Here is an 88,668-nt window from a genome sequence, read left to right on the forward strand (position 1 = left end):
CAAGGGTCTTGAGTAGCGAGGTGACCATCACCCCTTTGAGCCGGTCGAGTCGCCAGACGTCGCCGGCCAGCAGGTAGTACTGAACGATGCCCCGGTACTGTGCGCCGTACCGTCTGACGAGCTCGTAAGGTGTGAGTCCCGCCAGGTGGCGTAGGGGTGCGGGGTGTCCGCGTTTGAGAAACGGGGCTGCTTTGGCCTCGATCACCTTCCTGGGGACACGCAGGGCGATCTTCCCGTTGGTGTTGCGGGCCCCCGTGCGGGAGCGCCGGTCGCGGGTGATCTTCGTGTCTGCGTGCTGGACGGTGATCTCGTAGCCGAGGAACCGTGCCGCTTGTGTGCGGGCGTGGGTGATCAGGGTCTTGTCCTGGTTGAGTTCCAGCTTGAGTTCTTCATGCAGGAACTGGCTCAGACGGTGCTTGATCGTCTCGGCTTCGGCCTTCGGTCCGATGAACCCGAGGAGGTGGTCGTCCGCGTAGCGGACGTACCGCAGACGCCGGAATCCGGGATCGCGAGGGTCTCCGACCGGCAGACGTCGCAGCCGCTGGCGCAGCTCGCGGACGGCCGGGGTTTCGATTTTCTCCCCCCAGTATTTCTGCCGTTTTCGGAGGCGGTTGATCTCGTTCTCCAGGGTCCGGTACTCCGGGTTCTTGGCCCGGGTCTTTCCTCGGGTGTATTCCGGTATGAGAACTGTCTCGACAAAGCGGTCCAGCTTGTCCAGATAGATGTTGGACAGGAGTGGAGAGACGACCCCGCCCTGCGGGGTCCCCGACAGGGTCGGGTTCCACTCCCAGTCTTCCATGTACCCCGCCTGGAGCATCTGTCGGATGAGGCGGAGGAACCTGGCGTCATGGATTCTCTCGGCCAGGATCGACAGCAGGACGTCGTGGTCCAGCGAGCCGAAGCAATCCGAGATGTCCCCTTCGATGAACCAGGTCGTCCCTGTCCAGTTGATGACCACCTGGCTCAGGGCCGTGTGGCATCCCCGTTCGGGACGGAAACCGTGGGAGAGGTTGGAGAATCGGGGTTCGTAGTATGCCTCCAGAAGGAGGCGCACTGCTTCTCCCACGAGTTTGTCCGACCATGACGGCAATCCGAGCGGTCGCATCTTCCCGTTGTTCTTGGGGATGTGGATGCGGCGGACCGGGCGGAAGCGGTATCGCTCGTGGCGGAGGGCTTCCACCAGGTTTGCGATCTTTACCTCGGACATGCCGTCTGCGGTTTCCTCGCAGGCCCCGGGGGTCAACGCACCTTTGTTGGCGTAGATCCGCCCGTAGGCATGCAGGTACAGATCCGGGTTGAACAGCTGTCGGTACAGTTCGTTGCACGGCAGACCGTGCCTGCCGCGTTCGCGCAGGACATTCAGCACTGTTTCGGCGCTCTGCATTACGCATACCTCCCAGTGATCTTCATATCCGGGTCTCCTGGTCCCCTTCGCCCTGTGGGCGGTGTTACCGCCCGCCTTGGCAGGTCGTTACTCCTGCGACTACTACGGGACCTCCGTCGCCATGGGGATTTCTATCCCTTTAGGCGATCCCATGTTCGTCTCCGACATACGTGTCTAGCGTGATTTAGGCGCCCAACTCATCCCCTTGAATTCCCTCACTGGGAATCGTTCCGCAGTCCGGAGGTTGCAGAGAATACGCAGTGACTTCCCTGCAGGACGCGGCGCCGGTGTCAAATGCGGTTCCGGCGGATGTCATGCCATTGCATCTCTGGAGATTTGGGTTCAGGCAGTCTAGCTTTCGCCATGTCACGCGGGCCTCTCAGCGCACCGCCTCCGCACTTGAGCGCGGCCGCTGATTTTCTGGCATGCTACGGTCCCCTTCGCCTTTCGACTCCAGGTAAGCCATTGGGCCCAGGAACATCCCTCCAGTTCCTCCCGGTTGCACCGGGAATATAGTCAGAGCGCTTCATGGCGCACCGGCATTGGTCACCAACTCCGAGACCAGCAGCAGCCCGATGTCGGCGAAGCGTTCGCCATCGGGGACCTCGGCGAGCAGCTTTTCGAGCTGTCGGCGCGCCTCACCCGGCGATCGCCTGCTGCGCGGCAGCCAGCAACTGGCCACAAGAGCAGGGCGGCGGGGCAGGTCAGAGCTTTTGGACATGGCGTAGCCACCTTCCGGAAGCGGGGAGTCGAAGACGTCAGGAACCAACGGAGCACCGGGCGGCGACCGGAAACGGGCAAAACGATGCCCGACGACCAGACTTGATCACTCAATCGATCCGCTGGACTACTCACCGTCAGTGTGCGCTGTGCACTGGGTCACATGCAAGTGACACTGATGCAAATTTGCACTCGACACAGAGTCGGCCCCTGCTAGCTTCAACTCCGCCCTACAGGCAGACTGATGACTTCGAGTCGAGAGGTAGTGAGATGCCAGCTGGCGGGAAGCCAACCGTAAGAAGCCGTCGGCTTGGCGCGGCTCTGCGGAAGCACCGCTTGACAGCCGGGCTCGATCAATCCCACGCCGCGGACGCCCTGGTGTCGTCGGTGGCGAAGATCTCGCGCATGGAGTCGGGAAAGGTGACCTCCCGCCCCTTGGACGTCCGCCTGCTTCTCGACCTGTATCAAGTCCGTGATCAGGAAGAGCGAGGACGGCTCGAATCACTGGCCCGCGAGAGCAACCGTCGCGGCTGGTGGCTCGACTACAAGGGCGTAGGTGAGAACTACGCCGCCTACATCGAACTTGAAAGCGACGCTACGCACATAGCGACGTGGCAACTCGGAATCATTCCGGGCCTCCTGCAGACGTCGGCCTTTGCAGCAGAGATGCACAACGCCAACCCCACCGTGGTGCCGGCGGCAAACCGCGACGAGTTCATCAAGGTACGCCAGGCTCGCCAGAAGCGAATCGAGGATGGCAGCGTCAGGTTCACGGCCATCATGTGGGAGCCCGCCGTAGTTGCGCCCATGGGCACAAGAGAGGTTCACCGGGAGCAGCTCCGGCATCTCATCCGGGTAGCGAGACTTCCCAATGTGACACTTCAGATCCTGCCCCTGAACTCGGGGAACGCCGCCAGGGTCGCGGGTCCGTTCACCAGCATGTCATTCGGATCAGACCCCGCGCTGGAAGCCGTCTCGTTCGAAGGCTTCACGAACGTTGTCGTGGTGGAGTCTTCGGAGGAGCTGACCGGTTATGCCTATGCACTGGAAACCTTGAGATCTGCTGCATGGGCCCCGGACGCAAGCCTGGAGTTCGTCCGCCAGGTGCTTCGAGAACTCCCGTGCGAAGAAGGTAAGGAAGAGGAAGAGTGAGAAGGATCGAGCTGGCCACCCCGTTCAAGAAGTCGTCGTACTCCCAGCAGGGGGGTGAGTGTGTCGAGGTGGCGAGCCTCCAAGGTGGCGGCCGAGCAGTCCGCGACAGCAAGGACGTCGACGGTCCTACCCTCCAGTTCCGTCCCGAGGCATGGCAGGCGTTCATCAGCAGCCTTCACATCCGCGAATTCCCGATGGACTGAAAGCGGGACCACATGACCCACTACTCCGTCGCCTCCACCCTGCCGGTGACGTGGAGGAAGGCCACCGCCAGCAACCCGAACGAGAACTGCGTCGAGTTCGGCCAGCTGGACACCACCGCCGTCGTGGTCCGGGACAGCAAGGACGCCCACGGCCCCGCACTCGCCTTCGACGCCACCGCATGGCAGGCCTTCGTCGCCGGCATCCGCTCCGGGGACTTCCCCACCGACAACTGACCCGCCCGACACACCAACAACCCCGCGCCGAACCGGACGCTGTTGGTCGATACATGGGCCTGCATGACGTCGGCCTGTCCGACCCCGACGGGGTCGGACAGGCCGACGTCATGGTTGGGGAGCGTCGCAGGGCTCGCGAGGTGCTGGAGGAGAACGCGAGGCCGCCGGGCCGTCGGCAGGCGGAGCGGTCCGGGACCGGAGCGCCGATCGGATGACGGGCCTCGGCGTCCTGGTCGCGCCGCATCGCGGACCGCGTCGTAAACCATTGGCCGACCGCACCGTCCCGGAGGGAAGCTGTGCCCCATGACGACGACCTTAATCACCGGGGCCAACAAGGGCCTCGGCTACGAGACCGCCCGCCGCCTGATCGCCGCGGGCCACACCGTCTACCTGGGAGCGCGCAACGTCGAGCGGGGCGAGGCAGCAGCTGCCGAGCTCGGCGCCCGGTTCGTGCAACTCGACGTCACCGACGATGCGTCGGTCGCCGCCGCGGTGGCCACCGTTGAGGCCGACGGCGCCGCCCTGGACGTCCTGGTCAACAACGCCGGAATCGAGGTGCGGTCACCGGAGGGCGAGATCATCGGCGCCGCGGAGCTGACCGCCGACGTGATGCGGGAGGTGTTCGAGACCAACGTCTTCGGCCTGGTCCGGGTGACCCACGCCTTCCTGCCGCTGCTGGAACGCTCCGCCGTCCCGGTCGTGGTCAATGTCAGCAGCAGCCTGGCCTCCCTGGCCCACGCCGGCAAGGGGTACCCGGGGGCCGCCTACCCGGTCTCCAAGACCGCGGTCAACATGCTCACCGTGCAGTTCGCCAAGGCGTTCCCGCGGATGCGGATCAACGCCGTGGAGCCCGGCTACACCGCGACGGACCTGAACCGGCACGAGGGCGCGCAGACCGTCGAGCAGGGCGCCGAGATCATCGTTCGGATGGCACAGCTGGGGCCGGACGGTCCGACCGGCGGCTACGTCGACGCGGCAGGTCCTCTGCCCTGGTAGGCGACGAGGTTGACGGGCGCCGCGCCGGGACCGGCGCGGGGCCCGTCCCGCTGCTCAGCTGTCGAACCAGACGACGAGCCGCACGTTGTCGTCCCCGTGCGTCGAGGCCAGGGCCTCCATGACCGTCCAGACGGGCTTCCACTCGCCGTCCTCCGTCACCGCCTCCCTTCGGCGCATCGTCTCCGCGCGGTAGAGGATGCCGTCGATGAGCCATTCGCTACCCTCGGGCCACTCCTGCGGCTGCCCCATCGCCGACTCCGGCAGGCCGACGGCCTGCGCGAACCGCGGGCACCAGCCGGCCTTTCCCGTCAGCCGGAGTCCGTCCGCCGTCTGCCGGTACTGGTGCAGCCGGCCGTCGGGCCGCTCCGCGGGCTCGTTCCAGTCGACCGCCTTCAGTTCGGCCCAGGTGATCCAGGTGACTCCGTCGGCCGCCTCCCACGCAGTGAACCGGTCCACTTCGGAGCGGACGGCCTCGGGGGCGACGCCTCCGAGGCCGCACCCGTTCACGGGATCCGGCCCGCGAGCCCCTTGTCGACGCGTCGCCTGATCCGCTCGAACGACGCAGGGAGGTCGTCCGCCAACTCGGCATCGAGGCGGCGGCGTTCAGCCCGGAGGAGGCGCGCAGTGGGGGCCCGGGAGCAGCGCGCGAACCACGCCTGCGGGCGCGTGAGCGGCGGCAGCGCGACCCGCTCATCCGTCACTCCCGCCGTCCTCCCGCGGCACCCCTGTGTCGCGTCGCCCGGCACGGTGCCGGGCCGGGCTACCACTGTGTGGCAGGGCCGCCGTCTTCGTCTTTGGCACCGAGCGCAGACTTCTTTGGCACTGAGAGCACACGGATCCGTCCACCCGGTGAGTTGACCGGTATTGCGCTGGCTCGCGGGCCTGCCGATGCTCGACGATGGCGTGTATACGTCACGCGGGGGGTGCACGTGAAAGCATCGGTCTCCACCACGAGCGTCAGCGCACGCGACGGCTTCGAGTGGTGGACCCACATGGTCGGTGACCTGGTCATGCCGGTGTCGGTCACCAGCACTCATGCAGACCGCTTCCGCGGCACCGCCACATCCATCCCGCTGGGCGACACGGACATCTTCGGCTTCACCTTCTCCCCGATGTCAGCCCGCCGGGCTGTTGGCCACATCCGGCGCGGCGACCCGGAACAGTACTTCCTCTTCCTCGTCCACGGCAGTCCCATCGGTATCGACCAGCGTCGCAACACCTCCCTGCTCACCGCGGGGGACATCGCCCTCTTCGACTCTTCCCACCCCCTGAGCTGTGAGTTCCAGGACGAAGGACGCCTGCCACGCGTCACCCTGCTGCGGATACCACGGTCCGCCCTGCCACTGTCCCAGGACCGAACGGACCGACTACTCGGCACCGCACTGCCGGCACACACCGTTCCAGGGACGCTCCTTGCCTCGTACCTGACCGAGCTCCGGTCCCAGGCCGAGCGGTGCGAACCAGCCGAGCTGCGGCGCCTGGGCGGCATCGCGCTCGATCTCACCGCCGCCCTCCTGGCATCGGCATCCGACAGTACCCTCGCGCTGCCCGCTGAGACCCGCCGGGAAGTCCTGCTGGCGCAGATCGGCGCCTTCATCGACCGCAACCTCGCCGACCCCGACCTCGGGCCGGCCGGCATCGCCGCGCACCACCACATCTCGGTCCGCGCCCTGCACCAGCTGTTCCGTTCCCAACCGGAGACCGTGGCCGCGACGGTCCGGCGCCGCCGGCTCGAACGCTGCCGCGCCGACCTCGCCGATTCCCGCCTGCGCGACCGTCCGATCGGCCCCCTGGCCGCCCGGTGGGGCTTCCTCCTGCCCGCCGAGTTCAGCCGGGCGTTCCGGGCCGCGTACGGCGTCACGCCCACCGAGTTCCGGCACGGGGCAGCCGCACGCCCGCCGAGGTCTGCGCCGAGGCACAAGTGATCCGGCACGGAGCCACAAGAGACCCGGCCCGTGCCGGGTGACGCTGGAATGCCTCCGTCGGGAGGGCGTCACCCGAGAACAAGAGAGAAGAGGACCAACCGTGTTGGGTAGGAAGACACTGCTCGCCGCAGCCGCCGCCCTCGGCGTCCTGGCCTTCCCGCTGGCCGGCGCCGGCCCGGCCTCCGCGGCGGCCCCGAGCCCCGGCTACCAGGTCGGGTGCTGGAGCAACGAGTACTACTGGTGCGACCAGGTCGCCGCCAACGGCGTCGTCGCCGAACTGGACATCCACCGTGGCCCCGACACCAGCGGCCACGACCGGGCCACCGCCTGGCTGCACACGAGGACCTACGGTCAGAACCTGTGGGTCCTGACGTCCAACGGCAGCGGCGGGTGGGACTGGCTCGGCATACCGGCCACCTATGACATGGGCGGTGGGTGGTACGGCACGGACTTCAGCAAGTCGGACGCCGGCGTCCTGATCAAGGTCGCCGTCTACAACTACGACACCGGCTCCTACATGTACACCAACGCGCACTGAACCTCCGGAAAGGCCGCTGGCGGCATCCGTGCACGTCGTGCACGGATGCCGCCGGCGGCCCGGACCGCGCCGGGCCGGGCCGGGCCGATTCAGACGTCCCGGACCGGGCCCGCGAAGTCCGCGAACGGACCGGCCGCGACCCGCACGTCATCGCGGATCCGGATGTCCTCCGTTACCGGCGTGTCCGCCCCCTTCAGGTGCCGCGTCCGCCGGGCGACGCCGGCGGGATCGGACGTACGGCACACGTCACCGGGTTCGGGCTCACTCCTCGGCCGCTGTCTGACGACCGTGCTCGGCCGGGCCGCCCACACGGGCCCGGCCGTGGGACGCCGCCCAGGTCACCGGCGGAGCCGGGGCCTGAGCCTGGGCCGGCAGGGACGGCAGCAGGGACGACGTCGACGGCTCCGGGGCGTCGGCGAGGACCGGGCGCCGGCCCCGCTCCCGGGCGCTGTCGGCACGCGGCCCGGGCTCAGCGCGCAACTCCCCCGCCGTGGCGCGGAGCACGGCGATGAGCGCCAGCAGCATCAGCATGCCGTGGGCCGGCATGGACAGGTAGGGCGCCAGGTCGGGGGCGATGAACTTGAGGTAGCTGCCGAGGGAGGACAGCTGGACCAGGACCGGCAGGTACCAGAGCTTCCGCGGCAGCTGGAAGGCGACGATCACGCTGAGCACGTCGGCGACGTAGAAGTACCGCTCGTGCATCGACGGGAGCAGGAACGGCACGGCGATCGCGGAGGCGGTGGCCAGCAGCAGCACCCTGGTGTCCGTGAGCGCCGCCCGACCGGCGACTCCGCCCGTCCCGCCTCCCCGCCGTACGGCCCAGACGGCGAGCCCGACCAGCGCCAGCACCACGACGCCCGCGACGAGGACGCCGGCGCTCCGCACGGCGTCCTCGTCGGCCTGCGGCACCGAGACGAACTGGTAGACGGACGGCGCGTTGAGGGTGAGCTGCTTGTACGTGTCCGGCTGACGGGTGTAGACCGTCAGCAGCTGCCACGGGTCGGCGCCGAGCAGGAAGGCGGGGATGTCGAGGGCCACGTAAGCGGCCGGCAGGGCCAGCAGGCTCCGCCAGGGCACCCGCTTCACGATGACCAGGACGAGCAGCAGCGGGAAGAGGAACACCGCCTGGAGCTTGAACGCCAGCGCGATGCCGAAGAACGCGCACGCCCACCACGGCCGGTCGCGGAGCACGTGGTAGACGCCGCCGACCAGGAAGGTCGTGAAGATGGCGTCGGCCTGGCCCCACCAGCCGCTGTTGGTCACCACCGTGGGCAGGAGGAGGACGACCAGCGCGGCGTTGAAGGCGTGCCAGGTCCGGTCCGGCCACCGCAGGGAGACGATGCGGAACGTGTAGGAGGCGAGTGCCAGGTCGAACAGGATCGAGATCCACTTGATGCCCGCCAGCGCCGACACCGGCAGGTAGGTGAGCGCGGCCATCAGGTAGAGGTAGGGGACGTTGTAGTCCGAGAAGTCCGCGTTGCTGAGGGCACTGAACCCGCCATGGTCCGCCATGTACCGGTACCACGGGCCGAGGAAGTAGTAGTAGTCCGACGACTCGCTGTCCAGCATGAGCATCCTGACCGAGAGCGCCGCCGTCACGGCGGACATCACGGCCAGGGCCAGGACCATCGGGTCGGGCGCACCCCGGCGCGGTTCCTCGGCGGTGGTGTCGGACATCGGACTCCATTCAGGTCGGCGCGCCGCTCCCGGTGACGCGCGCTGCCGAGGGACGGGCCCGTCGTGGATCCGGCCGCCGGCTCGCGTAGGCCGCAGACGGTTCGCGCGGCCTTCCGGGGCCGACGCCCCGGCCCGGTTCGACTGCCGGCCTCAGCCACAGTTCAACCACCGGCCCCCGCCGCCCCCGTGGTCCGCCCCGACCGTGGCGTCCGGCGGACGGCGCGCGTGTGGCGGGCTTCCTCCGGCCGGCCCCGGGGCCCTTGTCTACCGGGACCGCGGTGTTCGCGGGAGGTCGGCAAGGGCGCGGAAGAGGGCAGACGTTCTCGCCCGATCGGGCAGGTTATTCCCATGATCGGACTGATGCTCCGATCGTACCCGTAGACTGATGCGCAGTTGACTCGAACCGGTCAGATTGGTCTGAACCTCTGCCGCCCGGCTACTGGTCGGCGAGCGCCGTGCGCCGCGCGAAGACCGCGGGGCGGGCGGTCTCCAACGCCGTCGCGACGGCGCCCAGGAGGACGGCCTCCTCCCCCAGTTCGCTCTGGGCGAGCTTCGGCCTGAGCGGGGTGAGCTGCTGGAGCGCGCGCTCCAGGGGGTCCAGCAGGAGGTCGGCGCTGCCGCCGATACCGCCGCCGAGGACGACCAGGTCCGGGTCGAGCAGGGCCGACAGGACGGCGACGGCGTAGGCGAGCTGCCCGGCCTCGCGGTGCACCGCCTCGATGGCGAGCGGGTCACCGGAGCGGGCTGCGTCGAAGACCTCCTTGGCCGTCAGCGGGCCGCCCATGCCGAGCTCCAGCGCCGTCCGGACCACCGCGTCCGCCGCGGCCGCCTCCTCGATCGTCCCGCCCGGCGTGCCGTCGGGCCGGGCGGGCAACGGGACGAGGCCGACCTCGCCGGCCGCGCCGTGGGCGCCGGAGAGGAGTTCACCGTCCTTGAGGACACCCACGCCCAGGCCGGTGCCGATCAGCAGGTAGGCGAACATGCGGCTGCCGCGGCCGGCACCGAGGGTGAACTCGCCGAGGGCGGCGAGGTTGGCGTCGTTGGCGACGGTGACGCCGGTCTCCAGACCCTCCCCGATCCGGTCGAACAGACCCGGTCTGCCCCAGCCCGGCAGGCTGGTGGCGTACCGGACGCCGCGCCGCTGCTCGTCCCACACACCGGGCGTGCCGATGACCGCGTGCACGATCTCCGCGGCGGCCAGGCCCGCCTCCGTGGTGGTCTCCCGGGCCGCGGCCACCACGGCGTCCGCCACCGCGTTGGCCGTGCGGCCCTTGTTCGGGATGTCCCGGCGGGCGACGATCCGCCCGGCGAGGTCGGCCACGGCGACGCGCAGCCGGGCCCGGCCGATGTCCACGCCGAGCACGTGGCCGGCGGTCGGGTCGGGCTCGTAGAGGACGGCCGTCCGGCCGCGCTCGGGCACGAAGCGGCCGGCCTCCCGGGCCAGTCCGGCCAGCTCCAGCGCGGCGAGGGCGGCGGAGACGGTGGGCTTGGAGAGGCCGGTGTCCCGGGCGAGCTGGGCCCGCGACGAGGGGCCACCGGTGCGCAGCAGTTCGAGCAGCAGCCACTCGTTGTTGCTGCGCAGCCGCTGCCGGTTCCACGGCTGCGCCGGCGACCCGCCCGGCGGAACGGTGCTCGGCAGGTGGCGGCTCATCGGGTCCTCCGGTCTCGGCGTGCTCCGCGGCCCCCGGTGGTCGGCGGCGCTCGGGCGGCACCCGCGACCGGGCACCGCCGCCCAAGTATGACCGGTACTCAGTGCACCCACCGGGCCGCGCACGGCACGCCCGGGTGCCGCCCGGGTGCCGCCCGGGTCGCGGCCGGCTCGCACCGGGTGCCACCTGGGGCGTGCACGGCTCGCACCGGGTGCCGCCCGGGTCGCGGCCGGCCCCGGGTGGCCGCGAGTCGTCGGCGGGAGCCGGTACGGTGTGGCCGGCCGGATCGTCCCGGCCGGTTCTCGCCGGGTGACCGGCCCGGCGGCCGTCAGCCGACCCAGGTGCCGGTGAGGGACTGCACCGCCGAGCCGTCCAGGTCGGCGAGCTTGGCGCCGACGAAGGCCCGCGCCCGGTCGGAGGTCTGCACCCGGAACGGCGGCTGCTCGGCGGTGAGGGCCTCGATGACCGGGGCGGCCGCCTCGGCCGGGGTCTGGGCCTGGGTGAAGGCGGCGCGGGTGCGCTCGACGTAGGCCTCCAGCGCCGGGGCGTACGGGCCGGCGGCGGTCAGCAGGGCGGGGAGGCCGACGCCACCCGGCGTGCCGCGCTCGCCGAGGCCTTCGACGACCGGCCGGACGACGCGGACATCGCCGCACTGGAAGCCGTGTGGGCCAAGCTGAAGGCGCCGCCCGCCACGCCCGAGGTCCGGACCCGACGCCTGGCCTCGAAGGCCGACCCCGAAGCCTGAGCCCGGGGCCTGAGCCAGAAGCCTGGGCCGCAGGAGCCCCACCGCCCCACCGGGCGCTTCCCTGCCACCGGCCCAGCCCGACCCGGCCCCGACCCGACCCCCGGTTACAACACCACTACCGGCGAGTCAAGGTTTCACCGGTCCATGGGCGTGCCGCGGCGCGACGAGTGATCATGGGCGTATGCGGTCCCGGTTCGGCAATGGAGGAGAGGGCGCCACCCCCGCGGGTCAGGACGACCGGTCACTGGCGGCGGCAGCGGCGGCCCTGACCGCGAGCGGCGGCTCCGTCACGGTGGGTGACAGTCCGGATCTCCTCCGCAAGGTGCTCGCCCTCGCGCCGGTCGGCGTCGCGCTGCTGGACGAGCGGCTGCGCTGGCAGTACCTCAACGCGGCCTTCACCACCGCCACCGGACTGCGCCGGGCCGACCTGCTCGGCCGGCCGGTCGCGGCCACCGCCTTCGCGGGCGCGGCCGGCACGCTGCGCCGTGTCCTCGCCGACGGCCGGGACCGCGAACACGCCACCGGCGGCCCGGACGGCGCGGGCGCCCCGGTACCGGCCGGCCTGCGGGTGCGCTACCGGCCACTGGAGGCCGGCGGGCACGTCACCGGCGTGGTGGTGGTCGTGCTGGACGACCCCGGTCCGGAGCAGGAGCTCCGGCGCGAACTGGCGCAGGCCCGGGCCCGGCTGGCACTGCTCGACGCCGCCACCGAGCGGATCGGCACCACGCTCGACGTCGACACCACCTGTGCCGAACTGGCCTCCTTCGCCGTGCCCCGGCTCGCCGAGCTGGTGACCGTCGACGTCCTGCCGCCCGACTCCCCCGCCCGGCCCGGCCGCACCCGCGGCCTGCGGCTCCACCGCGCCGCCGCCCACTGCACGGGGAGCCTGCGCACGGCGGTGACGGAGCCGGCCCGGCCCGGCGAGTCCGTGCGCTACCGGGACGGCTCGGCCGCCGCCCGGGCACTGGCCGCGGGTGTCGCGGTGCTCGCCGACGTCCCCACGGACGGGCAACTCGCCGACGCCGCCCCCGACCCGGCCAGCCTGGCCGCCTACCGGGCCGCCGGTCTGACCTCGCTGCTGGCGGTCCCGCTGGCCGCCCGCGGTCAGCTGGTCGGCCTGCTGACGCTGGCCCGGACGGCCGCCTCGCCCGGCTTCACCCCGGAGGAGGCCGCCCTGATCGGCGACCTCGCCGCCCGCGCCGCCACCAGCGTCGACAACGCCCGCCGCTACGCCCGCTCGCAGGGCATCGCCCTCGAACTCCAGCGGGCGCTGCTCAGCGAGCCCGGCAACCCTCACCAGAACATCGAGCTCTCCGCCCGCTACCTGCCCTCCGGCACCAGCTCGGTGGTCGGCGGCGACTGGTACGAGACGGTGCGGCTCCCGTTCGGCCGGACCCTGCTGGTGATGGGCGACGTCATGGGGCACGGCGTCGAGGCCGCCGTCGACATGAGCACCTACCGTTCGACCCTGCGGGACGTCGCGGGCATGGACCTGCCGCCGCACCGGATCCTGCGCCAGCTCGACACCGTCATCGCCGCCAACGACTCCGCCCGGCCGGCGACCTGCCTGCTCGCCCTCGCCGACCCGGGCCGCAACCGCTGGACCCTCTCCAGCGCCGGCCACCTCCCGCCCGCGCTGATCGCCCCCGGCCGCCCGACCGAACTGCTGCAGATCCCCACCGGCCCACCGCTCGGCACCGGCCTCGGCGGCTACGAGCAGGCCACCCGCGAACTGCTGCCCGGCGAAACGCTGCTGCTGTACACCGACGGCCTGGTGGAACGCCGCGACGAGGACATCGACGTCTCCCTCGCCCGTCTCGCCGCCCTGCGCCTGCCGGCCGCCGGCGAGCTGGACGACCTCCTCGACGCCGTCCTGCACGCGCTCGCCCCGACCGGGCCGACCGCGCCCGCCGCCGAGGACGACATCGCCGTCCTGGCGGCCCGGCCCCGCGCCCGGCAGGACGGCCCGGCGCCCGGGGCGACGGTGCTGCGCTGACGCTCCCGCCGTCGGGGGCGTCCGCCGCCGGATCCCCGGGGGCCGCGGGTTCGCGCCCCCGCGAGCGGCCCGGGTGCACCGCACACGCACGATTGCCGCCCCGGCGCCGAGCGGAGAGAGGTGCCCGCATACGCTGGGGCGGGCCCGAACGATCTCTTCGGCGGGCCGTGCAGGACACCGGGGGGGGGTGGGCCTGAAGCATGAAGTACGCAGGGGGAAGCAATGTCCGAGCACCAGGATCAGCACGGCCGCCACGGCATGCACGACGGGTACGGCGCGCATGACGAGCACGCGGAGTGCCAGGAGTACGCGGAGGCCGACGGGGCCGCCGGAGACGCCGGGGTGCCGGGGAGCCGGAGGCCGCGCTCGCTCACCCTGACCGGGACCGGCGCGGCGTTCGACCGTGCGGCTGTGCGGCTGTGCGGCTGTGCGGCTGTGCGGCTGTGCACTCTCGTGGCCTTGCGGTGTCGTGGCCTTGCGGGCTGCGGGCGGCGGGCTTGTGACCCGGTCTTGAACCCCGGTCTGCTGGCCCTGCGGCCCTGCACGTGGTGCCTTTCACTGTCGCAACCGGATCGCGGCCGACCCGCGACCACCACCTCTTCGGCGGAGCAACTAGAATCAGACACCGGTCGCGAGTGTTCCATACGCGCACGCACGAAGCGTGTGCACGGGGTGAGAGATGAGGTGTGCCGTGCCCGATGACTCCGGTGCGTCCACGCTCGCAGCAAAGCTGGACCGGTTGTTCGACGTCGTCCGCCGTCCCGACCGCGAGCAGTACAGCCACGAGGATGTGGCCCGGGCCTGTCGCGAGGCGACCGGGGAGAGCTTCTCGGCGACGTACCTCTGGCAGCTGCGGACCGGACGCCGGGACAATCCCACGAAGCGTCACCTCGAAGCGCTGGCGCAGTTCTTCCAGGTACCGCCCACGTACTTCTTCGACGACCGGCAAAGCGCCAGGATCGCCGAGGAGTTGGCGCTGCTCGGCGCGCTGCGCGACGCGGGCGTACGGGATGTGGCCCTGCGCGCGGTGACCCTCTCGCCCGAGGGACTCGGCACGATCAGTGACATGATCGAGGCGATCGCCCGCCGCGAGGCCGGTGGCAGGTAGCGGCCTACCGTACGAAGCGGATTCCCTCCGCGTTTCCGCGTTTGTAGTATCACCTCCCGGCGGGGGCGACCGAACGCCAGGGGGAGAAACGTGGGGTATCCGGGTGGGGTTGAACATGGGCTCTGGCAACGATGTCGGGGGGTCGCGGACTCGATACCGCTTCCGGAACCGTTCGGCATCCCGGCGCTGACCGAGTCGCTCGCCCGGCTGCGCGGCAGGCCCATCGAACTGGTGCCGCTCTCCGGCTCGGAGCACTCGCCCTGCGGCGTGCTGATCAGCACCGACCGCGCGGACTACATCGGATATCCGGTCGACACCACGGCGTTGCACCAACAGCACATCGTGCTGCACGAGATCGGCCATCTGCTCTGCGGGCACACCGGCGGCTCCGGCTCCACGGTGAGCACGGTGGTGTCACAGGCCCTGACGACCCAGCTGTCCGAGGAGCTGGTGCGCCGGGTGCTCGGCCGCTCGGTGTACACGGAGCGGCAGGAGCAGGAGGCGGAGCTCGTCGCCTCGCTGGCCCTGCAACGCGCCCTGCACCGGCCACGGCCGACGACGACCGGCCAACTCACCGACCAGATGGTGCGATTACGGCAGGTCTTCGGGTGGCCGCTGCGGCGCGGCGCGGCGCGCCGTGGGTGACCGACTGGCCAGTGCCGCCAGCTACTTCGCCGCCGCGGTCGCCCTGCTGAGCACGCTCTGGAAGATCCGGACGGACCGGGGGCGCCGGTCCGACCCCGCACTCCACTACGGCTACGCCTGCGGCGCGCTGCTCGGGGCGGGGATGGCGGTGAACGCCCCGGCCACGGCCTCGGCCCTGGCCGGCGTGCTGCCCCAACCCGCCCTTCTCACCCTGGTGGCCGACCAGTTGAAGGTGGCGTCGACCGGGGCGCTGGCCATGATGGCGTACGCCACCTGGGCGTCCGCGGCCGCGCGAGGCGCGGTGCGGCGGCAGACAGCCTTCACGGCCGCCACCGTCCTGCTGGGCGCCGTCGGCTTCCTCGCCGCCTCGCCCGTCAGTGACGGCACGACCGTCACCGTCGGCAGCGCGGACAGGCCTCTCCTGGCGGGGTACGTCGCGCTCTTCGCCGTCCACACCGCATGGTGCCTGGCGGTCTTCGGGTTCCTGATCGGGCGCTGCGCCTGGCACTCGCCACCCGGCATCCTCCGGCTGGGACTGCGCCTGATGGCCGGCAGCGCGCTGGCGGGGCTGCTGTGGACGGCCGACTGCCTGCAGGACATGACGGACATCCTCACCTCGGGCCGTGAGACCGGCGCGGACAGCGGGGTGTCCGCGCTGGCGGCCGTGGTCTGCATCGTGCTCGGCTTCGGCGGTGCGACCGCGTCCGCCTGGGCCGACTGGGTCAGACGCGTGCGGGCCTGGCAGGACCACCGCAGGCTCGACCCCCTGTGGTCGGCGGTGCGCTCCGTGCTCCCGGAGATCGAACTCGTGACCCCGGCGCGGCCGTTCGGCCCGGTCGCATCCCTCGGGCCGTTCGGGTCCTTCCGGCCGTTCGAATCCCTCGTGCCGTTCGGACCGTTCGGCCGCGGGGCCGGCCGGCGGCGCGACATCCACTTCGCGCTGTACCGGCGGATCATCGAGATCCGCGACGGTCAGCTCTCCCTCCGCCCCCATCTGCACCCCCGGGTGCCGCTCTGGGTCGGGGAGGTCATCGGACCCGCCGATGCGGAGGAGCTGGCGGCCGTGGTCGAGGCGGCGGCCCTCGCCGCCGCGCTGGAGGCGGCGAGGGCGGGGCACCGCTTCCCCATCGGCCCGGGCGAGGGATGCGTGCCCCATCCGGTGGTGGCCGACATCGGCGAGGAGGCGGCGTGGCTGGTCAAGGTGGCTGCCGCCTACACCGGTTCACCCGCCGTGGCCCACGTCCGCAGCCGGGTGCGCGGCGAGCTGGGCCGCGCCGCGGTCCGGCACTGACGCCCGAAAGCCGCCTCGTCGCTCCGCCGGCCCCGCGGGTGGCGGGGCCGGCGAGGCGGCGAGGCGGTTCCCCGGCGGGGCGACTGCCCGCGGGGCGGCTGCCCGCGGGGCCGGCGGGGCGGAGGCGACCGCTCAGGCGCGGGCCAGCTCCGGCATCAGCTCGTACACCTGCTCGGCGGACTCGGGATCGGCCTTCAGGCAGGCGAGGAGGTCGTCCCTGGCGCTGTCCGCCCGGTCGAGCCCGATCAGGCAACGGGCCCGCTGCAACCGGGCGTCCACGTCCTCGGTCGAGCCGAGCACCTCGTCGAGCAGTCGCAGCGCCTCACCGAAGCGGCCGGCGTCATGGTGGACCACGGCCAGGTTGAACTGGATGCCGGGCTCCGCCGAAAGCTCGACCGCGCGTGCCAGATCGGCGCCGGCCGCGTCCAGATCACCCTCCTGGTAGCGGAGTTCACCGCGCAGGGCCCACGCCTGGGCGCACTCGGGGTCGACGGCGAGTGCGGCCTCGTAGGCGTCGGACGCCGCCGCGAGGTCACCGTCGGCGACCAGCAACTGTCCCTTGATGCAGAGGAGCTGCAGACTCGCCGGAGTGTCCGCGAGCCCGGCCCGGACCTCGTTCCAGGCGAGCTCGTGCTCACCGGCTTCGAGGAGCAGTGCGGCCCGGTTGAGGCGGGCGTCGCCGAACTCCGGGTCGAGCTGGAGGACGTAGCCGAAGTCCGCCACCGCCGCCTCGGTGTCGCCGAGCTCGGCCAGGACGTCGGCCCGGTTGAAGTACGCCTCGGGGAACGGCGGCGAGAGCCGGATGGCGTGGTCGTAGTCGGCCAGCGCCTGCTCCGGCCGGCCCAGGTCGCGCCAGAGCATGCCCCGGTCGAAGTAGTACTCGGCGTAGTTGGGGTCGCACTCGATCACCGCCGTGTAGTCGGCGACGGCTTCGTCGTGGCGGCCCAGGCCCGCGTACACCTGTGCGCGGTTGTAGCGCAGCACGGAGCGGTGCAGTGCGTGCTCGTGGTCCTCCAGCGTCTCGTCGAGCCGGGCGATGCAGCCGTCCAGCAACTCCAACGCCGCCTCCAGACGGCCCTGGTGGACCTCGATCAGCGCGAGCCCGTTGCGGTTGAACACCACGCGCGCCTCCCGCTCCTTCGACTCGGGGTGCCAACGGGCGAAGGCGATCGCCTGGTTGACCCAGGCCCGGGCCAACTGGTGGTCGCGCCGGTCGGCGCCGAAGTGACGGGTGTGGAGCATGGCCGTGGCGTACGCGGCCTGCATGTGGACCTCGGGCGAGGTGCTGAGCGCACGGGCCTCGTCGTACAGCGGCAGCGCCTGCTCGGCGAGGCCGAGGGCGGCGAAGGAGGTGGTCATCTTGGTGGTGAAGGCCCACCAGTGGGTCGGGCTGCTCTCGTGGGTGACCAGCCGCCGGCCACGCTCCCCGAGGTCCAGGACGGCGTGGTAGAAGCCGAGGTCCATGCAGTGGTCGAGGGCGTGGCGCAGGGTGTCGGCCCCGGCCCCGGACGGATCGCTGCCGTGCTCCGCGTGCCAGGCGATGGCACCCAGTCGCAGGGAGGACTCCCCGGCCGTCTCCAGCTCCGCGCGCCGCAGGTCGTGCAGCCGGGCGCGTTCGGCGGGCGGCAGGCTCAGGTAGGCGGCGAGCTCGTCCGGGTCGTCGCCGATGCCGTCGCCGTCGATGTAGCCGCGGCCCGGCACGGCGCCGGCCGGCAGGCCCTCGGCTGCCGTGCCCGCGCCCGTCGCGCCCTCGCCCTGCGCGTCGAGCACCGTGCACCGGGCGGCGAGTGCGGTCGGCAGGTCCTCGCGGCCGGGACCGGCCGGACGCTCCAGCGGCTCGGTGCCGGTGGTGACCACCACGGTGAGCAGCTGCGGATCGACGCGTCGCAGCAGGACGGCGAGGAACTCCCCGTCGCTGGGGTCGGCCTGGTGGGCGTCGTCGACGACGAGCGAGCGCGGGCCGACCGCGCGCAGGTACGCCTCCAGGAACTCGACGAGGCCGTGGGCGATCCGCAGTGTGCGCAGCGCGGAGTAGAAGCGGGTGCGCTCCTTGGGCACCGCCAGGGAGGTCAGTGTCTCGCGGGTGGCCGGCACCAGGTCGCGCAGCTCCGGCGTGGTGGAGAGGATCTCGATGTCGTGCTCGGCGACGGCCTCGGGGCAGCAGGCGAGCGCGTCCGGGACGATCGCCCGCAGGATCGAGCCGACGGCGGTGTAGGGCCCGCGCAGACGGCGGTTGGCGTTCACCACGGCGAGCGCGGGCGGCAGGTCGAGCCGCTCGCGGGCTTCGACGCGGGCGCGGCGCCCGGTGGCGCGGACCCAGTGGTGGCGGTGCTCGGCCATGACTCAGCTGCCTTTCGCGCGGGGCGCAGGGGAGGAGGGTGGGTTCGGGGGGTCAGGCCGACTGGGCCGCGCGCCGCTCGCGGGCGGCGAGCACGACGACGGCGACGGTCTGCGCGAGGCTGAGCACCATCAGGGCGAGCGAGTCGAGCCGGCCGGCCAGCGAGGCCTGGCCGGTCAGGCGCAGCCACATGTCGTGCAGGAGGCGGTAGGCCGTCGGCACGACGACACCGGCGAACATCGTGAGGGTGAACACGTAGCCCACGAGCATCAGCCAGGCGTACCAGCGCGCGACCCTCCGGTCGACCGGGTGGTGGACGGACAGGTCCAGCGGCAGCCGCCCGACGGTGCGCCGAACCGCGTTGCGCAGCACGTCGGTTGCGGCGGCGTGGAGGTTCACGCAGCCCAGGACGGTGCCGAGCAGGACGTAGATGTCGGTCCGCAGGTAGAAGAACCCCTGCCAGGCGAGCCGCAGTGCCGTGGCGTAGGCCATCGCGAGACAGAGCGACGCGACGGTCACGTTGGTGCCGCGCGTCGCGTCGGCGATCAGGGTGAGCACGGCGATCGCCAGGGCATCGGCGATCATGCCCGCCATGATGGGCAGGTAGCGCTTCCGGCGCGGCACGCTGACCAGCCCGTCGAGGGAGGTCTCCAGCACCAGGTAGACCAGGCGGCGGCCGATGGAGAGCCGCGAGCGCAGGCCGAGCCGGCGACCGGCCAGGGCGTGGAAGGCCTCGTGCAGCGCGAGCAGCGGCACCTGGCCGACGAACAGCATCAGCACGACGAGGGTGTAGTACGAGCTGAAGAACAGGTTGTCGACGCGTGGGACCAGCTCGGGCACCCGGACCATCTCGGCCACCGCGAGGGCCGTCACGAGTGCGTAGCCGACGAGGGCCGGTCGGCTGAAGACCACCTGTCCCAGGCGCTGCCAGCGCACCGGCGCGGCCGGTCCCGCCGCTTCGCCGGCCGAACGGACGAGGTCGAGCTCCACGAGGGCCTCGACGAGGTCGGCGATGTCGACGGTCTCTCCGTGCACGGTCTGGTAGCGCTCGGCGGCCTCGCGGGGCGTGAGGCCCTCGGCGAGCATCCGGACCAACTCGGCGCCGTCGGCCGGGAAGACGGCGTAGGTGTCGGTCTCCGGGCTGCCGATGGTGACCTCGTCGGCCTCCGGCAGGTACACGAGCTGACGAAGCGGTACCGGCCGGTCCAGGTCGAGGCCCGGAGCGGTGGAACTGCTGTCCGTGGAGGAGTGCACGGATCCTCCTGCGGGAGGTAGACGGAGGGGCGAGGGGGTGGAGCGGTGCCGGCCGCCGCTGCTGCGTCCGGCCGGCACCGCGGTCCCCCTTGCCCGGGAGGATCGGTCAGTTCTGCACAGCGCAGGACCACGGCAGGTACAGCGCACGGGCCGCGCTGGTCAGGCGAACCGGGCCGGCCTTGCGGACGACGATCTTCTTCATGGCAACACACCTCCTTGGATGACTGGTCATCAACAGCGCCATCTGCTGGTATGAATGAGCCCCTTGGGGCCATCCACACCAGCTTGGCGATGTCGTAAGTGTGGGGAAGGTGTGGTGACCGTGTCAATGGATCGGATCATCAAACCTGGAGACCGCCAAACCGGTCGACTGCTGTCCCAGGTCAGAGGCTTTCTGGCGAAGTGTCGACGGCCGGCCCAACGCTCCCTCAGGGCGAAGCCACTCGGCGAAAGGGCCTGGAGTGGGTCGATCACAGCGGGTGAGCTATAAACTGATATGAATGCAGGGCCGATGCTTTTCCACACTGGCTTGGGACTGCCGGGCTCCGTGCGGCCAGGACACACCGCCGGGGCGCGGGGGTGGTCCTCGGACCGACCCCCGCGCCCCGGCGGCGGTTCGTTCAGAGCCTGGCGAGCCCCTGCTCCAGGTCCGCCCAGAGGTCCTCGGGGTGCTCGATGCCCACGGCGAGACGGACAGTGCCGGGGCCGATGCCGGCGGCGGCCAACTGCGCGTCGTCCAGCTGGCGGTGCGAGGTGCTGGCCGGATGGATGATCAGGGTGTGCACGCCGCCCAGGGAGGGGGCGAGGGAGGCGAGCCGGACCGACTCGGTGAGGCCGCGGGCCGCCTCACGGCCGCCGGCCAGGTCGAAGGCCAGGACCCCGCCGTGTCCCCCGGGCAGCAGGCGCCGGGCCAGCTCGTGGTCGGGGTGGGCGGCCAGACCCGGGTAGTGCACGGCGGTGACGGCCGGGTGCGCGGCCAGCCGGCCGGCCAGGTCGAGCGCCGTCTCGCAGTGACGGCGCATCCGCAGGGCCAGCGTCTGCATCCCGCGCAGCGTCAGCCAGGCCGCGTACGGGTCGGCCGAGGCGCCCAGCTCGGTGGCGTAGTGCCAGACGGTGCGGTGCAGTTCGGCGTCGGCGAAGACGGCGACGCCTGCCAGCACGTCACCGTGGCCGCCGAGGTACTTGGTGGCGGAGTGGACCACGATGTCGGCGCCGTGCTCGATGGGCCGGCAGAGCAACGGAGTGGCGAAGGTGTTGTCGACCACGCCCACCACCCCGGCCTCCCGGGCCACGGCGAGCAGGGCGGGCAGGTCGGTGACCCGGGTGGTCGGGTTGGAGATGGTCTCCAGGTGCAGCAGCCGGGTGTTGGGGCGCAGCGCGGCCCGCACCTCGGCGGGGTCGTCGCCACGGACGTGGGTGACCTCGACGCCCCAGCGCCGGGCCAGGTCCGCGAGCATCGCGAAGGTGCCGCCGTAGAGGCTCTGCTGGGCGATCACGTGGTCGCCGGAGCGCAGCAGGGCGAGCAGGACGGTGTTGATCGCACCCATGCCGGAGGCGGTGGCGATCGCACCGGCGCCGCCCTCCAGGCCGGCCACCGCACTCTCCAGCGAACGGACCGTCGGGTTGCCGAACCGGTTGTAGAAGAACGCCTGGTCCGGGGCGCCGAAGGCCTGGACCAGCGAGTCGGAGTCCTCGAAGGCGAACAGGTGGCCCTGGTGAAGCGGCACCCCCAGCGGGCGGCTTCCGGTCACCTCCTGGACGGGCGGGTGGACGGTCCGGCTCTCGGGGCGCAGCGCGCCGGGGAAGTCGCTCATGCCCCCATCGTCGGCGGGCCCGGGCCACGACTGCCAGGGCCAATCCCGGGCAGGTGGACCGGACGGCGGGACGCGAGCGGGGCGAGCCGGCCCGGCCCCTGCCCCTGCCCCTGCCCCTGCCCCTGCCCCTGCCCCTGGGACACGATGTGATCGTCCACGACCGGTATCGGCTCTCGTCCTCCCGGCCCGGACATGCGGGTTGCACAAACCCCTGTGGCCGGGGTGCGGCCTGTGGGAGGCTCTGGCCGACCGAAGTCGTCCAGCAAGGAGTCACTCCACCATGCGTCGCCGCTTTCCCACGGTCGTGGTCACGTCCGCTGCCACCCTGGCCGTGCTCACCGGCTGCTCCGGCACGGGCGGGTCCTCGCCGGCCGCCGCGCCGGATGCCTTCGACCCGGCGCAGGCCGCGGCGAAGGCGGGCAAGGATCCGTACGCGGTCTCGGTGACGGTGACGGGCGGGCCCGGCGGGACGAGCCTCACGGCGCGCCAGAACCTCAACACGGTGTACACCGGCCACAGGGAGCAGAAGGCCCCTGACGGCAGCACCCTGGAGTTCGTCGACACCGCCGACGCCGAGTACGTCCGCGGCCACGACGCCACCGGCAAGTGGCTGAGGACTCCGAGGTCCGCCGGCCCCGCGCAGATCGACTTCACGGGCTTCACCCCGCTGCTGCTCGCCCAGGGGTCCGCCGCCCGCAAGGGGATGGAGCACCGGGACGGCGTCCCGGTCTACCACCTCTCGGGACACCTGGACCTGGAACAGGGCGCCGGGGTCCTGCCCGCGCTCTACCAGACGCTGAAGTCCAAGGGTGTCCCGGGATTCGACCTCGATCAGTGGATCGACGCCCAGGGCCGCACCCGCTACGTCGAACAGGGCGTGGTCCTGGACGGCGCGAGGACGGTCGTCAAGTACGTCTTCAGTGACTTCGGTCCGGCCGAGACCTTCGCCGCCCCGGACACGAACGTCGCCTGACCGTCCCGGCGCCCGCCGGAGGGCCGCACGTCGGAGGGGCCGCACGTCCGGGGCCGCACGTCGGCGGGCCCGGCGGGCCAGGGGGCTCAGTGGTCGGCCCGGCTGCCCCCGGGCTCTCGCCGGCGGCGCCGGTGCGCACGAAGGCGGCCGACCGTCACCGGGCGCTGGACACCGCGCGCCGGACCCTGGACGCCGGGCGCCGGAGCCGGTGGTGACGAGCGCTCAGCGGCGTCGGGCGAAGATGCGCTTGGCGGCGTAGACGATCCCGACGATCAGCAGGACGACGAAGAGGATGATCAGGATCACCACGACCAGCAGGAACTTGCCCAGCTTGGCGAAGAATCCTTTCTTCTTCTTCTCGGCGGCCTGCTTCCGGACCACGCCCTCCGCCGCCAGGTCAACCACCGGGGCCTGTGCAGCGGTGGCCTGGACGGTGGTGGCCTGAACGGTGGTGACAGACGCTCCGGCGACCGATGCCCCGGCGACCGGCGCGGTGCCGACCGATACTCCGGCGGCCGCCACCACGGCCGGCCGAGGCGCGGCCACCGCCGCCGTGGCGCCCAGGCCCACCATGGCGGGCAGGGCGATCAGGGCCACCAGGGCAGCCGCCAGGAAACGTGCGATCCGGTGCGACATCGTGCTCCTCGTTCCGGGTGCGGGCGGCGTGCGCGACCGGACCGCCGCCTCCCGGCGCCCGGCCGAGGGATGGCGGTCCGTCAACGGCAAGCGGCCTCCCCCACCGAAGTTCTACAGACGCGTAGAACTTTAGCCGGTGCAGGCCGGCGGCCCGTTCGCACCCCCGGGCTCAGAGCCCGCCGGCCGGCAGCAGCACCACCCGGGCCGGGTCGAACGGCTCCCAGCGGGCCGGGGATCCGCTCCGCGCCACCCGCAAGCGGCACCAGCGCGCCCCGGCCGCGTCCTGCCACCAGCCGCTGACCCGGCCGAGCGCCCATCTGCCGTCGCCGTAGTGCACCTCGACCGGCTGACTGACCCACTCGACGTCCGCCTCCGCGACCGCCGGGCCTTCACCGCGCTCGCCGCCCCGCACCGGACTGCGCAGACTCTCCACCACGGTTCCGCCTCCCGTTCCGGACCAGGCCGCCGGCTCCCGCAACGGGACAGCCGCGCGACCGGACGTACAGCTCACCCGCCCGACTCTACAGTCGTGTAGAGCCCAGCGGACCGGAACCCGGCACGACCGACCCCGCCCCCGCCCCCCCCGTCCGGCCCGCCGCACCCGTCCGGCCCCGACCGTTCCCGGTTGGCGGAAGCCAGCCGCTGAACCCCGGCCTCCGGCCTCCGGCCGACACGGGGCCGACTCCCCGTTCCCGGTGCACCCGGCCCGCGCCGGACCTAACGTCGGTGCCGTACCGAACAGGCGGTCGCACCGGCGCCGCCCTCACCAGCCCCTCTCGCGGACAGGGAGTACCGTGCCCACCATCAAGACCAACGACGGCACCCGGATCTTCTACAAGGACTGGGGCAGCGGCCGCCCGGTCGTCTTCAGCCACGGCTGGCCGCTCAACGCCGACGCCTGGGACGAGCAGATGCGGCTGGTCGCCGAGAACGGCTACCGCGCCGTCGCGCACGACCGGCGCGGACACGGCCGTTCCGACCAGCCCTGGCGCGGCAACGACATGGCCACCTACGCCAACGACCTGGCCCAGCTGATCGAGCAGCTCGACCTGCGTGACGCCGTCCTGGTCGGCCACTCCACCGGCGGCGGCGAGGTCGTCCGCTACCTCGGCCGGCACGGCACCGCCCGGGTGGCCAAGGCGGTACTGCTGGGCGCCGTCCCGCCCGTGATGCTCCAGGGCCCGGGCAACCCGGAAGGCACCCCGCTGGAGGTGTTCGACGGCATCCGCGCCGGAGTGGACGGCAACCGCTCGCAGTTCTACTGGGATCTCAGCGAGAGCTTCTACGGCTTCAACCGCCCCGGCGCCGACCTCTCCGGCGCCGAGGGCCTCCGCCGGGCGTTCTGGCTCTGGAGCATGCAGGTCGGCGCGCGCGGCGCGTACGAGTGCGTCCGGCAGTTCTCCGAGACCGACTTCACCGAGGACCTCAAGCGGATCGACGTCCCCGTGCTGATCGCCCACGGCGACGACGACCAGATCGTGCCGATCGCGGCCGCCGCCCTGAAGACGGCCCGGCTGGTCCCGGACAACGTGCTCAAGGTCTATCCCGGTGCGCCGCACGGGCTGTACGGCGAGTTCCGGGCCGCGTTCGAGGCGGACCTGCTGGACTTCCTCAAGGCCTGAGCCGGCCCCGGACCGCCCACCCCGGACCGTCCACCCCGCCCCCTGTCCCCCGTGTGCTCCCGCCCCGCCCCTCCTGCGGGGGAACCCGCCCCGCCGGCCCCCGGCCGGCGGGGACTCAGAACGGCGCACCGCCCGGCTCCGGGGGCATCCGCCGCCCGGACGGCCTACCCCCGCGCGGCCGTCGTCCCGTCGTCCCGCCGGGCGCCGCGGCGGCGCTGCCAGAGGACCGGCGGGACGACGGCGGCGAGCGCGGCCGCCTCCGGGGCCGGCAACTCCTCCAGCGGGTCGGCCCCGCCCGCCCCGGCCGGGCCGGCCTGCGCCTGGCGGCTGTCGAACGCCCCCTGGTCGTCGAGGGCCTTCCGGTCGAAGGTGCCGGGGACCGGCAGGGTGTCCCAGCGGCTCACCGGCCAGGCGACGACGAAGGCACGACCGATCACGTTGTCCACCGGGACGAAGCCGCCGCCGGGCTCGTTCACGTGGTAGCGGGAGTCGCGGGAGTTGTTGCGGTGGTCGCCCATCACCCAGATCCGGTCCTTGGGGACCTTCACCGTTCCCACCGGCGAATCGCCGCACGGGGTCGCCCCCGGGTAGACGTACGGCTCGTCCAGCGCCACGCCGTTCACCTTCACCGGGCTGCCGGCGTTGCACTCGACGGTGTCCCCACCGACCGCGATCACCCGCTTGATCAGGTCCTTCTCGTCCTGCGAGGGCATCAGGCCGACCAGGCCGAGCGCCTTCCTGACACCCCGTACGACGGAGTTGCCGGACTCCTCCGGCGCCGTCTCCAGCCAGCCGCCCGGGTCACGGAAGACCACCACCTCGCCGCGCTCGGGCCTGGCGCCGAACCACGGGGTCAGTTTGTCGACCAGCACCCGGTCGTTCTTCTCCAGGGTGTGCTGCATCGAGCCCGAGGGGATCGAGAAGGCCTGCACGAAGAAGGTCTTGATACCCAGTGAGAGCACCAGGGCGACCAGCACCAGGATCGGCAGCTCCTGCCAGAAGGGTCGCTTCCTGCGTTGCTTCCCCTCCCCCGACTCCGTGCCGGCCCCCGGCTCGGCACCGTCCCCCGGTTCCGCACCGGCCTCCGGCCCAGCCCCGCCGCCCTGCGAAACCGCCCCGCCCGCGGGAGCCGCCCCGTCCGCGGTCGCCGCCGCGCCCGCTCCGCCGGTCTCCGCAGTGTTCTCGCCACTCATCCCCTGGGCCCCTCCCAACGGCCTGTCGGGGCCCGTACGGAACCCCGCTGTCAGCTAACGATCGGAGGTTCCCGGCCGCGCCCGGACGTGCATGCGCTCGCCCTGGGCCCCGAACAGGCTGAGGAACTCGACCGCGTTCGGCCCGGCGTTGCCGAAGGCGTGCGGGATCCGGGTGTCGAACTCGGCCGCCTCGCCGGCCGTGAGGACCAGGTCCTGCGAGCCGAGCAGCAGGCGCAGCCGGCCCGCCAGCACGTAGACCCACTCGTGGCCCTCGTGCACCTTGCGTTCCAGCTCGGGGCCGGCCCGGAAGCCCGGGGGCATGATCTGCTTGTAAGCGTGCAGCCCGCCGAGGTGGCGGGTCAGCGGGACGAAGGTCTGGCCGCCGCGGGTGAACGGGCGGGCGTGCACCCGCGGGTCACCGGTGGCCGGGGCGCCGACCAGCTCGTCCAGCGGAACGCGGTACTCCCGGGCCAGTGGCAGCAGCAGTTCCAGGGTGGGCTTGCGCTGGCCGGACTCCAGCCGGGAGAGGGTGCTGAGGGAGATGCCGGTGGCCTCGCTCAGCACGGCCAGTGTGGTGCCCCGTTCGCGCCGCAGCGCCCGCAGCCGGGGGCCCACCGCGTCCAGGACGGTGGAGAGCTCCTCGGTGGCGGAGGCGTCGGCGCTTACGTTGACGTTGGCGTTGGCGGCGGCGTCGGCTGCTGCGGCGGCGGCGGCGGCGGCACGGTCGCCGCTGTGGTGGGGGTGGGCCATGCCTTCCATCTGCCGCTCCGGCAAGCCGGTTTGTCAAACGGGCAGCACCCGGGCGGGGGCCGCCCGCTCCCGGGCAGGGCCCTCCTCAGTGCTCGCCGCCCAGCATGATCCGGGCGATCGGCTCGCGGCGGCCGACCACGCCCGCCTTGGCGAACACCGACTTCAGATGGTCCTGCACGGTGTACGGCCTCATCGCCGGCTGCCGGGAGACGTCCCGCGTGTCGCAACCGCGGACCAGCAGCAGCGCCACCTCCTGCTCCCGCGCGCGTCGGCCCGTACGCGGAGAGGTAGAGCGGAATCGCGTCGGCCGGTGTGGCCGGAGCCGCCACCACCGTCACCTCCCCCGCCGCCACGCCGTGCAGCAACGAGGCGTGCAGCACGTACCAGCGGCCGTCCCGCGACTGCACCCGGCCGGTGGCAGGAGCGCAGCGCGTTGCCGAGGTGCCGGGCCGCGGTCTCGGCGAGTTCGAGCTGCCGGCCGGGGAAGGGCCCGCGGTCCGACGCGCGCATGAACGCGGCGCAGCCCCACATCCCGCCGTGAGCGTCGAAGACCGCGCGCAGCTCGTCGCCGAATCCCGCCGGGGCGATCTGCTCGCGGTAGCGGACGCTGTGCTCGGGCCTGCCCCGGGTCACCCGGCTGAGCGTCTCGGCCCGGGCGCCGCTGTGGCGGATCTTCGGGAAGGTGGCGAGGTCGTCGGCCCAGACCTCCAGCCGGACGGCCTCCTCGAAGCGGTCGAGGCCGAGGTCGTCGCTGGGCACCGAATTGACCAGTCCCGTCGCCGGATCGGCGGTGTGCCAGCAGACGGCGTCGAACTCCATGGCCCCGCGCAGGAGTTGGTCCGCCGTCCGGAATACCTCCGCCGACCCGAGGCCGGCCCCGCCAGCTCCCGCAACCCCTCGATCGCCCGTTGCGCCGCCGCCCCGCGAACCCCACGTGATCCCATGGCCCGGAAGCCAACACGCCCACCGTGCACGCACCATGCCCCGATCGGCAGCGCTCCCCGCGCCTCCGGCCGGGCTGCGGGGAGCCAGAAGTGCGCCATCCTGCCGGGCACACATCACTCGGCATCCGCATGGACGCATACCCAATTCACTCAGCAGTCTGGACAGTCTCCGCCTCGGCGAGGAGCGCCCCAGCGGCCAACGACCAGGGCACCTGTGCGCTCAGGGTCGTGCGAACCTCCGCCGCCAGACGGAAGGCACTGGGCAGATCCGCCAGCACCTTGTCGATTTCGCGTGCCCAGGTGTCGGCGTCCTCGTCATCGTCACCAGACATCGGGACGAGGAGGCGGCCCGCCATTTCACGGCCGAGCCGGTCATGGAGCAGATCCGCCAGCCCGCTCTCCCTGCTGATCAGGACCGGGACGCCACTGGTAATCGCCTCCACCCCAACCAGGCCGAAGCCCTCCTTGCGTGACGGCATGATCACCAGGCTCGCCCGGCCCATGTCACCGGCGAGGCGTTCCTGGTCCGGCGAGTACGGCCGGACCACGACTTCGAGGCGGGGATCGCCCGCCCAGGCGCGGATCTGATCACGTTGCTCGTCCGCCCGCTCCGCCGGAGCGCCCCTGACCAGCAGGCTGATCCGGTCGCGTCCGGCTTTCTCCCGCCATTTGGTCACCTGTCCACAGGCCCGGGCCGCCAAGTCCAGGCCTTTCAGGTCCCAGTCCTCGGTCCTTCCGACCATCAGGACCCTCACCAACCCGCCTGGCGGAGTACGAGGCGAATCGTCATCAACATCGAAGCCTGGAACAATCAGCAGCGGCTCCGGCACGCCAGCGCCCAGCTCGTTCACGAATCGATAGTGGAGGCGCTTCCCTACGGTGACAACCCGATGCGCCGAGACGCCGAGCCGACGCTCGACATCGGTCCGCTCCTCCGCCACCAACGCACGGTCACTTGTCCGGTCCGGCTTGTGCCACTCGATCTCGTCGGGGGCCATGTGGATAAAGTGAAGCCGCCGGGCCCTCTTGTAGAAGCCGGCGACGATCGCCTCGGCGGCATCACCAGTGATCCGCCCATGCCCGATGACCAGGTCCGGGGTGACGCCCTCGGGCAGTTCCGGCCGCCGGCTGAGCCGGGCCTCTTCTGAGCGCCCGGGCACGTTCTCGGCCGGCAGCAGCTCAACCCCGGCAGCCTTGGCGCGCGCCATCTCGCCTTGGTCGGCATGAAGTACCGTGCAGTAGACCTTCGCGCCGGCGGCGGCCAGGGCCCGGCACATTCGCCGATTGAACGTGCTCAGGCCACCGTGTGCCGAGGACCACTCGGTGGCCACCGCCAACACGGTCGGGACATGGTGCTCAGCCTGGGGCTCGGCAGGAGGTTCCTCCACAACCAGTACCTCACTACCCCGGCGGTACCCGGTCAGCGCGAGCGGAGCATCGAAGGCGTCAGCAAGATTCAGGCCGACCTGCTCGCGGAGCGTGACACCCGCGCCATCCGCCGTCGGAACCAGTAGGTAGAGCGTTTCGAACCCGCCGATAGTCGGCCCGATGTCGGCGGCTCCCGCCAGCAGCCACACCTGCGCGGACTCCAGATCACCCTGCACGAGATAGGCCATCGCCCCGTTGTAACGCGCAAGGGCTCGCGTCATGCGCTCCTCGGCTCCGTCTACAGCTTTCTGCGCCCACTCCGCTGCGACTGCGGCCTCGCCCTCCAGCAGCGACAAGTAACAAAGGTTGTTTGCGATCTTACTGGTCGGCTTCAGCTCGTAGGCGGCCACCAGGAGTTCCCATGCACTACTACGGTCACCCTGCCCATAGTGCAAGTAGAACGCGTGAAAATAGTTGTCGGCGAGATCCGCACGAGTATGCCCAACGGACAGTCGCAACCACTCAGCAATGTCCGACCAGGAGCGCAACGGCCACCGCGTCAGTTCGGCACTGAGCTCTCCGCCCAGCCCCGCCACCCGCTCTACGGCGGCCTGGAAGCCGGTGGCCCCTTCCAGGTCGAAAGCGCTGTCGCCGGCCGAACAGAGCCAGCGCACGACGGCCGTGCCCCGGTAGGAGCATGTGACAGTCGTGATATCCAATGTGGAAGGCCGCCCGCTTGCGAGAATCGCCCTGTGAAGGAACTGCACCCCGTGTGGCACCGGCTCCGGCCCATCGGCGCTCAGTACCTCAAGAGCCCTCTTTGCGCGGTCGACAGTCGCCTGTGGCATCCCCGGACAGCATGTGGGAAGCCTGTGAGCCGGCTCCGCCGCGAACTGAGCGAGAAGGCATTCCAAGCGCCACGTGAGCAGCGTAGGGTAGCCGTCGGCACTCATGATCTGTGGGAGCTCGTGCTGGCCGAGCCGATTGAGCGTCCACAGGCGTACGTAGATCAGATCGAAGAGCTCTGCGTCTTCGGACAGCGCGACCCTTTCAGCGTCCCGGAGCACCCCTGTGTCGACCAACTCCCGATGGTGGGCGTCAAATGCCTCTCTGGTGATCGTGGGCCGCCCAAGCAGCTCCCGCGCAAACCAGACTTCGTCCGCGGTTGCCTGGCCAAGCGCCGAGCAGAGCACGTTGAAGACTTCAAGCCGCTCAAGGCTCATGCCCCGAACGAGCCGGACGAGGGGACGGTCAAGGACATTCTTGCCCTGTTCCATCCGGGACCGCACGTCTTCAAGCATCTCGGTGGTGAGTTCCATCGTGGTGGCGGAGCCTGTCTGCCAACGCGCGAACATCTCATGACAGTAGAGCTGAATGCCGTAGGGGTTCCCGTCAGTCAGCCGCCGCAGTTCTGAGACTGTTGCCTGGAAGTGCTCAAAGCACCGCGCATCCAAACCAACGCTGCGCAAGGGTCGAAGAATACAGTCCCGAATTTCCTCGAATTCAAGGAAGCGCTTAACCTCAATGTGGGCAAACTGGCGACTGAGTGGCGAAAACACTTCATTGATCTGGTCGACCAGGCCCGACGTTCCGGCGAGTAGCACGACATAGCCCGCAATCCGAGTACCGAGCGATCGCAGAGAGGAGAGGACGTCCCCGTTCTCGGCGATGAGTTGAGCCTCGTCAATGAGAAGAGCGATCGGCCTGCCCAGGGTACGGACGAAGTACCCGAGATCGGCGCGGAGTGCGGCCTCCGACGGCGCGCCACCTGTCCCGGCGAGGGCGAGCGCCTCGGGAAACTCCAGTGGGAAGTCATCGGGCGGGGTGGCGCCGGCGAAGACACGCCGGACGGCAACTGGCGTGACGAGCCCGTCCCTGTCGAACACACCCTCCAATGCGAGGGCCGTGACGAGCTCCTCGTAAACCTTGCGGTAGAAGGAGGCCAAAGTGGCATCACCCGGGAGGAGCTCCACCCTGACGGGGAGAACCCCTCTCTCACGGGCAAGCAGCTCGGTGATGTTCAGCAGGCTGGTCTTGCCGGCGCCCCGCATCCCGTAGACAGCGACGTAGCCGATCGGCCGGTCCACCCTTGCCTGTCCAAGCTCATAGTCAATGCGTCCGAGTTCCGCGGCCCGCCCGGCGAACAGCTCCTCACTTCGTACCGGGCTCCGATAGTCATACGGATTCTGCAACTGCTGCACGCCCACGCGGCTCCCCTCACGTCAGGGGAAGCGTATCGGGGTGCCGATCGAACTCCGCGCAGGAAGTCGGCGGATCGACTCTGCTGGCGAAGTCGCTCGGGTGGGTGTGGGACAGTAAGTGCCTGCCGGTTGAGGTGAGTTGGCTGTCTGTAGGGGTGGTTGTACTTAGGCCTGTAGGGGCGTACGGGATTCCGGCGGAGACTGCGGCGTTGGCTCGTAGGGTTCATCCGGGCGGGACCGATGAGATGCGGGTACGGGACGCGCTGGGACCGTTGTTCAGCGACGAGGACTTCACCGTGGGTGAGTTCGAGGAGATGTACGCGGACCTGGGGCGGCCCGGTATCTCGCCGGCGCTGCTGGCGATGGTCACGGTCCTGCAGTTCCTGCACAACCTCTCCGACCGGGACGCCGCGGTCGCGGTGGCCGATCGGATCTCCTGGAAGTACGCGCTGGGGCTGGAGCTGGAGTACACCGGTTTCGACGCCAGCGCGTTGTGCGAGTTCCGCGCCCGTCTGGCGTCCGGCGATCGGGCAGATGCCCTGCTGTCGCTGATGCTGGAACGTCTGAAGGCCGCCGGCCTGGTGCGCTCGGGCGGGCGGCAGCGGAAGATTTCAAGTCCAGTGAGACGGTCGTGACGCTATGAGGTTTGTGGTGCGGGTTCCCTGCGTTTGGCGGGGTCGTTGATCCACGCCGCCTTCGGGATCTCGGGTGGTCTGGGGCGGCGGCCGAAGCGTTCGGGGTGCCGTGCGTATGCCTCGGCGAGGGTGACGGCCCGCTGGTCGCGGATCTCCTCCGCGGTGCCGAAGTGGACGCTGGCGGGCGCGTGGAGTCCGATGCCCGAGTGCCTGTGCTCGTGGTTGTAGTACGAGATGAAGGCGTCGAACCATTCGCGGGCGTGGGCCAGGGAGTCGAACCGCTCGGGATAGTCGGCCATGTACTTGGTGGTCTTGAACTGGGCCTCGCTGTAGGGGTTGTCGTTGGAAACCTTCGGACGCGAGTGGCTCCTGGTGACGCCGAGGTCGATCAGCAGCTGGGAGACCTTCTTGCTGGTCATGGAGGTGCCGCGGTCGGCGTGCACGGTCTCGGGGACGATGCCGTTGCGCGTGATGGCCTCGCGGATCAACTCCTCAGCCCGTTCCGCTGATTCGGCCAGTTCGACGGTGTGACCGACGATGTAGCGGCTGAAGATGTCGATGATGACGTAGGCGTGGTACCAGATGCCCTTCCTGGGGCCGGCCGCTTTGGTGATGTCCCAGGTGAACACCTGCGAGGGGCCGTCGGCGACCAGTTCGGGCACCGTCGTGGCCGGGTGGGTGGCCTGGCGGCGGCGCTCACCCGACTGGCCCCGCTCACGCAGGATCCGGTACATCGTGGAGACCGAGCAGTGGTAGCGCCCGGTATCCAGCTCACGGGCCCAGATCTGCGCGGGCGCCAGCTCGGCGTACTCGGGGCTGTTCATCAACTCCAGTACCGCGTCACGCTCTTCGGAGGTCAGGGCCGACGGCTGGACCTGCGGGGACCTGGGCCCGCGCACGGGCGGCGGCTTCAGCCTGCGGTAGTGGGTGGCCCGGGAGCGGCCGGTCAGCCGGCACGCGGCGGTGATGCCCAGCTCGTGTTCGACGCCGGTGAACGCCTCGTCCACGACGGGATCGGCGGCGTGGGTCAGTCCGCGCTCTCGGAGATCATTTCCAAGAGCGCCGACGCTTTTCCCAGGACCTCCAGCGCGGCCTTGTTCCGGGCGAGCTCCTTCTCCAGCCGTTCCACCTGCCGGCGCAGCTTCTCGTTCTCGACCTCGGCGGCGGACCTCTTCGGGCGGGCCGGGCTCGTGCGCTGGTCGACCAGGTTCTCCAGGGCCCCGGCATCACGCGCGGCCCGCCATTCGGTGACGTGGGAGTGGTACAGGCGCTCACGGCGCAGGACCGCACCCTTCTCGTTCTTGGGCGCGGCGTCGTACTCGGCGACGATCCGCAGCTTGTACTCGGGACTGAACGTGCGGCGCTTCGGCTTGGGAGCCGGGTCTGCTGCGGACGGATTGGTGCTGGTCATCAGGGGTGGAACTCCTACTCGGGCCCTCTCAGGCTAACCCGACAAAGCGGGACGTCTCACCCAAGGCTGACAGAGAGGGCAGCGCACCGACTCGACTCACGTCCTGGCGTGCGTGCGCAGGCTGAACCGCATCGAATGCCTGGGCGAGGCCCTGCGCGCGGCCTTGGAGGAGATCGCCCGTACCAGCCCCGGCCTGATCGTGCCACTGCTCGGGCCCGGCTGGGACGAGCGCTACGGCCGCAAGGTCGAGACCAGCAGGCTCCTGCGCCGCAAGAACGCCTCGGCCACCAGGCTCGCCGAGCAGATCGGCGCCGACGGCCAGAGCCTGATCGCCGCCATCGACGCGGATGCCACCGCGGGGTGGATGCACAACCTCCCGCAGGTCAAAACCATGCGCGAGCTGTGGGGCCAGCACTTCGAGGCCACCGGCACCGGCCGACTGCGCTACCGGGACACCAGGGAACTGCCGCCTTCGGCCCAGCGCATCCGCTCACCCCACGACATCGACGCCCGCTACAGCACCAAGGGCACGCCCGGCGCGGACAGCGTGGAGTGGACCGGCTCCAAGGGCCACCTGACCGAGTCCTGCGACGAGGACTTACCCCACCTGGTCACCGACGTCCACACCACCTGCGCCACCGAGCCCGACGTCAGCGCCACCACCCCCATCCAGGACAAACTCATCGACCGGGACCTGAAGCCCGGTGAGCACCTGACCGACTCCGGCTACCCCAGCGGGGCGAACATCGGCGCGTCCCTGGAACGCGGCATCACCCTCATCGCGCCCGTCACCGTTCAGACCGGCCGAGGCGCCCACCACGGCACGTTCACCCCCAAGGACTTCCACGTCGACTGGCAGACAGGCGTCACCCGCTGTCCCGCCGGGGCCACCAGCATCTCCATGCGGCCGAAGAAGAACGGCCTGATCCGCGTTGCTTTCTCCCGCGCGGACTGCAGGCCCTGCCCCATCCGCGGTCAGTGCACCTCCTCCGCACCCCACCTCGGCCGGAGCCTGGAGATCCATCCCGAACCGATCCACACGGCCCGGATGCGGATGCAGACCGAACAGGACAGCCCCGAATGGCGCGAGACCCACCGGGCCCGCGCCGGGATCGAAGGCCCCGTCTCACAAGCAGTCCGAGGCCCCGGCCTCCGGCGATCCCGCTACCGAGGCCTCGACAAGACACACCTGCAAAACATCCTCATCGGCATCGCGATCAACATCCGCCGACTCGGCGCCCACTACGACACCACCACCGAGCCAGAACGCCGCCCCACCCGCATCCACACGCTATGCACCCAATACGGCATCGCAACGGCGGCCTGACCTAGATCAAATACTTCGCCAGCAGAGTCGTGGGACCGACTTCCTGCGTCGGAAGTTGCGGACCCGGGTCATCGTGGTGGATCGGGAGCCGACGAGGCCCGATGTCCCCTGCGCTGAGCGACTGTTGGACCTCCGAAGGATTCGTGGCGGGTACAGCCAGGGGTCAGGCCCGTGGCTCACCCGATGACCGCTTGACCAGCTTCGGCCGGCCTTCATCGACAGCCACGTAGGAGCGGCCAAGGGACCGGACCACTTCGTCCTGCAGCGGCCCTTCGGTCAGGGGGACCCCGTGGATCACCCTGCCGTCCGACACGCGGACTCTGCCGGCCGTGGGGCGTCCGCGCTCACCTCCCCAGGCTCGGGGCCGGCGGCCGCCGCGATGATGTTCCCCTGCTCGTCCACGAGGAGGCACAGTCCGACCGGAGCGCCATTCCGGCCTGTCATGTCACGCCGCCCATCCAGGTTGAACCAGACTCCGATGGTCGACGGGTTCCAGGTCCCCACGTGTCCTGCGCGCCGTTGAACACCATGTGGTTCTCGATGCCGTGCCACTGGACGGCGAGGTCGCACGGATCAGCGGCGGCACTGTTGTCGAGCTTCGCCTCGATGCACTGGGTCCCCTTGGTACGTACCGCCGAAGGTGCACCAGAACTGCGCGACCTGTCTCTGGGCCAGAACCACCGGGTTGCTCCGGGCGGCGGGAATCGCCGAGCCCTGACATGGCCTCCAGCATCGGCTACCGCCTCGCGCGGGGGGCTGGACCGGCGGCAACCCCAGAGGCCGAGGTGACCGCGATTCGTCATCCCGGCCACCGCACATGGTCATCGGGACCGGACCCGGTGCGTGGATTCACCTCGCCCGGCAATCTCCCTGAAGGCATCGGGTCGAATAGAAGATGATTCGCCCACCTCCAATCAACCGCCCGGGAGGGAAGGGCGTACCCCCTCACCGGCGATTTCAACCCCGAATCGACTGAGGGTTCGGCATCCTTCGCGTGTGCCGCTGACGGCGTTTCAGTCGGGACGACCCCGCCGGCCATCCACCTAGGATGCCCGCATGAGAGTCCGACTGACCAGGGACAGCGTCGCGATGGGCGACGACACGTACGCGCCGCACGCCGGGACGCAGGACGTCCCGGACGGCACCTCCGTCCGGGACGTCCTCGACGGGATCCTGACCTCCGGCTACCTCGCCACCATCGCCGGCGGGCGGGCCACCTGGATCGCAACGGCCGGTGACGCCTGGGCCGGTGACGCCTGGGCCGGTGATGCCACGGCCGGTGACGCCACTGTGCTGGCCGTCCTCGCGCAACAGTGGGCGGCGGCTCGGCTGCTCCCGGCCGGTACGGCCCCACTTGCCGCCCTCGCCGGCCCGGACGGCACCGTCCGGTTGCACTTCATCTACCGGACGCAACGCGATCCCGAGGCCGAGTACGCCCGCCTGGCCGGCGAGGCGGCCGGGTAGCCCGGCCGCCTCAGGGCTGCCGCCGGCAGCCACCGCCCCAGAAGAGGATGCAGTGGTCGTGGGCAAACTCGGCGATCGGGTCGAACCAGTCCGTGAACAGGTAGACGAAGAGACTGACCGCCCCGCCGAGCAGCCCGCCGATCGCCGCGGCCGCGGTGACCATCCCCAGCAGCAGCCGCCACCGCCCGGCGCCGTCCCGGGCCCGCCCCTCGTGCTCCCCCACGGCCGCCCCCTCGCCACCCCGGTCCACCGAGCATCCCGGCCCGGGGGCGCAGGCGCCAGCCAACGGGCGGACAACGAAGCCGAGTTGTGACCAGGGACGGGCCGGCAGCCGTACCCGCTACCGCTGCTCGGGCGGGTAAAGGGCGAGCAGGCCCGGGACCGTCGATGTCAGTCAGGGTGGCGGCCGCGTCCCCGGCCCGCAGGCGGCCACCCTCGACCTCGGCGATGAGGGCGTGCACGAGGGCGTAGCTGCCGGTGGTGAGCCCGGGGCACGGGAGGTCGCGACGGAAGCCCGGCCGGCCGCCCTACCGGTACTCCCGCAGCCGCGGGCGGACGCCGAGCGCCGTCAGGGCGAGCGCCATCGCCAGGGCGAGCGCGCCCAGGGTGGCCGTGGTGGTGTCGAGGTCCGAGTCGGTCGCCGCGACGGCGTCGTCCATCGCCCGGGTGTTGACGTCGATGGTGTCGCCGATCGCGCGCCCCAGCCGCTCGAAGTCGTAGTTGGACTGCCCGGGCGCCAGGCCGGTGTTGAGCGTGACCGCCTCCTTCAGCCGCCCGGCGTCGCGCAGTTCGCGGATCCGCCGGTCGTCCAGCTGGTACGCCTGGAACGCCGCGAGCACCCGCTCGGCGGCCTCCTGCTCGCCGGGGAAGGTGATGTTGCGAAGTTCCGTGCCGAGCAAGCCGCCGAACGGGACGGCCGCGTGGTCGGCGCGGTGGCGGCCGGCGGCGGTGGCCAGCCGGGCGTTGTAGTCGTCGAGCGTGGCGCCGTCGACCCGTGCGACGGCCTGGGTCTTGTCCAGGAAGCTCTGCTGGTAGGCGGCGGCCCGGGCCGGGTCGGTGAGGTAGCGGCTCTCGTCCGCGTTCAGGTCGTACGCGACGGCACGGGCCCGGCTGAGCGCGATCACCGAGTCGTAGGCGTTGCTCTTGGCGACCACCAGGTGGTCGTCGGCCCGGGTCACCAGGTGGAGGCCGACGGCCAGGGCGACGGCGGTCAGCAGGGTGACGGCGGCGAGCGGCGGATTCACCAGGCGGCGGTAACGGACGGTGAGCAGGCGCTGGAGTCCGGCGAGGGCGGCCAGCGCGAGCAGGCCGGTGCCGAGCAGCCACCACCACCCGGTGGCGAGGCCGTCGCGGCCCCCGGCGTAGACGCGGTCCACGGTGGCACCGCTCGCCGCGCCGACCTCGTCGGCGGCGGGCAGCAGGCGCTGCCGCAGCAGGTCGGTGGCCTGGCGGTAGGCGTCCAGCGCGGCCGCGGAGGGCTGGCCGGCCGGGGCTCCGGCCTGTTCCTCCAGCAGTTCGGCGCGGGCCACCAGGGCCTCGTAGCCTCCGAGTTGGCCGAGCACGGTCTGTACGGCACGCTGTCCGGCCGGGTCGCCGGCGGCCGCCTCGGCGGCCTGCTGGAGGTCGGCGTCGGCCTGGGCTCGACGCTGCTCGTAGCTGTCGAGCGTCTGGCGGCGCAGCGACGAGAAGTCCGGGTCGGCGCCGAGCAGCAGGAGGTTGGCGGCCTGGGCGTCCAGGTCACTGAGCGCGAAGTAGAGGTCGGCCGCGCGGGCCGCCTGCCGGGCGTCCCGGTGGCCGATGGCATCGGTGTCGGCGCGGGCGCCGGTCAGCACACCGGCGGCCGCCGTTCCCGCGGCGAGGAAGGCGGCCAGGCACAGCGCGGTGAGGGCGCGGACCAGGCGCGGGGTGCTCCAGCGCGTCGGCCGGCCGGTGAGCAGCGGGAGGACGCGCGCCAAGGCCCCGGCCCGCGGTGCGGGAGCCGGTCCGGGCCCCACCTCCCCCGGTGAGCCTGTCTTGCCCGAACCGGCTGCCGTATCCGCACTCGCTGTACCCGAACCCGCCGTGGCCATGGCCGCGCGTCCCCCTCCCCCGTAGAACGGTCCCGCCGTCACTCCCCCACGAAGCGGAAGCGGAATCGTTTCCTCAGCGCCGACGCTATGCCCCGGCGTCGGGGGGTGAGGCCGCCCCTGACGCGTTCTTGACGCGGCCGGCCAGCGGTCTTGACGCCTTCTTGACGCGCGTCAGCCCGGCGGCGGCCGATCCCCGTCAGGATGCCGACGGCGAGGGGTCGGGGGCAGGAGCAGGGTCGGGAGCAGGGCACAGCGGGCCGCGCGCCCGGCGGCGACCCCGGGTCAGAGCCAGTTGCGGCGCTTGAACACCAGGTACAGCCCCGTGCAGACCAGCGCCATCATGGCGATCGCGAACGGGTACCCGAAGGCCCACTTCAGCTCCGGCATGGTGTCGAAGTTCATGCCGTACACGGTGCCGATGAGGGTCGGCGCGAAGAGGATGGCCGCCCAGGAGGAGATCTTCTTGATCTCGTCGTTCTGTACGTGCCCGGCCTCGGCCAGCTGCTTCATCTCCTCGTTCTGCCGCTGCGAGACCAGGGTCGCGTTGACGGTGAGGATGTTCTGCAGCATCTGGCGGAAGCCGTCCACCCGCTCGGCCGCGTACGTGGCGTGGTCGGCCACGTCGCGCAGGTAGCGCTGGAGCTCGTCGTCGGTGCCGTACTTTCCGAAGCCGGCCTCCAGGCTCTTCATGATCTCCAGCAGCGGCCGGGTGGCCCGCTGGAGCTCGATGACCTCGCGGGAGAGCTCGTAGATGCGCCGGGAGACCTGCGGGTCGCCGCCGAACACCTCGGTCTCGATCTCGTCGATGTCGTGCTGGAGCCCCGCGATCACCGGCGCGTAGCCGTCGACCACGGCGTCCAGCACCGCGTACAGCACCGCCTCGGGGCCGAGCGCGAGCAACTCCGGGTCGGCCTCCAGCCGGCGGCGTACGGCGGACAGGTCGGGCGCCTGCGAGTGGCGCACGGTGAGGACGAAGTCGGGGCCGACGAAGAGGTGGATCTCACCGAAGTCGACCTCCTCCACGTCGTCCAGGTACCGGGCGGCGCGCAGCACGACGAAGAGGGTGTCGCCGTAACGCTCCAGCTTGGGGCGCTGATGGGCGACGATGGCGTCCTCGACGGCCAGTTCGTGCAGGCCGAACCGCTCGGCGGCCTCCAGCAGCTGCGCCTCCGCCGGCCGGAACAGCCCGATCCAGGCCATCGTGCCGGGCTTTCCGGGCAGCTGGCGGTAGATGTCGGCCAGTCCGGCGGGCTCCCCGACCCGGTGGCCGTCGTGGTAGACCGCCGCGTCGACGACGGAACGTTCCAGCGTCACCGGCTCGATGGGCTGCTCGTGCCGGGGGTCCATCGAGTGCTCGGGCGCCGGCTGGACGTCACCGCCGCGGGCCATGGCCAGGGTGGGACGGGAGAACGGACGCTTGCTCGCGCGCACGGCGCGCACACGCCAGTCGGACATGGCGGATACCTCCACGGTTCGGTGTCCACCGCTCCCGGGACCGGGGTCTCCGGGGCGGGGCAGGCAGGGAGGCGCCCGGTCGTCCTCCACCGCGCACGGCGCCCGGCCGCCCGGCGGCGCCCGCCGGTGTCAGCGGCGGGCGGTACGGCGGCGGAAGGCGGGAGCGGAACGGGAGGAGGGGTGCCGGGTGCCGGAGGACGAGGGGAACGTCCTGGGGCGGGGCCGACTTCGACCCGGACTACTGCACTCCACAGTTCTCACCTCCTCGCCGTCGGGCACCCGCACACCGGGTCGCCGTCACCTGGCCACCGGCGAGGGACCAGCCCGGGGGGCATGGCACGGCCGGCTGTCGCACGGGCCTCCCGCGGCCGAGCCGTTCCAGGGGTTGGCGGCCGGAGCGCGTCACTCGCGCCCCGCCCTCCCGCCCTCCCGAACGGTGTCGGGCCGTGTCAGGCCCTGTCGGGCGGTGTCCTGGAAGGCGTCGAGGCCCGCACCAGCACCCTACCCCAGGCCCGGTACCCGGCCGCCGCCCGTTCCGGCGCGGTTCCCTCCCGCCGCCTCCCCCTCCTTCTCCCGCTGCGCGTTCTCCCTCGGCGTGTTCTCCCGCTGCGCGCGAAGCTCAGCGAGCGGTCCGGAGCGCCGCCGCCCTGGAGGCCGTTCCCGCCCGTCCGCCGCCGCCTCCCGTCCGCGCCGCCCGCCGTCGCGGCGGCAACTCCGGGGCCTGTCCGAGGCCCTGATCACGTGACGGAACACAGGAGCTCGCGCAGAGCGGCGTGTTGCGGACAGGGTCGGGGGGTTCGCTCAGACAGCCGGAGCAGCCGCCGAGGCGCGGGTCGTGGCGGAGATGAGAGCTTCGCGGGGTACTCGCGCTGCGGCGGCCAGGGCGCGCCCCACCGGATAGGCGTGCGCGCCTGTCGGGAGGTGGCCGGGGCGACCGCTGAGTACCACGTCGATGGAGCCCAGGACGCCGTCTGCTTCCCGGGTTCGGTTCAGTCGTCGCAGTGCCTGGTGGGCGACTGCTTCCGCGCTGTCGTACAGGGTGGTTCCAGCGGGCAGGCTCCGCAGAATCTCCGGGGCCACCAGGGGGTAGTGCGTGCATCCCAGCACCACGGCGTCGCAGTCCCGGGGGGTTCGCTCGGTCGCGTCGGCGATCGCCTCCGCTGCGGCAGCCGTGTCACCGTGGTCGATCGCTTCGGCCAGGCCGGGACACGCGATCCGCGCGACCGGTGTGCCGTTCGCGAACTCCGCGATCAGACGATCCTGGTAGTCGCTTTCGGTGGTACGGACGGTCGCCCACACGGCGAGGTTCTGGCCGATTGCCGCGGCCGGCTTCACCGCGGGGACGGTTCCGATCACGGGAACGCGAGGCTCGAACCTCTCGCGCAGGGCGTCGATCGCGGTGACGGTGGCGGTGTTGCACGGGACCACGATGGCCTCCGCGCCGCGCTCTGTGGCCAGGTGGGCGGCGGTGAGCAGACGATCCGTGACGAAGGAGGCGGTCTTCGGACCCCAGGGGGCGCCCTCGGGATCCAGGAGCAGAAGCAGATCGAGTTCCGGGGCGAGGTGCCGAAGCCAGCCGGCCGTGGAGAGGAGGCCGAATCCCGAGTCGATCAATGCCACTGTCATGGGGGCAACGTACCAGTCGGATCTTGCCGCAGGCCGTGCCGAGCACCTGCGCGGCTCCCCCACGCCAACGCGGGCAGGCACCAGGAGTGGCCGAGGTCCGAGGGTTCGAGGCCGACGGTGCGGCCCGGCTCCTCGCACGGCAGCTCGGCCGGGCGCTCACCCCGCAGACCTGCCATGACCGGTGGCGGCGTCCGACCCTCCGACCCTCCGACCCTCCCGTCCTCCGGCCGGGCACCGCTACCGCGGGGCGAGGTGGGCGGCGGCGTACGGGACGGCGACCGTCTCCAGGCCGTCGACGGTGCCGAACACCGGGTGGACGTTGACCTCGAAGACCACCCCGCCGTTCTCCGCCGCGAGGTCCACCCCGGCCAGCGGGAGACCCAGGGATTTGGTGGCGGACACCGCCAACTCGGCCAGCCCGGCCGGGAGTCCGCCCTCCGTCAGCAGGGTGGAGACGGCGCCCTGGCACTCGTTGCACGGCGCGTCCGGGTCCGGCTGGACGTGTTCCACCGCGCGGACGACCCGCCCGGCGAGCACCACCACCCGGTACTGGTGACGTCGGCCGTCGGCGGTGAAGTTCCCGGCGTCGCGGGCGAGCAGCCAGTCGGCGCCCGCCCCGGCGTAGTGGTCCGCGGCTGCGGCGAGTTGGGTGCGGGTGGTGAGGTGGAAGACGTCGTTGCCGCCCATGCCGACGGTCGGCCGGGCCCAGACGTCGCCGCCGAGCCGGTCGAAGGCCTCGACGGCGGCCGCGGGGCTCGGCCGGGAGAGCGCGATCGTGGGCATCTGCGGGATGCCGTCGCGCGCGAACCGTTCGACGGTACGGTCCTTCTCGGTGGCCGCCCGCCATGCCTCGGCGTCGGTTCCGAGCGAGCGGACCCCGTGTGCGCGGAGCTGCCGCTGGCACGGCTCGAAGTCGCGGCGCCGGTGCGGCGGGATCTCGTAGACGAGCACCGCCTCCGCCGTCACCGCGACGCCCTCGGCGGGCACCTCCAGGCGGACCGCGCCACCCGGCCCCGCGCTGCTGATCCGCCCGGTGCCGCCGGTCATGAAGTGCCGCGCGTCGAGCTGGACGGGCACCCGGCCGGTGAGCAGCCTCACGGCGGTGGAGAGGGTCTCCCGGCTGCCCTCGGTCGAGCTGTGGTCGGTCATCAGGACGAGCTCGTGGGGACCCATGCGGCCATGGAACCGCCGCGCCTCCCGCACCGGCAAGAACGCGTTATCCGCCGCTCCGGCGGCAAGTGGCCGGAACCCGACCGGTCCGACCGCCGGGACCCGCACGCGCCCGACCGTCAGAACCCGCGCACACCCGGCTGCCGGCACCCGCCCGGGCTCATGCCGGCTTGCGCGCCTCGATCAGGAAGCGGGCGGAGTACGCGACGAACGGCCCCTCGGCCCGGATCAGCGCGTCCAGTTCGCGCTGCCGGTCACGGTAGGCGTCCACGGTGAAACCGGGCACCATCCAGATCACCTTCCGCAGGATATAGCGGAAATGACGTTTCCGCCCAGCTCAGGGGCATGATCGACCATCCGGAGTCAGCAAACGGTCAGCAAGACCCCCGGAGGTTCCGACCACCATGGCGACCACAGGCCTCACCCGCGGCATGGGCAGGTTCTTCGAGGAGTGCGAGCACCCCGAGTCCCGCTGGAGCAAGTGCCCGCACGAGTACAAGATCCGGTACCGCAACGCGGCAGGACGTCAGACGGAGGTAGGCAGCGGTCTGCTTGACGGTCATGAACTGCTCGGGCACGAGGAGCTCCTCCCTGGGTGGCGGTCTGGCCCGTCGGACAACGGGCGACCGATCCCCGCCCCGGTGGAGCAGTTGATCGCGGACGGCCTCGTCGTCGCCGACACCAGCACCTCCTCGTACCGGCCTGGGCACCTGCTCTCCCTGACGCCGCAGGGCGAGGCCGCTCGAAGCCGTCGAATCCTCGCGTACCGCCGATCCTCGCCTGTCCGCCGCTCTCTATCGCAGCGCCGCAACCGATCGAAGCACCACGCCCGCGGCCCGACCGGCCGAGGGCCTGTTCGTGGATGCGGCAGAAGCTGCTGTGGTGCGCGACGGCGATGCTGCGCAAGCCGCCGGGCTGTGCTCTTTGCCCGGGTGGATGCGCCACGCGGCGGTTCGGCCCGGGCGAGGCTCGGAGCCCGCACTGCGGGCTCCGAGCCGGTCGGTGGACAGCCGAAGGCCACCGGGTCTACCAGTAGTGGCGGCGGCCGGCGACCTCGTGGCCGAGCGAGCCCATGATCAGCAGGGTGAGGCCGATGAGGGCCAGGACGATGCCGACCGTCCACAGGAAAGAGACTCCCGTGACGAGTCCGATGGCGAGGAGGATGACTCCGAGGAGGATCATGACGTACTCCGTTCGTTCCCCCCGGTGCAGTGTTCCGCGGTGCGGAGGAAGGTGCGTGCACCAGCTCCTCTCAAGCACTTCGGTCGGGTGTCCGTTCGGATCGCGGTCCTTGCCGGCTTCCGCGGGCCGGGCAAAGTGGCGACGGGTGGAGTGCTGACGGGTGCGGTGCTGGTGCAGAACCGGCCGCCCGCGCTTGATCGGCGACCTGGCATGACCACGCGCGCCGAATACGCGGGCGGCTGGCCCTCCCCAGGGACTGCTAGGGCTTCAGGGCGTCCTTCGCCTTCTGTCCGGCCTGGGCAGCGTTGCCCTTGACCTGCTCGGCCTTACCCTTCACGACAAGGGACTCGTTGCCAACGGCCTTTCCCGTGACCTCCTTGACCTTGCCCTTGGCCGTCTCCGCGGTGTGCTTGGCCTTCTTCCCCGCGCTCATCCTGTCCTCGTTCCTCTGGGGGTCGATCACTAGCTTCGCGCTTGCCCCATTTGTTTCTATTCACACCTCTTTGTGGCGGGCCCAGTGCTCTGACCACATAGGTTCGCCGGGTTGAGGGGTTGTAGCGGTTGGATGTGCGGTGACGTCTGATCCGACTGCCGGGGGTGTGGTGGCTGAGCCTGTCCGTGTCCGCAGGTTGACCGATCAGGAGGGGCAGAAGCTGCAGCAGATCGTGCGGCGGGGCAACACCAGTTCGGTGCGGTACCGGCGGGCGATGATGCTGCTGGCCTCAGCCGGTGGGAACCGGGTCCCGGTGATCGCGAAGCTGGTGCAGGCCGACGAGGACACCGTGCGCGACGTGCTCCACCGGTTCAACGAGATCGGCCTGGCCTGTCTGGACCCTCGGTGGGCGGGAGGCCGTCCCCGCCTGCTCGGTCCTGATGACGAGGACTTCGTCGTCCGGGCGGCCACCACCCGCCCGACCAAGCTCGGCCAGCCCTTCACCCGCTGGTCCATCCGCAAACTCGCCGCCTACCTACGGAAAGCGCACGGGCGCGTGATCCGGATCGGCCGCGAGGCCCTGCACTGCCTTCTCCTACGACGGGGCGTCACCTTCCAGCGCACCAAGACCTGGAAGGAATCCACCGATCCGGAGCGGGACGCCAAGCTCGACCGGATCGAGCATGTCCTGAAGCGCTTTCCCGACCGGACGTTCGCGTTCGATGAGTTCGGGCCGCTGGGCATCCGTCCGACCGGCGGTAGCTGCTGGACCAAGCAGGGACGGCCCGACCGGTTGCCGGCGGCCTACCACCGAACCCACGGCTTCACCTACTTCCACGGCTGCTGCTCCATCGGCGACGACACACTGTGGGGTGTCAACCGCCGGCGCAAGGGGACCGTGAACACCCTGGCCGCACTGCGGTCGATCCGGGCCGCCCGCCCGGACGGCGCCCCGGTCTACGTGATCCTGGACAACCTCTCCGCCCACAACGGCAACAAGGTCCGCCAATGGGCCCGCAACCACAACGTCCATCTCTGCTTCACCCCGACGTCCTGGCCGCCCAACGTCGCGAACGCTCCCGCATCCGCCGCGAGAAAGGCACCCGCTGGGGCGGACGGCCGCCTGACGTCGCAGCCTGACCCGCCCCGGCGTCGCGTTCACCAGGACACGGGAACATCCTGGGCGATCCCGACCAGGTTCCCGTCGGCTGCTTCGAGCACCGCCAACCGGCGTCCGGGAACGTCGACGATCCCGGATGCCGGAGTCCCCCCGCCGGAGTGCAGCACGCCCTCGGCGTCCTGCACCAAAGCCGTCGCACCTGACGCAACCAGCGCTCCGTGGGCCTTCTCGACGTCGTCGACCTTGAAGAACACCAGCGGGTGGTCGACCCACGGCAGCCGCGACAACCCGATCTCGACCCCGCCATCGGCGAACGTGGCGTAATCGGCGTTCTGGAACACCGGCCCCCGGCCCAGCATGGCGGTCCAGGCCTCGATACCCGCCCCCAGATCCCTCGCCGGGTAAACCACCAAGTGCACTCCGTCCAGCTCGCCCATCCCGCAGCCCCTCTCCTCGGTCGATCACTCGAAGACAGACGCTACCGCCCGGCACCGACAAGAAATTGATCACCGCCGCCGCGACAGGACCCGGTGAACCTGTGCGGTCAGAGCACTAGGGCGAGTATCGGGTCGTGATCAATCTGCGGGATTCGCCCTCACAGCGAGGCCTAATCCGGTAGATCATGTCGCGTGACGCGAGTGCAACTGACGGATGCAGAGTGGGAGTTCATCGGGCCGTACCTGCCGATCGGCGAGTACGGCCCGTACCCCGAGCGGCTGCGGCAGCAGTTCGAGGGCGTGATCTGGCGCTTCAAGACGGGCGGGCAGTGGCGGGAGATGCCGGCGGAGTTCGGTGCCTGGTCGACCGTCTCCAACCGTTTCCGGCAGTGGAGGGATGCCGGTGTCTTCGAAGCCCTGCTGGAGGGCGCGATCGCGGAGGCCGCGAAGCGGGGCGAGGTGGACTTGTCGCTGGTCAGCGTGGATTCCACCACCGTTCGGGCCCACCACGACGCCGCCGGGATGCACCTGGGCCCCGAGGCCGTGACGGCCCTGGAAAAGGCCGCCGACGAGGCGGAGAAGGCCCGACAAAAAGGGGCGGCCCGGAGGAACAAGACGGACAGGACACTGCAGTCGATCCGGAACGCGAAGAACGACGACGCGCCCGGCGGCGGCGCAAGCTGCGACTGAAGGCCGCCCTGCTCGGACGCTCCAGGGGCGGGCAGACGAGCAAGATCCATGTCGCCGGCGACCGGAAGTGCCGTCCGCTGGTGTTCGTGCTGACCGAGGGGCAGGCTGCCGACAGCCCGCAGTTCATCCCCGTGCTCAAGAAGTTACGGGTCCGCGGGCCGGTCGGCCGTCCCCGCACCCGACCCGACGCGGTCGCCGGGGACAAGGCCTACTCGTCCCGCGGCAACCGCGCCCACCTGCGCGGTCGCCGCATCAAGGCGGTCATCCCGGAGAAGAAGGACCAGGCCGCCAACCGGAAGAAGAAGGGCAGCCGGGGCGGCCGACCCGTCAGCCACGACGCCGACCTGTACAAGGAGCGGAACACCGTCGAGCGCCTGATCAACAAGCTGAAGGCCTGGCGAGGCATCGCGACCCGGTACGACAAGACCCCCGCCAGCTACCTCGCCGGCCTCCGCCTTCGGGGCGCGATGATCTGGATCAAAGACCTCACCATGGTCACCCCTTGATCACGACCGAATACGCGCCCTAGCGGAAGCCGGAGGGGCCGAAGGGCCAGTGCGGGCAGCACTCCTCCGACGGGCCTTGAGCGCGGCTGGGTGGGGAGCGCACCGGCTCGGACATCACGACACACTCACTCCTCGTCTTCCTCCTCGTAGCGTGCTTCGTCGTCCTCGTAGTCCCCGTCGTCGGCCTCCACCTCGTCCTCGTATTCGTCCTCGGCTCCCTGGTCGTACTCCCCGTCCTCGGGTTCCTCTTCGTCGTACTGCTCCTCGGGCTCGCCCTCGTCCTCGTACTCCTCCGGTTCCTGGTCGTTCTCGGCGGCTTCCTCCTCCATGGCCTCCTCGTGGGTTCGCACCACCTCGCCGTCGCGAATTTCGCCACGCCAGCCCTCGGCCTCGTCGTTGGTGAGGGAAACGTGCCGCTGGAAGTTCTTGAAGTCCAGGCGCAGACGGCGGCCCTGGGCACGCCAGATGTTCCCGGTCTTCTCGAAGAACCCGGCGGGGATGTACTCGACCACCAACACGATGCGCGTCAGGTTCGGAGTGATCTCGTGGAAGCTGACGGCCCCGCGGGTGCTGCCCTTGGCGCCCTGTGAGGTCCACACGATGCGCTCGTCGGGGATCTGCTCCTGGACGGTCGCCTTGTAGCTGCGTTTCGACGGCCCGACCTTGACCTTCCAATCGGTGGTCACCTCGTCGCCCTGTGAGACGTCCTGAACGCCCTTGGCGAAGCCCGCGAAGTCCTCGTACTGGGTCCAGTGGTCGTAGACCGTCCGCACGGGCACGCCGACATCGAGTGTCTCGACGATGTTCATGACCTTCTTGCCGGCCTTCCGGCCGGCCTTGCCGCTGCCGAAGGCTCCCTTGACCTTCTCGACGACGTTGTCCTTCATGCTCTTCGCCTTCTCGGCGAGGAACGCCTTCACCGGTGAGTCGCCCTGCAGGACGCGTGCGCCCGTCTTGGGCAGCACGCCGCCGTTCTGGGCCACTTCCCCCAGCTGGCCCGTGACATCGGCGACCTTGTCGCCGGCCTTCTCAACCAGGTTCTCCAGCTGGGCCTGGAGGTAGTGGCCGAGTTCCTCCTTCAGCCGGTCGACGCCCGACATCCCAGGAGCCTCCTGTTCCGTCCTGGCCATGACCTACCTCCGCCGGGTGGACCGCGTGGACGTCTTGGCGGCGGCCTTCTTCGTTGCGGTCTTCTTCGCTGCGGTCTTCTTCGCGGGCGCGGCCGTCTTCTTCCCCGGGGCCTTGGCGGCGGCCGTCTTGGACGGAGTCGAGCGGGTGGACGTGCGCTTGGCGGGCGGAGCCGACTTCGCGGGGGCCTTCTTCGCCGCCGGGGCCTTCTTCGCTGCAGGGGCCTTCTTCCTCGCCGGGGCAGCGGCCTTCTTGGCGGGCTTGTGCGCGGGGGCGGACTTCGACGCCGGTTTCGGGGCCGTCCGCGAGGTACGCGAGCGCGGCCGCTGCTCTTCGGCCTCGGCAGCGGCTCCCCGGGACCGCGATGCACGCCCGCGGCGTGGCGGTGCCTTCTCGGCTTCGCCCTCGTCCTCGAGCTCCTCCTCGAGCTCCTCCGGTTCCTCTTCTTCAGGTTCCTGCTCCTCCTCCGGCTCTTCCTCCTCGTCGTACGGCTCCTCCTCCGGCTCCTCCTCGTCGTACGCCTCCTCCTCCGGCTCCTCCTCGTCGTACGGCTCCTCCTCCGCCTCCGCTTCCTTCGGCTTGCCCACGTTCAGCGTGCGCTCCCGCAGGGAGTCCGCGAGTTCCCCGATGCGACGGTTGGCCGCCGCTGCCACCGCTTGCTTGCCGACGTCGAGCAGTTCACCCCGGACCTGCTCGTTCAGCTGGGCGACCTGCGGCACTTCGCCCAGGCGCCGCAGCCCCTCGGTGGCGAGCTCACGCGGATCGAGCCCGAACCGCCTGCCTGCGATGTACGTCGCGACGGCGAATGCGAGCCGCCCCTTCTTCGCGCGGCCGAGCACGTACCCGCCGGCGACCGCCGCCGCAAGAGCGACTTTGGTGGTGTCCTTCATGGGGTCGTCCTTTCCGGCACTCGCTCGCTCCGTGGACCGGTGCGACGCGAGCGACCTGCGCCCTGCGCCTCGTCCTGCCCGGGGGTGCTGGACGGGCCGTGCACCGACGGGACCGCGCGCAAGGGTGGGGCGGGTCAGGTCGGCGGCGCCGATGGGCACGTGCTCGGCACCCGCCCGGGTCGTGCGGCACCAGGCGGCCGAGAATGCGGCCCTGTGCCCTTGCCAGCGCTCCGTACTTCCAGTCTGGCCAGAGCAGCAGGCATGCGCCATGTGGGCAGTGGCCGTTTCCGTCAAGGACACCGGCCTGCGTCAGCCGACCAGACCGTCGCGGTTCTCGCCCACAACTGCGTACGGGGCCGGGGTTGCGGACCACCGCCGCCGCAGGCCGGGCGGGAACGGCTGTCACCGGAATCCATGAGGAATGCCGTCTATCATGGAATAGCTGCCGGCGGCCCCACACCGGCACCTCGCAGCGCGTCGCCTCCGATCCCGGAGAAGGAAATGGCCCCAGACAAGAGGGAGGACGGCGTCAGGCCCAGAAGGCCTGCCCGCACGGCTCCGACCTCTGCGCGCCCCAGCGGTGCCGGGACCCGGCGGGCGGCGAGCGAGGATCAGGACACGGGACGCCGCCCTCGGCGCCGGGTCTCCGCGGCGCAGGCGATGCGCGCCGCCGCCGAGCAACTCGCGGAGCTCCTGGGGCGTGTACCCGAGTCCGTTTCGGCGCTCAAGCCCTCCGAGGACGGATGGCGGGCCGACGTGGAGGTGGTGGAACTGGAACGCATCCCGGAGACGACCAGCGTGATGGCCAGCTACCGAGTGTCGCTCGACGAGGAGGGCGAACTGCTGGCGTACGAGCGGATCCGCCGGTACACCCGCGGACAGATCGACCGCCGTACCTGAGAGCCCGCCACCCGCGACGGAGCGGAATCGTCCGCTCCCACCGCGACGGCGGGCCGGCGAAGGGAGGCACCGTGACTGTGGTGCCACAAAGCTCAGCCGGTGTTTCCCGCAGCGGGAGCACCGGGAACCTCTACGACATCCTCGAACTGATCCTCGACCGCGGACTGGTCATCGACGTCTTCGTCCGGGTCTCCCTGGTCGGCATCGAGATCCTCAAGATCGATATCCGGATCGTCGTCGCCAGCGTGGACACCTACCTCCGGTTCGCCGAGGCGTGCAACCGCCTGGATCTGGAATCCGGGCGCAAGGCGCCGGCACAGCTCACCGACCTCGTCGGGGAAGTGACCGAGGGCGGAGCGCACGGCAAGAGCAAGGGGGCGATCAGCGGCGCCGTCGAAGCCATCACCGACTCCCTCCACCTGGGGCGCGACAAGGACGAGGAGGAAGAGGAAGAGGAACCCGAACCGAAGCGCGCGAGGCCCACCCGCCGGCCCACCAGGCGACGGGAGGAATGACGTGACCCTCTACGTCTACTCCATCACCGCCGCCACGCACCCCCACAACCTGGACGGCCTGACGGGAGTTGGCGAAGCGCCGGCCGAACTACGGACCGTGTGCGCGGACACACTCTGTGCCGTCGTGAGTGAAGCCCCCGAGGGCCTGCGGCCCAAGCGACGCGACCTGATGGCACACCAGGCCGTCCAGGAGCGCCTGATGACCACCGGCACCGTGCTGCCCTTGCGTTTCGGCTTCACCGCCCCCGACGACGCCGCCGTACACCGCGTCCTTGAGGAGCGCCAGGAGGAGTTCACCCAGCGCCTGTCGGCGTTGGAAGGCTGCGCCGAGTACCACCTGAAGGCGGCCATCGAGGAGGACGTGCTGCTGCGTCAGATCCTCCAGGAGTCGCCCGAGGCCAGGCGACTGAACGACGACATCAAGGCCGGCGACGCCGGCCCGGACCTCCCGCTGGCGCTCGGCGAACTCGTCGCCCAGGAAGTCCTCGCCCGCCACCAGGCGCTTGCCTCCGGAATCATCGAGGCGCTGCGCCCCCACACCCGCCAGGAGAGGATCTCCGAGCCCACCGGGGACGACTTCCTCAACATCTCCTTCCTGGTGGACAAGGAACACCAGGAGCTGTTCCTCGCAGCGGAGAAGGGGCTCACCCACGAACTGGGCCAGGACTTCGACTTCCGGCTGTACGGCCCGCTGCCCGCCTACAGTTTCGTCTAGCGGAGGCACTCCGTGGGCCTGTTCACCCAGATCCTGACACTCCCGCTCGCACCGGTGCGCGGCACCGTCTGGGTGCTGGAACGCGTTGTCGAGGCCGCGGAGGACGAGTACTACGACCCTGCGCCTGTCGAACGGGAACTCGCTGCACTCGAGAGGGCTCTCCTGGCGGGAGACATCGACGAGGAGACCTTCGACCGCCGCGAGGACGAACTCCTCGACCGCTTGGACGAGATCAGGGCCCGCAGACAGCCCGACGACGACACGTGACCCCACCCGCACGCACCCGGCAGCGAAACGAGGTCGAGCCGTGACAGACCCCATCGCCAACCGCCTCGGCTCCCTCCCCTCCAGGTCCGCTCCGCCCTACGGGCAGTCCTCCGCCAGCCTCGCCGACATCCTGGAACGCGTCCTGGACAAGGGCATCGTCATTGCGGGCGACATCCAGATCAACCTCCTCGACATCGAACTTCTCACCATCAAGTTGCGCCTGCTGATCGCCTCGGTGGACAAGGCCAAGGAGATGGGCATCGACTGGTGGGAGCACGACCCCTCGCTGTCCTCCCGGGCTGCCAGCGGCCCCTCCCTGGAAGAGGAGAACCGGTTCCTGCGCGAGCAGATCGAGGAGAACAGGCGTCTGCGCGAGCAGGTCAACGCCCTGCGCGCCGACCCTGCCGCCCTGTCACCCGCCGAGGAGCAGACCGAGAGCCGCGACAGAAGCACGCCCGTTGCCCGCCCCAAGCGAGCCGCGCCCAGAACCCGCAACACCACCCGAGGTGAGCCATGACCCCCGAGCGGCTCGCCTACACCTACGCTGTCGCACGGTCTGCCGCCGGCCTGCAGCGGACCGTGGAAGGCCTGGTCGGCGTCGTGGGCGCTCCGGTCCACCTGGTGTCCGGCACTCGCGGCGGGGACATCGTGGCAGCCGTGAGCCCCGTGCCCAGTGAGAACTTCGACGAGACCGCCCTGCCCCGTCACCTCGAGAACCTCGAGTGGCTGGAGGCCCTTGCCCGTTCCCACCACGGCGTCGTCGAGGCGGTCTCGGCGTGCACCACTGTCGTTCCGCTGCGCCTGGCGACGGTGTATCTCGACGACGACCGGGTGCGGAACATGCTCGACGACGGGCTGGAGGTCTTCGTGGACCGGTTGTCCCGCCTGGCCGGGTACGTGGAATGGGGCGTGAAGCTGTACATCGACGCCCCACCTGACCCGCCACCAGCACCCTCGCCCGGGTCCGGTCTCGGCCCCGGGCGTGCCTACCTGCGCCGGCGCCGGGCCGACCGGGACGCACAACAGGACGCCCTACGCGTAGCCGGGCGTGGGGCCGAGCTGATCGAGGAAGCAGCCCTGTCCCACGCCGTGGACCGTGTCCGGCACCGGCCGCAGGAGGGCGAGCTGGCCATCGAACCAGGCGTGAACGTCCTCAACGACGCCTACCTCGTACCACTGGACCACGGCAAGGCGTTCCGGGCCGACGTGCTGCGCTCGGCCGCCGCCCTGCCCGGGGTCCGCGTAGTCGTCACCGGGCCGTGGGCCCCTTATTCCTTCGCCGCCCCCGGCCTCCCGGAAGAGGCCACGCCATGAACGACCCTTGCGGCACGGCCCCCGGCCCGCGGCCGGCGGCCGTGCCGCAACGCCAGGCAGCCCTGATCGACCTGCTGGACCGGCTGCTCAGCGGAGGCGTGGTCCTCACGGGCGATGTCATCCTGTCCATCGCGGACATCGACCTCGTCCGGATCTCCCTGCGGGCGCTCATCCTGTCCGTCAGCGAACAGAACCCCGCCCCCCGCATGATCGGCCGCGCCCGCGGCGGGAACAGCCATGACCGGTGACGCGCGTCGGCCTCGCGGCCGGTTCGACGAGGTGGCCGAAGCTGCCGCCCGCGCCTTCCGTCTCCTGCCCGCGACATCCCACGACAGTCCGCCGCCGGCCCCCGGCACACCGCCGGGCCGGCCACGCAGGATCTCCACCGACCCGGAAAGGGTCGAACGGGACCTGATGAAACTCGTCCTCACCATCGTCGAACTCCTACGCCAGCTCATGGAGCGTCAGGCCATCCACCGTGTCGAGACCGGCGACCTCAGCGAGGAACAGGAGGAGACACTTGGAGCTACCCTCATGGCCCTCCACGACCGCATGGGCGAGCTCTGCGCCCGGTACGGCCTGACGATGGAGGACCTCAATTTGGACCTTGGCCCGCTGGGCACGCTGCTGCCGCCCTCCGACTACGGCGTGTCCGATAATTGATGATCTTGCGGGTTCGCGGAGCCAGCGGACCAGGGATACCAGGACGAGTCCGGCTCGGACGCGTCCTCGGCCTCGCCGGACTGGCCGCAGGAGCCGAACCGTCCTCAACGATGCCGCAGTGGACCAGTCCTGCGCGGATGCGGGGCGAGGCGCCCGGGCAAGGTAAGCCGCAACGGGATCCGGAAGCGGCGCGCGTGGCCGACGGCGGCTGCCTGGACGCCGGCCCCTGGTCAGCGGAAGACCGCATCAGCGACCTTCTTGAGGGCGCCTGGCTGTTCAGGCCGGCGGGGCGCTGTGGCGCGAGCCTCCAGCATGCGGGCCCCGATCGCCTGGAGCTCTGTGCGGCCTGCCTCGCACGAGCCCGCTACTGGTTTTGGTCCGAACCCGGTCTTGACGGGTCAGCGGGCGAGGGAGACGGCGAAGGGCTTGAAGCCGTGTCGGCGCAGGATGTGGGGAACCACGAGGATCATGGCCTCGGTGGCGCGGGCTGTGGTGATGCCGCCGAGGTCCTCGATCCATCCGGGCTGCCAGCCCAGGTCGCCGAGCAGGCGGGTGACGATCTCCTTCGCGTTCTGGTCATCGCCCGAGAGATAGGCGGTCGGCGGGACGGCCAGGGTTTCGGGAGCGGTCATGACCATGAACAACATGGTGTTGAGGGTCTTGACCACATGGGTGTCGGGGAGTGCGCCCTGGAGCTTCTCGGCGAGGCTGCTGCCGGGATAGCACAGGTCGCCGGGCAGGCCGTCATCGGCGTCGCGGGTGGCGTTGGAGACATCGACGAGCAGTTTTCCGGAGAGCTCGGTGCGCAGGCCGGCCAGGCGGTCCAGGGAGCTGTCGCCGGGCGTCGCGTTGATCACGATGTCCGCGGTGCGGGCGGTAGTGCGCTGGTCGGCGAAGGCAATCTGCGGGGCGATGCCGGGGGTAAGGCCTGCGGTGTCTTCCGGGTTCCGGACACCGAGGGTGACACGGTGTCCGGCCGCGGAGAGCTTGCCGGCGAGGTTGGCGCCGACGCGGCCGGCGCCCAGGATGCCGATGCTGGTCATGAGGTGATGCTCCTTGCGGTGTCGGGTGGGTAGAGCGGAGGTGCCCGATCAGGCGATGGTCGACAGGACCTTGAGGGCGGCGGTGTGGATGCCGGGGGCGGCGGCCAGGAAGTCGCGGCTGCCCGTGTTCCAGGGCTCGCCCGCCAGGTCGGTGACGGTGCCTCCGGCCTCGGAGACCAGCAGGGCGCCGGCGACCAGGCCGGAGCGGACGTCGGAGAACTGCCAGAAGGCGTCCGTGCGTCCGGCGGCGACGTGGATGAGCTGCATCGTGGCGGGAACGGACACGCGCACGACCAGGCTGTTGATGAGCATGGCGGTGACCGAGCCGCCGATCCGCCGGAAGGTGCGCTCGTCCTCGCCGGGCCTGGCCTGGCCGGTGCCGACGAGTGCGGCGCCCAGATCGGTCTTGGCGGACACCTTCAGGGGCCGGTCGTTGAGGCGGGCACCGCCGCCGGCGACGGCGGTGTAGGTGTCGCCGGTCAGCGGCAGGTGGACGACGGTGAGCGCCGGCTGGTTGTCGCGGACCAGGGTGGCGGTGACGGCCCAGTCCTCCATGCCGTGGACGTGGTTGATGTTGCCCTCGGCGGGGTCGACGACCCACCACTCCCCCGACGGGAGCGCACCGCCGGCCAGCTCGTCCTCGGCCCACTGCGATCCGGGCCGGGCCCGCAGCAGCGGCTCCCGCAGCACGTCCAGCACCGCGTCGTCATTGGCATGGATCTCAGCGACGACCTCGTCCAGACTCACGCCCCGGGCGTGCGAGGTGTGGCGGTCGCGCAGCGTGAGGCCTGCGGTCTTCACCGCGGCGGTCACCTCGGACAGGAGCGTCGTGTCGGCGGCGAAAGGCATGGCTGTGCTCATGGCGGGCTCCCTGGGTTCGATGTGTGCGGGCGGCTTGTCTCTCGCCTGCACTTCGAAGGTAGGGCCCCCGACCATTAACAACAAGTGCATGCTATTCACTTGTAGAGTTACTGCCATGCAACTGGATCTGAACCTGCTCACGGCCCTGGACGCACTGCTGGAAGAGGGCAGTGTCGCCGGCGCCGCAGCACGCCTCCACGTCACCGCACCAGCGATGAGCCGCTCCCTGGGCCGCATCCGCAAGGCCACCGGCGACCAGATCCTGGTCCGCACCGGCCGCAGCATGGTCCCCACCACCCGCGCGCTCGCCATGCGCGCCCAGGTCCACGCCCTCGTCCAGCAGGCCCACCAACTTCTCTCCGCACAACAAGAACTCGCCCTGACAGCTCTGGACCGGGTATTCACCGTGCGCTGGCACGACGCCCTGACCGCCGCCTGCGGCACCGCCCTGATCACCGCCGTCCACCACCAGGCCCCCGGCGTCCGGCTGCGCCTGTCCGCCGAACCCGGGACGGACGACGCCGAGCTGCGCCGGGGTGAGGTCGACCTCGAATCGAGCTCCAGCGCTCCGACGCTCCCGGACATCCGCCACCGCCTCGTCGGCAGGGACCGGCTGGTCGTCGCCGTCCGACCAGGCCACCCCCTCACCGAAGGTCCGCTGAGCATCGAGCGCTACGCAGCCGCCGAACACCTCACCGTTTCGCGACGCGGAAGCCTGCGCGACCCGATCGACGACGCCCTGACCACCCGCGGCCTCGAACGACGCGTCGTCGCCGCCGGGCCCACCGCCGCCTTCGCACTGCAACTCGCCCTCGACACCGACCTGGTCGTCACCCTCCCCCACGCGGTCACCCGCGCAGCCCGGGAACACCTCGGCCTGGCCACACTGCCGCCGCCACTCCCGCTGCCCGACGTCCCCCTGTACCTGCTGTGGCACCAGCGCTACGACGACGACCGCGCCCACACCTGGCTGCGAGACCTGGCCACCGAAACCGTCCAGACACTGTTCGCACCACCGACCGCCCCTCGACAGCCCCTCACCAACCGGACCGGGCAGTAACGGATACACCCGGGGAAAGGCCTGCGGCAGCTGACTCCTGCTCTCGTGAACATCACCTATTCGTGCGAGCGTGCGACTCCCCGTCTCACGTCGAAACGACGTCGTAAATCCGCGCGTACAAAGCCAGGCCCCGCTTTCCTGCCGTGGGCCGGGCGGCTTGCTGTCGGGTCGGGATCTGCGGCGCCGGCTCAGCTTGCGGTGGCGGGAAAGCTGTCCCACACGCGGTGGAGCGCGAGCAGGTCCCAGCCGCCGAGCATCCCCCGGCCCGTGTTGTTCCGCCGAACCCGGGAAGGCGCTCGATGAAACAGCCAGACCATTCCGCTTCCGTGACCGGCACGGGGTCGCTGCGCTCATCCACTCGGCGACCCCGGTGACCGGCCGCTCCGGGAGGAGCCGCGATGTCTCCCCACACATTGGCCGAGCCCCTGCACATCTACCTGAACGACCACCTGACCGGCGCGTTCGGCGGCGCCGCGCTCGCCGCCCGCATGGCCCGCACCCACCCGGGCAGCCACCACGCGGCGGACCTGAAGCGCCTGGCCCACGACATCGGACAGGACCGCGACGACCTCGTCCGGATCATGAACCGACTCGGCGTGCCCGTGCGGCACTACCGGACATGGCTCGGCCTCGCCGGTGAACGCCTCAGCCGCCTCAAGCCCAACGGCACCGTCATACGCCGTTCCCCGCTCAGCGACCTGATCGAACTGGAAACGCTGCGCACCGGTGTCGAAGGAAAGACCGCGTTGTGGCGGGCGTTGCGCGCGATCGCCGACACCGATCCGCGCCTGGACCAGGTGGAGCTGGACCGCCTTGCCGAACGGGCTGCCGAACAGGCCCGCATGCTGAACGGCTGGCACTACACAGTCAGCACTGCCGTCCTCAGGCACAGTACGGATCAGACCGACACCGGCAGGCGCAGCACCGCCCCGTGAGCACCGCGGTGCCACCGGAGTACGCCTCGATCAAGCTCACAACTCGCCTGCTGAACGCGGGAATCGAGCCGAGCATGGGAAGCGTGGGCGACTCGGTCGACGACGCCCTGGCAGATGTGGCGTCCCTGCTCGACGGGGTGCTCTGCGCCGGCACCGGCGCAGAGCACCGGCGGGCCGCGTACGGGCGGCGGCTGACCCATGTCGTCGACCGGCTGACCGACCGTCCTCGCCCGCTGAGCGAAGCCGAGGAGAACCGGGGACGCCGGCCCGGTCAGCGAGCGTCTGCACCGCCGCCTCGGCCCGGTCACGCAGCTGGCCCTCCGCAACAGGCTTGTGACATGGCGTGCCTGTTCGGCGCCAGGGGATCTTGAGTTCACCGATGCGCCCGGCCGACCGCCGCCGAGGCCGACGGCTCTGGGGCGTCTGTCCGTCCGGGCGCGGGCAACCAGAACGAGGAGGCCGTCGGCCGCGCCTTCAGGAGCAACGGCATCCCCCGCCAGCTGTTCATCACCACCGAGCTCTGGGTCCAGGACACCCCCGCCCAAGCGGTACAGCCCAGCCGGAACAGTGCCTGGCCAGCGACCCTGCCGGGGTGGGCGGCACCGCGAGCGCATGGCTGCGGCACACACAGTGGCGTCCCGTGCAAGGACGACCGCAAGCCGCTGGAGCCAGCGCCGATGCGGGCATGAGCCTCCTCGCGCCGACGGGCGCCCCGGCACGTGGCCGGGGCGCCGCGCTCGCCGTCGGCAACCAGCGCGCATTCCCCGTCGGGGTTCCGGGGGGCGTGCTCAGCCCGGGGAGATCCGACCTCGCCAGGCACCGCTCGAACCGCCGCGCTCCTCGATGTACCCCTTGAAGCGGCCGAGGTCGGCCTTGACCCGCCGGTCGACCATGCCGAGTGTGTCGGCCGCCGACTCGGCCAGACCCTCCGGCTCGAACTGCATCGCCAGACTGACCCGGGTGTGGTCGTCGTCGATCTTCCGGAAGGTCACCGTGCCCATCTGGTGCACGTCCCCGCCGACGGTCCGCCAGGAGACCCGCTCGTCAGGCAGCTGGTCGACGATCTCGGCGTCGAACTCGCGCTGGACACCCGCGATACTGGTCTTCCAGTGGGTGTGCCGGTCGTCGAGCTGCCGAACCTCCTCCACTCCGTCCATGAAGTTCGGGAACTCCTCGAACTGCGTCCACTGGTTGTACGCGGTGTGCAGCGGCACACCCACGTCGATCGACTCACGCACCATGCTCATGAGTGCTCCTCCTCGTGATCCTCCGTCAGTGCTTGGCGGCGTCCTTGACCTTCTCGCCGGCCTGCTTCAGGTCGCTCTTCACCTGGGTCGCCTTGCCCTCGACCTCCAGAGCCGGGTCGTCGATCGCCCGGCCGGCGGTCTCCTTCGCCTTTCCCTTCGCCTTCTCAGCGACGTTCTTCACCTTGTCTCCGGTGCCCATGGCATTCGCTCCTCCGCTCTCGGCCCGACCACTGCGGCGGGCGTCTCCGGGCGTCTGCTCGGACAGGAGGACCCGAAACCGTTCTGCTGGCGCGGGCTTGTTCCCGCCTGGCGCGGGTAGCCGCAGGAGGCCGTACTGTCCCTCTCCCCCCGCTCGGCACCGCAGCGCGCAGAAGGGAGAGGGACAGTACGGCCACTGCGCCTCGGTGTGGAGGAGGAGTACCTCCTTGTGGACGTCCGGACCCGTGCCACGGTGCCACGGGCGGCCGCCGTCCTGCGGGACGCGTCGCGGGTGCTCGGCCCCCGGGCGCAGGCAGAGTTCTACGCCACCCAGGTCGAGGGGTGGTCTGAGCAGCGACATACCGCGCGCCTGCCCCGGATCCGCCCAACCAATCGGCAGGAGCCTGCGACGGTCGGGTGGTACCGCTGGTGAGGGGCCGGCCCCGGGGACCCCTTCCCCGGGGCCGGCATCCACTGCGCCAGCGTCTCAGCGGATGCCTCGGCGGCGCGGAACCGCCCGCAGCGACAACAGCGCCCGGCCCGCGATCGCACCCCCGTACACCGAGAACCCCACCCCGATCAGCCACGACTGGACCACCAGGACCGTGCCGACCGGACCGTACGCGACCACGTTGGAGACGATCAGCGGCGCGAACACCAGCCGCGAGAACGCCCGCAGGCCGACCAGCGCGACGACGGTCGCGCCAGCCCCCGGAAGCAACCTGCGCCAGGCGACCCGCGTACCGAGCAGCAGCCGCTGCAGCCACCAGAACAGCAGCACCCCGCCACACACCGTGGCAACCACCTGCAGGGCCGGCTGCGCCGCCGTGTGTTCCCCGGGAACCCGGCTCCACGCGGCGACCAGGATGTAGCCGATCAGCCCGACCAGGGCCGCCACCTGCCGCCATGCGCTGAGCCAGGCGCCGGGCGGCAGCTGCCAGATCCGCTCGTAGGCGTTCTGCACCGCGGTCATCAGGCTGACCCCGAACAAGGCGAGGGCGGCAAGGCTGAGGCCGGTGGTGGTGCTGAGGACCTCGCGGCGCGAGGCGAAGAGCTGGCCCACAGCCGCCGAGGAACGGCCGGACAGGCCCAAACCGTCGGCGATCCAGTCGGCGATGCCGCTGCCGCGCGTCGGCGACGCGGCGGCGATCACCACGAGCAGCGGCACGAGGGTCACGAAGCACAGCGCCGCGAATGCCATTGCCCGGTGAAGCAACTCCACCTCACGCCCGCGGCGCCACGCCACCACGGCCACCCGCCGGGCATACCCGGTCATGGCACCGGGACGGCATGCAGGCACTGCATCGAGCGACCTCCAGGGGGATCGGCGAGCGGCTCGGCCACACCGGCGCTCACGTACACCCGGAAGGTGCCGGACTCGTCGGCATACACCGGCCGTCCGTCCGCCCCGGTCGTGTGCGTGAAATGCACCACGACAACCCGCGGCGGCGCATGGGCGCCAGGAGTGCCCGGGATCGTGACGGCGTATCGCTCGATGGGTGCCATAGCGGCCTCTGTATAGGCTTCCGCCCCCTTCGGTTGTGCAGCGCGCCTGCCCCGCCCCCAATCCGGCAAACAACCGGCCGAGGTCGACGCCCGGGAGGGGAGGGCCGCAGGTGGTGCCCCTCGCTCTACCATCTGCCGGCCGCGCGGGCCCCGGGTACCTCGATCCGACCCTGCCGTCCTCTTCGCTCGTGGGTTCCGCGACGTCCCGCCTCGGCACCGCGCCAATCCGTCCGACGTGCGGGACACTTGATGGGAGGAGCCGCCCGGCACCTACTGCATTCCCCCGCGGAGGGGCCGGCGCGGCCGGAGGAGGCGATGACATGGCCACTCCGGACGATCCGGAGCAAGCGGGCGAAGAGGCGCGGAGCCGGTCCGCAGAGGAACGAGCCATCGTGGCTCCAACCCCGGTAGCTGTCCGAGCCACAGCTGACGGCGACACGGCACAACCCGACGAGGAGACCCAGCGCGGGTCCGCGGAGGAAGGACGGATCGTGACTCCTACTCCGGCGGACGTCCGCACCGGAGAAGACGACGAGCATTCGGAACCGCCGCTGGGGGATTCCCAGGCACCATAAGGCTGCCGGGACGGGCTGAGCCCGTGCCGCTCTCTTTGGCGTCCCGCTGCTTGCAGCCGGCCACGCGCGCCCCTGCTCACGCGCCCCGGTCGAGACCGGCCAGCTCGCCGGGAGAGCAGCGTGCAGCACTTCGCGCTCGGCCTTCCGAACCGGGGCTCCGTCCAAGTCGACGTCGAGCGAGGGCACACAGCGCACGACCTCACCTCGACTCTCCTCAGGTTCGGTCCACACCTGGCTCCTACCCTGGGGCGGCCGCCACAACCGGCACCCGTCTGTGCGCACCGGCCGGCCGGGCCGCCACCGGGTCGGCTCACAGTGCACCCTTGCAAGCAGTGAAAGCACTGATAGGAGGCGGGCCACCTGTTCTCGCGTCGATGTCGGTCGGAATGGGCAGGCGCGTCCTGCCCATTCCGACCACCAGGACACAGCCGATGAGTACAGCTGTGCGACAGGACACGGAGGGAGACGACAGATGGGTGGGTTCGAATCGTTCGTCGCGTTGCTGGACACCCAGCCGGTCTACGTCGTCACCGCTGCAACCGACGCCGGGCAGCGCGCAGGCTGCCTGGTCGGCTTCGCGGGCCAGTGCTCCATCCGGCCTCCCCGGTTCACGGTGTGGATCTCCAAGGTGAACCACACCTACGCCGTCGCGATGCACTCTCCTGTCCTCGCAGTCCATCTGCTGCCGCAGCGTCACGACCTCGCGGAACTGTTCGGCGGCTGCAGCGGTGATGCGGTCGACAAGTTCGCGGCTGTTGGCTGGCGGCCCGGCCCGTCCGGAGTCCCGGTGCTCACCGACGCATTGACCTGGTTCGTGGGGCGGGTCCTCGACCGGGTCGACTGGGGTGATCACGTGGGATTCCTCCTGGACCCCATCGTCACCGGGACCACGACAGGGCGCTGTCCGCTCTGCCTTGGCGATGTCGCGGACATCGACGCCGGACATCCGGCTTGACCCCGGGGCTCGCCGACCGGCCCGGCAAGGAGGCACCGACGCGCCCGTGCCTGGCCGCGCTCGAAACACCTCAGCAACGGCGGACCGCCCGTGGAACGAAATGCTCCAAGAGGTCCGCGTGTGCCAGACCGGCGCGCAGATCCACTTCGGGTTCCTCCTCGGCATGGCCTTCACTCAGCGCTTGCCTCCCTGCCCCACTTTGACAACCGCTCACCAGCGGTACCACCGCCGGCGCGACCCTCCGGCGGAGCCACCGGCAAAGACGAACCCCAGCACCCAGATCACGAGGATGGCGAGCGCCACCCACCACAGCACGTGCACGGCGAATCCGGCGCCGCCCAGGATCAGGACGAGAAGCAGGACGATGATCAGTAGAGCCATGTTCTCCGCACCTCCGGCCCACCCGTCTGCCCGGCTGCCGCGAATCCACGCCTGCCGATCGTCGCGGAGTTCGGCTCGTGCAGGGCCGCCAGGGCGTGCTCGACGGCGCGGTGGAAAGTCGGATAGGCCAGGATCATCTGCTGCAGCCGGTCCACGGGTACCTCGGCGTGGACAGCGACTGCCAGGCCGTACAGCACTTCGCCGCCCGTCGGAGCGACGGCTGTCGCGCCGACCAGCACGCCACGGTCGGCGTCCTCGACGAGTTTGACGACTCCCGCGTTGCCCGGCCCGTGGATCCAGCCGCGGGCCGCCTTCGGAATGTCGGCCGAGCCGGTGCGCACCCGGAGGCCCCGCTCGCGGGCCGCGGCCTCGGTCAGCCCGACGGACGCGACCTCTGGGTCGGTGAAGGTGACGCGGGGCAGCGCCCGGTAGTCCGCGGGCGGCCCCGGTCGGCCGAGGACGGCGCGTGCGGCGAGCTCGGCCTGGTAGAGCGCCACGTGCGTGAACGGACCGCGCCCGGTCAGGTCGCCCACCGCCCACAGCCCCGGGGCGGCGAGCATCTGCCCGTCCACCGTGACCCGCTGAGCCTTCGGGTCGAGGCCGACCGTGTCCAGGCCGAGCCGGGAGAGGTCGGGTCGACGGCCCGTGGCGACCAGCAGCCGCTGCGCCGTGAGCTCCTCGCCGTCCTCCAGGGACAGGACGGAAGCGCCCGACCGGTACGCCGCCGAGACCGCCCGACGCCCGACGCGGATGCGCAGGCCGTCGCTGCGCAGCACGCCGGCGAGCACCGTGCCGGCCTCGGGTTCCTCCCCGGGCAGCAGCCGCTGCGCCGCCTCGACGACGGTGACCTCAGTGCCGAATCGGGCGAGGACCTGGGCCAGTTCGAGGCCGATCGCACCGCCGCCGAGCACGAGCAGCGAGTCGGGCCGGTGCTCCGCCCGGATGGCCTCGCGGTGCGTCCAGTACGGCACGTCCGCGAGCCCGGGCACCGGCGGGAGCTGCGGTACCGCGCCAGTGGCGAGGACGACTCCCCTGCGCGCGGCGAGGACGAGATCGTCCACCTGGACCGTCCGAGGGCCGGCCAGCCGGCCGTGGCCGCGGACCAGCTCGCCGCCCTTGTCGGTGAAGCGCTGGACCGCGGCCGTGTCGTCCCAGTCGTCGGTCGCCTCCTCGCGTATCCGCGTCGCCACCGGCTTCCAGTCGGCTTTCACCTCTGCCTGCCCGGCCGTTCCCGGAATCCGGCGGGCCTCGGCGAGCAGGTTCGCCGCCCGGATCATCATCTTGCTCGGAACGCACCCCCAGTACGGGCACTCGCCGCCGACGAGTTCCGCCTCCACCCCGACCACGTCGAGCCCGGCCGCGGCGAGCCTGTTCGCGGCGTGCTCGCCGCCGGGCCCCATCCCGAGCACCACCACATCGACCTCACGCCGCATGACCTGGCCTCCTTCGTGCGACAGGCGACTCCTGACCTGGCGGCTACCCGGCCGGCACTCCCGTACGCCACGCCGTCCAGCCGTGCGCGGGCCCCGCCCGACTGTCCGGGGGGGGATCCGGAGCAGGCCGTGCGGCAGTACTCGGCCTGCGCCCAGGGCCGAGCACGTGCGACCTTGTCCCGCAGCAGCCGCCCGTGGCACGGGTCCGGACGCCCACGAGGGAGGTACTCCTCCTCCGCGCCGTGTCGCAGCGGACCCACTGTCTCCCTCCCTTCCTGTCCCTCTCCCTTCTGCGCGCTGCGGTGCCGAGCCGGCGGCCGGGTCACCGCAGCCTCCTGCGGCTACCGCGCCGGGCGGGAACAAGCCCGTGCCGGCGAGACGGTTCGGGTTCGTATGCCCGACGAGCGGGTCTCCTGGCGGACCGTCGGCGGGGACGTGCACCAGATGGGCACGGTGGCCTTCCGGAAGATCGACGACGACTGACCTCGCCGGCAGCCGACGCTCGCTGACCGGACCGGCATCGGCGGCGGGCCTCGGCGGCGCTCAGCAGGCCGGCGGCCCGTCGGTGCGCGCCGACCACGACCTGGTGCGAGATCACCGTGCGAGCTGGCGGCCGGCCTTCGCGGCTTCGGACAGCCGGCGGTCCTCGTCGCGTCGCTGGCGGGTGTGGAGCACGCCCAGCGCGAAGGCGATGCCGGGTGGGGCCTGGATGGAGAGCTCGCGGATGGTTCTCTCGCCGACCACGCCGTCCTGGTGGGCACCGAGCGCCTTCTGGATGCGTTTCGCGCGCTTGGCCAGCCGACGGGCTTGCTTCCCGAGGAGCGGCTCGGTGCATTCGGCGGCGTAGCGGGCGCGTTTGGCGGCCTTCCGTGCCCGGTGCAGGGCGGCGTCGCGGTCCTGTCCCGGCGGCATGGCGAGCGCGGCACTCAGGCGCCGTCCGGTCCGCTTCCGTTGCCGGGTCAGGACCTTCCGGGCTTCCTTGCGGCCGTGCCGGGCGCGGAGGCGCAGCGGTGGTTCGGCGGCCAGATCCTCCAACACGCCGAGCAGCGCGAAGTAGCGGGGCCGGCTCATCGCCTGCACGGCTGCGCGCCAGGCGGTCTGGTACCGGTCCCGGAAAACGGCCTCCAGCAGTCGGCAAGTCGCCTGCGGCTGGAGGTCGGGAGGCAGGTCGGCGGCGTCGGCGGTGAGCTGCTCGCCCAGTACCTCGGCGTCTCGGGCGCGCCCGAGGATCCGGCCCAGTCGGCGTAGTTCGTCGTCGACGTGGTCCACCGCCCCTTTGCGGAGGAGCCGCCGGTGGGCGGCGAGCGCGCTGCGCAGGCGTCGGACGTGGACCCGCATCTGGTGCACCGCGTCGGGTTCGTTCAGTCGGACGGCGGCGTCCAGTGATTCCAGAGCGGCGACGTGGGTCCGCAGACAGGCGGTGAGGCAGTCGCCAACGGAGTGCGGGGCGTTCGGAGCGGTCGGCAGAGCGGTGCGGGATCCGTCCGGAAGCTCTTCGAGCCGGTCATGCAGGGCGCGGCCGAGTTTCGTCGCGCTGGCGGACGGCCGCAGGCCGCCCGCCAGCAGCCGCTCCTCGACCGCGTCGAGGAGCTCGGGCCCCGCATCCGCCAGCTCCACCTCGGTCTCGATCCAGTCGACGCGTCCGAGCGTCGCGCCGACCGGGCCGATCAGCTCCGCGGACACCGTGTCCTGGTCGATCTCCGCGAGGGTCCCCCCGTGCTCGTCCAGCAGCATCGTGGGCTCCCGCCGCGTCCGCAGGTGCGCCACGGCGCCGAGCCGGCCGCCGCGCGCGTGGACCGCTGCCCGGGCGGTCAGCTCCGCGGGCGGCCGGTCCCTGCCATCGGCGTCGGCAGGGAGGCGGGTCTCGGCACGGCTGCCGTCCGGCTCGGGAGTCTTGAGGTGCCACCCCGCGTCGTGGCCCCCGCTGCGTCGGCGCAGGGTCACGCCCCGGCGCAGGAGTCGGAGGTCCGGAGTGTCGAAGTAGACGGCGTCCAGCCGCACGGTGGCACCGGCGCGCACGGAGGCCACCCCGGACAGGCCGTCCGCAGTGATCGGCTTGCGCAGCGCGCCACCGTACGACCGTTCGATCTCCAGATGTCGTTTCGCCATACTGTCCGTCTGTCCGACAGGGCGCATCCGAATCACCGGCACCCGAGACAGGATTTCGCTTCGACAGCGTGCCGGGCGGTGCAGCAGGTCGGCAGGGTGGAGGCCCTTCCCGTGATGACCGTCAACAGAGTCGGGAACCTGTTCGAAGGTGCCGGGCCTCTCCCGCACGTCACGTAGAGAACTTGCGCGCCCTGGCGGCACTTCTTCCTGCGCGCCCTCAGCCCCGTCGGCCTCCCGGGAGTCGCCGTGATGCCGGGGTCGACGCTCCTGTCGCGCTGTTCCCCTACCGCCTCACGCGCTCGTTCCGCGTTCGCCGCGCCGAACATCCGTGGCGGGAGAAACCTCAGGGCTCGACGCCCGCGGTCTGTGCGCCGACAGCCGGTCGGATCCCGTGGTGTCCGGGCGAGTTTCGAAGCCGGCGAAGGCTACCGGGCCGCTGTTGTTGGCGGAGGCACGGGAACGGGAGACGCGAATGGGAAGACCGCCCTGGATCCAGTGAGTCAGGGAGGCGGTGGCGTGGGCGGGGCGCAGCAGGCAAGAGGCGGCCACCGCGCGTGCAGCTGCTTCTCCCAGGAGGGCGGTGACCTCCTGGCGGCCGTCGGCGAGTCTGACCAGGAGGCGCTCGGGTCGTTCGGCGGGTCCGAGGAGGCCGACCAGCACGGCGGGTTCGGTGAAGCTCATGTCGGTGCATCCCCTCTCCGGTCAGGGGCTGGTTCGATGGCGAACAGGGTGGTGGTCTCGGTGAGGTCGAGGATCCGGGACAGGAAGCGGCCCGGGCGCAGCGACAGGGTCTTGCCGGTTTGCCGGGCGCGCACGCGCAGCAGGATGTTCAGGCCGGTGCTGTCGGTGAAGCTGACGCCCGTCATGTCGATGGTCAGGACACCTGGACTCGCGTCCAGGGCGTGGATCAGCGCTCGCCCGAGACCTGCGGCGCAGTCCTGGTCGATCTCGCCGCAGACGGCTGCGACCGGGTGCTGCGAGGTGCCCGCGAGCCGTACGCCGACGGACTTGTTCCCGGCGGCGATCACGTCGGGGCTGCAGTGCTGTCCCGGCGGCGGTGGCGCCGTTCCCCGGGAGGTGCGCCGCCGCCGTGTTGAGGACTCCCACCTGGACATGGCGAGCTCCTTGGCCACTGACGACTTTCACTGAAATCCTGCGTCGCCCAGTCCATGTACGTCAAGCAAAACCGGAGTCGAAATGCACCTTTTGTGATGCTGGAAGGGCGAGACCTACGATGGGGTCATGGACCGGCACACGGCACCCCCGAGGACGAATTGGACGTTCCTCACCAACCACGCACGTGTCCTGGCGGCCATCGCCCGCGACCCCGGAACGCGGCTGCGTGACATCGCCTCCCACTGCGATCTGACCGAGCGCGCCGCCCAAGCCATCGTCACGGACCTGGAGAAAGCCGGCTACCTCGCCCACACCCGCGCCGGCCGCCGCAACAGATACGAGATCACCCCCGACACCCGCCTGCGCCACCCCGCCGACGATCACCTCCCCGTTGCAGCCCTTCTCGACCTCATGACCTCGGGGACAGAGCGCTCACACGCCACCCCCGCACCAGCTCCGCGCCAGCGGACACAGACCACGGGCCCGCAACCGACCACCCTCTCCACCTGAGCTGCGCCTGGCGGGGATGGCCCGCCCACGGGGTCCACGGTGACGCCGGCCGGTCCGCGTTCAGGTAGGCCGGACACGACAGGGCGGCAACGCATGGCAGGGGCAGTCGGGCGCACGGGTCCTACTCGCCGTGGATCGGCGCCCCGCAGGTGCAGGCGGGTGCGCGACGTCGACGTGGCAGCCCGCATCCCCCGCGATGCCGGGGGCATCCGGCCCGCCCGGGCGCCTCGCGCGTGGCAGAGGGCGCGGCCGGAAGCGTTGGTGGTAGGGAGAGGGCATGACCCTCTCACACCCGGCCGATCGCAGCGACGGCGGGCGCGGCCAGTTCGAGCGGCTCGCCGAAGTCGCCTCCAATTTCACCAGCTCGCCGACGTTCGCGTTGTTCTGCGTGATGCTGGTGGCGGCCTTCATCGTGGTCCACGCGGCCGGTCTGTCCGCGGAGTGGCAGATCCTGGTGGGGGACACGATGACGGCCATCACGCTCCTTCTGTTGGCGCTGCTCAAGAATGCTGAGCGTCGCGCCGAGCATGCCGTCCAACGCAAGCTGGACGCGATCGCCGCCGCTCTCCTCGAAACGCACGAGGGGCACGAGGGCAAGGCGCAAAGCGAGCTCAGGAAGGCGATCCGCATGGAGGAACGGTTCTGAGGATCGGCGACCCACGACCCGTCGGCGGATCACGCCCAAGCCAGCGGATCGGAGGGTGCAGTCACCGGTACAGTCCCGTCTCCGGCGCACGTCGCGCCGAACCATGCCACCCGGCGCCGAGCGGATGCCCCGTGAACGGGCCGGTCATCCGGGTTGAGCAGGCGACCGATGGCGACGTTGACGTCCAGAAGGCCGGCAGGCGGATAGCGGCCGGATCACCGGGTATCCGCTCAATATGCTCACACTCGGCGTGGAGGAGGAGTACCTCCTGCTCGACCTCGGCACGGGCCTGCCACGGGCCCGCGCGGAACAGGTGTGCCGAACGGCCGGCCTGCAGCCCGCCCTCGCCGAGGCCGAGATACAGCGTGAACTCCTGCAGGTCCAGCTGGAGGTCGCCACGCCCGTCTGCCGGGAGCTGGAGGAAGTCGGGGGGCACCTCCTGCGGCTGCGCCACGCTCTGGGGGCAGCCGCCGTCACGGACGGCTGTCGTCTCGCCGCATCCGCCGCAGCCCCCTTCGCCGACCGCCTCACCGTCCCGATCACCGACACCGCCCGCTACCGCGCCATGCGCACCGACGCGCCACAACTGACCGATGAGCAACTGATCACCGGCATGCACGTCCACCTCGGTATCCCCGACCGCGCGACCGGCGTCCTCGTGATGAACAGGCTGCGCCCGTGGCTTCCGCTGCTCGTGGCGCTGGCCGCCAACTCGCCCCTGTGGCAGGGCACCGACACCGGTTTCGCCAGCTGGCGCACCATCGTCTTCAGTCGCTGGCCCGTCAGCGGACCGCCCCCACGCTTCGAGAACGCGGCCGACTACGACCGACGCACCCGCGCGCTGGTGGCACGCCGGCTGATCCACGACCGAGGGCAGATCTACTGGCACATCAGGCTGTCCGACCACTACCCCACCGTCGAGGTCCGCGCCATGGACGTCCAGCTGCGTCCGGACGAGGCGGTACTGCTCGCCGGCATCGTCCGTGTCCTGGCCGACCAGGCCATCAGCGACGATAGAGCGGGGCGCCCCGGCTCCGCCGTCGAGCCGGAGGCCTTGGCCGCAGCCGTGTGGCACGGTGCGCGCCACGGCTCCACGAGCGAGGTGTTCGACCCTGTCCACGGCCGACTCGTCGCGGTCGGCGACGCTGCGGCCACCATGCTCGACTCCGTGGACCCGGCGCTCACCCGGAGCGGCGACCGCAGACACATCGTCCCCGTACTCGAGCGGTTGCTGCGCGAGGGCAACGGCGCCACCCGCCAGCGCCGGGTACTGCGAGAACACGGCCGGGAAGGCCTGATCGCCATGATCAGTGACCAGACCACCGGAACCTGACCGCGTCCCGAACCCACGTGCCTGGTCGATGGCGGCTTGTCGCCGATACGACCCCGGCACCCACCGCGCCGACACCGGCTACCGCGACACTGAGCTGCTGCCTGCGTGCCGTGTCCGTCCTCCTGCCTGGTCGGCCTGCAACCCTTCATCCGGACTGAGACCGCCGACGAGATCCTCGGCAAGGTCGATGCCTACCGCCGGCAATCTCCGTCTCGGGTCACCGGCTCCTCCCGTCCGCTCCTTCGGACGGCACTGCGCCGGCATCGGTACGCTGATCCACCCGCCGTCCGAGGAGGTCCCGGCCGACGAGGATCTCGCGCGAGCGGCGACGTAGCCGGTGACGTGGCTGAGCACGGTATCGGCGGCGGTGCCGCAGTGCTCGGGGGGCACCCGGCCTCGGCGAGGGTGGCGAGCAGCCTGGCGGAGGCGCTCGCCCTGGCCCTGGACGGCGGCTCACCGCCCGGCGACCACCCGGAGACGGCGGTCGCGCGCCCGCAGCCTGGTCCGGCGCCGGCCCGCCTGTTGGCCTCAGGCCTGGTCGGCGCTGTGACGGCGCTGGCCGCGGGTGCTGTGCGCGCCGTCCGCCACCGCCATCAGATCCGGAAGGCTTCGACCCGATGATGCCTCTGCACGAGCGGCTGCGCCGCGAGGCCCACGCCTGCAAGGGCGACGACGACCGCCCGCTGGCCGGCTGCACCGGCCTCATGGGGTATCCGAACGGCTCCTGGGCAGACGCCTCCCTGAGCATCCAACTGTGTCGACGGCAGGAGGCCTGACATGAATCCGGCCGAACACCTGATCCGAGCCGTGGACCGCGCCCAGCAGCGCCGCACCGCCTTGGCGGTGGGGGTCGGCGTGGTCAAGAAATACGGCGACGACCGCGGCGGCCTGCTGGCCGCACTGATCACCTACTACGCGTTCGTCGCACTCATCCCGCTGCTGCTCCTGCTGTCCACCGTGCTCGGTTTCGTCCTGCACGGACACCCTGGCGCGCAGCGGGCCGTGGTCGACTCCGCGCTCGCCGACTTCCCGATCATCGGGGACCAGCTGCGGCAGAACGTCCACACCATCCAGGGCAGCGGCCTGGCGCTGGTCGTCGGCATCCTGGGGCTGCTGTACGGCGCGCTCGGGATCGCGCAGGTCCTGCAACACACCATGGCCGAGGTGTGGAACGTGCCCGGGGTGAAGCGCCCGGGTTACTGGCCGCGCCTGGCCCGCAGCCTCGTCCTGTTCGCCGTCCTGGGGACAGGACTGATCGTGGCCACGGCGGCAGCGAGCCTGGTCACGATCGCGCTGGCGGGCTCTGGCGCCCGCATCGGCGCCCTGGTGCTTTCCGCACTCGTCAATGCCGCCTTGTGTCTGGCATGCTTCCGGATCCTCACTCCCCAGCAGATCGCGCTCCGCGCCCTGCTGCCTGGCTGTGCGATCGCCGGGCCGCTGTTCACGCTCCTGCAGGCCTTCGGCGCGGTCCTGGTCGCCCACGAGCTGCGCCACGCCACCGAGGTCTACGGGTTCTTCGCCACCGTGATCGGTCTGCTGTCCTGGCTCTACCTCGTGGCGCAGGTGACCCTCTACGCGGCGGAGACGAACGTGGTCCTCGCCCGACGGCTGTGGCCGCGCAGCCTCGTCCAGCCCCCGCTGACCGAAAGCGACCAGAGGGTTCTGGAGTCCGTCACCCTCCAGGAGGAACGCCGCCCCGAGCAGCACATCGACGTCGCCTTCGAGGACCCCGCCCACAGCCCGGCGGAAGAGGAGGACGGCTCCAAGGGAAACCGGTAGTCGAGCGGTGCACCAACCGCCTGAAACAGTGGAGAGGCATCGCCACCCGCTACAAGAAGACCACCGCCATCTAGCTGACCGGGCTTCACATCGCAGGCAAGTTCCTCTGGTCCGCCCGTTGATCCAAACGAAACTGCCTGGCGGCACCCCGGGTCAGGTCTCACCGGTGGGGCCAGCCAGGTGTGGACGCCCTGGTAGAAGGAGAAGCAGCCGCCGGTCACGAAGATGCCGACCGCGGCGAGCAGCGACCAGAAGAACCGCTCCTTGCCGTAGCCGAACGGATGGCGTGAGCCGGCCCGGCGGCGGCTGCGACTCAGGGAGGCGAGCAGGAACACCTGGTTGATGCTGTCGGCGATCGAGTGCGCGGCCTCGGCGAGCAGCGCGGGCGACGGCGCCAGCACCCCGGCGACTGCCTTGGCGACGGCGATCACCAGGTCGGCCACCAGGGCCATCACCACGGTCACCCGGGTCGCCCGGTCGGCCGGGGCGCGGCTGGTCCCCGTCGGGGGCCAGGGGCTCGGATCGCGGTCCATGGTGATCGGAACGGCGGAGTACGGCTGTTCCGGAGACCCGGTCAGGGTTTCGTGGATTCCGTGGCGGGTGCGATCTCCGTCATCGTGCACATGACTCCTCCGGGTGGAGTACCGGCCGCAGGTGCGTCTGCCCCCGGGGAAGCGGGGTCAACCTGGCAGGTCTCTGTCGATCCACCGTGGCGCCACCTCGGGCCGTTTTGACAGTCTCCGGCCGATCGATGGTTTCCCACCCGGAGTGGGCGGACTCGCGACGGAGAGGGTGGCGCGGGGGCGTCACGGCGGGATCTCGGCGGGTGGGCCCGGACCAGGTTCGCGCCGCGGCATCGGCCGCCCTGAGGTCCGCTATGGAGTGATTTGTTTGGTTTGGCTGCCGGGTCGGACGGGCAGCCGCCCGGCGGCGGGTGCTGCACCGGCCGGCCTCCGCCTCTGCGATCGCTGCTGGAAGGAGCACGCGGCATGACCGTCAATCCCGGACCCCCTGAAGGCCGTCCCGAGCCGCGCCTGGTCGCCAAGACCCCCAATCCGGGCCCTCCGACCCGCGGCGAGCGCGACGCCAAGGACACCGCTCTCGATGCCGCCCGGGCCGTGGATCCGGACGGGCCGCTCACCACCGACCAGGGCGTGCGCGTCGACGACACCGACAACTCGCTCGCCGCGGGAGAGCGCGGTCCCACGCTGCTGGAGGACTTCCAGCTGCGCGAGAAGCTCACCCACTTCGATCACGAGCGCATCCCCGAGAGGGTGGTACACGCCCGCGGCACCGGCGCCTACGGCTTCTTCGAGCCCTACGGGTCGCTGGCCGAGTTCACCTGCGCGGACTTCCTGCAGGAGGGCGGGAGCCGCACCCCCGTATTCGTGCGATTCTCGACCGTGCAGGGCCCGCGCGGATCCGCCGACACCGTGCGCGACGTGCGCGGCTTCGCCGTCAAGTTCTACACCCGGCACGGCAACTACGACCTGGTCGGCAACAACATGCCGGTGTTCTTCATCCAGGACGCGATCAAATTCCCCGACTTCGTGCACGCGGTGAAGATGGAGCCGCACAACGAGATCCCCACCGGAGGCTCCGCGCACGACACGTTCTGGGACTTCTGCTCGCTGCAGCCGGAGTCCACCCACATGCTGATGTGGGTGATGTCCGACCGGGGAATCCCGCGCAGCTACCGGATGATGCAGGGCTTCGGCGTGCACACCTTCCGCCTGGTGAACACCGAGGGCCGGGGCACGTTCGTCAAGTTCCACTGGAAGCCGAGGCTCGGCACCTACTCCCAGGTCTGGGACGAGGCCCAGATCACCGCCGGGCGCGACCCTGATTTTCACCGCCGTGACCTGTGGGAGGCCATCGAGGCCGGCGACTTCCCCGAATGGGAACTGGGCGTCCAGCTGATCCCCGAGCAGGACGAGTTCGCCTACCCGTTCGACCTGCTGGACCCGACGAAAATCGTTCCGGAGGAGCTGGTGCCGGTGCGACCGGTGGGCCGGATGGTGCTGGACCGCACCCCGGAGAACTTCTTCGCCGAGACCGAGCAGGTCGCCTTCCACACCGCCAACATCGTGCCGGGCATCGACTTCACCAACGATCCGCTGCTGCAGGGCCGCAACTTCTCCTACCTGGACACCCAGCTGATCCGCCTCGGCGGCCCGAACTTCTCCCAGTTGCCGGTCAACCGCCCGCTCGCCGAGGTGCGTACCAACCACCGCGACGGCTACGGCCAACACACCGTGCACTCGGGTACCAGTTACGCGCCGAACTCGGTGGGTGGCGGCTGCCCGTTCACCCTGGGCGGAGCCCGCCTGCCGGAGGGGGTGTTCGAGCACTATCAGGAGCGCGTCGACGGCGCGGCGATCCGCCGGCGCAGTCCCAGCTTCGCGGACCACTACAGCCAGGCCGCGCTGTTCTGGCGCAGCATGGCCGACTGGGAGCAGGAGCACATCACCGCTGCGTTCTCCTTCGAGCTCGGCAAGGTCGCAGAGCAGGCCGTGCGGCGCCGCATGGTCGCCAACCTGGCCCGGGTTGACGGCGCGCTGGCCGTGGAGGTGGCCCGCCGTATCGGGGAGCCCGAGCCGTCCGCCATGGCCGACGAGGCCGGAACGGAAGAGCTGCAGGTCTCGCCCGCACTGAGCCTGGAGAACCAGCGCGGCACGGGCATCCACACCCGCAAGATCGCCGTCCTGGTCGCGGACGGTGTGGACGCCGCTCAGGTGCGCGCCGCACAGGCCCGGTTGCGGGCCGAGAGCGCCACGGCGGAGACCCTCGCCCTCCACGGCGGGAGCGTGGTCGGCCGCGAGGCGCAGGACGTGGCAGTCGCCCGGGCGCTGCCAACCACAGCATCGGTGCTGTACGACGCCGTGGTGGTACCCGACGGCACCGACGCGCTCGCCGCTGATCCGGATGCCGTACGGTTCGTCAGCGAAGCCCTGCGGCACGGCAAACCCGTCGCCGTCCTCGGGTCCGGAATCGCCCTGTGCGAGGCCGGCGGCGGTGGAGGAGGCCTCCAGGACGTGACCGGGGTCGCGGTCTGCGGCAGTGGGCGACAGGCCGACGCCGCGTTCTGGGACGAGTTCGTCGCCCTGGCCGGACAGCACCGATTTCCCAGCCGTTGACACGCCCGCTGCACGTGGCTCTCAGAACAGTTCGTACGGGCAGTACGCGGCAGCGGCGTGCGGCGCACTGCGGTAGCGCGGTCTGCGGCAGCTCTCCGTGCCTCGAAGAGGTACGCGCCGCGCGGAGGGCCCCCTGTCCGCATCGACCACTGTCGGGAGTGCGAAAGCACCATCCGACGTGAGTGCGGCCGTCCGCCGGTCTGTCAGTCACCCGTTCGCGGGGACACGCGCTGCCAGCGCGGGCCTGGCCACCGCTGCACTCAGCGTGGAAAAGGAGCAGATCCAATGACCGAGTACGGGTACTTCCTGTCATGTGAGGAGTTCACCCCGGCGGAGCTGATCGACCAGGCCCGGGGGGCGCAGCAGGCCGGGTTCACGCGGCTGGCGATCTCCGATCATTTCCATCCGTGGAACGACGCGCAGGGTAACAGCGCGTTCGTCTGGTCGATGATCGGGGCTCTGTCGCAGGCCACGGCGCTGCCCGTCACCACGCTGGTGACCTGTCCGACAGTGCGGCTGCACCCTGCGGTGACCGCGCAGGCCGCCGCAACGTCCAGCGTCCTGCTGGGCGGGCGTTTCGCTCTCGGCGTCGGCAGCGGGGAGGCGTTGAACGAGCATGTCCACGGTGATGCGTGGCCGTCCTTCGATGTCAGGGCCGAGATGCTGGAGGAGGCTGTCGAGGTGATGCGCGAGCTGTTCACCGGCGAGCAGGTCAGCCACCGCGGCCGGCACTACACCGTGGACAACGCCCGGCTCTACACCACCCCGGACGGTCCGCTGCCGGTCTACGTGTCCGGGTTCGGTCCCAGGGCCGCCGAGTTGGCCGGCCGGATCGGGGACGGCTTCGTCACGATGACCCCGGACGCCGACCTCGTGGGCGCCTTCCGCCACGGCGGAGGCCAGGGCAAGAAGGTGGTGGGCGGCGTGAAGGTGTGCTGGAGCAGCAACCGGGACATGGCCGTCGATGTCGTGCACCGGCTGTGGCCCACCGAACTCCTGCCCGGCGAGTTGGCCCAGATCCTCCCGACTCCCGCACACTTCGAACAGGCCAGCCAGCTCGTCACCCGCGACATGGTCGCCGAAGCTGTGACCTGCGGCGACGACGTGGAGGAGCATGTGGAGACGGTGCTCGCCTACGCGCGCGCCGGGTTCGACGAGGTCTACGTCGGGCAGATCGGCCCCGACCAGGAGGTCTTCTTCGACGCCTACCGCGAGCTGGTCGTTCCCACCCTCAATCGCTGACCCCGGCTCGTCGATCTCCCGACGCCACCTGAGAACCGAGTCCGCGCGATCGGGCCGTTGAGCGGCGTGCGAAGCACCGCCTGCTCCCGTTCAACGCGGGTAGCTGAAGACCGTGCGCAGGAGTCCGCGGTGGGTAGTTGGGTGATGTCTGTGCTGTGCTGGTCCGGTCCCACCCGCACCGGACCGTGCCGTCCGACCGCTTCGTACCCGGTGGCGGGGTCCAGGCCGGTGATGAGTTGGAGGGGGCGGCCAGGTCGGCTGCCGCCAGGGGGTCGGGGTGCACGGTGACGCGGGCGCGCTGATCTGCGCCCAGCTGCGCCAAGCGGGACAGCAGGGCGGCACGCATGGCCGGGGCCGCCTTTCGGCACTACGTCCCCCGCATCCGGCGCTGCACGGCACAAGGCCCGTTTGCCGTGCCGCTTTGGGGAAAGCCGCAGAAGCATGGAAGCTCTGGAGCCTGTATGCCGCACCGTCGTGGTCACCGGCGCCAGCGCGGGCATGAAACGCGCCTGTGCGGTGGCGTTCGCGGCCCGTGGCGACCGCCTGGCGCTGATCGCGCGCGGCCGGCCCGGTCTGGAGGGGGCGGTGCGCGAGGCCGAGGAGGCGAGGGCTGCCAAGGTCGTCGCCATCGAGGCGGACGTCGCCGATCCGCAGGCGGTGGAGGCCGCCACCGCAAGGGTGGAGGCGGAGCTCGGGCTGATCGAGGTGTGGGTCAATGACGCGTTCGCGTCCGTGTTCGCCCCGTTCGCCGAGATCACCCCGAAGGAGTTCCTGCGTATCACCGAGGCCACCTACCTCGGCTCCGTGTACGCCACCCGCGCCGCCCTGGAACGGATGCTGCCGCGCAACCGAGGGGTGATCGTGCAGGTCGGCTCGGCGGACAGCTCAGGGGGCTTCGGGGCGCACGGCCGCTTCGACGAGCGGGCCCGCACGCACAGCCGCCAGCAGCAGACGGCACACGCGCTCGGCACCCTCGCCGACGCGGTGCGGCGTGCGTCCGGCCGGGTGTCGGCGGGTTTGCCCGGCCCCGGTGACGGGTTCTTCTCACGGATGCGGGGTGCACGCGCCCCGCAGTCATCGGACAGAAGGGTGTGACCACCATGCCTCGCGGATCGAGCCCCAAGCGGGAGCGGCAGTACGAACACATCAAGGACAGCGCGCTGGAGCGCGGTGAGAGCCAGAAGCGGGCCGAGGAGATCGCCGCCCGCACCGTCAACAAGGAACGCGCCCGGCACGGGGAGTCGAAGACCGCCAGCCGCAGCTCGGTGAAGGACATGTCCTCCTCCCGGCGCGGCGGCCTGCACTCCCACAGCGGCTCGAAGGGCCCGACCAAGGAGCAGCTGTACAACGAGGCGAAGAAGCGCAACATCCATGGCCGCTCGAAGATGAACAAGCAGGAACTCGAACACGCACTCGGCCGATAGGAGCACCGCCTCATGGGCACCGTCCCCGTGCCGCCCGACCCCGACACCACCCCCGTGCCGCCGGGCGAACCGCCGCCCAGGCCGCCGGACCCGCCACAGCCCGTCGAGCCTCCCGGCCCACCGCAGCCCGTCGAGCCGCCGGTGCCACCGGATCCTCCGGCCCCGCCCAGCTCTCCCGTTCCGCCCAGCGAACCACCCGGTCCGCCCCGTCCGGCAGGCCCCGGCCCCGGCCCCGGCCCCGGCCCCGGCCGCGAGCCTGCCCCGCCGGAGCCCGGGCAGCCTCGCCCTGCGGAGCCCCCCGACTGAATGCGCGGACGCCGAGTGCTGGGCCGGCCGGGTGACACCTGCACGCGTCGGGCGCCGCGCCCGCCTGGCGGTGGAGACCATGCTCACGGGCAACGGGAGGTCGGGTGTGCGCGCTCTGGTCGAGATCGTGGTGTGGTGGGCGGTGGTGACGGTGGTGACGGTGGTGCTCATCAGCTCCGTGTCGCCAGTGGAACTGCTGGTGGCCGTCCTCTCTGCTCTGGGAGCCGCGTTCGCAGCCCGCAGGATGCGCCTGGCCGCGGGCGGCCACTTTTACGGAGGTCAGGGTGCGCCGGGTGCGCTCCTTGCGTTGCCGGGCTCGGTCCTGCGCGGTCTGGCCGTGCTGGTGACCGCCACGGCCGCCCGTCCGGCGGACGCGACCGTGCGACACCTGCGGCTGCGACCCGGGGCCGGCTGGGCCGACACGCTGCTCGCCGCATCCCCGGACACCTGCGTGATCGACGTCCCCGCCGACGACGAGGTCGTCGTGCACGCCCTGCGCCCGCGGGCGGGGGTGGTGGAAGAGGTCGTGACACACAGCGGCGGTCGACGGTGAACGCGTGGACGGCCGCGGCCCTGGTCCTGCTGGCCGCCCCGGCGCCGGCGTGCCTGTGGGTGGCGGCCCGCGGAACCGCGGTGCGCCGCCTCATCGGGGCATCGCTGCTGTCCAGCGTGGTCGGTGCGGTCTTCCTGCTTCTGCCGCAGGCCTACGACCGGTCCTCCTACCAGGACCTCGCGCTGATGCTGGCCGTCCTGGCCCCGGCCGGCACCTCGTCTTCACCCGCTTCGCCACCGGCCGCCACCACGACACCCGCCCGCACGAGTCCACGCCCGAGCCCTGAGCACACCACCCTTTCGGCGACGAAGGAGCCCGCATTGCCCCCGCATCACGCGGTCGTCCTGGTGCTGCTGTGGGCCGGCGTGGCGTGCATGCTCCTGTCCGCGGCTGCCCTCGTGCGGCTGCGCGGCACCCTGATGCGGCTGCACGCCCTGGCCCCGGCATCGGTGGCCGGGGTGCCGCTGATCGCCGCAGCCGTAGCCGTGGACCAAGGCGCGGGCCGGGCGGCCGCCAAGACCCTGTTCATCGGGCTGCTGTTCGCCGCCGGCGGGACGGCCACCGCGATCGCCGGCTGGACAGAGCGTGACGTCGACGGCGTGGACGGTCGGGTGGCTTCGGTGGAGGGCATGGTCGTCCTCGGCACTCGGCCCGGGCGGCCGCGTGCCCGCTCTCGCCCGAGGTCACTCCGGCCGGACACAGCCCTATGGCCGGGCAGCCAGTCTTCACGGTGGGCTGCCCGTTGCGGCCGCGGCACACACCTGATGGATCATCAGTGACGGTCAGCAAAAGGTCAGCACAGGTACGAGCAGACCCTGTCCAACAAGCACGGACGTGAGACTCGATCGCTCTCAGCACCCCCACCCGGGGAGGCCCCCAGCTGGAGGCCCATGAGTCCGATCATGCCGGCTACAGCCGGCCGCCCAGCACCTGCGGAGGAGCTCTCGACGCGGGACCACGCGGGACATCCCTGCAGTTCAGAGCACTTTTCGAGCCGTCTCCCGGACAGACGGTGCTCCCACTGACAGGTGCGGCCAGCCAGCCCTTCCAGACTTTCCTCAATTCTTCCAAATCAGCACAATACAGACACCGGATCAGTCGATCTACTTGCGCGCCTCGATCAGGAAGCGCGCCGAGTGGGCCACAAACGGGCCCTCGGCGCGGATCCGGGCATCCAGCTCGCGCAGCCGGTCCCGATAGGCGTCGACGGTGAAGCCCGGCACCATCCAGATCACCTTCCGCAGGAAGTAGACCACCGCCCCGATGTCGGAGAACTCCACCCTCAGCCGCTCGGACCGCAGGTCCACCACCTCCAGCCCGGCCGCCCGCGCGTCGGCGCTCTCCCGGTCGGGGTGACGGCCCTCCCGCGCCTCGGGCTGCGGCCCGAGGAAGTACTCGACCAGCTCGAACACCGAGGCAGGCCCGACGTGCTGCGCGAAGTACGTGCCGCCGGGCTTCAGCACGCGGGCGATCTCCGCCCACCAGACGGTCGCCGGGTGACGGCTGGTCACCAGGTCGAACGCCTCGTCCGCGAAGGGCAGCGGCGGCTCGTCCGGATCCGCGACCACGACCGCGCCGAGCGGGTGCAGCAGCCGGGTCGCCTTGGCGATGTTCGGCGGCCACGACTCGGTGGCGACCATGGCCGGCGGGAATCCCCCGGACCTGGCCCCGGCCAGCACCTCACCGCCGCCGGTCTGGATGTCCAACGCCGCCGAGGCCGACGCCAGCCGCTCTCCCAGCAGCCGCTGGTACCCCCAGGACGGCCGCTCCTCGGTGGCGCGCCCGTCCAGCCAGGAGAAGTCCCAGCCGTCGACGGACACCGTCCCGGCCTCGGCGATCAAGTCTTCGAACGTACGCGACATAACCGCATCATCCCGGCCACCCGCCACCCCGGCCAACCGGTTTTCCGCGGGGTGCCTGGTCACACCCTGTGCGGCGCCGCGGCGCCCGGGGTGAGCCCTCGTCAACTGCCGACGATCCGGGGCGACACGCAGTTCACACCATTCGGATGACATTCCCCCGAGGACCACGCCGAGGGTCCCTAGTGTGCAAGGGCAAGTTGGTCTACGAAGGGATTTATGCCATGTACCGCACCGCCCGCACGCTCGCCGTCCTCCTCGCCGCCGTCGGCGCCGCGACGGCCGTCCCGGCCCAGGCCTTCGCCGACGGCCCGACCGTGACCACCACGACCATCACCGTGATCGGCACCGGCAATCAGCTGGCCGGCGGCGACATCTTCAACGTCGGCGGCGACAACGTGGTCGGCTCCTTCAACAGCAACCAGATCTCCTGACCACTTCCCGGCCCCACCCACCGCCCGCGCCCCCTCCGGCGCGGGCGGTGCCGCATGCGCGCGCAACGCATCGACAGGCCGGCAACCCGCGTACCGGCGTGCCGACGCATCGAGGAACCGGCGGCCCGCGAGTGGGCCCGACCCGAGAAGAAGTCGCCCGCACCGTCCTCGCCCGCCGGACCCTCAGGCCCCGTGCTGCGGCGGGCACTCAGACCCGTGTCGCGCGCCTCCCGGCCGACCCCGCCGCCACGGCAACGCGCCCGGTATGTACCCCGCCGCCGAATTGTCCGACCCGGCTGGTAGACAGTTGTTCGGTCCACCCACCGAAGGAGCAGCGCATGACCGTCGGCAAGCACGTCGAACAGTTCCACGGCCTCCCCGTCCTCGCCTTCGTCCCGGCCGTCGAGGGGGGTGCCGCACTGCCCGATGCGGCGGCGGTCGCCTGGAAGATCGGCATCGAGTACGACTCCCCGCGGAGCTTCGTGGAGCAGTGGCAGCGCTTCCTCGACACGGTCGACACCGAGCGTGTCACCGCCGTCGTCGTCGGCGAGTGGTCGGTGGACGGGCCGGACAGCTTCGCCCGGCCGCTGGCGGCCATCCTCGCCGCCGCCGGGCGGCTGCCGGCCCTGCGCGCGCTCTTCATCGGGGACATCACGTACGAGGAGTCCGAGATCTCCTGGATCGACATGGTGGACGTCACTCCGGTGCTGACGACCTTCCCGCAGCTGGAGGAACTGGTGGTGCGCGGCGCCTCGGGGGAGACGGTCGAGGGCGAGGGCGTCTCGCTCAAGCCGCTGCGCCACGACCGGCTGCGGGCACTGCGGTTCGAGTCGGGCGGTCTGCCGGCCGCGGTGCTCCGGGCGGTCGCGGAGAGTGAGTTCCCCGTGCTGGAGCGGCTGGAGTTCTGGCTGGGCGTGGAGATGTACGGCGGCGACTCCACGCCGGCCGACTACGCGCCCTTCCTCGACGGCTCCCGGTTCCCCGCACTGCGCCACCTCGGCCTCCAGGACAGCGAGGCGCAGGACGACATCGCCGCCGCGGTCGCACACGCCCCGGTGGTGGCCCGGCTGGAGTCGCTCAACCTCTCCATGGGCGTGCTCACCGACAAGGGTGCCGACGCCCTCCTGGAGGGGCAGCCGCTCACCCACCTCAAGGCGCTGGACCTGCACCACCACTACCTGACGGAGGCGGCGCAGCAGCGCCTGCGCCAGGCGCTGCCCGGTGTCGCGCTCGACCTCTCCGAGCCCGGCGATCCGGACGACCAGTGGCGGTACGTGGCCGTCGCCGAGTAGACGGGTCGAGGTCCCGATGGCCGTGCGGCAGGCGACCACGGAGCACATCACCGCGGAGCGCACCGCCACCGAACACGCCACCACGGAACACGCCACCACGAAGCACACCACTGCTGGACACCTCGCCACGGACCACATGACGACACAGCCCCTGACCAGACAACCCGTGAGCACGCGGCGCACCGCCGCCCGGCCAGGGAGCGGACAGCCGGCGCCCCGACCACTCACGGTGCTCGGCAACCCGGGACACCGGCGGGTCACGCTGTTCGCCGCGGCGGCCCGGGCGGCCGGGCTGCCCGAGCCGTCCGTGCTGCCGTGGATCGACGTGCTGCGCGGTGCGTACCACCTGCCCGAGGAGAGCGTGGTCCGCATCGAGTCGCCCGGCGAGGACGCGGCCGTGGACGAGCTGCTGCGCGGACGGGCACTCGGCTCCTCCTACGCGCCGACCAGGGTGGAGGGCGGCGCGGCCTGGTACGACGGGCTGATGAACGCCCTGCGCGCGCTGGCCCGGGTGCCGGGCGTCCGGCTGCTCGGCGATCCGGAGGAGATCGCCGTGATGTTCGACAAGCGCCGGGCGCACACGCTGCTGGCGGCCGCCGGGGTGCCGGTGCCGCGGGCGCTCGCCGGTGCGCCCGTCGGCGGCTGGGACGACCTGCGGGAGCGGCTGCGCGCCGCCGGGCTGCGCCGGGTGTTCGTCAAGCCCTCGCACGGCTCCTCGGCCTCGGGCGTGGTAGCGCTGGAGTTCGGCCCCCGCGGGCAGGTCCTGGCCACGACCCCGGTCGAGTTGGCGGGCGGACAGCTGCACAACTCGCTGCGGGTCCGGCGCTACCGGGACGAGCGGCAGGTGGCCGAGCTGGTCGACCGGCTCGCGCCGGACGGCCTGCACGTCGAGCAGTGGATCCCGAAGGCCTCCCAGTCGGGCCGCTCGGCGGACCTCCGCGTCGTGGTGATCGCCGGGCGGGCCACCCACGCGGTGGTGCGCACCAGCGCCGCTCAGCCGATGACCAACCTCCACCTCGGCGGCGCCCGCGGCAGCCTCGCACTCGCCCGGGAGGCCGCCGGTACGGCCTGGCCCGTCCTGTTGGAGACGGCGGAGCGGGCGGCCGCGTGCTTCCCGAACGCCCGCATGGTCGGCGTCGACGTGCTGCCCGCCGCCGGCTGGCGCCGCGCGCTGGTCGGCGAGGTGAACGCCTTCGGCGACCTGCTGCCCAACCTGACCGGTCTGCCCGGCGGCCCGGCCGAGGGCCTCGACACCTACGCCGCCCAGCTCGCCGTCCTCCACCCCGACGCCCTCCCCTTCCCCCGCCCCCACCATCTCAACGGCCGCCCCGAGCCGGCGAACCACGCACCCCTGGAACCGATCCGATGAACCACCAGAACCCCGGACCCACGCCCCCGGCGACGGCACCCGACATGAACGCCGTCGTGGGCAGCCACGACCTACTGCTCGTCACGCTCGACACGCTCCGCTTCGACGTCGCGGAGGAGCTGGCCGCGGCCGGGCGGCTCCCCAACCTCGCCGCCTTCCTCCCCGGCGGCCGCTGGGAGCGCCGGCACTCGCCCGGCAGCTTCACGTACGCCGCGCACCAGGCCATCCTGGCCGGCTTCCTGCCCACGCCGGCGTCCCCGGAGGGGCCGCACCCGCGCCTGTTCGCCGCCCGGTTCGCCGGTTCGGAGACGACCGCGTCGCGGACCTGGGTCTTCGACGCGCCCGACCTGCCGGGCGCGCTCGCCGCGGCCGGGTACCGGACGGTCTGCATCGGCGGCGTCGGCTTCTTCAACAAGCAGGGCCCGCTCGGGTCGGTGCTGCCCGGACTGTTCCAGGAGAGCCACTGGGACCCCGACATGGGCGTGCCGTCCCCGGTCTCCTTCGAGGCGCAGGTGGCCCGGGCCGAGCAGGTCGCCGCCGGGCAGCCGGCCGGGCAGCCCCTCTTCCTGTTCGTCAACGTCTCGGCGCTGCACCAGCCGAACTGGTTCCACCTGCCGGGCGCCACCCGCGAACACGGGGACTCCCGCGAGAGCCACGCGGCCGCCCTGGAGTACGTGGACGCGCACGTCGGCCGGCTCTTCGCGGCCATGAGCGCCCGCCGGCCGTGCTTCGCGATCGTCTGCTCCGACCATGGCACGGCGTACGGGGAGGACGGCTACACCGGCCACCGGATCGGCCACGAGGTGGTCTGGACGGTCCCGTACGCGCACTTCACCATCCCCGCCGGCACCGCACCAGCCCGCACTGCACCTGCCGGCAGCACACCTTCCGGCACCGCACCTGCCGCCGCCGCAGAGGAGGAGACTGCATGACCACGGCAGCCGCCCGGCGGGCCGAGTCGCCCTACCGGTCGTACGTCTACGCCTACCCGCACAAGACCGCCTACCGGCGGCTGCCGGAGCGCCCGGCACTGCGCGAGCTGTGGGCCGGTGAACCGCAGCACGCGCTCTCGCTCTACCTGCACATCCCGTTCTGCGAGGTCCGCTGCGGGTTCTGCAACCTGTTCACCCGCATCGGCAGCCCCGAGGGCCTGACCACCGCCTACCTGGACGCGCTCGACCGGCAGGGTGCCGCCCTCCGCGAATCGCTGGACGGCGACGCCCGGTTCGCGCTCGCCGCGTTCGGCGGCGGCACACCCACCTATCTGACCGCCCGCGAGCTGGAGCGGCTCTGCGACATCGTCGAGCAGCGGATGGGCGCCGACCTGCGGGCGATACCGCTCTCCGTGGAGGCGTCCCCGGCCACCGCCACCGCCGACCGGCTGGAGGTGCTGGCCGCCCGGGGCGCCACGCGGCTGAGCCTGGGTGTGCAGTCCTTCGACGACGCGGAGGCCCGCTCCGCCGTCCGCCCGCAGAAGCGTGCCGAGGTCGAGGCCGCCCTCGGCCGGATCCGCGCCGCCGGCTTCCCCGTCCTCAACATCGACCTGATCTACGGCATCGACGGGCAGACCGAGGCCGGCTGGCTCCGCTCGTTGGACGCCGCCCTGGCCTGGCAGCCCGAGGAGCTCTACCTCTACCCGCTGTACGTCCGCCCGTTGACCGGCCTCGCGCGGCGCGGCGAGCAGGAGAGCCCGGCCGACTGGGACGCCCGGCGGCTCGCCCTCTACCGAGCCGGCCGGGACCACCTGCTCGCGCAGGGCTATCAGCAGGTGTCGATGCGGATGTTCCGCCGCGCCGCCTCCCCGCAGGCCGGCGGCGGCGAGTACGCCTGCCAGACCGACGGCATGGTCGGCCTCGGGTGCGGGGCCCGTTCGTACACCTCCCGGCTGCACTACTCCTTCGACTACGCGGTCAACGCCACCGAGGTGCGCGGCATCATCGACGACTACGTGGCCACCGAGGACTTCCACCACGCGGAGGTCGGCCGGTACACGACGCCCGAGGAGGCGCGGCGGCGGCACCTCGTCCAGTCCCTCCTCCAGGCCGAGGGCATGCCGGTGGCGGAGTACCGGGCCCGGTTCGGCTCCACGCCCGCCGAGGACTTCCCGGCCGAGCTGGCCGAGTTCGAGGCCCGCGGCTGGCTGGCGGCCGACCCGCTGCGGCTGGTGCTCTCCCCCGAGGGCCTGGCGCACTCGGACCTCGCCGGCCCGATGCTGTTCTCGCCCGAGGTGCACCGCCTGATGGCCGAATACGAGGTGAAATGACCTTCCTCGGCATGCCCGCAACCGGCCCCGGTCCGGCCCCCATCCCGACCCCGGCTCCTCCTCCGACCCCGACCGCGGCCCCGACCCCGCGTCCGACCCCGACCGCGGCCCCGACCCCGCGTCCCGTACCGGACGGCGGGCTCGATCTGACCCTGCTCTACCGGGGCCCGCTCTCCTCCTGCGACTACGACTGCCCGTACTGCCCGTTCGCCAAGCGGCGCGACACCCCCGAGCAGCTGCGGGCCGACCGCGCGGCGCTCGAACGGTTCACCCGCTGGACCGCCGGCCGGGGCGGCACCGGCGACACCCTGTCGCTGCTGTTCACGCCCTGGGGCGAGGGGCTGGTGCGCTCCTGGTACCGGCGGGCGCTGGTCGAACTGAGCCACCTGCCACACGTGCGGCGGGTGGCGATCCAGACCAATCTCAGCTGTCGCACCGACTGGCTGGCCGAGGCCGACCTCACCACCCTGGCCCTCTGGGTGACGTACCACCCCGGCCAGGTCGGCCACGAGCGCTTCCTCGCCCGGTGCCGTGCGCTCGACCGGCTCGGCGTCCGGTACAGCGTCGGCGTGGTCGGCCGGCCCGAGCACCTCGCCGAGACCCGCCGGCTGCGGGCCGCGCTCCCCCCCGCCGTCTACCTGTGGATCAACGCCGCCGAGGGCCACATCTACACCGACACCGAGGCCGCCGACTGGCACGCCGTCGACCCGCACTTCGGCTACAGCCGCCACGCGCACCCGAGCGCCGGCCGGCCCTGCCGCACCGGCGAGTCCGTGCTCTCGGTCGACGGCGAGGGCACCGTCCGTCGCTGCCACTTCGTCCGCGACGTGCTCGGCAATCTCTACGACGGCTCGTACCGCCCCCACCTCCGCGCCCGGCCCTGCCCACTGCCGGTCTGCGACTGCCACATCGGCTACGTACACCTGGAGACGCTGCCGCTCTACGACGTCTTCGCCGGGGGCGTGCTGGAACGGGTGCCGCACGACTGGTGACACCTCCGCACTTCGTGAACGAGACAGGTCCTACCGGTCGCAGACGAACCTGAGGTTCTCGCCTTCGCCTTCCTCGCGGTGGAGCACGCTCGGCAGCGACCGGCGTCGCGGCTCCCTGACGGCGAATTCGAGGAGGAGGACGGCAGTCCTGGCCCTCCGGCTCACTCCGTCACGGGCAGGCACTCCGTCACAGGCAGGCACTCGGCGAGCAGGTCGACGATGTCGCGCCAGGCCCGCTGGGCGTGTTGCGGGTGGTGGCCGACGCCGGGGAGGACGTTCTGGTCGACCGGCGGGTGGTGGAAGGCGTGCAGGGCTCCGCCATAGACCACGAGGCGCCAGTCGACCCCCGCGGCCTGCATCTCCGCGGCGAAGGCGTCCCGTTGCCCGGCGGGCATGATCGGGTCCTCCGACCCGACCCCGGCCCACACGGGACAGCGGATGCGCGCGGCCTCGCCCGGCCGGCCCGTGGTCAGTGCGTTCACCGTCCCGATCGCCCGCAGGTCGACGCCGTCACGCCCGAGTTCCAGCACGATCGCGCCCCCGGTGCCGTAGCCGATGGCGGCGATCCGGTCGGGGTCGGTCCGCGGCTCGGCGCGCAGCACGTCGAGGGCCGCGTGGCCGATGCCCCGCATCCGGTCGGGGTCGGCGAGCAGGGGGATCGCGCGCGCCAGCATCTCCTGCGGGTCGGTGAACCAGCGCCCGCCGTTGATGTCGAAGGCCAGCGCCACGTAACCCAGTTCGGCGAGAGCGTCGGCCCGGCGACGCTGGAAGTCGTTCAGGCCCGGCCCCTCGGGCCCGATCAGGACCGCGGGCCGGCGATCGGCACCGGCAGGCAGCGCCAGGTGCCCGATCATCGTCAGCCCGTCGGCCGGGTACTCGATCGTACGCGTTGTGATTGTCGTCATGAGACTGGACCGTAGTGACTGCCGGACCCGGTCGGGCCGGTCTTCGCCGTCGGCGGAACAGCGCGGGCGCGGGACCTGGGCTGGCGCCGGGAAGGCCATCAACTCCCCAGCGCCTGGCGGATTCAGACCTCGTCGAACGGTTCGTCACTCCACCGGAACCAAGCACGACCGCCACTGATGTGCAGGAGGAACTCGGCGACCGGACCTGACGGGGCCACCAGGGAGAGGGCGCCTGCGATCCGGTCGTAGGAGTCGTCGAACCGCTCGTACTCCTCCCCCTCCACCAGGGCCAGCGACTCGTCGAACCACGGCTTCACCTCTCCGAAGGCCGGCGTTGGTGCGAAGCGCCCGTTCAGCCACGGAAAGTCGGCCTCGTCGATCACGATCTCGCCGAGCAGCTCCTCCTGCCGCATCAGTCGCCACACTTCGCCCTCGAATCCCATCCCGCCGGCTCTCCGATCGGTCGCCCGGTACCGCCGGCAGCCTCTCACGCGGCAAGGACAGCGAGGCGAGGACAGCGAGGCGAGGACAGCGAGGTGACGGCAATGCGGCAAGGACAACGAGGCGGGAGCGCCGGCACGCTGTTCGGCCGGGCCTTGGCGGAATCCGGAACGGCCATCGGGCCGGCAGATCCACCAGGCGGACGTTCCCCGTCGGAGGAGCTACTCGTCGCGCGTGGCGTCGATCTCGGCGGCCAGTGCGGCCACGTCGCGTGCATGGGTGTAGAACTTGGCGGCGTACTCGTCGCTGATCGCCGGAAGAACCCTCTCGAACGCCCCCAGCAATCTGGTCAGGCCTCGTCGGGCCGGTTCGGGGAGGGGGCCCTGGAGGACTCGGGTGGCGTAGCCGGCGGTGTCGGCGTCGAGCATGACCATGTCCTGGTCCTCGATGTCGAGGCCGCGGAACCTGGACGGGAACGGCATCGCCCGGTGGTCGTCCATCATCTGCGCGAGCGCGTCGAGCATCTCCGTGATCACGTGGGGGATCCTGTCACCGGCACGCGCTGGTCGAGGTGCCTTTCGCGCCACTGGTCCGAACGTCACGGCTCGTCCAGGCGCGCGCGCCCGCACCGAGGTCCCTAGCCTGGAGGGAGGAGGAGGCGATGACAATGCTTGGAGACGCACCGCTGGTGGCCATCATCCCGGCCGCCGACATTGCCCGGGCGAAGAGGTTCTACACCGACACGCTCGGCCTGAAGCTCAGCGAGGAGACCGCGCAGGACCTCACCTTCGAATGCGGCGGAACGGAGTTCGGCCTCTACGAGACGCCGAGCGCCGGACAGGCCGCCCACACGCTGGCGAGTTTCAAGGTCGCGGACCTCGATGCCGAGATGGCGGCGCTGCGCGGGCGCGGCGTCACGTTCGAGGAGTACGACCTGCCGGGGCTCAAGACCGTCAACGGCGTCGCGGAGGCCGAGGGCATGCGCGCGGCCTGGTTCAAGGACAGTGAAGGGAACATCCTCTGCGTGAACGAACGGACCACCACGTAGTAGCCACCTGCCCTACGTAGCACCCGCCCACCCACCACGGCACGCCCGCGCGCCGGGGCGGTCCCGTCCACCGCGGGACCGCCCCGGCGCAGGACACCCCGGCGCAGGACAGCCCGGCGCAGGACAGCCCGGCGCGTGGGCCTCCGCTCCACCACGCTCGCCGCCGCGGGGCATCCCCCGCCCCTTCCGGCCGGCCGGGGATCCCCGGGTCCGGTCGCGCGGCGGGCCGACTGTTACGCATAGTGGTGGGCGTGACCGACCTTCCCTGCACGCCCGGACGGCGGACGGTGCTGGCCGGCGGACTGGCGGTGCTCCTCGGCGTGGCCGGCTGCGGCAGCGGCAGCAGCGGCGGGCACTCTCCGACACCGTCGTCCGGCACAGCCCCGTCGTCCGGCACGGCGACCCCGACCGGCCCCCCCCCCCCCCCCCCCCCCCCCCCCGCC

At 71.4% G+C, this 88,668-nt stretch carries 86 protein-coding genes and 7 pseudogenes; 49 read left to right on the plus strand and 44 right to left on the minus strand.

The window, feature by feature from the left end; all coding sequences use genetic code 11:
* Together C2142_RS01485 and C2142_RS01490 are read right to left on the minus strand one after the other, a co-directional pair.
* Positions 1 to 1,384 (minus strand): reverse transcriptase/maturase family protein (locus C2142_RS01485; protein WP_174315569.1); only part of this gene is annotated, 1,384 nt, incomplete at its 3' end.
* A 526-nt stretch (positions 1,385 to 1,910) separates the two neighbouring features.
* Positions 1,911 to 2,105: a hypothetical protein gene (locus tag C2142_RS01490; protein WP_162002380.1), complete on the minus strand. Its 195-nt coding sequence runs from the start codon at positions 2,103 to 2,105 to the stop codon at positions 1,911 to 1,913.
* A gap of 269 nt (positions 2,106 to 2,374) precedes the next feature.
* Between C2142_RS01490 and C2142_RS01495 the strand changes: the two genes are divergently transcribed.
* The 4 genes from C2142_RS01495 to C2142_RS01510 all read left to right on the plus strand — a co-directional run bounded on the left by C2142_RS01495 (position 2,375) and on the right by C2142_RS01510 (position 4,689).
* Positions 2,375 to 3,256: a helix-turn-helix transcriptional regulator gene (locus C2142_RS01495; RefSeq protein ID WP_277347213.1), complete on the plus strand. Its 882-nt coding sequence runs from the start codon at positions 2,375 to 2,377 to the stop codon at positions 3,254 to 3,256.
* Positions 3,253 to 3,459: a DUF397 domain-containing protein gene (locus tag C2142_RS01500; protein WP_148640692.1), complete on the plus strand. Its 207-nt coding sequence runs from the start codon at positions 3,253 to 3,255 to the stop codon at positions 3,457 to 3,459. Before C2142_RS01495 ends, C2142_RS01500 begins: the two co-directional genes overlap by 4 nt.
* 12 nt (positions 3,460 to 3,471) lie before the next feature.
* Positions 3,472 to 3,693 carry a DUF397 domain-containing protein gene (locus C2142_RS01505; RefSeq protein ID WP_148640693.1) on the plus strand — a complete coding sequence of 74 codons (222 nt, stop codon included), beginning with the start codon at positions 3,472 to 3,474 and terminating at the stop codon, positions 3,691 to 3,693.
* Between the two features lie 303 nt (positions 3,694 to 3,996).
* Complete coding sequence (locus C2142_RS01510) at positions 3,997 to 4,689, plus strand: SDR family NAD(P)-dependent oxidoreductase (RefSeq protein ID WP_148640694.1); 693 nt, start codon at positions 3,997 to 3,999, stop codon at positions 4,687 to 4,689.
* 54 nt (positions 4,690 to 4,743) lie between these two features.
* Here the strand turns inward: C2142_RS01510 and C2142_RS01515 are convergent, their stop codons facing one another.
* On the minus strand, positions 4,744 to 5,196 hold the full coding sequence (locus tag C2142_RS01515; protein WP_148640695.1) for a hypothetical protein: 453 nt from the start codon (positions 5,194 to 5,196) through the stop codon (positions 4,744 to 4,746).
* A 422-nt stretch (positions 5,197 to 5,618) separates the two neighbouring features.
* Here C2142_RS01515 and C2142_RS01520 point away from each other — a divergent pair, with 422 nt between their 5' ends.
* Together C2142_RS01520 and C2142_RS01525 are read left to right on the plus strand one after the other, a co-directional pair.
* Positions 5,619 to 6,614 carry a helix-turn-helix domain-containing protein gene (locus C2142_RS01520; protein WP_241002312.1) on the plus strand — a complete coding sequence of 332 codons (996 nt, stop codon included), beginning with the start codon at positions 5,619 to 5,621 and terminating at the stop codon, positions 6,612 to 6,614.
* Positions 6,615 to 6,717: 103 nt separating this feature from the next.
* Complete coding sequence (locus C2142_RS01525; protein WP_148640696.1) at positions 6,718 to 7,152, plus strand: hypothetical protein; 435 nt, start codon at positions 6,718 to 6,720, stop codon at positions 7,150 to 7,152.
* A 261-nt stretch (positions 7,153 to 7,413) separates the two neighbouring features.
* Here the strand turns inward: C2142_RS01525 and C2142_RS01530 are convergent, their stop codons facing one another.
* From C2142_RS01530 to C2142_RS01540, 3 genes and pseudogenes are all read right to left on the minus strand, one after another.
* Entirely contained in the window at positions 7,414 to 8,829 is a 1,416-nt protein-coding gene (locus C2142_RS01530; RefSeq protein WP_148640697.1) for a glycosyltransferase 87 family protein, read from the minus strand.
* Positions 8,830 to 9,265: 436 nt separating this feature from the next.
* Positions 9,266 to 10,480 (minus strand): ROK family protein, encoded by a 1,215-nt coding sequence (locus tag C2142_RS01535; RefSeq protein ID WP_148640698.1) that lies wholly within the window; start codon positions 10,478 to 10,480, stop codon positions 9,266 to 9,268.
* Positions 10,481 to 10,806: 326 nt separating this feature from the next.
* Positions 10,807 to 11,067 (minus strand): annotated as a pseudogene (locus tag C2142_RS01540) (short-chain dehydrogenase); the annotation flags it as partial.
* A gap of 337 nt (positions 11,068 to 11,404) precedes the next feature.
* Between C2142_RS01540 and C2142_RS01545 the strand changes: the two are divergent.
* The 4 genes from C2142_RS01545 (at position 11,405) to C2142_RS01560 (ending at position 16,263) form a co-directional block, all read left to right on the plus strand.
* Positions 11,405 to 13,219: a SpoIIE family protein phosphatase gene (locus C2142_RS01545; protein ID WP_148640699.1), complete on the plus strand. Its 1,815-nt coding sequence runs from the start codon at positions 11,405 to 11,407 to the stop codon at positions 13,217 to 13,219.
* A gap of 691 nt (positions 13,220 to 13,910) precedes the next feature.
* Positions 13,911 to 14,327, plus strand: a complete 417-nt coding sequence (locus C2142_RS01550) for a helix-turn-helix domain-containing protein (RefSeq protein WP_241002313.1) — start codon at positions 13,911 to 13,913, stop codon at positions 14,325 to 14,327.
* Between the two features lie 90 nt (positions 14,328 to 14,417).
* Positions 14,418 to 14,972, plus strand: a complete 555-nt coding sequence (locus C2142_RS01555; protein WP_194235746.1) for a hypothetical protein — start codon at positions 14,418 to 14,420, stop codon at positions 14,970 to 14,972.
* Positions 14,965 to 16,263, plus strand: a complete 1,299-nt coding sequence (locus C2142_RS01560) for an MAB_1171c family putative transporter (protein WP_148640701.1) — start codon at positions 14,965 to 14,967, stop codon at positions 16,261 to 16,263. Before C2142_RS01555 ends, C2142_RS01560 begins: the two co-directional genes overlap by 8 nt.
* Positions 16,264 to 16,395: 132 nt before the next feature.
* Here the strand turns inward: C2142_RS01560 and C2142_RS01565 are convergent, their stop codons facing one another.
* The 3 genes from C2142_RS01565 to C2142_RS01575 form a co-directional block, all read right to left on the minus strand.
* Positions 16,396 to 18,603, minus strand: a complete 2,208-nt coding sequence (locus C2142_RS01565) for a tetratricopeptide repeat protein (RefSeq protein WP_148640702.1) — start codon at positions 18,601 to 18,603, stop codon at positions 16,396 to 16,398.
* A gap of 52 nt (positions 18,604 to 18,655) precedes the next feature.
* Positions 18,656 to 19,855 (minus strand): hypothetical protein, encoded by a 1,200-nt coding sequence (locus C2142_RS01570; protein ID WP_148640703.1) that lies wholly within the window; start codon positions 19,853 to 19,855, stop codon positions 18,656 to 18,658.
* A 620-nt stretch (positions 19,856 to 20,475) separates the two neighbouring features.
* Entirely contained in the window at positions 20,476 to 21,669 is a 1,194-nt protein-coding gene (locus C2142_RS01575; protein WP_148640704.1) for an aminotransferase class I/II-fold pyridoxal phosphate-dependent enzyme, read from the minus strand.
* 280 nt (positions 21,670 to 21,949) lie between these two features.
* On the opposite strand from C2142_RS01575, the gene C2142_RS01580 reads away from it, so the two are divergent.
* Positions 21,950 to 22,642 (plus strand): hypothetical protein, encoded by a 693-nt coding sequence (locus C2142_RS01580; protein WP_148640705.1) that lies wholly within the window; start codon positions 21,950 to 21,952, stop codon positions 22,640 to 22,642.
* Between the two features lie 222 nt (positions 22,643 to 22,864).
* On the opposite strand, the gene C2142_RS01585 is transcribed toward C2142_RS01580, so the two are convergent.
* Positions 22,865 to 23,278 carry a hypothetical protein gene (locus C2142_RS01585; RefSeq protein WP_148640706.1) on the minus strand — a complete coding sequence of 138 codons (414 nt, stop codon included), beginning with the start codon at positions 23,276 to 23,278 and terminating at the stop codon, positions 22,865 to 22,867.
* A 169-nt stretch (positions 23,279 to 23,447) separates the two neighbouring features.
* Positions 23,448 to 23,714: a hypothetical protein gene (locus C2142_RS01590; protein ID WP_241002314.1), complete on the minus strand. Its 267-nt coding sequence runs from the start codon at positions 23,712 to 23,714 to the stop codon at positions 23,448 to 23,450.
* A 358-nt stretch (positions 23,715 to 24,072) separates the two neighbouring features.
* Between C2142_RS01590 and C2142_RS01595 the strand changes: the two genes are divergently transcribed.
* Entirely contained in the window at positions 24,073 to 24,900 is an 828-nt protein-coding gene (locus C2142_RS01595) for an alpha/beta hydrolase (RefSeq protein WP_148640707.1), read from the plus strand.
* A gap of 164 nt (positions 24,901 to 25,064) precedes the next feature.
* Here C2142_RS01595 and lepB read toward each other — a convergent pair whose 3' ends face one another.
* The 4 genes from lepB to C2142_RS01615 form a co-directional block, all read right to left on the minus strand.
* Positions 25,065 to 26,093, minus strand: coding sequence for a signal peptidase I (lepB, locus tag C2142_RS01600; protein ID WP_148640708.1), 1,029 nt, complete (start codon positions 26,091 to 26,093; stop codon positions 25,065 to 25,067).
* Positions 26,094 to 26,147: 54 nt separating this feature from the next.
* Positions 26,148 to 26,843, minus strand: a complete 696-nt coding sequence (locus C2142_RS01605; RefSeq protein ID WP_148642121.1) for a helix-turn-helix transcriptional regulator — start codon at positions 26,841 to 26,843, stop codon at positions 26,148 to 26,150.
* A 189-nt stretch (positions 26,844 to 27,032) separates the two neighbouring features.
* On the minus strand, positions 27,033 to 27,662 hold the full coding sequence (locus C2142_RS01610; protein WP_148640709.1) for a hypothetical protein: 630 nt from the start codon (positions 27,660 to 27,662) through the stop codon (positions 27,033 to 27,035).
* A gap of 271 nt (positions 27,663 to 27,933) precedes the next feature.
* On the minus strand, positions 27,934 to 31,362 hold the full coding sequence (locus tag C2142_RS01615; protein WP_148640710.1) for a glycosyltransferase: 3,429 nt from the start codon (positions 31,360 to 31,362) through the stop codon (positions 27,934 to 27,936).
* 239 nt (positions 31,363 to 31,601) lie between these two features.
* Here C2142_RS01615 and C2142_RS01620 point away from each other — a divergent pair, with 239 nt between their 5' ends.
* On the plus strand, positions 31,602 to 31,991 hold the full coding sequence (locus C2142_RS01620; RefSeq protein ID WP_148640711.1) for a transposase: 390 nt from the start codon (positions 31,602 to 31,604) through the stop codon (positions 31,989 to 31,991).
* A gap of 2 nt (positions 31,992 to 31,993) precedes the next feature.
* Here the strand turns inward: C2142_RS01620 and C2142_RS01625 are convergent, their stop codons facing one another.
* On the minus strand, positions 31,994 to 32,998 hold the full coding sequence (locus C2142_RS01625; RefSeq protein WP_148640712.1) for an IS3 family transposase: 1,005 nt from the start codon (positions 32,996 to 32,998) through the stop codon (positions 31,994 to 31,996).
* Positions 32,999 to 33,018: 20 nt separating this feature from the next.
* Positions 33,019 to 33,402, minus strand: a complete 384-nt coding sequence (locus tag C2142_RS01630) for a transposase (protein WP_148640713.1) — start codon at positions 33,400 to 33,402, stop codon at positions 33,019 to 33,021.
* Positions 33,403 to 33,514: 112 nt separating this feature from the next.
* Between C2142_RS01630 and C2142_RS01635 the strand changes: the two genes are divergently transcribed.
* Positions 33,515 to 34,729, plus strand: coding sequence for a transposase (locus C2142_RS01635; protein ID WP_148640714.1), 1,215 nt, complete (start codon positions 33,515 to 33,517; stop codon positions 34,727 to 34,729).
* A gap of 1,056 nt (positions 34,730 to 35,785) precedes the next feature.
* Positions 35,786 to 36,193, plus strand: coding sequence for a hypothetical protein (locus tag C2142_RS01640; RefSeq protein ID WP_148640715.1), 408 nt, complete (start codon positions 35,786 to 35,788; stop codon positions 36,191 to 36,193).
* 10 nt (positions 36,194 to 36,203) lie between these two features.
* Here C2142_RS01640 and C2142_RS01645 read toward each other — a convergent pair whose 3' ends face one another.
* The 8 genes and pseudogenes from C2142_RS01645 to C2142_RS01680 all read right to left on the minus strand — a co-directional run bounded on the left by C2142_RS01645 (position 36,204) and on the right by C2142_RS01680 (position 44,128).
* Positions 36,204 to 36,416: a hypothetical protein gene (locus tag C2142_RS01645; protein WP_148640716.1), complete on the minus strand. Its 213-nt coding sequence runs from the start codon at positions 36,414 to 36,416 to the stop codon at positions 36,204 to 36,206.
* Positions 36,417 to 36,720: 304 nt separating this feature from the next.
* Entirely contained in the window at positions 36,721 to 38,148 is a 1,428-nt protein-coding gene (locus tag C2142_RS01650) for a hypothetical protein (protein ID WP_148640717.1), read from the minus strand.
* 396 nt (positions 38,149 to 38,544) lie between these two features.
* On the minus strand, positions 38,545 to 39,717 hold the full coding sequence (locus C2142_RS01655) for a magnesium and cobalt transport protein CorA (protein WP_148640718.1): 1,173 nt from the start codon (positions 39,715 to 39,717) through the stop codon (positions 38,545 to 38,547).
* 801 nt (positions 39,718 to 40,518) lie between these two features.
* Positions 40,519 to 41,343: an aspartate/glutamate racemase family protein gene (locus tag C2142_RS01660; RefSeq protein WP_148640719.1), complete on the minus strand. Its 825-nt coding sequence runs from the start codon at positions 41,341 to 41,343 to the stop codon at positions 40,519 to 40,521.
* Between the two features lie 237 nt (positions 41,344 to 41,580).
* Positions 41,581 to 42,516 carry an alpha-L-glutamate ligase gene (locus C2142_RS01665; RefSeq protein WP_148640720.1) on the minus strand — a complete coding sequence of 312 codons (936 nt, stop codon included), beginning with the start codon at positions 42,514 to 42,516 and terminating at the stop codon, positions 41,581 to 41,583.
* A gap of 157 nt (positions 42,517 to 42,673) precedes the next feature.
* Positions 42,674 to 42,826: pseudogene (locus tag C2142_RS01670) on the minus strand (SAM-dependent methyltransferase); the annotation flags it as partial.
* A gap of 713 nt (positions 42,827 to 43,539) precedes the next feature.
* The gene (locus C2142_RS01675; RefSeq protein ID WP_174315570.1) at positions 43,540 to 43,695 is read right to left on the minus strand and encodes a DUF6131 family protein; all 156 of its coding nucleotides are present in this window, start codon (positions 43,693 to 43,695) and stop codon (positions 43,540 to 43,542) included.
* 259 nt (positions 43,696 to 43,954) lie between these two features.
* Positions 43,955 to 44,128, minus strand: a complete 174-nt coding sequence (locus C2142_RS01680) for a CsbD family protein (RefSeq protein ID WP_148640722.1) — start codon at positions 44,126 to 44,128, stop codon at positions 43,955 to 43,957.
* A gap of 169 nt (positions 44,129 to 44,297) precedes the next feature.
* On the opposite strand from C2142_RS01680, the pseudogene C2142_RS01685 reads away from it, so the two are divergent.
* Positions 44,298 to 45,268 (plus strand): annotated as a pseudogene (locus tag C2142_RS01685) (IS630 family transposase).
* Between the two features lie 18 nt (positions 45,269 to 45,286).
* Here the strand turns inward: C2142_RS01685 and C2142_RS01690 are convergent.
* Complete coding sequence (locus tag C2142_RS01690; RefSeq protein WP_148640723.1) at positions 45,287 to 45,685, minus strand: VOC family protein; 399 nt, start codon at positions 45,683 to 45,685, stop codon at positions 45,287 to 45,289.
* A gap of 192 nt (positions 45,686 to 45,877) precedes the next feature.
* Between C2142_RS01690 and C2142_RS01695 the strand changes: the two are divergent.
* Positions 45,878 to 46,881, plus strand: a pseudogene (locus C2142_RS01695) (IS5 family transposase).
* A 125-nt stretch (positions 46,882 to 47,006) separates the two neighbouring features.
* Here C2142_RS01695 and C2142_RS01700 read toward each other — a convergent pair.
* Complete coding sequence (locus C2142_RS01700; RefSeq protein WP_148640725.1) at positions 47,007 to 48,011, minus strand: SRPBCC family protein; 1,005 nt, start codon at positions 48,009 to 48,011, stop codon at positions 47,007 to 47,009.
* A gap of 3 nt (positions 48,012 to 48,014) precedes the next feature.
* Positions 48,015 to 48,899, minus strand: a complete 885-nt coding sequence (locus C2142_RS01705) for a histone protein (protein ID WP_153882744.1) — start codon at positions 48,897 to 48,899, stop codon at positions 48,015 to 48,017.
* Between the two features lie 501 nt (positions 48,900 to 49,400).
* On the opposite strand from C2142_RS01705, the gene C2142_RS01710 reads away from it, so the two are divergent.
* From C2142_RS01710 to C2142_RS01745, 8 genes are all read left to right on the plus strand, one after another.
* Positions 49,401 to 49,799 carry a gas vesicle protein gene (locus C2142_RS01710; RefSeq protein WP_148640726.1) on the plus strand — a complete coding sequence of 133 codons (399 nt, stop codon included), beginning with the start codon at positions 49,401 to 49,403 and terminating at the stop codon, positions 49,797 to 49,799.
* 71 nt (positions 49,800 to 49,870) lie between these two features.
* A complete protein-coding gene (locus C2142_RS01715; protein ID WP_174315571.1) occupies positions 49,871 to 50,314 on the plus strand; it encodes a gas vesicle structural protein GvpA in 444 nt (147 codons plus the stop codon).
* Position 50,315: 1 nt separating this feature from the next.
* Positions 50,316 to 51,029, plus strand: a complete 714-nt coding sequence (locus C2142_RS01720; RefSeq protein WP_148640727.1) for a GvpL/GvpF family gas vesicle protein — start codon at positions 50,316 to 50,318, stop codon at positions 51,027 to 51,029.
* A gap of 12 nt (positions 51,030 to 51,041) precedes the next feature.
* A complete protein-coding gene (locus C2142_RS01725; protein WP_148640728.1) occupies positions 51,042 to 51,296 on the plus strand; it encodes a gas vesicle protein GvpG in 255 nt (84 codons plus the stop codon).
* 40 nt (positions 51,297 to 51,336) lie between these two features.
* Positions 51,337 to 51,813, plus strand: coding sequence for a gas vesicle protein (locus tag C2142_RS01730; protein ID WP_148640729.1), 477 nt, complete (start codon positions 51,337 to 51,339; stop codon positions 51,811 to 51,813).
* Positions 51,810 to 52,610, plus strand: coding sequence for a GvpL/GvpF family gas vesicle protein (locus tag C2142_RS01735; protein WP_148640730.1), 801 nt, complete (start codon positions 51,810 to 51,812; stop codon positions 52,608 to 52,610). Before C2142_RS01730 ends, C2142_RS01735 begins: the two co-directional genes overlap by 4 nt.
* Positions 52,607 to 52,858, plus strand: a complete 252-nt coding sequence (locus C2142_RS01740; RefSeq protein WP_148640731.1) for a gas vesicle protein — start codon at positions 52,607 to 52,609, stop codon at positions 52,856 to 52,858. Before C2142_RS01735 ends, C2142_RS01740 begins: the two co-directional genes overlap by 4 nt.
* Positions 52,848 to 53,273, plus strand: a complete 426-nt coding sequence (locus tag C2142_RS01745) for a gas vesicle protein K (RefSeq protein WP_148640732.1) — start codon at positions 52,848 to 52,850, stop codon at positions 53,271 to 53,273. Before C2142_RS01740 ends, C2142_RS01745 begins: the two co-directional genes overlap by 11 nt.
* A gap of 398 nt (positions 53,274 to 53,671) precedes the next feature.
* On the opposite strand, the gene C2142_RS01750 is transcribed toward C2142_RS01745, so the two are convergent.
* Positions 53,672 to 54,316, minus strand: a complete 645-nt coding sequence (locus C2142_RS01750; protein ID WP_148640733.1) for an NAD(P)-binding domain-containing protein — start codon at positions 54,314 to 54,316, stop codon at positions 53,672 to 53,674.
* 48 nt (positions 54,317 to 54,364) lie between these two features.
* Positions 54,365 to 55,177: an inositol monophosphatase gene (locus C2142_RS01755; protein ID WP_148640734.1), complete on the minus strand. Its 813-nt coding sequence runs from the start codon at positions 55,175 to 55,177 to the stop codon at positions 54,365 to 54,367.
* Positions 55,178 to 55,292: 115 nt separating this feature from the next.
* On the opposite strand from C2142_RS01755, the gene C2142_RS01760 reads away from it, so the two are divergent.
* From C2142_RS01760 to C2142_RS39100, 4 genes and pseudogenes are all read left to right on the plus strand, one after another.
* Complete coding sequence (locus tag C2142_RS01760) at positions 55,293 to 56,237, plus strand: LysR family transcriptional regulator (protein ID WP_148640735.1); 945 nt, start codon at positions 55,293 to 55,295, stop codon at positions 56,235 to 56,237.
* A gap of 398 nt (positions 56,238 to 56,635) precedes the next feature.
* A complete protein-coding gene (locus C2142_RS01765) occupies positions 56,636 to 57,172 on the plus strand; it encodes a hypothetical protein (RefSeq protein ID WP_194235747.1) in 537 nt (178 codons plus the stop codon).
* Positions 57,169 to 57,543, plus strand: coding sequence for a hypothetical protein (locus C2142_RS01770; RefSeq protein WP_148640736.1), 375 nt, complete (start codon positions 57,169 to 57,171; stop codon positions 57,541 to 57,543). Before C2142_RS01765 ends, C2142_RS01770 begins: the two co-directional genes overlap by 4 nt.
* 78 nt (positions 57,544 to 57,621) lie before the next feature.
* Positions 57,622 to 57,714, plus strand: a pseudogene (locus tag C2142_RS39100) (aldo/keto reductase); the annotation flags it as partial.
* Positions 57,715 to 57,960: 246 nt separating this feature from the next.
* On the opposite strand, the gene C2142_RS01775 reads toward C2142_RS39100, so the two are convergent.
* The 4 genes from C2142_RS01775 to C2142_RS01790 all read right to left on the minus strand — a co-directional run bounded on the left by C2142_RS01775 (position 57,961) and on the right by C2142_RS01790 (position 60,123).
* Positions 57,961 to 58,419, minus strand: coding sequence for an SRPBCC family protein (locus C2142_RS01775; protein ID WP_148640737.1), 459 nt, complete (start codon positions 58,417 to 58,419; stop codon positions 57,961 to 57,963).
* A gap of 25 nt (positions 58,420 to 58,444) precedes the next feature.
* A complete protein-coding gene (locus C2142_RS01780; RefSeq protein WP_148640738.1) occupies positions 58,445 to 58,618 on the minus strand; it encodes a CsbD family protein in 174 nt (57 codons plus the stop codon).
* Between the two features lie 486 nt (positions 58,619 to 59,104).
* Positions 59,105 to 59,872 carry a YhjD/YihY/BrkB family envelope integrity protein gene (locus C2142_RS01785; RefSeq protein ID WP_241002315.1) on the minus strand — a complete coding sequence of 256 codons (768 nt, stop codon included), beginning with the start codon at positions 59,870 to 59,872 and terminating at the stop codon, positions 59,105 to 59,107.
* 17 nt (positions 59,873 to 59,889) lie between these two features.
* Complete coding sequence (locus C2142_RS01790; RefSeq protein WP_148640740.1) at positions 59,890 to 60,123, minus strand: DUF6296 family protein; 234 nt, start codon at positions 60,121 to 60,123, stop codon at positions 59,890 to 59,892.
* Positions 60,124 to 61,170: 1,047 nt separating this feature from the next.
* On the opposite strand from C2142_RS01790, the gene C2142_RS01795 reads away from it, so the two are divergent.
* Both C2142_RS01795 and C2142_RS39105 read left to right on the plus strand, forming a co-directional pair.
* Complete coding sequence (locus C2142_RS01795; protein WP_148640741.1) at positions 61,171 to 61,653, plus strand: flavin reductase family protein; 483 nt, start codon at positions 61,171 to 61,173, stop codon at positions 61,651 to 61,653.
* Between the two features lie 46 nt (positions 61,654 to 61,699).
* Positions 61,700 to 61,828 (plus strand): annotated as a pseudogene (locus C2142_RS39105) (DUF6328 family protein); the annotation flags it as partial.
* Between the two features lie 35 nt (positions 61,829 to 61,863).
* On the opposite strand, the gene C2142_RS01800 reads toward C2142_RS39105, so the two are convergent.
* From C2142_RS01800 to C2142_RS01820, 5 genes are all read right to left on the minus strand, one after another.
* Entirely contained in the window at positions 61,864 to 62,034 is a 171-nt protein-coding gene (locus C2142_RS01800; protein WP_148640742.1) for a hydrophobic protein, read from the minus strand.
* On the minus strand, positions 62,022 to 63,467 hold the full coding sequence (locus C2142_RS01805) for an NAD(P)/FAD-dependent oxidoreductase (protein ID WP_148640743.1): 1,446 nt from the start codon (positions 63,465 to 63,467) through the stop codon (positions 62,022 to 62,024). Before C2142_RS01805 ends, C2142_RS01800 begins: the two co-directional genes overlap by 13 nt.
* Before the next feature lie 594 nt (positions 63,468 to 64,061).
* Positions 64,062 to 65,576: a CYTH and CHAD domain-containing protein gene (locus C2142_RS01810; protein ID WP_162002383.1), complete on the minus strand. Its 1,515-nt coding sequence runs from the start codon at positions 65,574 to 65,576 to the stop codon at positions 64,062 to 64,064.
* Positions 65,577 to 65,867: 291 nt separating this feature from the next.
* Entirely contained in the window at positions 65,868 to 66,257 is a 390-nt protein-coding gene (locus C2142_RS01815; RefSeq protein ID WP_148640745.1) for a hypothetical protein, read from the minus strand.
* Positions 66,254 to 66,691, minus strand: a complete 438-nt coding sequence (locus C2142_RS01820) for an STAS domain-containing protein (RefSeq protein WP_148640746.1) — start codon at positions 66,689 to 66,691, stop codon at positions 66,254 to 66,256. The genes C2142_RS01815 and C2142_RS01820 overlap by 4 nt, the downstream gene beginning before the upstream one ends.
* A gap of 127 nt (positions 66,692 to 66,818) precedes the next feature.
* On the opposite strand from C2142_RS01820, the gene C2142_RS01825 reads away from it, so the two are divergent.
* The 5 genes and pseudogenes from C2142_RS01825 to C2142_RS39110 form a co-directional block, all read left to right on the plus strand.
* Positions 66,819 to 67,202, plus strand: coding sequence for a helix-turn-helix domain-containing protein (locus C2142_RS01825; RefSeq protein WP_148640747.1), 384 nt, complete (start codon positions 66,819 to 66,821; stop codon positions 67,200 to 67,202).
* A 277-nt stretch (positions 67,203 to 67,479) separates the two neighbouring features.
* Positions 67,480 to 67,848: a low affinity iron permease family protein gene (locus C2142_RS01830; protein ID WP_148640748.1), complete on the plus strand. Its 369-nt coding sequence runs from the start codon at positions 67,480 to 67,482 to the stop codon at positions 67,846 to 67,848.
* 235 nt (positions 67,849 to 68,083) lie between these two features.
* Positions 68,084 to 69,181, plus strand: a complete 1,098-nt coding sequence (locus tag C2142_RS01835; RefSeq protein WP_148640749.1) for a glutamate--cysteine ligase — start codon at positions 68,084 to 68,086, stop codon at positions 69,179 to 69,181.
* Between the two features lie 617 nt (positions 69,182 to 69,798).
* The gene (locus C2142_RS01840; RefSeq protein ID WP_153882745.1) at positions 69,799 to 69,957 is read left to right on the plus strand and encodes a hypothetical protein; all 159 of its coding nucleotides are present in this window, start codon (positions 69,799 to 69,801) and stop codon (positions 69,955 to 69,957) included.
* Between the two features lies 1 nt (position 69,958).
* Positions 69,959 to 70,777 (plus strand): annotated as a pseudogene (locus C2142_RS39110) (YihY/virulence factor BrkB family protein); the annotation flags it as partial.
* Here the strand turns inward: C2142_RS39110 and C2142_RS41390 are convergent.
* Entirely contained in the window at positions 70,753 to 71,493 is a 741-nt protein-coding gene (locus C2142_RS41390) for a cation transporter (RefSeq protein WP_148642123.1), read from the minus strand. The pseudogene C2142_RS39110 and the gene C2142_RS41390 overlap by 25 nt on opposite strands.
* Before the next feature lie 456 nt (positions 71,494 to 71,949).
* On the opposite strand from C2142_RS41390, the gene C2142_RS01850 reads away from it, so the two are divergent.
* From C2142_RS01850 to C2142_RS39125, 6 genes are all read left to right on the plus strand, one after another.
* The gene (locus C2142_RS01850; protein ID WP_148640752.1) at positions 71,950 to 74,097 is read left to right on the plus strand and encodes a catalase; all 2,148 of its coding nucleotides are present in this window, start codon (positions 71,950 to 71,952) and stop codon (positions 74,095 to 74,097) included.
* A 285-nt stretch (positions 74,098 to 74,382) separates the two neighbouring features.
* The gene (locus tag C2142_RS01855; protein ID WP_148640753.1) at positions 74,383 to 75,339 is read left to right on the plus strand and encodes a TIGR03557 family F420-dependent LLM class oxidoreductase; all 957 of its coding nucleotides are present in this window, start codon (positions 74,383 to 74,385) and stop codon (positions 75,337 to 75,339) included.
* Positions 75,340 to 75,780: 441 nt separating this feature from the next.
* On the plus strand, positions 75,781 to 76,434 hold the full coding sequence (locus C2142_RS01860) for an SDR family NAD(P)-dependent oxidoreductase (RefSeq protein WP_148640754.1): 654 nt from the start codon (positions 75,781 to 75,783) through the stop codon (positions 76,432 to 76,434).
* A 5-nt stretch (positions 76,435 to 76,439) separates the two neighbouring features.
* On the plus strand, positions 76,440 to 76,763 hold the full coding sequence (locus C2142_RS01865) for a plasmid stabilization protein (protein ID WP_148640755.1): 324 nt from the start codon (positions 76,440 to 76,442) through the stop codon (positions 76,761 to 76,763).
* A gap of 412 nt (positions 76,764 to 77,175) precedes the next feature.
* Positions 77,176 to 77,622 (plus strand): hypothetical protein, encoded by a 447-nt coding sequence (locus C2142_RS39120; protein WP_241002316.1) that lies wholly within the window; start codon positions 77,176 to 77,178, stop codon positions 77,620 to 77,622.
* On the plus strand, positions 77,619 to 78,401 hold the full coding sequence (locus C2142_RS39125) for a monovalent cation/H(+) antiporter subunit G (protein ID WP_241002317.1): 783 nt from the start codon (positions 77,619 to 77,621) through the stop codon (positions 78,399 to 78,401). The genes C2142_RS39120 and C2142_RS39125 overlap by 4 nt, the downstream gene beginning before the upstream one ends.
* 324 nt (positions 78,402 to 78,725) lie before the next feature.
* On the opposite strand, the gene C2142_RS01875 is transcribed toward C2142_RS39125, so the two are convergent.
* Positions 78,726 to 79,484, minus strand: a complete 759-nt coding sequence (locus tag C2142_RS01875) for a class I SAM-dependent methyltransferase (RefSeq protein ID WP_148640756.1) — start codon at positions 79,482 to 79,484, stop codon at positions 78,726 to 78,728.
* Between the two features lie 221 nt (positions 79,485 to 79,705).
* Here C2142_RS01875 and C2142_RS01880 point away from each other — a divergent pair, with 221 nt between their 5' ends.
* The 6 genes from C2142_RS01880 to C2142_RS01905 all read left to right on the plus strand — a co-directional run bounded on the left by C2142_RS01880 (position 79,706) and on the right by C2142_RS01905 (position 85,831).
* Positions 79,706 to 79,915, plus strand: coding sequence for a hypothetical protein (locus C2142_RS01880; RefSeq protein WP_148640757.1), 210 nt, complete (start codon positions 79,706 to 79,708; stop codon positions 79,913 to 79,915).
* Between the two features lie 338 nt (positions 79,916 to 80,253).
* The gene (locus tag C2142_RS01885; RefSeq protein WP_148640758.1) at positions 80,254 to 81,207 is read left to right on the plus strand and encodes an STM4015 family protein; all 954 of its coding nucleotides are present in this window, start codon (positions 80,254 to 80,256) and stop codon (positions 81,205 to 81,207) included.
* 16 nt (positions 81,208 to 81,223) lie between these two features.
* Entirely contained in the window at positions 81,224 to 82,576 is a 1,353-nt protein-coding gene (locus tag C2142_RS01890) for an STM4014 family protein (protein WP_241002318.1), read from the plus strand.
* A 44-nt stretch (positions 82,577 to 82,620) separates the two neighbouring features.
* Positions 82,621 to 83,508: an STM4013/SEN3800 family hydrolase gene (locus C2142_RS01895; protein ID WP_174315609.1), complete on the plus strand. Its 888-nt coding sequence runs from the start codon at positions 82,621 to 82,623 to the stop codon at positions 83,506 to 83,508.
* A complete protein-coding gene (locus C2142_RS01900; RefSeq protein WP_148640760.1) occupies positions 83,505 to 84,839 on the plus strand; it encodes an STM4012 family radical SAM protein in 1,335 nt (444 codons plus the stop codon). Before C2142_RS01895 ends, C2142_RS01900 begins: the two co-directional genes overlap by 4 nt.
* Positions 84,840 to 84,850: 11 nt before the next feature.
* Positions 84,851 to 85,831: an STM4011 family radical SAM protein gene (locus tag C2142_RS01905; RefSeq protein ID WP_174315572.1), complete on the plus strand. Its 981-nt coding sequence runs from the start codon at positions 84,851 to 84,853 to the stop codon at positions 85,829 to 85,831.
* A gap of 161 nt (positions 85,832 to 85,992) precedes the next feature.
* Here C2142_RS01905 and C2142_RS01910 read toward each other — a convergent pair whose 3' ends face one another.
* From C2142_RS01910 to C2142_RS01920, 3 genes are all read right to left on the minus strand, one after another.
* Positions 85,993 to 86,736, minus strand: a complete 744-nt coding sequence (locus tag C2142_RS01910; RefSeq protein WP_148640761.1) for a dienelactone hydrolase family protein — start codon at positions 86,734 to 86,736, stop codon at positions 85,993 to 85,995.
* A gap of 122 nt (positions 86,737 to 86,858) precedes the next feature.
* The gene (locus C2142_RS01915) at positions 86,859 to 87,179 is read right to left on the minus strand and encodes a hypothetical protein (RefSeq protein ID WP_148640762.1); all 321 of its coding nucleotides are present in this window, start codon (positions 87,177 to 87,179) and stop codon (positions 86,859 to 86,861) included.
* 219 nt (positions 87,180 to 87,398) lie between these two features.
* Positions 87,399 to 87,713 carry a hypothetical protein gene (locus C2142_RS01920; RefSeq protein WP_148640763.1) on the minus strand — a complete coding sequence of 105 codons (315 nt, stop codon included), beginning with the start codon at positions 87,711 to 87,713 and terminating at the stop codon, positions 87,399 to 87,401.
* A 125-nt stretch (positions 87,714 to 87,838) separates the two neighbouring features.
* Between C2142_RS01920 and C2142_RS01925 the strand changes: the two genes are divergently transcribed.
* Positions 87,839 to 88,225 (plus strand): VOC family protein, encoded by a 387-nt coding sequence (locus C2142_RS01925; protein ID WP_206670881.1) that lies wholly within the window; start codon positions 87,839 to 87,841, stop codon positions 88,223 to 88,225.
* The last annotated feature ends 443 nt before the right edge of the window (positions 88,226 to 88,668 follow it).

It is taken from the genome of Streptomyces sp. CB01881 (assembly GCF_002953255.1).
GTDB lineage: Bacteria > Actinomycetota > Actinomycetes > Streptomycetales > Streptomycetaceae > Kitasatospora.

Excerpts from the sequence above, each read along its gene's own strand:
- C2142_RS01490 (WP_162002380.1), bottom strand. The coding sequence starts at position 2,105 with ATGTCCAAAAGCTCTGACCTGCCCCGCCGCCCTGCTCTTGTGGCCAGT.
- C2142_RS01495 (WP_277347213.1), top strand. The coding sequence starts at position 2,375 with ATGCCAGCTGGCGGGAAGCCAACCGTAAGAAGCCGTCGGCTTGGCGCG.
- C2142_RS01505 (WP_148640693.1), top strand. The coding sequence starts at position 3,472 with ATGACCCACTACTCCGTCGCCTCCACCCTGCCGGTGACGTGGAGGAAG.
- C2142_RS01510 (WP_148640694.1), top strand. The coding sequence starts at position 3,997 with ATGACGACGACCTTAATCACCGGGGCCAACAAGGGCCTCGGCTACGAG.
- C2142_RS01530 (WP_148640697.1), bottom strand. The coding sequence starts at position 8,829 with ATGTCCGACACCACCGCCGAGGAACCGCGCCGGGGTGCGCCCGACCCG.
- C2142_RS01535 (WP_148640698.1), bottom strand. The coding sequence starts at position 10,480 with ATGAGCCGCCACCTGCCGAGCACCGTTCCGCCGGGCGGGTCGCCGGCG.
- C2142_RS01545 (WP_148640699.1), top strand. The coding sequence starts at position 11,405 with ATGCGGTCCCGGTTCGGCAATGGAGGAGAGGGCGCCACCCCCGCGGGT.
- C2142_RS01565 (WP_148640702.1), bottom strand. The coding sequence starts at position 18,603 with ATGGCCGAGCACCGCCACCACTGGGTCCGCGCCACCGGGCGCCGCGCC.
- C2142_RS01575 (WP_148640704.1), bottom strand. The coding sequence starts at position 21,669 with ATGAGCGACTTCCCCGGCGCGCTGCGCCCCGAGAGCCGGACCGTCCAC.
- C2142_RS01580 (WP_148640705.1), top strand. The coding sequence starts at position 21,950 with ATGCGTCGCCGCTTTCCCACGGTCGTGGTCACGTCCGCTGCCACCCTG.
- C2142_RS01585 (WP_148640706.1), bottom strand. The coding sequence starts at position 23,278 with ATGTCGCACCGGATCGCACGTTTCCTGGCGGCTGCCCTGGTGGCCCTG.
- lepB (WP_148640708.1), bottom strand. The coding sequence starts at position 26,093 with ATGAGTGGCGAGAACACTGCGGAGACCGGCGGAGCGGGCGCGGCGGCG.
- C2142_RS01605 (WP_148642121.1), bottom strand. The coding sequence starts at position 26,843 with ATGGCCCACCCCCACCACAGCGGCGACCGTGCCGCCGCCGCCGCCGCC.
- C2142_RS01610 (WP_148640709.1), bottom strand. The coding sequence starts at position 27,662 with ATGGAGTTCGACGCCGTCTGCTGGCACACCGCCGATCCGGCGACGGGA.
- C2142_RS01620 (WP_148640711.1), top strand. The coding sequence starts at position 31,602 with ATGCGGGTACGGGACGCGCTGGGACCGTTGTTCAGCGACGAGGACTTC.
- C2142_RS01630 (WP_148640713.1), bottom strand. The coding sequence starts at position 33,402 with ATGACCAGCACCAATCCGTCCGCAGCAGACCCGGCTCCCAAGCCGAAG.
- C2142_RS01640 (WP_148640715.1), top strand. The coding sequence starts at position 35,786 with ATGAGAGTCCGACTGACCAGGGACAGCGTCGCGATGGGCGACGACACG.
- C2142_RS01655 (WP_148640718.1), bottom strand. The coding sequence starts at position 39,717 with ATGTCCGACTGGCGTGTGCGCGCCGTGCGCGCGAGCAAGCGTCCGTTC.
- C2142_RS01660 (WP_148640719.1), bottom strand. The coding sequence starts at position 41,343 with ATGACAGTGGCATTGATCGACTCGGGATTCGGCCTCCTCTCCACGGCC.
- C2142_RS01665 (WP_148640720.1), bottom strand. The coding sequence starts at position 42,516 with ATGGGTCCCCACGAGCTCGTCCTGATGACCGACCACAGCTCGACCGAG.
- C2142_RS01675 (WP_174315570.1), bottom strand. The coding sequence starts at position 43,695 with ATGATCCTCCTCGGAGTCATCCTCCTCGCCATCGGACTCGTCACGGGA.
- C2142_RS01680 (WP_148640722.1), bottom strand. The coding sequence starts at position 44,128 with ATGAGCGCGGGGAAGAAGGCCAAGCACACCGCGGAGACGGCCAAGGGC.
- C2142_RS01690 (WP_148640723.1), bottom strand. The coding sequence starts at position 45,685 with ATGGGCGAGCTGGACGGAGTGCACTTGGTGGTTTACCCGGCGAGGGAT.
- C2142_RS01700 (WP_148640725.1), bottom strand. The coding sequence starts at position 48,011 with ATGGCCAGGACGGAACAGGAGGCTCCTGGGATGTCGGGCGTCGACCGG.
- C2142_RS01705 (WP_153882744.1), bottom strand. The coding sequence starts at position 48,899 with ATGAAGGACACCACCAAAGTCGCTCTTGCGGCGGCGGTCGCCGGCGGG.
- C2142_RS01710 (WP_148640726.1), top strand. The coding sequence starts at position 49,401 with ATGGCCCCAGACAAGAGGGAGGACGGCGTCAGGCCCAGAAGGCCTGCC.
- C2142_RS01735 (WP_148640730.1), top strand. The coding sequence starts at position 51,810 with ATGACCCCCGAGCGGCTCGCCTACACCTACGCTGTCGCACGGTCTGCC.
- C2142_RS01740 (WP_148640731.1), top strand. The coding sequence starts at position 52,607 with ATGAACGACCCTTGCGGCACGGCCCCCGGCCCGCGGCCGGCGGCCGTG.
- C2142_RS01745 (WP_148640732.1), top strand. The coding sequence starts at position 52,848 with ATGACCGGTGACGCGCGTCGGCCTCGCGGCCGGTTCGACGAGGTGGCC.
- C2142_RS01750 (WP_148640733.1), bottom strand. The coding sequence starts at position 54,316 with ATGACCAGCATCGGCATCCTGGGCGCCGGCCGCGTCGGCGCCAACCTC.
- C2142_RS01755 (WP_148640734.1), bottom strand. The coding sequence starts at position 55,177 with ATGAGCACAGCCATGCCTTTCGCCGCCGACACGACGCTCCTGTCCGAG.
- C2142_RS01760 (WP_148640735.1), top strand. The coding sequence starts at position 55,293 with ATGCAACTGGATCTGAACCTGCTCACGGCCCTGGACGCACTGCTGGAA.
- C2142_RS01765 (WP_194235747.1), top strand. The coding sequence starts at position 56,636 with ATGTCTCCCCACACATTGGCCGAGCCCCTGCACATCTACCTGAACGAC.
- C2142_RS01775 (WP_148640737.1), bottom strand. The coding sequence starts at position 58,419 with ATGAGCATGGTGCGTGAGTCGATCGACGTGGGTGTGCCGCTGCACACC.
- C2142_RS01780 (WP_148640738.1), bottom strand. The coding sequence starts at position 58,618 with ATGGGCACCGGAGACAAGGTGAAGAACGTCGCTGAGAAGGCGAAGGGA.
- C2142_RS01790 (WP_148640740.1), bottom strand. The coding sequence starts at position 60,123 with ATGGCACCCATCGAGCGATACGCCGTCACGATCCCGGGCACTCCTGGC.
- C2142_RS01795 (WP_148640741.1), top strand. The coding sequence starts at position 61,171 with ATGGGTGGGTTCGAATCGTTCGTCGCGTTGCTGGACACCCAGCCGGTC.
- C2142_RS01800 (WP_148640742.1), bottom strand. The coding sequence starts at position 62,034 with ATGGCTCTACTGATCATCGTCCTGCTTCTCGTCCTGATCCTGGGCGGC.
- C2142_RS01805 (WP_148640743.1), bottom strand. The coding sequence starts at position 63,467 with ATGCGGCGTGAGGTCGATGTGGTGGTGCTCGGGATGGGGCCCGGCGGC.
- C2142_RS01810 (WP_162002383.1), bottom strand. The coding sequence starts at position 65,576 with ATGGCGAAACGACATCTGGAGATCGAACGGTCGTACGGTGGCGCGCTG.
- C2142_RS01815 (WP_148640745.1), bottom strand. The coding sequence starts at position 66,257 with ATGAGCTTCACCGAACCCGCCGTGCTGGTCGGCCTCCTCGGACCCGCC.
- C2142_RS01820 (WP_148640746.1), bottom strand. The coding sequence starts at position 66,691 with ATGTCCAGGTGGGAGTCCTCAACACGGCGGCGGCGCACCTCCCGGGGA.
- C2142_RS01825 (WP_148640747.1), top strand. The coding sequence starts at position 66,819 with ATGGACCGGCACACGGCACCCCCGAGGACGAATTGGACGTTCCTCACC.
- C2142_RS01830 (WP_148640748.1), top strand. The coding sequence starts at position 67,480 with ATGACCCTCTCACACCCGGCCGATCGCAGCGACGGCGGGCGCGGCCAG.
- C2142_RS01835 (WP_148640749.1), top strand. The coding sequence starts at position 68,084 with ATGCTCACACTCGGCGTGGAGGAGGAGTACCTCCTGCTCGACCTCGGC.
- C2142_RS01840 (WP_153882745.1), top strand. The coding sequence starts at position 69,799 with ATGATGCCTCTGCACGAGCGGCTGCGCCGCGAGGCCCACGCCTGCAAG.
- C2142_RS41390 (WP_148642123.1), bottom strand. The coding sequence starts at position 71,493 with ATGGACCGCGATCCGAGCCCCTGGCCCCCGACGGGGACCAGCCGCGCC.
- C2142_RS01850 (WP_148640752.1), top strand. The coding sequence starts at position 71,950 with ATGACCGTCAATCCCGGACCCCCTGAAGGCCGTCCCGAGCCGCGCCTG.
- C2142_RS01855 (WP_148640753.1), top strand. The coding sequence starts at position 74,383 with ATGACCGAGTACGGGTACTTCCTGTCATGTGAGGAGTTCACCCCGGCG.
- C2142_RS01860 (WP_148640754.1), top strand. The coding sequence starts at position 75,781 with ATGGAAGCTCTGGAGCCTGTATGCCGCACCGTCGTGGTCACCGGCGCC.
- C2142_RS01865 (WP_148640755.1), top strand. The coding sequence starts at position 76,440 with ATGCCTCGCGGATCGAGCCCCAAGCGGGAGCGGCAGTACGAACACATC.
- C2142_RS01875 (WP_148640756.1), bottom strand. The coding sequence starts at position 79,484 with ATGTCGCGTACGTTCGAAGACTTGATCGCCGAGGCCGGGACGGTGTCC.
- C2142_RS01880 (WP_148640757.1), top strand. The coding sequence starts at position 79,706 with ATGTACCGCACCGCCCGCACGCTCGCCGTCCTCCTCGCCGCCGTCGGC.
- C2142_RS01885 (WP_148640758.1), top strand. The coding sequence starts at position 80,254 with ATGACCGTCGGCAAGCACGTCGAACAGTTCCACGGCCTCCCCGTCCTC.
- C2142_RS01890 (WP_241002318.1), top strand. The coding sequence starts at position 81,224 with ATGGCCGTGCGGCAGGCGACCACGGAGCACATCACCGCGGAGCGCACC.
- C2142_RS01895 (WP_174315609.1), top strand. The coding sequence starts at position 82,621 with ATGAACGCCGTCGTGGGCAGCCACGACCTACTGCTCGTCACGCTCGAC.
- C2142_RS01900 (WP_148640760.1), top strand. The coding sequence starts at position 83,505 with ATGACCACGGCAGCCGCCCGGCGGGCCGAGTCGCCCTACCGGTCGTAC.
- C2142_RS01905 (WP_174315572.1), top strand. The coding sequence starts at position 84,851 with ATGCCCGCAACCGGCCCCGGTCCGGCCCCCATCCCGACCCCGGCTCCT.
- C2142_RS01910 (WP_148640761.1), bottom strand. The coding sequence starts at position 86,736 with ATGACGACAATCACAACGCGTACGATCGAGTACCCGGCCGACGGGCTG.
- C2142_RS01915 (WP_148640762.1), bottom strand. The coding sequence starts at position 87,179 with ATGGGATTCGAGGGCGAAGTGTGGCGACTGATGCGGCAGGAGGAGCTG.
- C2142_RS01925 (WP_206670881.1), top strand. The coding sequence starts at position 87,839 with ATGACAATGCTTGGAGACGCACCGCTGGTGGCCATCATCCCGGCCGCC.